101 protein-coding genes and 1 pseudogene (1 of these 102 running past the window's edge) are annotated in these 83357 nt (G+C 57.8%); 47 read left to right on the top strand and 55 right to left on the bottom strand.

Translation table 11 applies throughout. From position 1 onward, the window contains the following. A partial coding sequence (locus QMP16_RS16225; RefSeq protein WP_282153203.1) for a hypothetical protein occupies positions 1-194 on the top strand: 194 nt, incomplete at its 5' end. On the opposite strand, the gene QMP16_RS16220 is transcribed toward QMP16_RS16225, so the two are convergent. Beyond that, entirely contained in the window at positions 191-784 is a 594-nt protein-coding gene (locus QMP16_RS16220; protein ID WP_058273249.1) for a hypothetical protein, read from the bottom strand. The two genes, QMP16_RS16225 and QMP16_RS16220, sit on opposite strands and share 4 nt — an antisense overlap. Before the next feature lie 97 nt (positions 785-881). Continuing rightward, entirely contained in the window at positions 882-3230 is a 2349-nt protein-coding gene (locus QMP16_RS16215) for a DNA topoisomerase IV subunit A (RefSeq protein ID WP_282120875.1), read from the bottom strand. 215 nt (positions 3231-3445) lie between these two features. On the opposite strand from QMP16_RS16215, the gene QMP16_RS16210 reads away from it, so the two are divergent. From QMP16_RS16210 to QMP16_RS16185, 6 genes are all read left to right on the top strand, one after another. Next, positions 3446-4057, top strand: a complete 612-nt coding sequence (locus QMP16_RS16210; RefSeq protein ID WP_261307855.1) for an SH3 domain-containing protein — start codon at positions 3446-3448, stop codon at positions 4055-4057. A 69-nt stretch (positions 4058-4126) separates the two neighbouring features. Then, on the top strand, positions 4127-4954 hold the full coding sequence (locus QMP16_RS16205; RefSeq protein ID WP_058273251.1) for an SDR family NAD(P)-dependent oxidoreductase: 828 nt from the start codon (positions 4127-4129) through the stop codon (positions 4952-4954). Between the two features lie 80 nt (positions 4955-5034). Next, the gene (locus QMP16_RS16200; protein WP_058273252.1) at positions 5035-5238 is read left to right on the top strand and encodes a twin transmembrane helix small protein; all 204 of its coding nucleotides are present in this window, start codon (positions 5035-5037) and stop codon (positions 5236-5238) included. Further along, on the top strand, positions 5239-5811 hold the full coding sequence (locus QMP16_RS16195) for a cob(I)yrinic acid a,c-diamide adenosyltransferase (protein ID WP_058278922.1): 573 nt from the start codon (positions 5239-5241) through the stop codon (positions 5809-5811). A gap of 264 nt (positions 5812-6075) precedes the next feature. Continuing rightward, complete coding sequence (locus tag QMP16_RS16190; protein ID WP_282153202.1) at positions 6076-6834, top strand: electron transfer flavoprotein subunit beta/FixA family protein; 759 nt, start codon at positions 6076-6078, stop codon at positions 6832-6834. Then, entirely contained in the window at positions 6834-7763 is a 930-nt protein-coding gene (locus tag QMP16_RS16185; RefSeq protein WP_058273255.1) for an electron transfer flavoprotein subunit alpha/FixB family protein, read from the top strand. The genes QMP16_RS16190 and QMP16_RS16185 overlap by 1 nt, the downstream gene beginning before the upstream one ends. A gap of 64 nt (positions 7764-7827) precedes the next feature. Here QMP16_RS16185 and QMP16_RS16180 read toward each other — a convergent pair whose 3' ends face one another. Further along, positions 7828-8649 (bottom strand): DUF6473 family protein, encoded by an 822-nt coding sequence (locus tag QMP16_RS16180; RefSeq protein ID WP_282153201.1) that lies wholly within the window; start codon positions 8647-8649, stop codon positions 7828-7830. Between the two features lie 162 nt (positions 8650-8811). Between QMP16_RS16180 and QMP16_RS16175 the strand changes: the two genes are divergently transcribed. Beyond that, the gene (locus QMP16_RS16175) at positions 8812-9687 is read left to right on the top strand and encodes a 3-hydroxybutyryl-CoA dehydrogenase (protein ID WP_282153200.1); all 876 of its coding nucleotides are present in this window, start codon (positions 8812-8814) and stop codon (positions 9685-9687) included. Between the two features lie 50 nt (positions 9688-9737). Here the strand turns inward: QMP16_RS16175 and QMP16_RS16170 are convergent, their stop codons facing one another. From QMP16_RS16170 to QMP16_RS16140, 7 genes are read right to left on the bottom strand one after another with little or no spacing between them, the layout of a single operon-like run. After that, positions 9738-10637: a lysophospholipid acyltransferase family protein gene (locus tag QMP16_RS16170; RefSeq protein ID WP_282153199.1), complete on the bottom strand. Its 900-nt coding sequence runs from the start codon at positions 10635-10637 to the stop codon at positions 9738-9740. Positions 10638-10676: 39 nt separating this feature from the next. Next, positions 10677-10946, bottom strand: a complete 270-nt coding sequence (locus QMP16_RS16165; protein WP_058273259.1) for an HPr family phosphocarrier protein — start codon at positions 10944-10946, stop codon at positions 10677-10679. A 17-nt stretch (positions 10947-10963) separates the two neighbouring features. Then, positions 10964-11356, bottom strand: coding sequence for a PTS sugar transporter subunit IIA (locus tag QMP16_RS16160; RefSeq protein WP_108861263.1), 393 nt, complete (start codon positions 11354-11356; stop codon positions 10964-10966). Then, positions 11353-12246: an RNase adapter RapZ gene (gene rapZ, locus QMP16_RS16155; RefSeq protein WP_282153198.1), complete on the bottom strand. Its 894-nt coding sequence runs from the start codon at positions 12244-12246 to the stop codon at positions 11353-11355. Before rapZ ends, QMP16_RS16160 begins: the two co-directional genes overlap by 4 nt. Continuing rightward, positions 12231-12701: an HPr kinase/phosphorylase gene (locus tag QMP16_RS16150; protein ID WP_282153197.1), complete on the bottom strand. Its 471-nt coding sequence runs from the start codon at positions 12699-12701 to the stop codon at positions 12231-12233. The genes rapZ and QMP16_RS16150 overlap by 16 nt, the downstream gene beginning before the upstream one ends. 3 nt (positions 12702-12704) lie before the next feature. Then, positions 12705-14414: a sensor histidine kinase gene (locus tag QMP16_RS16145; RefSeq protein WP_282153196.1), complete on the bottom strand. Its 1710-nt coding sequence runs from the start codon at positions 14412-14414 to the stop codon at positions 12705-12707. Between the two features lie 32 nt (positions 14415-14446). After that, complete coding sequence (locus tag QMP16_RS16140) at positions 14447-15151, bottom strand: response regulator transcription factor (RefSeq protein WP_170561191.1); 705 nt, start codon at positions 15149-15151, stop codon at positions 14447-14449. Positions 15152-15498: 347 nt separating this feature from the next. Here QMP16_RS16140 and QMP16_RS16135 point away from each other — a divergent pair, with 347 nt between their 5' ends. From QMP16_RS16135 to QMP16_RS16125, 3 genes are all read left to right on the top strand, one after another. Further along, positions 15499-17097, top strand: coding sequence for a phosphoenolpyruvate carboxykinase (locus QMP16_RS16135; protein WP_282153195.1), 1599 nt, complete (start codon positions 15499-15501; stop codon positions 17095-17097). Positions 17098-17464: 367 nt separating this feature from the next. Next, positions 17465-17755, top strand: a complete 291-nt coding sequence (locus QMP16_RS16130; RefSeq protein ID WP_058273655.1) for a hypothetical protein — start codon at positions 17465-17467, stop codon at positions 17753-17755. Positions 17756-17866: 111 nt separating this feature from the next. Continuing rightward, on the top strand, positions 17867-18331 hold the full coding sequence (locus tag QMP16_RS16125; RefSeq protein ID WP_282153194.1) for a hypothetical protein: 465 nt from the start codon (positions 17867-17869) through the stop codon (positions 18329-18331). Here the strand turns inward: QMP16_RS16125 and QMP16_RS16120 are convergent. Continuing rightward, complete coding sequence (locus tag QMP16_RS16120) at positions 18328-19092, bottom strand: sulfite exporter TauE/SafE family protein (RefSeq protein ID WP_282153193.1); 765 nt, start codon at positions 19090-19092, stop codon at positions 18328-18330. The genes QMP16_RS16125 and QMP16_RS16120 overlap by 4 nt on opposite strands. Positions 19093-19237: 145 nt before the next feature. Here QMP16_RS16120 and QMP16_RS16115 point away from each other — a divergent pair, with 145 nt between their 5' ends. The 3 genes from QMP16_RS16115 to QMP16_RS16105 all read left to right on the top strand — a co-directional run bounded on the left by QMP16_RS16115 (position 19238) and on the right by QMP16_RS16105 (position 22142). Continuing rightward, positions 19238-20929, top strand: a complete 1692-nt coding sequence (locus QMP16_RS16115; protein WP_282153192.1) for an acyl-CoA dehydrogenase family protein — start codon at positions 19238-19240, stop codon at positions 20927-20929. Between the two features lie 216 nt (positions 20930-21145). Beyond that, positions 21146-21700 carry a hypothetical protein gene (locus tag QMP16_RS16110; protein WP_282153191.1) on the top strand — a complete coding sequence of 185 codons (555 nt, stop codon included), beginning with the start codon at positions 21146-21148 and terminating at the stop codon, positions 21698-21700. Between the two features lie 49 nt (positions 21701-21749). Next, positions 21750-22142: an META domain-containing protein gene (locus tag QMP16_RS16105; RefSeq protein ID WP_282153190.1), complete on the top strand. Its 393-nt coding sequence runs from the start codon at positions 21750-21752 to the stop codon at positions 22140-22142. Here QMP16_RS16105 and recO read toward each other — a convergent pair. Then, complete coding sequence (recO, locus tag QMP16_RS16100) at positions 22126-22851, bottom strand: DNA repair protein RecO (RefSeq protein ID WP_282153189.1); 726 nt, start codon at positions 22849-22851, stop codon at positions 22126-22128. The genes QMP16_RS16105 and recO overlap by 17 nt on opposite strands. Positions 22852-22947: 96 nt before the next feature. Beyond that, on the bottom strand, positions 22948-23847 hold the full coding sequence (locus QMP16_RS16095) for a hypothetical protein (protein ID WP_282153188.1): 900 nt from the start codon (positions 23845-23847) through the stop codon (positions 22948-22950). A 279-nt stretch (positions 23848-24126) separates the two neighbouring features. Between QMP16_RS16095 and QMP16_RS16090 the strand changes: the two genes are divergently transcribed. Next, positions 24127-24432: a hypothetical protein gene (locus QMP16_RS16090; RefSeq protein ID WP_282153187.1), complete on the top strand. Its 306-nt coding sequence runs from the start codon at positions 24127-24129 to the stop codon at positions 24430-24432. A 28-nt stretch (positions 24433-24460) separates the two neighbouring features. On the opposite strand, the gene QMP16_RS16085 is transcribed toward QMP16_RS16090, so the two are convergent. The 3 genes from QMP16_RS16085 to era form a co-directional block, all read right to left on the bottom strand. Next, positions 24461-24784: a SemiSWEET transporter gene (locus tag QMP16_RS16085; protein WP_282153186.1), complete on the bottom strand. Its 324-nt coding sequence runs from the start codon at positions 24782-24784 to the stop codon at positions 24461-24463. A gap of 104 nt (positions 24785-24888) precedes the next feature. Further along, entirely contained in the window at positions 24889-25218 is a 330-nt protein-coding gene (locus tag QMP16_RS16080; RefSeq protein ID WP_282153185.1) for a DUF1491 family protein, read from the bottom strand. After that, positions 25215-26123 (bottom strand): GTPase Era, encoded by a 909-nt coding sequence (era, locus tag QMP16_RS16075; protein WP_108861276.1) that lies wholly within the window; start codon positions 26121-26123, stop codon positions 25215-25217. Before era ends, QMP16_RS16080 begins: the two co-directional genes overlap by 4 nt. A gap of 157 nt (positions 26124-26280) precedes the next feature. Between era and QMP16_RS16070 the strand changes: the two genes are divergently transcribed. Next, positions 26281-27657 (top strand): multicopper oxidase family protein, encoded by a 1377-nt coding sequence (locus QMP16_RS16070; RefSeq protein WP_282153184.1) that lies wholly within the window; start codon positions 26281-26283, stop codon positions 27655-27657. Positions 27658-27685: 28 nt separating this feature from the next. Here QMP16_RS16070 and QMP16_RS16065 read toward each other — a convergent pair whose 3' ends face one another. The 10 genes from QMP16_RS16065 to folK all read right to left on the bottom strand — a co-directional run bounded on the left by QMP16_RS16065 (position 27686) and on the right by folK (position 35544). Next, complete coding sequence (locus QMP16_RS16065; protein ID WP_282153183.1) at positions 27686-28162, bottom strand: hypothetical protein; 477 nt, start codon at positions 28160-28162, stop codon at positions 27686-27688. A 156-nt stretch (positions 28163-28318) separates the two neighbouring features. Continuing rightward, a complete protein-coding gene (gene rnc, locus QMP16_RS16060; RefSeq protein WP_282153182.1) occupies positions 28319-28996 on the bottom strand; it encodes a ribonuclease III in 678 nt (225 codons plus the stop codon). Continuing rightward, positions 28993-29832, bottom strand: coding sequence for a signal peptidase I (gene lepB, locus QMP16_RS16055; protein ID WP_108861278.1), 840 nt, complete (start codon positions 29830-29832; stop codon positions 28993-28995). Before lepB ends, rnc begins: the two co-directional genes overlap by 4 nt. Before the next feature lie 57 nt (positions 29833-29889). Further along, positions 29890-30309, bottom strand: coding sequence for a holo-ACP synthase (gene acpS, locus QMP16_RS16050; protein ID WP_282153181.1), 420 nt, complete (start codon positions 30307-30309; stop codon positions 29890-29892). Next, on the bottom strand, positions 30306-30929 hold the full coding sequence (locus QMP16_RS16045; RefSeq protein ID WP_282153180.1) for a LysE family translocator: 624 nt from the start codon (positions 30927-30929) through the stop codon (positions 30306-30308). Before QMP16_RS16045 ends, acpS begins: the two co-directional genes overlap by 4 nt. Beyond that, positions 30926-31672 carry a pyridoxine 5'-phosphate synthase gene (locus QMP16_RS16040; protein ID WP_282153179.1) on the bottom strand — a complete coding sequence of 249 codons (747 nt, stop codon included), beginning with the start codon at positions 31670-31672 and terminating at the stop codon, positions 30926-30928. Before QMP16_RS16040 ends, QMP16_RS16045 begins: the two co-directional genes overlap by 4 nt. Then, positions 31665-32363, bottom strand: coding sequence for a DUF2062 domain-containing protein (locus QMP16_RS16035; protein WP_058273282.1), 699 nt, complete (start codon positions 32361-32363; stop codon positions 31665-31667). Before QMP16_RS16035 ends, QMP16_RS16040 begins: the two co-directional genes overlap by 8 nt. Positions 32364-32379: 16 nt before the next feature. Further along, positions 32380-34512, bottom strand: a complete 2133-nt coding sequence (locus QMP16_RS16030) for a RelA/SpoT family protein (protein WP_282153178.1) — start codon at positions 34510-34512, stop codon at positions 32380-32382. Between the two features lie 26 nt (positions 34513-34538). Continuing rightward, positions 34539-34892, bottom strand: coding sequence for a DNA-directed RNA polymerase subunit omega (rpoZ, locus tag QMP16_RS16025; RefSeq protein ID WP_010437681.1), 354 nt, complete (start codon positions 34890-34892; stop codon positions 34539-34541). A 94-nt stretch (positions 34893-34986) separates the two neighbouring features. After that, a complete protein-coding gene (folK, locus tag QMP16_RS16020; RefSeq protein ID WP_282153177.1) occupies positions 34987-35544 on the bottom strand; it encodes a 2-amino-4-hydroxy-6-hydroxymethyldihydropteridine diphosphokinase in 558 nt (185 codons plus the stop codon). 153 nt (positions 35545-35697) lie between these two features. On the opposite strand from folK, the gene QMP16_RS16015 reads away from it, so the two are divergent. From QMP16_RS16015 to QMP16_RS15985, 7 genes and pseudogenes are all read left to right on the top strand, one after another. Then, the gene (locus QMP16_RS16015; protein ID WP_058278950.1) at positions 35698-36270 is read left to right on the top strand and encodes an NYN domain-containing protein; all 573 of its coding nucleotides are present in this window, start codon (positions 35698-35700) and stop codon (positions 36268-36270) included. Positions 36271-36463: 193 nt separating this feature from the next. Next, positions 36464-37414: a 4-hydroxy-3-methylbut-2-enyl diphosphate reductase gene (ispH, locus tag QMP16_RS16010; RefSeq protein ID WP_282120851.1), complete on the top strand. Its 951-nt coding sequence runs from the start codon at positions 36464-36466 to the stop codon at positions 37412-37414. After that, a complete protein-coding gene (locus QMP16_RS16005) occupies positions 37411-37863 on the top strand; it encodes a DUF3429 domain-containing protein (protein ID WP_108861284.1) in 453 nt (150 codons plus the stop codon). Before ispH ends, QMP16_RS16005 begins: the two co-directional genes overlap by 4 nt. Then, positions 37860-38447: a class I SAM-dependent methyltransferase gene (locus QMP16_RS16000; protein WP_282153176.1), complete on the top strand. Its 588-nt coding sequence runs from the start codon at positions 37860-37862 to the stop codon at positions 38445-38447. The genes QMP16_RS16005 and QMP16_RS16000 overlap by 4 nt, the downstream gene beginning before the upstream one ends. After that, on the top strand, positions 38440-38907 hold the full coding sequence (gene rnhA, locus QMP16_RS15995; protein WP_108861286.1) for a ribonuclease HI: 468 nt from the start codon (positions 38440-38442) through the stop codon (positions 38905-38907). Before QMP16_RS16000 ends, rnhA begins: the two co-directional genes overlap by 8 nt. Continuing rightward, positions 38904-39526, top strand: a pseudogene (locus tag QMP16_RS15990) (trimeric intracellular cation channel family protein). The gene rnhA and the pseudogene QMP16_RS15990 overlap by 4 nt, the downstream one beginning before the upstream one ends. A 54-nt stretch (positions 39527-39580) precedes the next feature. Continuing rightward, the gene (locus QMP16_RS15985) at positions 39581-40183 is read left to right on the top strand and encodes an alpha/beta hydrolase (RefSeq protein ID WP_282153175.1); all 603 of its coding nucleotides are present in this window, start codon (positions 39581-39583) and stop codon (positions 40181-40183) included. A gap of 6 nt (positions 40184-40189) precedes the next feature. Here QMP16_RS15985 and QMP16_RS15980 read toward each other — a convergent pair whose 3' ends face one another. Genes QMP16_RS15980 through def (QMP16_RS15960) form a run of 5 tightly spaced genes read right to left on the bottom strand, consistent with a single transcriptional unit; the run spans position 40190 to position 42614 of the window. Continuing rightward, complete coding sequence (locus QMP16_RS15980; protein WP_058273291.1) at positions 40190-40426, bottom strand: GlsB/YeaQ/YmgE family stress response membrane protein; 237 nt, start codon at positions 40424-40426, stop codon at positions 40190-40192. Position 40427: 1 nt separating this feature from the next. Further along, complete coding sequence (locus QMP16_RS15975; protein WP_282120846.1) at positions 40428-40682, bottom strand: hypothetical protein; 255 nt, start codon at positions 40680-40682, stop codon at positions 40428-40430. A gap of 14 nt (positions 40683-40696) precedes the next feature. Beyond that, positions 40697-41602: a methionyl-tRNA formyltransferase gene (gene fmt, locus QMP16_RS15970; RefSeq protein WP_282120845.1), complete on the bottom strand. Its 906-nt coding sequence runs from the start codon at positions 41600-41602 to the stop codon at positions 40697-40699. Between the two features lie 2 nt (positions 41603-41604). After that, complete coding sequence (def, locus tag QMP16_RS15965) at positions 41605-42099, bottom strand: peptide deformylase (RefSeq protein WP_282153174.1); 495 nt, start codon at positions 42097-42099, stop codon at positions 41605-41607. Beyond that, entirely contained in the window at positions 42096-42614 is a 519-nt protein-coding gene (def, locus tag QMP16_RS15960) for a peptide deformylase (protein WP_282153173.1), read from the bottom strand. Before def (QMP16_RS15960) ends, def (QMP16_RS15965) begins: the two co-directional genes overlap by 4 nt. A gap of 94 nt (positions 42615-42708) precedes the next feature. Between def (QMP16_RS15960) and QMP16_RS15955 the strand changes: the two genes are divergently transcribed. Further along, entirely contained in the window at positions 42709-43881 is a 1173-nt protein-coding gene (locus QMP16_RS15955; protein WP_108861293.1) for a MalY/PatB family protein, read from the top strand. A 36-nt stretch (positions 43882-43917) separates the two neighbouring features. On the opposite strand, the gene QMP16_RS15950 is transcribed toward QMP16_RS15955, so the two are convergent. Next, the gene (locus QMP16_RS15950) at positions 43918-44271 is read right to left on the bottom strand and encodes a hypothetical protein (RefSeq protein ID WP_109312266.1); all 354 of its coding nucleotides are present in this window, start codon (positions 44269-44271) and stop codon (positions 43918-43920) included. 215 nt (positions 44272-44486) lie between these two features. Here QMP16_RS15950 and QMP16_RS15945 point away from each other — a divergent pair, with 215 nt between their 5' ends. Then, a complete protein-coding gene (locus QMP16_RS15945; protein WP_282153172.1) occupies positions 44487-45476 on the top strand; it encodes a glutathione S-transferase family protein in 990 nt (329 codons plus the stop codon). On the opposite strand, the gene QMP16_RS15940 is transcribed toward QMP16_RS15945, so the two are convergent. Beyond that, the gene (locus tag QMP16_RS15940) at positions 45458-45820 is read right to left on the bottom strand and encodes a response regulator transcription factor (protein WP_108861296.1); all 363 of its coding nucleotides are present in this window, start codon (positions 45818-45820) and stop codon (positions 45458-45460) included. The genes QMP16_RS15945 and QMP16_RS15940 overlap by 19 nt on opposite strands. Positions 45821-46002: 182 nt before the next feature. On the opposite strand from QMP16_RS15940, the gene QMP16_RS15935 reads away from it, so the two are divergent. From QMP16_RS15935 to QMP16_RS15925, 3 genes are read left to right on the top strand one after another with little or no spacing between them, the layout of a single operon-like run. Beyond that, positions 46003-46968 (top strand): threonine-phosphate decarboxylase, encoded by a 966-nt coding sequence (locus QMP16_RS15935; protein WP_282153171.1) that lies wholly within the window; start codon positions 46003-46005, stop codon positions 46966-46968. After that, on the top strand, positions 46965-47885 hold the full coding sequence (gene cbiB, locus QMP16_RS15930) for an adenosylcobinamide-phosphate synthase CbiB (protein WP_282153170.1): 921 nt from the start codon (positions 46965-46967) through the stop codon (positions 47883-47885). Before QMP16_RS15935 ends, cbiB begins: the two co-directional genes overlap by 4 nt. Before the next feature lie 11 nt (positions 47886-47896). Next, entirely contained in the window at positions 47897-49060 is a 1164-nt protein-coding gene (locus QMP16_RS15925) for a lytic murein transglycosylase (RefSeq protein WP_282153169.1), read from the top strand. A 52-nt stretch (positions 49061-49112) separates the two neighbouring features. Here QMP16_RS15925 and QMP16_RS15920 read toward each other — a convergent pair whose 3' ends face one another. The 5 genes from QMP16_RS15920 to QMP16_RS15900 form a co-directional block, all read right to left on the bottom strand. Further along, positions 49113-49910, bottom strand: a complete 798-nt coding sequence (locus QMP16_RS15920) for a class II glutamine amidotransferase (protein WP_282153168.1) — start codon at positions 49908-49910, stop codon at positions 49113-49115. 179 nt (positions 49911-50089) lie between these two features. After that, a complete protein-coding gene (locus tag QMP16_RS15915) occupies positions 50090-50440 on the bottom strand; it encodes a hypothetical protein (protein ID WP_058273303.1) in 351 nt (116 codons plus the stop codon). Positions 50441-50494: 54 nt separating this feature from the next. After that, positions 50495-53950, bottom strand: coding sequence for a chromosome segregation SMC family protein (locus QMP16_RS15910; RefSeq protein WP_282153167.1), 3456 nt, complete (start codon positions 53948-53950; stop codon positions 50495-50497). 139 nt (positions 53951-54089) lie between these two features. Further along, the gene (locus QMP16_RS15905; RefSeq protein ID WP_282153166.1) at positions 54090-54485 is read right to left on the bottom strand and encodes a hypothetical protein; all 396 of its coding nucleotides are present in this window, start codon (positions 54483-54485) and stop codon (positions 54090-54092) included. Positions 54486-54530: 45 nt separating this feature from the next. Then, positions 54531-55730 carry a PLP-dependent aminotransferase family protein gene (locus QMP16_RS15900; protein WP_282153165.1) on the bottom strand — a complete coding sequence of 400 codons (1200 nt, stop codon included), beginning with the start codon at positions 55728-55730 and terminating at the stop codon, positions 54531-54533. Between the two features lie 155 nt (positions 55731-55885). On the opposite strand from QMP16_RS15900, the gene QMP16_RS15895 reads away from it, so the two are divergent. After that, positions 55886-56653, top strand: a complete 768-nt coding sequence (locus QMP16_RS15895) for an FCD domain-containing protein (protein WP_058278970.1) — start codon at positions 55886-55888, stop codon at positions 56651-56653. Positions 56654-56660: 7 nt separating this feature from the next. On the opposite strand, the gene QMP16_RS15890 is transcribed toward QMP16_RS15895, so the two are convergent. From QMP16_RS15890 to QMP16_RS15860, 7 genes are all read right to left on the bottom strand, one after another. Beyond that, positions 56661-57914 carry a glycosyltransferase gene (locus tag QMP16_RS15890; protein ID WP_282153164.1) on the bottom strand — a complete coding sequence of 418 codons (1254 nt, stop codon included), beginning with the start codon at positions 57912-57914 and terminating at the stop codon, positions 56661-56663. A 93-nt stretch (positions 57915-58007) separates the two neighbouring features. Further along, a complete protein-coding gene (locus tag QMP16_RS15885) occupies positions 58008-58943 on the bottom strand; it encodes a hypothetical protein (RefSeq protein WP_282153163.1) in 936 nt (311 codons plus the stop codon). A gap of 131 nt (positions 58944-59074) precedes the next feature. Then, positions 59075-59635, bottom strand: a complete 561-nt coding sequence (locus QMP16_RS15880) for a F0F1 ATP synthase subunit B (RefSeq protein WP_282153162.1) — start codon at positions 59633-59635, stop codon at positions 59075-59077. A 5-nt stretch (positions 59636-59640) separates the two neighbouring features. After that, positions 59641-60192 (bottom strand): F0F1 ATP synthase subunit B', encoded by a 552-nt coding sequence (locus tag QMP16_RS15875; RefSeq protein ID WP_282153161.1) that lies wholly within the window; start codon positions 60190-60192, stop codon positions 59641-59643. Between the two features lie 86 nt (positions 60193-60278). Continuing rightward, positions 60279-60503, bottom strand: coding sequence for a F0F1 ATP synthase subunit C (locus QMP16_RS15870; RefSeq protein ID WP_005981269.1), 225 nt, complete (start codon positions 60501-60503; stop codon positions 60279-60281). 48 nt (positions 60504-60551) lie between these two features. Continuing rightward, the gene (locus QMP16_RS15865) at positions 60552-61310 is read right to left on the bottom strand and encodes a F0F1 ATP synthase subunit A (RefSeq protein WP_058278975.1); all 759 of its coding nucleotides are present in this window, start codon (positions 61308-61310) and stop codon (positions 60552-60554) included. Between the two features lie 2 nt (positions 61311-61312). Then, a complete protein-coding gene (locus QMP16_RS15860; RefSeq protein WP_058273313.1) occupies positions 61313-61645 on the bottom strand; it encodes an AtpZ/AtpI family protein in 333 nt (110 codons plus the stop codon). A 231-nt stretch (positions 61646-61876) separates the two neighbouring features. Here QMP16_RS15860 and QMP16_RS15855 point away from each other — a divergent pair, with 231 nt between their 5' ends. Beyond that, positions 61877-62212 (top strand): ArsR/SmtB family transcription factor, encoded by a 336-nt coding sequence (locus tag QMP16_RS15855; protein WP_058273314.1) that lies wholly within the window; start codon positions 61877-61879, stop codon positions 62210-62212. Between the two features lie 2 nt (positions 62213-62214). Here the strand turns inward: QMP16_RS15855 and QMP16_RS15850 are convergent, their stop codons facing one another. The 4 genes from QMP16_RS15850 to QMP16_RS15835 form a co-directional block, all read right to left on the bottom strand. Then, positions 62215-62628: a universal stress protein gene (locus QMP16_RS15850; RefSeq protein WP_058273315.1), complete on the bottom strand. Its 414-nt coding sequence runs from the start codon at positions 62626-62628 to the stop codon at positions 62215-62217. Between the two features lie 106 nt (positions 62629-62734). Further along, a complete protein-coding gene (locus QMP16_RS15845; protein ID WP_058278977.1) occupies positions 62735-63013 on the bottom strand; it encodes a hypothetical protein in 279 nt (92 codons plus the stop codon). Positions 63014-63075: 62 nt separating this feature from the next. Beyond that, positions 63076-63990, bottom strand: a complete 915-nt coding sequence (locus QMP16_RS15840) for a DMT family transporter (protein ID WP_282153160.1) — start codon at positions 63988-63990, stop codon at positions 63076-63078. Beyond that, complete coding sequence (locus tag QMP16_RS15835) at positions 63987-64865, bottom strand: LysR family transcriptional regulator (RefSeq protein ID WP_058273318.1); 879 nt, start codon at positions 64863-64865, stop codon at positions 63987-63989. Before QMP16_RS15835 ends, QMP16_RS15840 begins: the two co-directional genes overlap by 4 nt. A gap of 118 nt (positions 64866-64983) precedes the next feature. Between QMP16_RS15835 and QMP16_RS15830 the strand changes: the two genes are divergently transcribed. Together QMP16_RS15830 and QMP16_RS15825 are read left to right on the top strand one after the other, a co-directional pair. Continuing rightward, entirely contained in the window at positions 64984-65565 is a 582-nt protein-coding gene (locus tag QMP16_RS15830) for an FMN-dependent NADH-azoreductase (protein ID WP_282153159.1), read from the top strand. A gap of 71 nt (positions 65566-65636) precedes the next feature. Beyond that, entirely contained in the window at positions 65637-66377 is a 741-nt protein-coding gene (locus QMP16_RS15825; RefSeq protein WP_282153158.1) for an aspartate/glutamate racemase family protein, read from the top strand. Here QMP16_RS15825 and QMP16_RS15820 read toward each other — a convergent pair whose 3' ends face one another. After that, positions 66378-66908, bottom strand: coding sequence for a prolyl-tRNA synthetase associated domain-containing protein (locus QMP16_RS15820; RefSeq protein WP_282153157.1), 531 nt, complete (start codon positions 66906-66908; stop codon positions 66378-66380). A gap of 89 nt (positions 66909-66997) precedes the next feature. Here QMP16_RS15820 and QMP16_RS15815 point away from each other — a divergent pair, with 89 nt between their 5' ends. The 11 genes from QMP16_RS15815 (at position 66998) to trmD (ending at position 74467) form a co-directional block, all read left to right on the top strand. Further along, the gene (locus QMP16_RS15815) at positions 66998-67516 is read left to right on the top strand and encodes a hypothetical protein (RefSeq protein ID WP_282153156.1); all 519 of its coding nucleotides are present in this window, start codon (positions 66998-67000) and stop codon (positions 67514-67516) included. 161 nt (positions 67517-67677) lie between these two features. After that, on the top strand, positions 67678-69183 hold the full coding sequence (ffh, locus tag QMP16_RS15810) for a signal recognition particle protein (protein ID WP_282153155.1): 1506 nt from the start codon (positions 67678-67680) through the stop codon (positions 69181-69183). After that, entirely contained in the window at positions 69180-69737 is a 558-nt protein-coding gene (locus tag QMP16_RS15805) for a GNAT family N-acetyltransferase (RefSeq protein WP_282153154.1), read from the top strand. The genes ffh and QMP16_RS15805 overlap by 4 nt, the downstream gene beginning before the upstream one ends. Further along, the gene (locus QMP16_RS15800) at positions 69734-70279 is read left to right on the top strand and encodes a GNAT family N-acetyltransferase (RefSeq protein WP_282153153.1); all 546 of its coding nucleotides are present in this window, start codon (positions 69734-69736) and stop codon (positions 70277-70279) included. The genes QMP16_RS15805 and QMP16_RS15800 overlap by 4 nt, the downstream gene beginning before the upstream one ends. Then, complete coding sequence (locus tag QMP16_RS15795; RefSeq protein ID WP_282153152.1) at positions 70276-70827, top strand: GNAT family N-acetyltransferase; 552 nt, start codon at positions 70276-70278, stop codon at positions 70825-70827. Before QMP16_RS15800 ends, QMP16_RS15795 begins: the two co-directional genes overlap by 4 nt. After that, entirely contained in the window at positions 70824-71120 is a 297-nt protein-coding gene (locus QMP16_RS15790; protein WP_058273325.1) for a chorismate mutase, read from the top strand. The genes QMP16_RS15795 and QMP16_RS15790 overlap by 4 nt, the downstream gene beginning before the upstream one ends. 42 nt (positions 71121-71162) lie before the next feature. Beyond that, on the top strand, positions 71163-71552 hold the full coding sequence (gene rpsP / locus QMP16_RS15785) for a 30S ribosomal protein S16 (protein ID WP_058273326.1): 390 nt from the start codon (positions 71163-71165) through the stop codon (positions 71550-71552). Positions 71553-71564: 12 nt separating this feature from the next. Continuing rightward, complete coding sequence (bluB, locus tag QMP16_RS15780; protein ID WP_282153151.1) at positions 71565-72200, top strand: 5,6-dimethylbenzimidazole synthase; 636 nt, start codon at positions 71565-71567, stop codon at positions 72198-72200. Between the two features lie 148 nt (positions 72201-72348). Next, positions 72349-72852 (top strand): ribosome maturation factor RimM, encoded by a 504-nt coding sequence (gene rimM / locus QMP16_RS15775; protein ID WP_108861322.1) that lies wholly within the window; start codon positions 72349-72351, stop codon positions 72850-72852. Further along, positions 72852-73667 (top strand): hypothetical protein, encoded by an 816-nt coding sequence (locus QMP16_RS15770; RefSeq protein ID WP_282153150.1) that lies wholly within the window; start codon positions 72852-72854, stop codon positions 73665-73667. The genes rimM and QMP16_RS15770 overlap by 1 nt, the downstream gene beginning before the upstream one ends. After that, positions 73664-74467 (top strand): tRNA (guanosine(37)-N1)-methyltransferase TrmD, encoded by an 804-nt coding sequence (trmD, locus tag QMP16_RS15765; protein ID WP_282153149.1) that lies wholly within the window; start codon positions 73664-73666, stop codon positions 74465-74467. Before QMP16_RS15770 ends, trmD begins: the two co-directional genes overlap by 4 nt. On the opposite strand, the gene QMP16_RS15760 is transcribed toward trmD, so the two are convergent. Then, a complete protein-coding gene (locus tag QMP16_RS15760) occupies positions 74464-75264 on the bottom strand; it encodes a glycoside hydrolase family 25 protein (RefSeq protein ID WP_282153148.1) in 801 nt (266 codons plus the stop codon). The two genes, trmD and QMP16_RS15760, sit on opposite strands and share 4 nt — an antisense overlap. A gap of 378 nt (positions 75265-75642) precedes the next feature. On the opposite strand from QMP16_RS15760, the gene rplS reads away from it, so the two are divergent. Next, positions 75643-76026 carry a 50S ribosomal protein L19 gene (rplS, locus tag QMP16_RS15755; RefSeq protein ID WP_058273331.1) on the top strand — a complete coding sequence of 128 codons (384 nt, stop codon included), beginning with the start codon at positions 75643-75645 and terminating at the stop codon, positions 76024-76026. A gap of 11 nt (positions 76027-76037) precedes the next feature. Next, the gene (gene rpmE, locus QMP16_RS15750; RefSeq protein WP_010437577.1) at positions 76038-76259 is read left to right on the top strand and encodes a 50S ribosomal protein L31; all 222 of its coding nucleotides are present in this window, start codon (positions 76038-76040) and stop codon (positions 76257-76259) included. Between the two features lie 79 nt (positions 76260-76338). Here rpmE and QMP16_RS15745 read toward each other — a convergent pair whose 3' ends face one another. From QMP16_RS15745 to QMP16_RS15735, 3 genes are all read right to left on the bottom strand, one after another. After that, positions 76339-76803, bottom strand: a complete 465-nt coding sequence (locus QMP16_RS15745) for a GNAT family N-acetyltransferase (RefSeq protein WP_282153147.1) — start codon at positions 76801-76803, stop codon at positions 76339-76341. Between the two features lie 59 nt (positions 76804-76862). Then, a complete protein-coding gene (locus tag QMP16_RS15740; protein ID WP_282153146.1) occupies positions 76863-78458 on the bottom strand; it encodes an MFS transporter in 1596 nt (531 codons plus the stop codon). 80 nt (positions 78459-78538) lie between these two features. Continuing rightward, positions 78539-79426 (bottom strand): AEC family transporter, encoded by an 888-nt coding sequence (locus QMP16_RS15735; RefSeq protein ID WP_282153145.1) that lies wholly within the window; start codon positions 79424-79426, stop codon positions 78539-78541. A 217-nt stretch (positions 79427-79643) separates the two neighbouring features. On the opposite strand from QMP16_RS15735, the gene QMP16_RS15730 reads away from it, so the two are divergent. Together QMP16_RS15730 and QMP16_RS15725 are read left to right on the top strand one after the other, a co-directional pair. Continuing rightward, positions 79644-80453, top strand: a complete 810-nt coding sequence (locus QMP16_RS15730; protein WP_282153144.1) for a division plane positioning ATPase MipZ — start codon at positions 79644-79646, stop codon at positions 80451-80453. Positions 80454-80770: 317 nt separating this feature from the next. Then, positions 80771-82237 (top strand): uracil-xanthine permease family protein, encoded by a 1467-nt coding sequence (locus QMP16_RS15725; protein ID WP_282153143.1) that lies wholly within the window; start codon positions 80771-80773, stop codon positions 82235-82237. Between the two features lie 77 nt (positions 82238-82314). Here QMP16_RS15725 and QMP16_RS15720 read toward each other — a convergent pair whose 3' ends face one another. Further along, on the bottom strand, positions 82315-83357 hold the 3' portion of the coding sequence (locus QMP16_RS15720) for an adenylate/guanylate cyclase domain-containing protein (RefSeq protein ID WP_282153142.1). It continues 202 nt past the right edge of the window; only the last 1043 of its 1245 coding nucleotides appear in the window; its start codon lies beyond the right edge, outside the window; its stop codon occupies positions 82315-82317.

The raw sequence follows: 83357 nt of genomic DNA, 5'->3' as shown, positions 1-83357 counted from the left end.
GTCTTGCCGTGGTCAACGTGGCCAATCGTGCCGATGTTGACGTGCGGCTTATTACGCTCAAACTTTTCCTTTGCCATTCCTCAGGCGCCCTTTTGCGATTGGGGGGACCCGTGGTCCCGTGGTTACATCTGCGCGCGCGAGATATTTGGTTCAAAGGGGAAAATCAAGCACATCCTGCGTTAAAAGCTGGTTAAGACGCCGGATTTTGGGTGACCTCGACGGATTCCAACGGCTGGATCAGGTCGGGGCGCTTGTCGAACCAGCCGTTGTCCTTGTGTTCCTCGGCCAGCCATTCCTCGACACGATCGGCAACCTTGAGGGCCAAACCGTCCATTTGCTCTTCTCTGGTGCGGGTATGCCCGGATCCTGTAAGTGCGCTTTCACCGGTCGTGTCTTCAAGAACCTGGAACTGTTTGCCTTTAGCCAGAAACTCTTTTTTGCGCACGTCGTAAACATTCACCAGAACGATTGCCGTGCTTTTGGGGTTGTAGATCACCGGCACACCCGGAGGGGCCAGCATAAACCCCTCAAGACTGATTCCTATGTCGTATTCCTGGGCACCCTCATACCTGCCAAGCCGAATATTGACGGCGTTCTGAATAGCGTCTTCCCACTCTTTGGGCGTCGCTTCCCGCGACACTGGCCCCTTCCGGGCCTTTTCAGCAAAGGCATAATTTACGCGCAATTTGAATTCGCCCAGCGACTCAGGCTCTTCGTAAACCTGTGTCTGCGTACACGCGCCCATCAGGGCCAGTCCGGTAATCAGGGTCAAAGCTCGCAACATGTTCTCGTCTCGATATGCCTGTTTTTCTTTGATCTAGCGCAACGATACGGCTTGTGCCAAGCCGTATCGGCAGAAATCCACTTGCCTGCGCGCTTACTCACGAAAATTTATAGTCGCGCGGGAAACCATAAGGCGCTTTTTTCCCAACGCTGGCCCGTTTGGCCAGCCACTGTGACATGTCCGCCTCGTGCCGGGTCTTGTCACCGCCCATGGACCACCTCAGCCCCTCTTCCCAGTTGAAGGTCGTGATGTCGGACAGGCCACCATCCAGTTCCAGTGTCCCCTGTCGGCCGCGCGCCATATTGTATTTCTGCAGGCGTACGCCCTTACCGCGACCCATTTCGGGCAGCTCTTCCACTGGGAACACCAAGAACTTGCCGTTCTGCGACACAACCGCGACGTGATCGCCCGATACGGGCTTACAGATCATCGCCGTCTCGTCAGCTTTGACGTTCAGCACCTGCTTACCGTTGCGGGTCTGGGCCAACACGTCATCTTCGGGCACCATGAAACCGTTACCCGCGTCTGACGCCACCAACAGCTTGCGCCCTGGCTTGTGGATCAAGATGTCGATGATCTGTGCCTCATTCGGAAGATCGACCATCAGGCGCAGCGGTTCGCCCATACCGCGCCCACCCGGCAGATTGGCGGCGCTGAGCGTGTAGAATCGTCCGTTCGAGGCAAACACCAACAAGCGGTCAGTCGTCTCAGCGTGGAATATGAAACGCGGGCCGTCGCCGTCCTTGAACTTTAACTCGCGCTTAAGGTCGATGTGACCGGTCATAGCGCGAATCCAGCCCATCTGAGAGCAGACAACCGTGATCGGTTCTTTGTCGATCATTGCCTCAAGCGGAACTTCTTCAACCTGCCCGGCTTCGGCGAATTGGGTTCGGCGCGCGCCACCTTCATAGTCTTTGCCAAAGGTCTTCTTAGTCTCTTTCAACTGCTCGGCGATTTTGGCCCATTGCAGGGCCGGGTCGGCCAGCAGGTCTTCGAGATTGGCGCGTTCCAACATCAATGCGTCGCGCTCACGAACCAGTTCCATCTCTTCCAGACGGCGCAAGCTGCGTAGGCGCATGTTGAGGATCGCATCAACCTGAACCTCAGACAATTCGCCCTCGCCTGGCTTGGGCGATACATAGTCGGCCTCGCTGGTGGCGCGGATATGGTCGATGCCCCAATCCTCGCGCATCAACGCGGCTTTGGGGTCGTCGTCGTAGCGGATGATGTCGATCACACGATCCAGGTTCAGGAAAGCGACGATAAAGCCTTCCAACACCTCCAACCTGTGGTCGATCTTGGCCATACGGTGACGCGAACGGCGCAGCAGCACCTCTTGCCGGTGATCAAGGAAAGCGCGCAGCACTTCCTTCATCGAGCAGACCTTGGGCGTCACCCCGTCGATCAGCACGTTCATGTTCAGGCTGAATCGCACCTCAAGGTCCGAGCTGCGGTAGAGCATGCCCATCAAAACCTCAGGGTCCACGTTCTTGGAGCGCGGTTCGAGAATCAGGCGGATGTCATCTGCGGATTCGTCGCGTACGTCGGCAAGGATCGGGATTTTCTTGGTCTGGATCAGTTCCGCGATCTTTTCGATCAGTTTGGATTTCTGAACTTGATAAGGGATCTCGGTGACAATGATCTGCCACTGGCCGCGGCCCAGATCTTCGACCTCGTATTTGCACCGCAGACGGAAAGATCCACGCCCGGTTCGATAAGCCTGCGCAATATTCTCTGGGGGCTCGACGATAATGCCACCGGTCGGGAAGTCCGGACCCGGCACATAGTTCAGCAACGTATCATCGCGGGCATCCGGCACCTTGATCAGATGCAGACAGGCATCACACAGCTCGGCAATATTGTGCGGCGGGATGTTCGTTGCCATGCCCACCGCGATTCCGCTGGACCCATTGGCCAGCAGGTTCGGAAACTGCGCCGGCAGTACGACCGGCTCGGACAGAGTGCCATCATAGTTGTCGCGGAAATCGACGGCGTCTTCGTTCAGCCCCTCAAGCAACGCTTCGGCCACGATGGTCATCCGCGCCTCTGTGTAACGTGAGGCCGCCGGGTTATCACCGTCGATGTTGCCAAAGTTACCCTGCCCGTCGACCAGCGGGTAGCGAACGTTGAAATCCTGCGCCAGACGCGCCATCGCATCGTAGATCGCGGCATCGCCATGCGGGTGATAGTTACCCATCACGTCGCCGGAAATCTTCGCGGATTTACGGAACCCGCCCGTTGCGCTGAGTCGAAGCTCGCGCATCGCATAGAGGATTCGCCTGTGCACAGGCTTCAGCCCATCGCGCGCATCAGGCAATGCCCGGTGCATGATGGTGGACAGCGCATAGGTCAGATAGCGTTCGCCAATCGCGCGGCGCAGCGGTTCAGCTATCTCGCCCCCATTGTCGGGGGCCTCCATATTGGGGTCGTCGATCGTATCGTTCATATATGATGTGATACGCCGCAAGCGCGCGCTGGTAAAGCAATCAGCTTAGATTTTGCTGGGGACAAGTCGCGCTTTTTGCAACAGGGGGAGACAAGTCCCGGAATTCCCCCGGTTTTCGACTCGGACCGCGAAATATGGTAGGCTGTCTTCATTAGACTGCTGCCAAAGACTGCTGCCAATTTCTTGTACCTGACGATTGACTTGGGGGATGCGCCATGACGCGCCTTATTATTTTGACTTTCACCGCACTTGGCTGGTGTTTTTACGTTATGAGCGGCGGACCAGATTTCGAACCGCGCGGCTTGCGGAGCGATCAACCCGTGCGCGTTGCTTCTGTACCCCAACCTGCGGAGGTAGCACCCACCCGGGTAGAAGAACTTGTGACCAGTGTGGCCGTACGGGCTCCGACCGTGCGTGCTCAACCCCAACCTGAACCCGAAGAGATCGTGCAAATCGTGGCCGAACCAGCCAGCCTTCAGTCTCTGTCCGGCATCTCGGTGTTCGATGATCAGAGCGCAAACATCACGCTTGCTTCGCTGGAAGACGGCGTAGCGGGATTGCGTCAGACCGATGATGCGCCCCTGCCGGAAACATCAGAGGCCGCGGCGATTCCCGAACCTGAAAAAGACATCCGCGAAATCTCGGGAACGCGGGTGAACATGCGCGATGGGCCCGGCACCATATACCCAATTGTCGGCAAAGCGGCCATCGGACAAAAGGTCGAAGTACTGAGCGATTCCGGAACCGGCTGGCTGCGCCTGCGCGTGTTGCCCGCGCAACAGGTCGGTTGGATTTCCGCCTCACTGGTTCGAAAAATTCAAAACTGACGCTGCACCGTCATTGTCCTGACCCTCACCTCGCAATAGCTTTGGCCTGAATTGAAGGTCAGGAAGATCATGCAGAAAACCATTCTTATCACCGGCTGCTCGTCCGGCATCGGTCTGGACGCGGCACACGGTATGCGTGCGCGCGGCTGGCGTGTCTTTGCATCCTGTCGCCAGCAGCGTGATTGCGACCGGCTGCGCGCGCAAGGCTTTGAAAGCCCGCGCATCGACTATACCGACGCCGCAAGTATCGCCTCGGGCCTGACCGAAGTGCTTGAGGCCACCGGAGGTACGCTGGATGCGCTGTTCAACAACGGAGCGCACGGCTTGCCAGGCGCAGTTGAAGATCTGCCGACCGAAGGGCTCCGCGCGATATTCGAGGCCAACTTTTTTGGCTGGCATGAACTGACACGGCTGGTGATTCCAGTCATGCGCGCGCAGGGGCACGGACGAATCGTTCAGAATTCGTCGGTTCTGGGCCTGGTGGCCTTCCCATGGCGCGGCGCATATGTCGCCACAAAGTATGCCATTGAAGGTCTTACCGACACGCTGCGTCTTGAACTTGCCGGAACGAATATCAAGGCCATCCTGATCGAACCCGGCCCAATCACGTCGAAAATCCGCGAGAATTCGATCCCCTTCTTTGAACGTTTCATCAACTGGGAGAACTCGGCCCTGCGCGAAAAATACGAGGCTTCGCTGTTGAAAAGACTGTACGAATCCTCAGGCCCGGATCGTTTCGAACTGCCTGCATCAGCGGTGACCGACAAGCTGGCCCATGCGGTTGAATCAAAAAGGCCGCGCGCGCGCTACTATGTCACTACGCCAACCTATATCGCCGGATATCTGCGCCGCCTTTTGCCCACCCGCACCATCGACCGCATTCTGTCCGACGTCTGAGGCGAAATTACCCGTTCGCTTTTCATGTACATGAGGCTAGATGATAGCCAAACGAAACATGAAACGCGGACGGTGTGCTTATGGACCTTTTGATGGTCATTTTGCTGTTGGCCATGGCGGCGGTCGTCGTCGTGCTGGCGATCGGCATCTCCAATTTCGGCAAAAGCGGCAAAGCTGCTGCGATGAAAAGCAACAAGATGATGCGCCTTCGCATCCTGTTCCAGTTCATTGCTGTGGTGCTGATCGTGCTCTACGTCTACCTGCGCGGACAAGGAGCTCAATAAATGGTCGTTCTGAACAAGATTTACACCCGCACCGGCGATGATGGAAAAACTGCGCTGGGCAACGGCGAACGGGTCGCCAAGTATTCTGGTCGCGTGGCCGCGTATGGGACCGTTGACGAACTGAACGCTTTTGTTGGCGTTGCTCGGACCGAGGCGGAAGGCGACGTCGATGCCGCCCTGGCGCGCATTCAAAACGACCTGTTCGATCTGGGCGCAGATTTCTGTCGCCCCGACATGGAAAAAGACGCCGAGGCGGACTACCCGCCCCTGCGCATCGTTGCATCTCAGATCGATCGGTTGGAGGCGGAGATTGACGTGATGAACGAAACGCTAGAGCCGCTGCGCAGCTTCATCTTGCCCGGCGGGTCGCGTCTGGCAGCGAATCTGCATGTCTGCAGAACCGTATCCCGCCGCGCCGAACGCCTCGCGGTCGAATTGACCAACATGGAGCCCGTGAACGCAGTCGCGGTGAAATACCTCAATCGTCTGAGTGACTGGTTTTTTGTTGCCGCCCGCTGCGCCAACGAAAACGGCACTGCGGACGTTTTGTGGGTTCCGGGCGCAAACCGCTGAAGTTGGCGCGGGATCCGGCGAACCCTGCAGCGACCAACAAAGCAAAACCCCAGCCAAACGGGTGGGGTCCAAGACTCTGGAACCGGCCACCAAAGCAATAAAATTTCACGCCGTTGCGTCAAAATACATGAAACGCGACGTCTCAAGTTCATGACGTGACGATTTTGCCCTGTTGCAGCGTGAACTGAGACGCTATTCAGTCCCCCGAGAGCATTGGTGGAGTCGCTTCGCGGCTTACCGTTTTTTGTGAGGAGCAAGCGCAAAATGAAGGTACTCGTGCCTGTCAAACGCGTGATTGACTATAATGTGAAAGTTCGCGTGAAAGCGGACGGTAGCGGTGTTGATCTCGCCAATGTCAAAATGTCGATGAACCCGTTCGACGAAATCGCTGTGGAAGAAGCGATTCGCCTGAAAGAAGCAGGCAAGGCTGACGAAATCGTTGCGGTTTCGATTGGCGTCAAGCAATCGCAGGAAACCCTGCGCACCGCACTGGCCATGGGCGCTGACCGCGCCATTCTGGTTGTTGCTGCCGATGACGTCCATCAAGACATCGAACCGCTGGCCGTTGCCAAGATCCTGGCCAAAGTGGTCGAGGAAGAGCAACCCGGCATCGTTTTGGCTGGTAAGCAAGCGATCGACAACGACATGAACGCTACCGGTCAGATGCTGTCGGGCCTGCTGGGCTGGTCGCAAGGCACCTTCGCGTCCGAGCTGGACATCGAAGGCGACAACGCCAAGATCACCCGTGAGGTTGACGGCGGTCTGCAGACCATCAGCGTCAAGATGCCGACCATCGTCACTGTTGACCTGCGCTTGAACGAGCCGCGCTATGCGTCTCTGCCGAACATCATGAAGGCGAAGAAAAAGCCGCTGGACGAGAAAACCGCCGCCGATTACGGCGTCGACGTCACCCCGCGTCTGGAAGTTGTCAAAACCGAAGAGCCGCCGGCACGTGCTGCTGGTATCGTCGTCGGCTCGGTTGATGAGCTGGTCGAGAAACTCAAAGAAGCGGGGGCTGTGTAATGGCTGTTCTTCTTCTCGCAGAAGTCAACAACGGCGAACTGGCGATGGACGCCACCGCCAAAGCTGTCACGGCCGCAAAGGCACTGGGTGACATCACCGTTTTGGCCGCGGGCGGTTCTGCCGCTGCTGCCGGTGAAGCTGCCGCCAAGATCGACGGTGTGTCCAAGGTACTGGTTGCCGAAGACGCGTCGCTGGGTCACCGCCTGGCTGAATCGACCGCGGCCCTGATCGTCGGTCTGGCTGATGGTTATGAGCACATCGTTGCTCCTGCCACCACCGACGCCAAGAACGTGATGCCGCGCGTTGCAGCCCTGCTGGACGCGATGGTGATCTCGGATGCATCTGGCGTGGTTGACGGCTCGACTTTTGAGCGTCCGATCTATGCGGGCAACGCGATCCAGACCGTGAAGTCACACGATGCCAAAAAAGTCGTCACCTTCCGTACGGCGTCCTTTGACGCGGCTGGCGAAGGCGGCTCGGCTGCGGTTGAGACCATCTCGGTCGGTGACAACCCAGGTCTATCGTCATGGGTCGAGGACAAGGTTGCCGCAAGCGACCGTCCGGAACTGACTTCGGCTGGCGTTGTTGTCTCGGGCGGCCGTGGTGTCGGCTCGGAAGAGGACTTCAAACTGATCGAAGGTCTGGCTGACAAGCTGGGCGCCGCTGTTGGCGCATCGCGCGCCGCCGTGGACTCGGGCTATGCACCGAACGACTGGCAGGTCGGTCAGACCGGTAAAGTTGTTGCACCCGACCTGTATGTCGCGATCGGCATTTCGGGCGCGATTCAGCACCTGGCTGGTATGAAAGACTCGAAAGTCATCGTTGCGATCAACAAGGACGAAGAAGCGCCGATCTTCCAGGTTGCGGATTTTGGGCTGGTTGCAGATCTGTTCCAGGCCGTACCCGAACTGACGGAGAAACTCGGCTAACCGCTGGCTTAGCTTTTTCATCGCGAAATTTTGAAAGGCCCGCCAATTGGCGGGCCTTTTTTTATTAATGCAGATTGCGTATTGGCCCCATCAAAGCTGCCGCAATCGCCCGATGGGCAGCTGGGCCAATCATGTGCTCTGCCATTGGTTGTTGCATTGTGCCGAACAACATGTCCTCAATCTCGTCAGACTGACCGCACACCTGGGTTTTGACGTTGACGATATCCGTACAGGATTTGCCATCGACCTGGATCATCTGATCCGTTACGTCGACATCAGCGAAGTCAATGTGATGCGCGCCCACTTCTCCTCGAAGGACCTGCAGCCGCAAGAGGATCACCGGGGTTTCTAGGCCTTGCAAAAATTTACCGATCTTCCGAACCCAGTTTCGGCGCAGTTCGTCCAGAACAACTTCGATGCGCGCGTCGCGAACCTTTTGCAGGCAGCTCATCAGGTGGCGCACGAAATGAACCTCGGTGAAGTCAATTTCGGGATACAGGCTGATCAAATCCTTCGTTGGCGCCAAAAACCGATCGTTGCGCCTGGAATGAACGCGATAAAATTGGTTGGACTGCCCAAGAAGCCCTGGCGCCTGCATGACGCAGAGATCTGCGCCCCTTAGCAAATTGCACAACCCCATGTCATCGCACAACGCGTCAACGCCGCTGAACAGGCATCCAAAGTTCAGAACGCGTCTTTCAAGCCGGTCTTCGAGAATAGCTGAGAATGGTCGGTCGACGAATCGCCCAAATGTCTCATCCCCGCCAACGCAAGCTGCGTAGGGTTGATCCAGAACACGCCGAGCACCGCGAAACCACAGCCGCGATCCGTCATATTGGCAAACCTCATGCCCGGGTCCCCCCGAGCCTGTTTGATGATAGCTCATATCACTCACCCATATTTCACCCGGTTGCCATCGTGCATCCGCAAGTCTTGAGAAAATCCTAATGTGCGCATTTGAAGCAAAATCGAACTGTCGGATCCCCTTGCCGCCCGCCCCGATCTGTCGATACTGTCGCCGTATCCCGAGACACAAAGGCACCTGAACATGGATGTAAAATCGGTCGGAGTGATTGGCGCAGGTCAGATGGGCAATGGCATTGCTCATGTTCTGGCGCTGGCGGAGTATGACGTTCTGCTGAACGATGTCTCGCAGGACGCGCTGGACAGCGCCGTGGCGACGATTGAAGGCAATCTGGCCCGACAGGCATCAAAAGGCAAAATCTCGGGCGAAATGATGCAAGCCACACTGAGCCGGATCAACACGACGTTGGAGCTGCCCCAGTTGGGTCAGACCGATCTGGTGATCGAAGCCGCAACCGAGCGGGAAGCAATCAAACAGGCGATTTTCGAGGACCTGCAGCCGCATCTTCTGCCCCATACGATTCTGACATCCAACACGTCCTCAATCTCGATTACCCGCCTGGCCAGCCGAACAGATCGGCCGGAACGCTTCATGGGGTTCCACTTTATGAATCCGGTGCCCGTGATGCAGCTGGTCGAGCTGATCCGGGGGATTGCCACGGATGAAGAGACGTTCAAATCGTGTAAGGCGGTTGTGGACCGGCTTGGCAAAACCGCAGCAAGCGCGGAAGACTTCCCGGCCTTCATAGTGAATCGCATTCTGATGCCGATGATCAATGAGGCTGTCTACACCCTCTACGAAGGGGTCGGCAGCGTGCAGTCGATTGACCAATCGATGCGGCTGGGTGCAAACCACCCGATGGGGCCGCTGGAGCTGGCCGATTTCATCGGGCTGGACACGTGTCTGGCGATCATGAACGTGTTGCATGACGGATTGGCAGACACCAAGTACCGGCCCTGTCCACTGTTGACGAAATACGTCGAAGCCGGGTGGTTGGGCCGCAAGACCGAACGCGGGTTTTATGACTACAGAGGTGAAACACCGGTCCCAACGCGCTAGAGGGGGCCAGCCCCCTCGCCCAGGATATTTTATGCCAGAAGAAGAGCGGATCAGGGATTGCGTGATTTACCAAGCGCCATTGTGCGCTTTCTGAGCCACGCCATGAAACCGCGCGGATCACTTTCCAGCAGCTTCATATCCTCGTCCGAAATCGGCTCGCCAATCACCGGAGATTGCGGTTTGTTGCAAGAGCGGACGATCTCATGCAACAGTAGCCCCTGTCGTAGGATCGGCGACAGCTTGTTGGCAATCTGATAGGCGCGCGAATTGCTGCCGGGGAAGAAAATCGGGACCACCTGCGCGCCGGATCGGCGGATCATCTTGGCGGTAAACACATTCCATTCCTGCTCTTGCGCAGGACCGAACCAGTCATCCGAAGACATCACCACACCTGACGGGAACAGAGCAACAACGCCACCTTCCTTCAGGTGTTCCATCGCCTTGCCGCGCATCTCAAGCATTTTGGTTTGCGCTTCGGGGTCGTGTGGAAAGGGAACCGGGATCATGAACGAGGTCGCGGCCTCATCCAGTCCGGTCAGGACCGAGCGGGTCAGAATACGGTAATCATTGCGAACCTGCCCGATCAGTTCGGCCAATATCATACCGTCGACCATGCCATGCGGGTGGTTGGCCACGACGATCACAGGCCCTTCTTTCGGGATATTTGCATATTGGTCCTGCGGAGTGGTCAGGTTGATCCCCATGACCTCAAGCGCACCGCCCCAGAACCGCTGGCCACGATAGTATTCGTTCTTTTTCTCGAACTTGTTGACCATCCGAAGAATGGTTAGCTTACCCGTACACCATTCGATGGCGCGGATAGCTGTAGACGTCCAGGCATCGTCGAAGGAATTCGCATAGGTCAGGGTCCTACGATCATAGATTTCGCCCTGATCTTCCGTCCCGTCCACCACCGGGCCTGTCTTGGTCTCGTGCGTCGTTTGCGCCAATTCCTGGTTTTCCCGTTCTTCGTATCGCGACTGGCAGGATCAGAACCCTTCCCCAAACTTTCCGTTCACAAGGGTTTCCAATGCATCCGCCAACGCCTCAGCATCCGGTCCGGACGTCTCGACGTCAATAGTCGTTCCGCGAGACGCTGCCAACATCAAAAGACCCATGATGCTGTCCCCTGATGCAGAAAGTCCGTCTTTGGACACCTCTGCCTGCGCGTCAAACCCCTCAACTACTTCGACCAGCTTAGCCGAGGCGCGGGCGTGCAGGCCTTTTTCATTGATTATTTTCAAGCTTCGGTTGGTCATTCTTAATCAATCCGGTCTTAATCTAACGTCACGTTTTGGGCATTGATATATTTGCGTCCAGCCTCCATCGCCCGCCGGACCGCATCCCCGATCGGCAGGTGGCGACTTTTGGCCAATTTAATCAGCATAGGCAGATTTGCACCGTAAAGAATACGCCGATCCTGCGGCGCACAGGCCTTCAGACTTAGATTCGACGGGCTGCCGCCGAATAGATCCGTGACTACAACCACACCGTCGCCGACATCGACACCGTCAGCGGCGGTGCAGATTTCTGACTGCTTGGCTTCCCGGTCGTGGTCAGCCTCAATCGAGATTGCGGCCAGGCCCGGTTGATTTCCGACAACATGCTGCATTGCGGCCAGATATTCCTGAGCCAGCCCGCCATGTGCTACGAGTACGATCCCGATCAATCCAGCCTCTCATTCAACGATCGACGTTCCATTTCGCGGTGCCTAATTGCCACTTGCTGCCCTTCCTGTGCAAGGGCCTTTGCGACCGCTTCCGCAGTTGCGACCGATCTGTGTTGCCCTCCAGTACACCCGAAGGCCACCGAGAGATGCGCTTTGCCTTCGGCGCGGTAGGCCGGAAGCAACAATTTCAGCAGATCGACAACACGGTCAAAAAACGGCGCGTAATTCGCGTCAGACTGTACATAGCGCGCCACGTCCTGGTTTCGACCATCTTCGGCTCGCAATTCCGGACGCCAGTAGGGATTCGCCAGAAACCTGCAATCAAAAACCATGTCCAATCCGTGCGGCAAGCCGCGTTTGTACGAAAAAGATTCGATGGATACCGCCAGATGTCGACCGCCTTCCGGAGCGAACCAATGCTCGACCTCATTGCGTAGCTGGTGAACGTTAATCTGGCTGGTGTCGATCAGAATGTCCGCAATTTCTCTGATTGGGGCCAACAGCTCTTTTTCCTGCAATACACCGGCTTCAGGACCTGAATCGGCTGCAACCGGATGGCGTCTTCGGGTTTCCGAAAACCGCCGCAGCAGCACTTCGTTTCGACAATCCAAATAGAGAACCGTCAGCTCGACCTGCTCGGTCCGCCGCAGCCGCATAACAAGATCAATGAACCCGATGGTCGAGAAATCGCGATTTCGGGCATCGATGCCCAACGCCATTGGCCGATCGTTTTCCGGACCGTCCAGCAAGCGCATCAAAAGGCCCATCGGAAAATTGTCGATGGCTTCGAACCCCAAGTCTTCAAGCACCCGGATCGCCGTTGTCCGCCCAGCACCCGAAGGGCCGGTAATCAGAACGATCCGCCGCTGTTGTTTCATTTGCTGGGCCATTCCGGGTTCACGCGCCCCATTTTCATCAGTTGCATCAATGCCGAAGCCAAGTTGGGAACGCCGCGCCCGCGAAGCAAGGGCACAGTTTGCCCAAGGGCTCGGATCGAGATCGGATCTGGCAAACGTGCTTCTTCCCGCTGGTCCAGATCCACCACATAGCGCAAGCCAACTGGTCCTACGGGTGGCGCGCGCAACAATCCGATACCGCGGGCCTCAATAACGCCGCGGATATTTGGGATCGCATCAGCAGTCACTTCACCGCCGTTATTGCGTAAAGCCACGCGGTCATCGCCGACAAGTTCAGCACCCAGCGCCATCATCTGCAAGACCAGCGCGGATTTTCCCGCCCCTGACGCGCCAACAACAAGCAGACCGCGCCCGCCAACGGCCACGCAGCTAGCGTGGAGTATGGCACTGTCCTGTTTTTCCAGATCATAGATTGACGGGGCACTCATGATTTACACGGGCAAACCGACTACAAAGCGCGCGCCTAGTGGGTCCGAGGTGATATCGGCATCGGTTGGCCGGATGTTTTCGGCCCAGATCACACCACCATGCGCTTCGACAATCTGCTTGGAGATTGCCAACCCCAGGCCCGAGTTATTTCCGAAGTGCTCGGCGGGACGCTCGGAATAGAATCTTTTGAAGACCTTGGTCAGGGCCTGCTCCGGAATACCGGGACCGGTGTCCTCGACCACGACCAGCACCCTGTTTTCGCGCCGCCGGACCCAGACACGAATCGCATCGCCTTCCTCGCAAAACGAGGTGGCATTGGCGATCAGGTTGACAAAGACCTGCGCCAGTCGCGCCTCCAGCCCGTTGATTATGATCGGATTGGACGGCAGATCGGTTATATAGTCGATCCCCTTGGCCCGTGCATCTTCACCCAGATGCTGGCTGATATTTCCAACCAGCTTCACCAGATCAAACGGCTGTTCTTCTTCCTTGACCAGCTCGGCATCCAGACGGGACGCGTTCGAGATATCGCTGACCAGACGGTCCAGGCGGCGAACGTCATGTTCGATCACACCCATCAGTTTTTCACGTTGGTCATCGCGTTTGACCATTCGTAACGTTCCCACAGCAGATTGAAGGCTGGCCAGAGGGTTCTTGATTTCGTGCGCGACATCAGCGGCGAACTGTTCGTTCGCGTCAATTCTGTTGTACAGCGCGGTCACCATGCCCCGCAGCGCGCGGCTTAGCAGACCGATTTCATCCGGACGCGCGGTCAGGTCGGGGATGCGGATACGGCCGGGGTTCACTCCGGCGCCCCGGTCCTTACCCAGTTCGGCGGCTGCCGCAAGATCCGCCAACGGGTTTGCGATGGTTGAGGCGAGAACAAGGCTAAGTCCGATCGACACAAGAAGCGCGACAACAAACATCTGAAGGATGCGCTCCTGCTCGCGACGGGCGAGGGCGTCAATTTCCCCGGATGGACCGGCCATGGCAACGGCCCCTACCGCGACGCCATCTTGCAGGATCGGGGCGGCTGCAACGATGACCGTTTCGCCAAAATCATCCTTTACGGCTTGCACCTGCATCTGCCCCTGCAGCGCGCCGGGAACTATGGTCTGGACCCGTTGCGCCAATGTAGGCGCTTCGCTGGGTTCTGTGGTGGTGAACACGCGCGACAAGCCCGTCCACACGGCGTTCAAGGCGTCGCTGATCAAGGTACTGCCGGTCTGAACCTCGGACTCGGACGCCAACAGCGCCTGCTCGGATGCTGCGCCACGCGCCCATCCAATCAGAGTTCCCCGCTCGTCATAGACAAAGACTTCGCCCCCTTGGGGCAGGGTGAGGCCCTCCAGCGTGTCCTTTACGTCCAGTGCGCCGGCATCCTGCGACAGGCCGGACGCTGTTTGGCGCAGTTGTGCTTCGAACACGTTGCTGACCAGTTGCGCATCCCCGATCAGGTTGCGCGCGGTCTGCTGAACCTGCTCATCGCGGGAATCGTCCAGATATAGCAACCCGGTGACCAGCGTCACCAAGGCGATCAAGTTGAGCGTGATGATCTTGCGCGCAAGCGGCGAGCCGCGCATTGCAAACAGGCCGCGCCGGCGGCGCGCGTGCCGAAGTTCGGCTGACTCGGGATCCTGTGGGATGACCCAATCATCCCCCAGAACGACATCACCGTCCCGCAATTCGCTGGCTTGTTCTGTATCGCGCACGAGACCCGGTTACCCCTAGTATATGGCCACGCCTATTCTTCGTTGTACCTGTACCCAATTCCGTACAGTGTTTCGATCGCCGAAAACTCGGGATCTGCGGCGCGCATTTTCTTGCGCAGTCGCTTAATGTGACTGTCGATCGTACGGTCGTCCACATAGACCTGATCGTCATAAGCCACATCCATCAGCTGATCGCGGCTTTTGACAAAACCCGGACGCTGAGCCAACGCTTGCAACAACAGAAACTCGGTGACGGTCAAAGAAACGTCCGAACCCTTCCAGCTGACAGCGTGGCGCAGGGGATCCATCCGCAGATCGCCGCGCTCCATCACCTTGGCGTCACCTGTGTTGGCGGTTGTCACATCGCCAGTTGTCGCCTCTTGCCGGCGCAGCAGTGCGCGGATGCGTTCAACCAATAGACGCTGAGAAAAAGGCTTCTTGACGTAGTCGTCCGCGCCCATGCGAAGGCCGAGAACCTCGTCAATTTCGTCGTCCTTGGATGTAAGGAAAATCACCGGCATCTGGGTTTTCTGCCGCAGCCGCTGCAACAGGTCCATCCCGTCCATCCGTGGCATCTTTATGTCCAGAACAGCCATATCGGGCAGTTTCTTGTTGAAAGCGTCCAGCGCTGCCTGCCCATCATTATAAGTCTCAACCTCGAACCCTTCGGCTTCGAGCGTCATGGATACGGACGTCAGAATATTTCTGTCGTCGTCCACCAATGCAATCTTCGACATCGGGTTAACCCCTATTCCTGCTCACTCACGCAATAATTCGCTTATTAGTAGGGCATCTTTGTCGTTTTTATGGCCGCGAATCAATCCGTATCTGCGAATCGTGCGATTGTTGTCACACAGATGCGGCAAAAAAGCCGTTAAAACGCGCGTAAAAGCGCCTTGTTTTCTGGCGGGAAATTAGTGGTGGCGCTAAACTTTGACTTGGTTGCGCTAACTGCGCCAAACCGTCCTGTTCATGCCCCAAACGACCATGTTAAGACCCGCGCATCCGCCGGTTTTTCCCGGTATACTGCCCCAAGAGCGCCCCCGGCCCAACTGCCGGCGCGCCGCCACAGGAGAAGAAACGCATGACATCTGGACGGGTTAACCCGCAATTCCGCCTCGAAGATCAGGGCATCGAGGGTCTGGGCAATGTCTATTACAACTTCATGGAACCGGCGCTGATCGAAGAGGCGCTGAAGCGCGGCGAAGGCACTCTTGGCAATGGCGGAGCCTTCCTGGTTACCACCGGCAAATTCACCGGCCGCTCGCCCAAGGACAAACACGTCGTCAAAACCGACAGTGTTGCCGATACCATCTGGTGGGAAAACAACGCCGCGATGACCCCCGAGGGTTTTGACGCGCTGTATACCGATATGCTCGAGCATATGAAGGGCCGTGATTATTTCGTGCAGGATCTCGTCGGCGGCGCCGATCCCGCCTATTCGATCAATGTGCGCATGGTCACCGAACTGGCATGGCACAACCTGTTTATCCGCCACTTGCTGCGCCGTCCGGATCGCGAAGACCTTGAAGAGTTCATTGCAGATTTCACCGTCATCAACTGCCCCAGCTTCCAGGCCGACCCGGCCAAGCATGGCTGCCACAGTGAGACCGTGATTGCGCTGAACTTCGACCGCAAGATGATCCTGATCGGCGGTACGGAATACGCGGGCGAGAACAAGAAATCGGTTTTCACCCTGCTGAACTACATGCTGCCTGAAAAAGGCGTGATGCCGATGCATTGTTCGGCCAACCACGCTGTTGGCAACCCGGTCGACACCGCAGTGTTCTTTGGCCTGTCCGGCACCGGCAAGACCACCCTGTCGGCAGACCCTGCCCGCACGTTGATCGGCGATGACGAGCATGGCTGGTCGGATCGCGGCACCTTCAACTTCGAAGGCGGTTGCTATGCCAAGACCATCAATCTGAACGCCGAAGCCGAGCCGGAGATCTACGCGACCACCAGCAAATTCGGCACTGTGATCGAGAACATGGTCTTCGATCCCGAAACCAAGGAACTGGATTTCGAGGATGACTCGCTGACCGCGAACATGCGCTGCGCCTATCCGCTGGAGTATATCTCGAACGCCTCGAGCAGCGCGCTGGGTGGGCACCCCAAGAACATCATCATGCTGACCTGTGATGCATTTGGTGTTCTGCCTCCGATCGCACGGCTGACCCCGGCGCAGGCGATGTACCACTTCCTTTCGGGCTTCACTTCGAAAGTGGCGGGAACAGAGCGTGGCGTCACCGAGCCTCAGCCCACCTTCTCAACCTGCTTTGGCGCGCCCTTCATGCCGCGTCGCCCGGAAGAGTATGGCAACCTGTTGCGCGACAAGATCGCCCAGCATGGTGCGACTTGCTGGCTGGTGAACACCGGCTGGACCGGTGGTGCCTATGGTGTTGGCAGCCGTATGCCGATCCGCGCAACCCGCGCGTTGCTGACAGCTGCCTTGGAAGGATCGCTGCGCGACGCCGAGTTCCGCAAAGACGCCAATTTCGGCTTTGACGTCCCGGTATCCGTTCCCGGCGTGGCCGAAGTTCTGCTGGATCCGCGACGCACCTGGGATGACCAGGCCGCATTCGACAAGCAGGCTGAAAAACTGGTGCAGATGTTTGCAGAGAACTTTGATCAGTACCTGCCCTTTATTGATGATGACATCAAAGCCGTAGCAATCGGTTGAATTCAAAGGGGGGGCTTTTCGCCCCCTTTTCTTTTGCCCAGGCGAGTAACCTCTCTGCAATCTTCCTGTGGTTGTATAATGCGCAATGCATATACAAATTCGTTGCTCGCTGCAGCAGATTGCAGTACTTCACTGTGTCATTATGACGAAAAAGCCCGGCGCTTGCGCACCGGGCGTGAAGAAAAAGACCTTGGGGACACTCATGAGCGCGCACTCACATTCGCGATTTGAGCAACCTAATCAAGTATCTAGTCTAATCCATCGGGGATGGGTGTCAATATGAGACATGCTGGAAAATTTCAGTTTCCACAAGTCTCTAACTTTCGCTTCAGCGCGAAAGGCGGCAAGGAAAACAACAGGTAGGCAAATGACGGAAATCTCGAAACTGACCGAACTTCGCAAATTGATGCAGAGTATGGAACGGACCCTTGGACTGGAACAACTTTCTCCGGTTGAGCGTGACATTTACTACGCGGCCGAGGAACTGTCGAAAGCCGATCAGGAAGTCCGCACATTCGGTTTGATCGAGCACACCCTTGTTCAGAGCGTCTCGCGTCCGACATTTTTCCGCGCGCTGAAATCTCTGGTCCAAAAAGGCTATCTGTCCCAAAGCGGCAATGCCAACCGGGGGCGGTATATCGTACATGCGCCTAGGTGACACCGCCAACCTGCGTGTTGATGGCTAATAATCGTGCGCAGATGGGCCTCTGACACTTTCTTCGCCTCACTGGCTTACATAGTTGCATCATTCCTCACCTTTGAGGTCTTGATGCCGCTGCAAAACGTGTTCTTTCCTGAATACCCAAGCCGGGCCAGCCTGCTGTTCCTACCTCACGGGGTAAGGGTCCTGGCAGCGTGGTTACTGGGGTGGCGCGCGATTTTCGCATTGTTGCCGGGCGTCTTTGCAGTTTTCGCATTCCTGGGGGGTGCGGATGTCTTTTTACCCAGCCGCTTGTTGGCAATTATCATCGCGGTCACAACGGTTCCTACCGTGTTCTACCTGCTCAAATGGGCAGGTTGGGACTTGTTTCCCAGACCCGATCGCAAACCCTGCTGGCTGTGCGTCATGGGTGTCGGCGTGATCACGTCGTTCCTGGCATCCGCCATGACAAACATGAGCTTTGGCAGCGCAGGGGTAGAGTACATCGCCTTTCTGATCGGCGATATCTCGGGGCTGTTTTTCCTGATGCTGGGGCTTTATTTCACGTTTCGGTTTATGGACCGCAGAACTTAACCCATCAGACCGCGGCGCAGCAGGTTCAATCCAGCGACCAACAGCACAACCAAAGTCACTTTGCGAAAAAGCGCCTGATCGATTCTCGATTGCAACTGCATGCCCACCCACATTCCGATCACTGCCGGAGCGATCAGGGCAGCCGAAAACGGCGCGGTGTCGGCCCGCAGGATACCTGATCCCAAATGGGCGACCATCAAGGCAATTGCGCCCAGCCCATAGATAACCCCCTGCACCCGCATTTGCACGGCTTTCGGCGTGTTCAGGGCCGTCAGGTACGCCACTGTTGGCGGCCCCCAAATACCAGACATACCACCGACAAATCCTGCGACGGCCCCAATGAGAACCTCTACACGGGCCGATGGTTCTTTCAGCGCCAACTTCACACCCAGGACCTGGATCAAGGCAAAGAACGTGACCGGAACGCCAATCATCAACAGGAAGGTCGATGTCGGTACCAAAGTGACCAGCTTGGCTCCGGCCAGAAGGAACACCAAACCCACGATTAAAAAGATGCGAAACTCCCTGACCGACGACACGGCCGCGGAAACACCCTGTCCCAAAGCCTGAAAGACATTAGTTACCAGTGTCGGAAGGATCAGACCCGCGATGGCCAGCTCGGGCGGTAGAAAGACACTCAACCCTGAAACCATAACCATCGGCATGGCAAAACCGACGATACCTTTGACCCACCCAGCCAGAAACGCAATGCTCAGAGCCAGCAGAAGATCCTGTGGAGGTAGTAAAGAAAACAATGTCATGGCCCCCTGATATCATTCCTGACGGGCGCTGCACTGCAAAAACGCTCGAGAAATATTAGAACTTTTTCGCAACGTAATACGTATTTTTGTTGCGCTGCACGTGCAGCATGATATGACCAGACGACACGAGAAAAGGACACGATTCATGGCCCATGACGGACAGGATATGACCCAGATGACGACACCTGCGATTTTGCCCGATCTTCTGACGCTGACCCGTGCGGCCGCACCCGCCGTTCAAACAGTGTTTGAGCGTGCGCGTGAGACGGTGCGCGGTATGGTTTCCGCTGATGGCCGTGTATCCGGTGCCTTGATCGAAGCCAATCAAACTGCCGCCCATGGCTTGTCATGGCTGGCCACATATTCTCAGTCCCTAAAACAGATGCAACGCTGGGCCGAGGCGCTGGAGGCCGATGGCAAGTTCGGCGAGATCGAACAATTGCTGCACCAAATCGCCTTTGGCGAATACCTGCACCAGGTTGCGGGCGGCATTCCGATGAACCAGGGCGAAGTCGTGCGCCTGCAGGACATGGGTCTTGGCTGGGACGCGCTTTCCGGATTTCAGATCCCCGAAATTCAAACGCTGATGGCACAGGCCAATTCTCAGGCCGCCCGCACACGGCTGGTTGCTCTGATGGAAGATCAGGCCGGTGCCACTATGTTCGGCGCCTCAGGCCTGGATGAAGAACTCGAGATGATCCGCGACCAGTTCCGCCGCTATGCGGTCGAAAAGGTCGAGCCCCACGCTCATGATTGGCACCTCAAAGACGAACTGATCCCGATGGAAGTCATCGAGGAACTGGCGGAAATGGGTGTCTTTGGCCTGACCATCCCCGAAGAATTTGGCGGCTTCGGCTTGTCCAAAGCCTCGATGTGCGTCGTGTCCGAGGAATTGTCGCGCGGTTATATCGGCGTGGGCTCTCTTGGTACACGCTCCGAGATCGCGGCCGAGCTGATCATCGCGGGCGGCACCGATGAACAAAAAGCCAACTGGTTGCCTAAACTGGCCAGCGCCGAAATTCTGCCGACAGCCGTTTTCACCGAACCAAACACTGGCTCGGATCTGGGCAGCCTGCGTGCACGTGCGGTCAAGAACGCGGACGGTGACTATGAGATCACCGGCAACAAAACCTGGATCACCCACGCGGCACGTACCCATGTGATGACGCTGCTGGCCCGGACCAACCCGGACACCGCCGATCACCGCGGTCTGTCCATGTTCCTTGCGGAAAAGACCCCGGGCACAGACGAGAACCCCTTCCCCACGCCCGGCATGACCGGCGGTGAGATCGAAGTTCTGGGCTATCGCGGGATGAAAGAATACGAGCTGGGCTTTGACGGTTTCAAAGTCAAAGGCGAGAACCTGTTGGGCGGTGAAGAAGGCAAAGGCTTTAAACAGCTGATGGAAACCTTCGAAAGCGCGCGCATTCAAACCGCTGCCCGCGCCATTGGTGTGGCCCAAAGCGCGCTGGATATCGCGATGCAATACGCGCAGGACCGCAAACAGTTCGGCAAGTCGCTGATCAACTTCCCCCGTGTGTCCGGCAAACTGGCCATGATGGCGGTCGAAATCATGATCGCCCGTCAGCTGACCTATTTCTCAGCCTGGGAAAAAGATCACGGTCACCGCTGCGACCTTGAGGCCGGCATGGCCAAGCTGCTTGGCGCTCGTGTGGCCTGGGCTGCGGCGGATAACGGTCTGCAAATCCATGGCGGCAACGGTTTTGCGCTGGAGTACAAGATCAGCCGCGTTCTGTGTGACGCGCGCATTCTAAATATTTTTGAAGGGGCTGCCGAAATTCAGGCACAGGTTATTGCACGGCGTTTGCTGGGCTAACCGGAATTAGGCATCCCGTTTCCCCAACTAGACCCGGTCTTGTGCCGGGTCATTTTCTTTGTTCCGAACCCCAGTTTGAAATTCATGCCATCTGCTCTGTGACAGGATAGAGACCTTTCTGATCCTCAATCGAAAAAACTTCCCCCTTTGCTTTTTGTTGAAACCCCTTTAGGGCACGCTGCGACCAAGACCGGGCCCAAGGATGGTGATGACAGAATGACCCGACTATTTTTTGCGCTTTGGGCGACCGTTGCAGCCCTGATACTGGGCGGATGCGCCACAATCCAGCCTGTGGCGGGCTACACCGAGATAGACGAGCTGGCACTGGCGATCGAAAACCTTGGACCCCAAGTCGATCCGGCCGAGGCACAAAAGGCCGCCAGCATCGCCTACACTTATTCGCAGCAACTGAAACGGGATTGGAACGTCACAGACCCGGCGATTATCCATAACGCCAAGGTCATCAACGGGTTCCGGGAAAAGGGATTGTGCAACGACTGGGCGCAGGCCATGAGCCGCCGCCTGCAGCAAGAGAACTTCCGCACTTTGGACATCCACTGGGCCACCTCGCCGCCAACCGCGTTCCGGATCATCCACCACTCAGCAGCAATCAGCGCCAAGGGCGATACGATGAAGGACGGCATTATCCTTGACCCATGGCGCAACAGCGGTGCGCTGTTCTGGGATCAGGTAAGCGAAGACACCAGATACAACTGGAGGCCGCGCCTGGACGTTCGCGAAGAGCTTATCAGCGGCGAGATCCCCTACTAATCTGGCTTCGCCGGTTCCCTCGGCACCAGTAAGAAAGTAAGACACCCGAATGATGCGTCTGATCCTGACACTGCCTTTGATTGGCCTGTTTCAATGCGACAGGGACGAATCTGTTGCCGCCTACGGCGCCGCGGACCAGACTTGGGTGCTGCAGGAAATCGACGGACAGCCTTTAGAGGCCAGCGCAATGTTACGGTTCCCCGAAGAGGGCAAGATCGCGGGTAACGCCCCTTGCAACAATTATAGCGGCACCCTGAACGCGCCCTACCCCTGGTTCGAGATTATGGACCTGACCGCAACACGTGCGGCCTGTGCCGGGCTTGAGGCCGAAGGCTTCTATTTCGCTGCGCTGATTGCGATGACGCAGTCCGAAGTATCGGGCGACTTGCTGATACTACGCAATGATGACGGGCACGAAATGGTGTTCAAAGCCGCCGAGTGAACTGATCCACAAATCTTGCCCGCGCATCCGGCAAGGGGTTATGCCCCAGGGACGGGGCAAGATGGTGTTCCAGAAAGTAACCGGTGGTTTTAAACCCTGCGGCAATCTCAGCGTCCGGTGCTTGCCCCTCACCGCGCAAACAGGGTGGCAGGGGCAACAGCTTATCCGCCCATTCGCCAGCACCATCGGCACTAACGGCTCGACCGGTCTTGGGTGAGACATAGACCAACCCATCCGCCGCCCCGGTCACGGCACAGGCCGACAGGTCCAGGCCAAAACCCAATTCTTCAAGCAACGCCAATTCCCAGCGCAGGTAAGCCAGCGGCCAGATTTCGTCCTGCCCCAGCAGATCCAACAACTGTTCGGTCTGTTTGTAGATCGCTGGATGCGGTTCACGCTCGGGCAGGCAAAAGGACAACAGCGCAACGGACGCGTTCAACCCTGCCAGCGCCATCCGCCCCGAAAACGCCGCCGCTGCGCGTGAACGCAAAGGTTCAACCTGAAAAGCGCCAAGATGTTCTTCCAACCGCGCCCGCCACAGAACATCCAGTTGTGCCCCGGGTTGCAGGATCGGGGCAATCTTGCGACTGGTCCCTCCGCGTACGACGCCTGCATGACGACCGTGGCCTTCGGTGAAGACCTCGATAATCGCCGCCGTTTCGCCATGCCGACGAGACGTCAGAAGGATGCCGTGATCGCGCCAGTCCAAATCAGGCTCCTTTCGTCTCAGGCTCGCCCCCGGTTTGCAACAGATCGCAAGGCGGAAACATCCGCAAGGGGGCAGGCATCCAACTGGTCTTTGGGATTAGAACCGGGCCCTGAAGGCCACCCCGACCAACGGCGCGGTTTCATAGTTTTGGCGGCTGAGTTCCGTGCCGTTCGCATCATCCAGTGTAAGACGCCCATCCAATTCAGCGCCTGCGAAAACATTCAGCGAAATGCCGGGATTGGGATTGTAGCCAAAGGAAACCACCACTGGAATACTTTTGTCTTCGCCTATCCCGTTTGGGGCCAGCCCTTCCTCGTCAAGCCGGAACCGAATGCGCTCAGAGCGAGCAGAAAGGCCGAGGGTCATCGTGTCATTCAGCGCATAGCTGAGTGTCAACCCCGGCCCCTGCGTTGCGCCAATCCCCGAGCCGGTATTCAGGTTCCAACGGTCATTGATATCCCAATCCACCAGAAGCGCCGGAAAAAAATCGATATCATCGTCTTCGAACTGCGAAAACGCTCCAAACGCAGGGCCGATGGTCAGGCTCTCGCTTAACTTCCAGGCAATACCAGCAAAGACACCATAAGTTCTGCCGTCCGCCGCATCAGCGCCGCTCTGGTAGTCCCAGCGGACCTGCGGTGACACGAAAACGCTTGCAGTATTGCCGGCACGAAATCGAAGTGGAACAGAGATTCTGATGTCGCGGATGTCCTCCCACGGTTGGTTATCCGCCTGACTAAAGTTGTAATCGAACCTGCCGATGCTTGCTGACAGCCCAACCGAGGTTCCACCATTCAGATTATACAAAGCGGTTGTTCGCAAAAACGCGCGGCTGGCCGAGAACTCCCCGCCTTCACTCAGGTCCGCGTTGCTTTGATAAGCGGTCAACCCATCGATTTGATAGACCCATCCCAACCTCTGCTGCGCAAAGGTGGGCGAAGTCACCATGCCCAAGACAAGGATCGTTGAACAGCAGGCCAAAGTGAAGGTTTTCATCTTTTTTTCAACTCGATAGGGGCAAGGACACATCCTCAGATAGCATTCTGTCGGACACGATCAAATAATTGAAGGGAACTGAATTGTAGAGTGTGACAGCGAAGTCGAAGACAGACCCTGCGCACTGGTTTTTGCTCACCACCGAAACGATGGCCGCCAGAAAAGACCTGAGATTGCGCAGCAACTCCCATCTATGGTCAATAAGTTACCAATCTCGTTTCCTTGACAACGCGGGGTTGCCATCCTTTATTTAACAACATAGTTAAACAGGAGGTCACGATGCGAGGCATAACCATTACATATTCCTTCGATGGCAACGAAGCCGAATGGCAGGCCACCATCCGCACATTTATCGAGGCAATCAACGCCGACCCTGAGGCGGCTGGAAAATTCACCTATCAGGTTGCGATCGCTGATGACGGAAAGTCCCGGGTTCACTGGGGCCGCTGGGACAGCGCAGAGACATTGGCGCACGTGCAGTCGCAACCCTATTTTCAGGCCTTCGCACCCAAAGTGAAGCAATTCGCCGGTGAGACATTGGCCACGACCGGGCACGATATCACGCATAAAAGCAGCGGCTGGTGACGTCTTGGCACCGGATCGTGGCGGCCGGTCAAAACGTTAAACCGGCGTGGATCAGGATGCCCAGAACCATCAGGAGGTTCAGCACCATCGAGATACCGTTGCCCACATAAATAGGCAGCTTGCCGACCACCAGCCCGTAGGCGAACCATAAGAATGACAGCACAGCAAAGAGCGACCAAGACAGCAGAGACTGGCCGGTCGCGTGTTGTGAATGCGTGAAGTACAGCTTGATCAGCTGCGGCAGCGTGGCAAAAGGGCCGACAACGCCTATGAAGACCATGAAGCCCTCAAACCGCTGCATCCAATGACCCAGTTCTGATTTTTCAAGCTTTTCAGCGAGTGTTTCGGCCATACATACACCCATTATCCATTCAAACGGTGCGGCGATCCTCGCCGACATAGTGTGGGTAAAATAGACGTTTTGGTCCGAGCGACCAAGACTCGTTGAACCGCGGGCTAGTCCAATCCCTCTTCGCCCAGCAGATGACGCCCTTGTCGGTCTTCAACCTCGATCACCCAAAGGTCAGGGTCAAAACTGCGTTGCCGGGTGATGGCTTCGTCGACTTCTTTTTCTGCGCCAGAGGAAAGCTCGACCCATTTACGTTCACCGCTCATTAGATCAAAGCTGCGTTGTAACGCCACGGCGTGCCCGTCCAGAGTGTTTAGTTTGACAAGCACTGCACCCGCCGTGTCGTCGCCATGGGCCACGACAAAAGCCGGGATTTCCTGAAAACGCAGCCGCGCCAGATATGCGTGGACCCAGAAATCAGCCGTCAGGCGAGTCATGCATTACCGTCTTTGAAATCCAGACCCATTTCCGAGTAACGCTCGGATTCCTCCAGCCAGTTCGGGCGCACTTTGACCTGCAGGAACAGATGTATCTTGCGGTCCAGGAACTCTTCCAGCTCGGCCCGCGCGGCTTGGCTGACCGCCTTGATCGTCTCGCCCTTTTTGCCCAGCACGATGCCTTTGTGACCGTCGCGCATGACATAGATGATCTGGTCGATCTTGGCAGAGCCGTCTTTGCGCTCTTCCCAGTTTTCGGTCTCGACCGTCAGTTGATAGGGCAGTTCCTGATGCAGGCGCAGGGTCAGTTTCTCGCGCGTCATCTCTGCCGCGATCATGCGCAGGGGCAGATCGGCGATCTGATCTTCGGGATACAGCCACGGGCTTTCGGGTAACTCCGCAGCCAGCCATTTGCGCAGATCGTCAACGCCATAGCCCTTTTCGGCGGAAATCATAAAGGTTTCGGAAAACGGGTAGCGTGCGTTCAAGTCACTTGTCAGGGCCAGCAGCACCTCAGACTGGACTTTGTCGATCTTGTTGATCGCCAGCGCAACCTTTCGGCCCTGACCGATCTCTTCCAGACCTTCGAGGATACGCTCGACCCCTTCGGTGATGCCGCGATGCGCCTCGATCATCAGAACGACGACATCGGCATCCGCCGCTCCGCCCCAGGCCGCGGCAACCATGGCGCGATCCAAACGACGACGCGGTTTGAACAGGCCGGGTGTGTCTACAAAGACCAGCTGCGCATCGCCTTCCATTGCCACACCGCGAATGCGGGTACGGGTCGTCTGAACCTTATGCGTCACGATCGAAACCTTGGCCCCGACCATGCGGTTCAGCAGGGTGGATTTGCCTGCGTTGGGCTCTCCGATCAAGGCGATAAATCCGGCGCGTGTGGTCATGTGTCTGGCGTTCCTGGTTGCAAGTGCGCACCCCTATAGCAGAAAGGCCGCGCGGGCCAGAGGGATTTGTCGCATTGCGGTCATGCAAAATTGGTGGCACGCCTATTCCAAGCCGCGCCAAATCCAGCCAGGCTACCATCGGAAAATGAGGCAAGACATGAAACGTCGCGAGTTTCTTTTGGGCAGCGGCGCCGCTGCCGGCGCGCTGGGTCTGGGCAGTTTCGGATTGGCGCAAAGCGCGCCGGAGTTGACCATTCAACCAGCAAGCTTTGCCCTGCGGGATACGGTGACGACCGGAATGGTCAGCCTGTCCCCTAACGCACCGCCGCCGGTATTGCATGGCAAGCAGGGGGAAATGATGCGGTTACCCGTGCGCAATACGCAGTCGGAATATACGGCAATGCACTGGCACGGGATGCGGATCGCGAACAACATGGACGGAGTGCCTTACCTGACCCAAATGCCATTGGGTGAAGGTGAGATGTTCAACTACGAATTCACCCCGCCCGATGCAGGCACCTACTGGTATCATCCGCATTGTATGACGATGGAGCAGATGGCCCATGGCCTGACCGGCGTCATGGTGATTGCAGAACCCGAAGACCCCGGTTTTGACAGCGAACAGGTGATCAACCTGCGTGATTTTCGGCTGGATGAAGATGGCGCGTTCCTGCCCGCCTATACCCAGCGCGGCGCCGCACGGGCCGGGACCTTTGGCAATGTCCACACCGCCAACTGGGTGCAGGGTGCTATCTACGATCATGCCGCAGGCAGCCTAGTGCGACTGCGAGTCGTAAATACGGACACAACGCGTATCTACAAACTGCATCTTGAGGGCGGCGATGCACGGATTATCGCTTGGGATGGCCATCCGCTTGAGATTGACATCCCGATGCCCAGCGCTGATGAGCCACTTCTTGTCGGGCCCGGTCAGCGTGTGGATTTTGCGGTAGCAATGCCCGGCGACGAGGGGCGCAGCGTTGCCCTGATGGCCAAACTGCCGGGTCAGCCGCATAAACCTATGGCACAGCTGCGCGCAATCGGGCCATCGGCATCGCGGGACCTGCAAGAGTTGCGCCCTCTACCCGCCAACCCGGTCGCGAAACCCGATCTGACCAATTCCGAGCTGCACGAGTTTGTTTTTGGCTGGACCCCCGAAGGTGGTGAACCCAAAAACGGGTTCTGCGGCTCGCTGGGGTATAACTTCTGGTCCATCAACCGCAAACCCTGGCCCGGTGACGCGGCGCAGGGTGTTGGGCCTTTGGCAACGCTGGAAATGGGCAAAAGCTATGTCCTGCGGCTACGAAATGAATCCCCTAACTTGCACCCGATCCACTTGCACGGGTTGGCTTTTGTGCCGATACGGTCGAACCTGCGCCAACTGCCGCCTCTGATGACCGACACGATGCTGTTGCTAAAGGACGAGGTTGCCGAGATCGCGCTGGTCGCTGATAACCCGGGCGACTGGGCGTTCCACTGTCATGTCATCGAGCACCAAAAGACCGGGCTGACTGGATTTATCCGGGTGGTCTGAGGGGCGTGCTAGACGCCCCCCAGGCATTTCATGCGTTCTGGCGCTCAATCAAGCGCAAGACGGCAACCATGACGATCCCGTAAAGAACATGCCCGATTAGTGCGACCCAAGTGATCGCCGAGAAGTTCAAGAAGGTCGGCAGACCGGACAAGGTCGTGATACCACCCAAAGCAAAAACCCAGAGACCAAACCCGTAAAAAGCCGAGGCCACAAACATATGAACGGGGCCAAGTACCTTAACCCAGATCGGTTTGAAGATCAGAAACCACCCCAGCGGGTACGCAATCAGGCCCACAAGATAGAAATGCACGAAAAAGCCCAGAAACGCATTGCTGGGCAGGCCGAGACTGGACAACAGGCTCTGGGCCAGCCCTTCCGGTGAAAGATTGGCCCAGCCGATGCCGGGGCTGACAACCTGCCCCCAGAAATCGAAGGCGATCGTGGCGATAAAACCGGCGATAAACAGAGAGCCGATATTCACGGTGGTCAGTTTTGCGCTTTGCATTTGAATGCCTCAAATCATTGTATCTGTTTCGCTTTGACCCAATGCTCACAAGTAAGTGCCAAAGCGGATGACCTTCAGATACGACTGCGACCCGAGGTCTGCCATAGGCCTCAAGTTAGATTGAGAATTGTGACATAAAGGGGTTGCGAAGCTTTGTTATTTCAATTGATCCAGTAGCGCTTTTGCGGCAGCTTGTTCCGCCTGGCGTTTCGACCCCGCCGTCGCCTGAGCCTCGGCCCCGTCCTGCAATCGTGCGGCAATGGTAAACACCGGGGCGTGGTCGGGACCGCTGCGTTTGACTTCGATGTAAGCGGGCGGTTTTTGCCCACGCGCCTGCGCCCATTCCTGCAGCGATGTTTTGGCGTCCCGCGCATCCGCTTCAACGTTGTGGACACGATCCCCCCACAGTCGCAGGATGACGTCGCGCGCAGCCTCGAAACCAGCATCGCGATAGATTGCGGCGATCACAGCCTCCATCGCATCACCCAGCAGGGCCTGTTTGCGGCGCCCGCCTGACAGCATCTCGGACCGACCCAGTTTCAGCACCACGCCAAGATCGATTTGCCGAGCCACATCGGCGCAGGCCTCTTTGCGGACCAACGCGTTGAACCGAGGGGCCAACTGCCCTTCGGATGCTTTTTTGTCGGCCTCCAGTAGGGCGGTTGCCATGACTAGACCCAGAACCCGATCGCCCAGAAACTCCAACCGCTGATTGTCGGGTCGTGTCGAGGACGAGACCGATCCATGAGTCAGTGCGCGCACCAGCAGTTCAGGGTTCGAGAATTCGTACCCCAGACGCTGCTGGAACGCCTTTATCTCGGTCGAAAGCTTCAATTGACCGCCTTAAAGAAGCGATCCCCGCGCCATGTCCAGAAGAACAGCATCGACCGGCCAGCGGATGAGAAAAGGATGCGATCAGCCCGCCCGATCAGGTCTTCGTAAGGCACATAGCCAACGCCACCTGCGGATTGTGGCACGCGGCTGTCGCTGGAGTTGTCGCGGTTGTCCCCCATGAAGAAGTAATGCCCTTCGGGAACCGTGTAGATGCCGGTATTGTCAGCCGCCTGGTTGCCGATGTTCAGCACTTCGTAGGACACACCGTTTGGCAAGGTTTCGATCATCCGCGATTTTTCGCAGTCACCGCCAAAGCCGACAGGACCGTTTTCGCAGCGCGGGCGCAAACCTTGCGAGCCTTGTGGTTCGGCGACTTCGGTGAACACGCCATCAGGTTCTTGTTGTACGGCTGTGCCGTTCAGAATAATTTGACCGTCCCGCACTTGAATGCGATCCCCGGGCAGACCGATCAGGCGTTTGATGTAATCGCGGCCGCTAACCGGGTGGCGGAAAACAATGACGTCACCGCGTTCGGGGTCACCACCCCAGATACGGGTGTTTTCATCGCTTTGCATCCAGCCGCAGAGGTCTTCGGCGTCAACATTCAGGCCGACGCTTGGGATGATCAGGCTGGGACAGGACGCGTAGGAATAACCGTAAGACATTTTGTTGACGAACAGGAAATCCCCGATCAACAAGGTGGGCTTCATCGAGCCCGACGGAATCCAGAACGGCTGAAACAGGATCGTGCGGAAGACGCCCGCGATCAGCAGGGCATAGACGATGGTTTTGATCGTCTCCCACACGGCGTTACCTGTTTTGGCTTCCTCGGCCATACTGCTCTCCGGTCGTTTATTCGTTGGGGTGCTACATGCGGGTCAGTTAAGGGCAAGTCAAGGCTGCGCGGGGCCATCGTGAAGCGGACGCGCCTCGATCACCACGAATGCCTGTGCCCAGGGGTGATCGTCGGTCAGGGTAACGTGGATGATGGCCTCATACCCTTCGGGCGTCATCTCTTTCAGCCGATCTGCCGCCCACCCGGTGACATGCATCACAGGCTGACCGGTGCGCAGATTGGTCACCGACATATCCTTCCAGGCAATGCCCATGGCCAGACCGGTGCCTAACGCCTTAGAGCACGCCTCCTTTGCGGCCCAGCGTTTGGCGTATGTTCCCGCAATATCAGCGCGACGTTCCGCTTTGCTCTGTTCAATTTCGGTGAAGACGCGATTGCGGAACCGATCCCCGAACCGGTCCAATGTGCCCTGAATGCGGTCGATATTTGCAAGATCTGTGCCGATGCCGAGGATCATGAGAGCCGCACCGTCAAAATCTTGTAACTCGCCACTCCAAAGAACCCGGCAAATGCAAAATCGAACCAGCGGCGGGCGCGGCGGTAGGCTCGCACCATGCGTTCCGAAGAGAAGAGAAAGGCGTAGCCGATGAAGACCAGCAAAGATCCTGCATAGAGCATGGCGAAATAGCCCAACAACATCGAAAGGCTGGCATCATTCGGAGCGACGATAGCATAGATCGACCCCCAACTCAGGATCGCCTTAGGGTTGGTCAGGTGAATGGCCGCGCCCTTGGCAAAGATTGTGCGAAAAGAGCCGGTGACAGGGTTGCCCATAGCAACCTCATCAGACGTCATCGCCCGGCGCAGCGCCTTGATCGCCAACCAGCCTAAATAGGCCACCCCCACATAGCGGATGACCTCGAACACCCAGGCATTTGCCAACATGATTGCTGACAGGCCCAGCGCTGCGGCGATGCCCCAAGCGGCAGAACCAGCACAAATGCCCAAAGCAAACACCAGGCCAGCGCGGCGACCTTCGTTCATTGCCGTTCCGGCAATCCCCATTGTTGCAGGCCCCGGAGAGCCACCGGCCATCAGCCAGGCAAACCAAATGGCAACAAAACCGGGCGTGATCATCCGCGCGCCTCATCCATTAGACGCCGCATCTCGGCCATGGCAGGCGTGAGGCCGCGAAAGATCGCCTCGCCAATAAGGAAGTGGCCGATGTTCAACTCGCGCACTTCGGGGAACGCCGCGATCGGTTGTACGGTGTCATAGGTCAGGCCGTGACCCGCGTGGACCTCAAGACCCAGTGAATGGGCAAAAGCGGACATTTCGCGCAGGGCTTCCAACTCACTGTTGGCCTTGTCCGCCTGGCCCTCAGCCATGGCATCGCAATAGGCACCGGTGTGCAGCTCGATCACTTCAGCGCCGATACGATGCGCGGCCTCGATCTGGCGCTGATCAGCAGCGATAAAGATCGACACACGACACCCGGCATCGCGCAGCGGCGCGATAAAATGAGCCAGCTTGTTTTCCTCGCGCGCGACTTCCAGCCCGCCTTCGGTGGTGCGTTCTTCGCGCTTTTCAGGGACGATGCAAACGGCATGCGGCTTATGCCGCAAGGCAATTTTCTGCATCTCGGGCGTCGCGGCCATCTCAAAGTTTAACGGCACCGACAGGACCTCCATCAGGCCATCGATATCAGCGTCCGAGATATGGCGACGGTCTTCGCGCAGATGCGCGGTAATGCCGTCAGCCCCGGCCTCTTCCGCCAGCTTGGCGGCACGCAGCGGATCAGGATAGGCCCCGCCCCGCGCGTTGCGAACCGTGGCCACGTGGTCGATATTTACGCCAAGACGCAGGTGGTTGTCAGACATCGCTCGAATCCTTCTTAAGGCCCTGGTCTGAACCTAGGGCATTCATCAATGGAACGGCAGGCTTTGTTTCGGCCAAGCGTTTGATTTCGTCAAACTTTGCCTTGATCTTGTCGCGACGGCGCTGCTGATAGGTGCGGATCAGCGGCAAGCTGAGATAGGAGCAAATTACACCCGCCAAAATGCCCGGAAGAACGCCGCCAATCATGTAGGGAAAGAACACCTCGTTATAGAAGATGCTGAGCCCATGCCAGTCCGCGACACGGTCGGTGAACATGGCAATAAAGTTGTTCTTCAGATCACCCATTGCATCTGTGAACTTGCCCATCAGACCATGCGTGTCGCCTTTGTGGAACTTGGTTCCCAGCAGAAAATGCCCGGTCTGCAGGCAAACCACACCGATTGGCACATAGGTGAGTGGGTTGCCAAAGAATGTTCCACTCAGTGCCGCCAGAATATTGCCGTTCAGCAACCGCGCCACCACAGCAGCGACCAGAAAATGCAATCCGTAGAACGGAGTGAATGAGGCAAAGACGCCTGCCCCGATGCCACGCGCAATGCGCTCGGGGGAATCCGGAAGCCTGCGAACACGATGCTTGACGTAGTGAAAGGCCCGCGTCCATCCACCACGGGGATAGACGAATTCAGACGCGATCTGGACAGGCGAGCGTCGGTCTCGGCGCTTAAATACCACTCCTGATCACCCCTTCTCAGCCAGCCGCTACTGCGGTTTTTGCCCTGTCCCGATACCGCTCTACAGCCGCCACGTCGCTTTCGGCCTCGAGCATCAGCATGAGCGAATGCAGCTGCTCCAGGTCACGCAATTCGACACTGACCAGAAGGCGGTAAAAATCGGGTTTGCGGTCGACGAATTCCAGGTTCGAAATATTTGCCTTTTTCTCGCCTATCAACGTACAAATGCGCCCTAACACCCCCGCATCATTGCCAATCGTGACGTCCAGCGTCGCACCATGAACGGCCGGGTGCGTGCCAGAATGCCAGTGCAGATCAACCCAGCGATCTGGTTCGCTTTCGAACTCGGACAGGCGGTCGCAATCGATTGCGTGCACCACAACGCCCTTGCCGCGATAGGTAATGCCGACGATGCGTTCGCCAGGCAAAGGCTGACAACAAGGCGCGCGGTCGAATTTCTGGCCGGGTTCAAGGCCGATCACCGCGCGGCGCGGAGAAATGGCATCACCGTCATCCTGGGTAAGTTCAGGGTAAACGGCGCTGACCACATCATGCGCCGTCAGCTCGGCGCTGCCGAGACGCGCCAGCAATTCGTGACGATCCTTCAGGCGCAGGTGTTTCGCAGCGGTATCCAGCGCCTTGTCGGTAGCCTTTCGACCGACATGTTCGAAACCGGAACGCGCAAGTTCCTTGCCCAGCTTGATGAACCGCTCGCGGTCGACCTCGCGCAGCGCACGCCGAATGGCGGTCCGGGCCTTGCCGGTCACCGCAATCTCAAGCCACGTTACCTGAGGCGTCTGGCCGTCAGCGGTAATTACATCCACCGACTGACCATTCTTGATCCGCGTCCACAGTGGCACACGGATGCCGTCCACCTTGGCGCCAACACAGGCATGTCCAATGCGCGTATGGATCGCATAGGCGAAATCAATCGGCGTAGCCCCGCGCGGCAGCTTGACAACATCACCCTTGGGCGTGAAGCAAAACACCTGGTCCGAGTACATTTCCAACTTGACCGCTTCGAGGAAATCTTCGTGATCTTCCTCACTGTCGAACTGTTCAGTCAGGTTCGCAATCCACTTGGCCGGATCAACGGCAAAAGGGTTTTCCGAGCGGACACCGTCGCGGTACGACCAATGCGCTGCAACGCCGGTTTCTGCCACATCATGCATCTGACGGGTGCGGATCTGAACCTCGACCCGTTTCCCGTCGCGGCCGGAAACTGTTGTATGGATCGAGCGATATCCGTTCGATTTCGGCTGGCTGATATAATCCTTGAACCGACCCGGCACCGCGCGCCAGCGCTGGTGAATGGCACCCAGCGTGCGATAGCAATCTTCCTCGGACCGGGTGATTATGCGAAAGCCGTAGATGTCGGACAGGCGCGAAAAGCCCTGATCCTTTTCCTGCATCTTACGCCAGATCGAATATGGCTTTTTGGCGCGACCAAACACTTCGGCTTCGATGCCCGCCTTTTCCAGCTCGTGCCGCATGTCGCCGGTAATCCGATGAATCACGTCGCCGGTTTCACGTTGCAGGGTGATAAAGCGGCGAATGATCGACTGGCGGCCTTCGGAGTTCAGAACGCGGAAAGCAAGATCCTCAAGCTCTTCGCGCATCCATTGCATACCCATCCGACCCGCGAGCGGCGCGTAGATATCCATAGTCTCGCGCGCTTTTTGAACTTGTTTTTCAGGCCGCATCGCCTTGATAGTGCGCATGTTGTGCAGACGGTCAGCGAGCTTGACCAGAATAACCCGCAGATCCTTGGACATGGCCATGAACAGCTTACGGAAGTTCTCGGCCTGTTTGGTTTCGCGGCTGGACAGTTGCAGGTTGGTCAGTTTGGTGACGCCGTCGACCAGCTTGGCAACCTCTTCCCCGAACAGTTCGGACACTTTGCCATAATTGGCTTTGGTGTCTTCGATCGTGTCATGCAGCAACGCCGTAATGATCGTCGCATCATCCAGACGCTGTTCGGTCAGGATGGCGGCCACGGCAACGGGATGGGTGAAATAGGGTTCGCCTGAATGGCGAAACTGACCGTCATGCATCTGCTTTCCGAACTCATATGCTCGGGCGATGCGGTCAGCATTAGTCTTAGGGTTGTAGTTGCGGACCAGCGCAATCAGGTCGTCTGCAGAAATCATCCGGTCCGCACCTTTATCTTTGGGGATTACCCCTGGCCTTGAGCCTCCATCAGAGCGCGCAGCAGCTTCTCTTCCGACATATCGTCATCGGCAGGTTTGTCCGACTCCGCACCCATCAGCAGAGCCATCTGATCTTCTTCCGGCTCGTCGACCTCAATCTGGGTCTGGTTGGCCTCGATCAGGCGCTCGCGCAGTTCATCCGCGCTTTGGGTTTCGTCCGCAATCTCGCGCAGCGACACGACGGGATTCTTGTCATTGTCACGGTCGACGGTGATCGGGCCGCCGGCAGAAATCTCGCGCGCACGATGGGCGGCAAGCATCACCAGTTCAAACCGGTTAGGAACCTTGTCTACGCAATCTTCAACCGTCACGCGGGCCATGGGGCGCTCTCCGTTACTGAATCCATGTCAGGAAGAGGTTTATCTAAGGGCGAATCCCTGCCTTGACAAGCAAGAAATGCTGCAAATGCAACGTTCACACAGCCGTGACCTCTGCAATATCCGCCGCGGGCAGGTCTGCCAGCATTTCAGTTACCGTCCGGCCCAGCACAGGATGCCGCCAATCCGGGGCTACGTCCGCCATCGGAACAAGTACAAAAGCACGATCCTGCAGACGCGGATGTGGAATAATCAGCCGATCCGGCGCCTTTTGCGTCTGTTCCTGTGCTGGCAGGGTCAGCCAGCTGTCATATACGGTGCGATCCGGCAGAACCAAATCATCATAGCACACCAGATCAAGATCCAGCGTTCGCATACCCCATCGCTGCACCCTTTCGCGACCAAACTGATGCTCAATCTGGTGAAGCAGGTGCAACAAATCGGCTGGTGTCCTGTCCGTTTCGATCACTGCAGCTGCGTTAATATAGTCGGGCCCGGCACCTGCCGGGAAGCACGGGGTCTCAAAAAAACGGCTGACGGCACGAATCACCACGCCTTGACGCAACATCGCGTCAAGTGCGCTTTGAAGTGTCACCTTGGGGCCAACACCTCTCAATTTGAGATTTGCGCCCAGCGCGATAACCGCTTTTGACATAGATTTGTACGTTCCATTCACTATATTCGGCGAATTGCATGCTTGCGATACGACCGAAATGGCCTAATTATAGAAGATCAGCGCGCCGCATATTTCCAAATACCCACTCACGTAACACCACGGCGTCCTGTATTGTACCGGAAGGACCTATTTATGTTCTATAAAGACGAACGGCTAGCGCTGTTCATCGACGGCTCGAATCTTTATGCGGCCGCAAAAGCACTGGGGTTTGACATCGACTACAAATTGCTGCGCCAGGAGTTTATGCGCCGCGGCAAGATGCTTCGGGCTTTTTACTATACGGCGCTATTGGAAAACGATGAGTATTCCCCGATCCGCCCCTTGGTTGACTGGCTGCATTACAACGGCTTCACCATGGTGACAAAACCGGCGAAGGAATACACCGACAGCATGGGGCGTCGGAAAGTCAAAGGTAACATGGATATCGAACTGACAGTCGACGCCATGGAACTGGCACCGCGTGTCGATCATATCGTGTTGTTCTCGGGCGATGGGGATTTCCGCCCGCTGATTGCCAGCTTGCAACGTCAGGGCGTGCGCGTTTCGGTGGTTTCGACCATCCGCAGCCAGCCGCCGATGATCTCGGACGAGCTGCGTCGCCAGGCTGACAACTTCATCGAACTTGAAGACCTGCGCGACGTGATCGGGCGACCTCCGCGTGAAATGCCCATGGAGCCTCGCAGCGTTGCTGCGGGTGGACAGTAAGACCCGGCCACTCACCAAGCCCGGGGGAAGAAATTAGCGCGGTCAGGCTGTACCAACCTGGCCGCGCTTCTTTAACTAAAAGCAGGTACTGAAACACCTGCTGGCTAGCAGTGATTCATGTCAGATCAATGACAATGTCCTGTCTAGACCATAGCCGGGAAAAGACTTACCTGTGGCCTATGGAGACCAAGACATGACCAAGCCGCCCCTTACCCTATACCTCGCCGCGCCGCGCGGGTTCTGCGCCGGTGTCGACCGGGCGATCAAGATCGTTGAAATGGCGCTGCAGAAATGGGGGGCTCCGGTCTATGTGCGGCATGAAATCGTGCACAACAAATTTGTCGTCGATGGTCTGCGCGCCAAGGGGGCCGTTTTTGTCGAAGAGCTGGACGAGTGTCCTAACGACCGACCCGTGATCTTTTCAGCCCACGGCGTCCCAAAATCCGTCCCAGCATCAGCAGCCCAGCGGGAAATGATCTACGTCGATGCCACCTGCCCGCTTGTCTCCAAGGTTCATGTCGAGGCGCAGCGCCATGCTGAAGCCGGATTGCAGATGATCATGATCGGGCACAAGGGCCATCCGGAAACCATCGGCACCATGGGCCAATTGCCTGACGGCGAAGTGCTGCTGGTTGAAACCGTTGATGACGTGGCCTCGGTTCAGGTGCGCAATCCGGAAAAGCTGGCATTTGTCACCCAGACGACGCTTTCGGTGGATGACACCAAGGACATTATCGCGGCCCTCGAAGCCCGGTTCCCGGCCATCGTTGGCCCGCATAAAGAGGACATTTGCTACGCCACCACGAACCGGCAAGAGGCCGTTAAGGCCGTGGCTCCGAAATCGGATGCTTTGCTTGTTGTCGGCGCACCGAACTCTTCGAACTCACGCCGACTGGTCGAGGTCGCGGCGCGCGCCGGGTGCAACTATGCGCAATTGGTGCAGCGCGCCCACGATATCGACTGGCGGGCGCTGGAAGGCATCTCATCCATCGCCATTACCGCAGGCGCGTCAGCACCCGAAGTGCTGGTGAATGAGGTGATTGACGCTTTCAACAACCATTATGACGTAACGGTTGAACTGGTCGAAACTGCCGTCGAAAATGTCGAATTCAAAGTGCCCCGCGTCCTGAGGCAAACCGCATGAGAGGCGTCCCCAAGGCGCCGTTGGTTCTAGCGCTGGCGGGGCTGATCCCGTTCATTTGGGGCGCGCTGACCTCCTTGAACGGCGATTTGCAGGATTGGGGCAGGCAAGAGCTTGGGTCGCGGTTCGTCGGGCCGTATATTCAACTGTTCTACGGCTCGGTGATCTTAAGTTTTATGTCCGGTGTTCTGTGGGGGTTCGCCACCAAGACCTCGGGCAGTAAGGCAGCGACATGCTATGTGCTGTCAGTCCTCCCGGCGCTTTGGGCGTTTTTCATGACCGGCGGTGGACCTGTCGAGGCGGGCATCAACCTGATGTACGGCTTCGCCGGTTTGCTGATGTTGGATGCGATATTTGCATATTGGCGGCTGACCCCAACATGGTGGCTGAGGCTGCGCGTTCTGCTGACAGCCATCGTCCTGATATGCCTTGCCGTAGGAGTGTACCTGTGACCGATCGCAAGACAATTGATGCCTACACCACGCGTGTTGCCGAGTATCTGAGCGTCCCATTGCCGCCCGAACAGATCGAAGCGCGTATGGCCTTTGCCGAAGCGGTTGCGCCGGGTGGCTATGTGCTGGACCTCGGCTCAGGCCCTGGGGCGGATAGCATGTTTTTCCTGCGTGAGGGGCTGCGGGTTCGGGCATTGGATGCGACGCCGGCCTTTGTGGAACACGCCCGCGAAAATGGCGTAGATGCGCATGTCGGTACATTTGACGATGTGACCGATACGGCCACGTTTGACGGCATCTATGCCAGCTTTTCGCTGCTGCATGCACCGCGCAAGGATTTCCCGCGCCATTTGGCGGCCATCCACCGGGCATTGAAGCCCGAGGGTATCTTTTTCCTTGGTCTGAAACTGGGAACCGGTGAACACCGTGACGACATTGATCGCTATTACACCTATTTCTCACAGACCGAGATCGAAGAGGCGCTGGCCGAGGCAGGGTTCACAATTGACCGGATTACAACCGGAGTCAGCAAAGGTCTGGCCGGGTCTTATGACGGCTTTATTCTGGTGATCGCCCATGCCTGAATTGTTTGCCTATACTGATGGTGCCTGTTCGGGCAATCCTGGCCCCGGGGGCTGGGGCGTGCTGATGCGCGCGATGGACGGCGAAAAAGTCCTGAAAGAGCGCGAGCTGAACGGCGGCGAGGCTGAAACCACCAACAATCGCATGGAATTGCTGGCAGCGATCAGCGCGCTGGAAACGCTGGAGCGGGCCTCGAAGATCACCGTGGTAACCGACAGCGCCTATGTGAAGAATGGCGTCACCGGCTGGATTTTCGGCTGGAAGCGCAACGGCTGGAAAACCTCGAACAAGAAGCCGGTCAAGAATGTCGACCTGTGGCAGCGACTGGACGAGGCGCAGGCGCGCCATGACGTGACGTGGGAATGGGTCAAGGGCCATGCAGGCCATCCCGAAAACGAAAAAGCCGACGAGCTGGCCCGCGCGGGCATGGCCCCCTTCAAACCCAAAAAGGCGCAAACGTGAGCGGTCTGGCACTGCTCGACTATGCCTCAGTTCTGGTTTTTGCCCTGACGGGTGCATTGGTGGCTAGCCGGGCACAGCTGGATTTGGTGGGTTTTGCCTTTATGGCCTGCCTGACTGCTGTGGGCGGCGGAACCGTCCGCGACCTGCTGCTGGACCGGCACCCGGTGTTTTGGGTTGGTCAACCGGACTATATCCTGATCGCCACAGCGGCTGCCGTGGTTGTGTTTTTTACTGCTCATTTGGTGGAAAGCCGATACAACTTGCTGGTCTGGCTGGACAGTTTCGCCCTGTCGATTGCCGCAGCAGCAGGTGCTGGCGCAGCCTTGTCGCTGAACCAATCCGGTGTCATCGTTGTGCTGATGGGCGTCACAACGGGCTGCCTTGGCGGCTTAATGCGGGACGTGGTCTGCAACGAAGTGCCACTGGTCCTGAAACAAGGCGAGCTCTACGTCTCTTGCGCGTTTGCCGGGGCTTTTGCCGCAGTGATCGCAACCCGACTTGGTTTCGACGAGCTGGCCACATTGGCCGCATGTGCGTTGATCTGCTGGGCATTGCGGCGGGATCATTGGTGTTTGGCTGGCGGCTTCCGGTTTACAAGGCGCGCCCGCCGCGGCAATAAATGGGTGCAAAATGTTCGATCTGCATTTCCTGTGCCACAGAAGTGAGAACTGAAATGAAATTCACTTTCCCCATTTTTGTCGCCTCACTGGCTCTTCTGGGTGCGTGTGCAGAGCGATACGACGCCGTCAGCTTCGTTGTACAGGGCGACGAAATCGTTGCTTCGGGGGCTATTGATCACACGACACTCAGCGCTTTTGAAGAAATCACTGCGGCCAATCCCGAGATCAAGACACTTGTACTGCAGAACATCGAAGGCTCGGTCGATGATGATGCAAATGTCGTTTTCAGCCGCATTGTGCGAGACGAAGGGTTCGATACTGTGGTGCCCTCAAACGGCTTGGTCGCCTCTGGTGGCACCGATCTGTTCCTGGCCGGCAATCGACGCACTCTAGAACCTGGCGCATGTGTCGGGGTTCATAGCTGGGGCGGCGGCGGATTTGTGGCTGCCAACCTGCCCGAAAACCACCCCGAGCACGATCGCTATCTCGACTATTTCAATGATATTGGTGTCGACCCGGCCTTTTATTGGTTCACGCTTGATGCAGCGTCCGAGGACGAAATGCACTGGATGTCAGCAGAGGAAGCCAATCGATTCAATATGGCGACGCGCAATTCGAAATCGTTGGGATCAACAGTGATTTGCGACGAGCGGTAGCCCCGCTCAACGCCGCAGATAGGTCTGCCATATCCAGATTACCAGCAGCGCGCCCAGAACCGCGCCTACAAATCCGGACAACCATCCTGCCACGGTGATCAAAGCCCGCAACAGAAATCCGCCAACCAGTGCACCAACGATGCCAATCAACATGGTTGTGGGAATGTTGGCCTCGATCCGCATTAAACGGGTGGCCAGGAACCCTGCGGCGGCTCCGATGACGATCAGGGCGATGACAGGCATGTCACTTCCTCCAATGAGTCGGCACGATGATCAGCGCGCCGACGGATGACACAATAGCGTTCAATCCCGGGGACCCAAAAGCAAGGCTAAACCCGAACATCCTGCCAAACATGATCTGAGCAAAGAAAAACAGAAAGGCACCGCCGATACAAATGATGATAGATTGCAGATAGCCGTTTCGGGTAAACCCGGTTTTCTCCGCGAGGCTTCCAACGACGGCTGCGATTAACACCGTCCCCATCAAAGTCATGTACAAGTCTGTTATTCCTTCTAAATCCGACTTCCCTTGGCCACAGGCCAGCCCCGCAGAAAGGTTTCCTTATCCTGTGCGCCTTTGCCCGCCCGTTGCAGGCGCAACAGATCAACGGCACCCTCGCCGCAAGCTACTGTCAAGGCATCGTCCAGAGCTTCGCCGGGTACGCCTTGCCCCTCGGCCAGACGCGACGCCAGTAGTTTCACGCGGTCTCCGTCAATCTCGGTCCAGGCACCTGGGAACGGGGACAGACCGCGGATCTGCCGGTCCACCTCGGCTGCGGGCCGGGACCAGTCAATCCGTGCCTCTGATTTGTCGATCTTGGCGGCATAGGTCACACCGACCTCGGGCTGCGGCTCGGGCGTCAGATCCGGCAGGTCATGCAAAGCCTCAACGATCAGTTTGGAGCCCATTATCGACAGCCGGTCATGCAACTGGTCGGTGGTTTCCTCGATCCCGATATCGGTTGCTTCGCGCATAAGAACCGGGCCTGTGTCCAGACCGGCCTCCATCTGCATGATGCAGATACCGGTTTGCGCATCGCCGGACATGATGGCGCGATGGATCGGGGCCGCCCCGCGCCAGCGCGGCAACAGGCTGGCATGGATATTCAGACATCCCTGGGCAGGCGCGTCCAGAATGGGCTGCGGTAGGATCAGGCCATAAGCGACCACCACAGCCACATCTGCGTTCAGTGCAGCAAAGGCATCCTGTTCATCTGACGATTTCAGAGACACCGGATGGCGGACAGTCAGGCCTAACGCTTCGGCCCGTGCGTGAACCGGTGTCGGTCTGTCCTTTTTGCCCCGACCAGCCGGGCGCGGGGGCTGGCAATACACGGCGACGATATCATGCCCAGCTTCGACCAGTGCATCCAGAACCGGAACCGAAAAGTCGGGCGTACCCATGAATACAACGCGCATCTCTACCCCAGCTTTTTGGTTTTGCGCAGCAGCATGTCCCGTTTGACCTTGCTGAGTCGGTCGAAATACATCTTCCCGTTCAGATGGTCGATCTGGTGCTGTACGCTTGTGGCCTCGATCCCGACAAAGTCGCGGCGATCCACCATCCCCTGCTCATTCAGGAACTTGACCGTCACCGCACGTGGGCGCTTCACCTTGGCCGAAACACCAGGCAGGTTCGGGCTGGCCTCATCATGTTCGCGCAATTCGATTGAGCTGTGCAGGATTTCCGGGTTCGCCAGACGCACAGCCTTACCGCGTTCGACCGAGCCGTCCACCACGGCCAGCCGCAACAAGACACCAAATTGCGGTGCGGCAAGGCCAACACCGGGCATCGCCTCCATCGTGTCGATCATGTCGTCCCAGATGGCGCGGATTTCGTCGGTGATCTCGGCGACGTCCTCGGCCTTGGTGCGCAGGCGTTTGTCGGGCCATGGCAGGCAGGTGCGAGCGGTCATGCGCGGGCCTGCTCGCGCTTTAGTTTCTGCATTTTTCGCGTGATCATCTGACGCTTGAGCGGCTTGAGATAGTCGATGAACAGCTTGCCGTTCAGGTGGTCGATCTCATGCTGAACACAAGTCGCCCACAGGCCGTCGAATGTTTCCTGCTTCAAGTTGCCATCCTGGTCGATCCACGTGACATCAACCACTTTGGGGCGCGTGACTTCGGCAAATTGCTCGGGGATCGACAGGCAGCCTTCCTCGTAGACATTGGTTTCATCGGACGAGGCGATGACCTCGGGGTTGAACATGATCAGCGGACGCGGGGCTTCGCCCTCTTCCTTAATGCAGTCCAACACGATCAACCGATCCAGCACGCCGATCTGAGGCGCGGCCAGACCAACGCCAGGCGCGTCATACATCGTCTCCAGCATGTCGTCTGCCAGCTTGCGCAGCTCGTCGCTGATATCTGCCACGGGCGCGCAGACCTTTTTCAGGCGGGGGTCGGGATGGATCAGGATATTGCGTTTCATGGGGTTGATTTAGGCCATCCCGCACTGTACCGCAACGCCCCCCTTGCACCCGCTGGAATTGTAGCTAGCTTTCGTCCGGACAGATGGAGCAGACATGACTTTCAACGACCTGATCGACCGCCGGGGAACCAACAGTTCAAAATGGGATAAGATGGAGCAAATCTACGGTGTGCCCCCGCAGGACGGGCTGGCCATGTGGACGGCAGATTCCGATTACCCAACAGCGCCTTGCGTAATTGATGCGGTTCGCAAAGCGGCTGACCATGGGGTCTTTGGGTATTCGTGGATTCACCCGGAATATCTGGCATCGATTCAGTGGTGGATGAAGAACCGCCATAGCTGGGACATCGACACCGATTGGGTGCTGACTTCACAGGGGTTAGGCAATGCGATCGCCCTGTCTCTGGATGTCTGGAGCGAACCCGGCGACGGCGTCGTCATCTTCAGCCCCGTCTACCATGAGTTTGCCCACAAGGTGAACAAATCGGGACGTCGCGTTGTCGAGTGCCCGCTAGTTCGCCAAGGCGAAACCTATGGCCTGGATCTGGACGACGCTCAGTCGCGTCTGGACGGGTCGGAAAAGCTGTTGCTGTGGTGCTCGCCGCAAAACCCCTCGGGCCGGGTGTGGACACCGGATGAACTGCGTGCCGTGGCCGCATTCGCCGAACGTAATGGGTTGATTTTGGTCTCGGATGAGATCCACCACGATCTGGTTTATCCTGGCAATACGTTCGTGCCGATGGATGTGGCTGCGCCGGATGCGCGGCCGTGGACCGTGACCCTGACTGCGGCGTCCAAGACATTTAACATCGCCGGTCAACGCACCGGTAACATGATCATTCCGGACCCCAAACTGCGCGCGGCCATGCGGCACCGCATTCAGACGCTGGACTATGACCCCAGCGCGTTGGGCGTGGCGATGATAACTGCCGCCTATTCGCCCGAGGGTGCGGCATGGGTTGACGAGCAGGTCGCGCATCTTGCGGGCAACTGCCAGGTCTTTGACGCAGCAATCGCCGAGATCCCTGGTCTGTGGTCCATGCCGTTGCAGGCTACTTATCTGGCTTGGGTAGAATTCTCAGGAACCGGCATGACCCATGAAGAGTTTGTCCGCCGCCTGCGCGAAGATGCCAAAATCGCAACGTCCTCAGGCCCCGGTTTCGGCGCAGGTGGTGAGACCTTCGAACGGTTTAACTTGGCCACTCAGCGTGCACGGGTCGAAGAGGCATGCGCCCGGCTAAAGCATGCATTTGCTGATTTGCAGTGAACGAGGCGGCCAACGGCGATGTCGTTGGACCTGCCCTCAATCCTTGTGCCCAAGCAACGCAATCGGCGCGTCCGGCGCGCGGTAGAAATCCAGCGGAGCCTTGTCGGCTGCGGCCGTGCTGCGTTTAAACTCGTACCGCATTTCGCCTGCTTCATCCTCATCCGCGATGATTAGGCATTGGTACAAGTGACTGACACCATCATAGATATCCACAAGCCCGCGCAGTTGAGGCGTGGTTTCGGCCTCAACTGTAAATCCGTCTTTCCACAATCGAAGAATCTTGTAGGTATTGTCGCCAATATCGACACGAAGGCGGCTGATCTTTTTCAATCCTGCGATTCGCGCCGCATCCAATTCGGCAGTAATTTCCTTTGAAACATAAGTACTCATAAAAATATCTCCCCCGGCAGTGTATTCTATTGTGAGGCGCAAATTGTAAAAATCCAGTGAACCTGATCACAGTCAGCGCCGGGATTTCAATTTGTTGCACAGAAATCCCAATCCTTCCTGTGCGTATGCGCAGGAAGGATGCGCGCGCCCTCGCATAGGAACGCCCCATGTACCCGCCTATGTTTGGCGCAAACGCTTTTCGGAGGGCATGAGCAATGGGCCTGTTGGTCGACGGTAAATGGCACGACACTTGGTATGACACCAAATCCACGGGCGGCGCGTTCAAACGCAGCGCCGCGCAGTTTCGCAATTGGCTGACGGCAGATGGCAGCGCCGGACCATCGGGCAAGGGTGGCTTCAACGCTGAAACCGACCGCTACCACCTCTATGTCAGCCTGGCCTGTCCATGGGCGCACCGCACTCTGATCTTCAGGGAACTGAAAGGTTTGAACAAGCACGTCTCAGTCTCAGTGGTACATCCCGACATGCTGGACAAAGGCTGGACCTTCGAGACTGATGACTACGGCGCAACCGGGGACACACTGTACGGTCTGGGCTTTGCTCACCAGATTTACACCAAGGCCGACCCGACATATTCGGGTCGTGTCACAGTGCCGATCCTGTGGGACAAGAAACAGCAGACGATCGTTTCGAACGAAAGCTCGGAAATCATCCGCATGTTCAATTCAGCCTTTTACAGGATCACCGGCAACACCGACGATTACTGGCCCGAAGCGAAGCACGATGAGATCGAAGAGGTGAATGCGCGCATCTATTCCAACGTCAACAACGGCGTCTACAAATCCGGCTTTGCCACCAGCCAACAAGCTTATGACGCCGCCGTGGACCCGCTGTTTGAAACGCTGGACTGGTTAGAGGATCGTTTGGCTTCAAACCGTTATCTGATGGGGGATCGTCTGACCGAAGCTGACTGGCGGTTGTTCACGACGCTGATCCGGTTCGATCCCGTCTATCATCTGCATTTCAAATGCAACCGGCGGCGACTGATCGATTACCCCAACCTGTGGGGTTATACGCGCGAGCTTTATCAATGGCCGGGCGTCGCTTCGACGGTGAACATGCACCACATCGTGCGCCACTATCACTATAGCCACGAAAGCATCAATCCGCATCGGATCATCCCGACCAACCCGGTTTTGGACTACATGGAACCGCACGGGCGCGGTCAGCGGCCCGCCGCGTAATGCTCTACCATCGCCGCCAGATCTTCTGGCGGCGTGCCGCTTTGCACATAAGCGCATGCGTTTGGGCTGTGGGCAAAGATCGATCCGTCTGAAAAAAAGGTGGTGTTGGTGACAAAGATCACCCGCGCCTCGGGGCGGCGATAGCTGGCGAAATCAGCCACTGCCAACGCGCTGCCATTTTCCAGCACCAGATCCAACACGATGATATCGAAATCCGTGCCATACAACGCAAGGATCGCAGCCTCTTGCCCGGCAACAAGCGTCACTTCGGCGCCTTGCCGTTCCAGATGTCTTTTCCAGACCCGACCAAGGTCGGGGTTACTCTCAACAATCAGTACATTCATTTGCAACAACCTCGGCACTTGGTAGAGTGTGCGGTGCCGACCCCCGTGGTTTGTGATCACGCTTATTCCTTAACAAAGTGTTAACGGTGCCGGTCAACCGGGCCGATCACGCGGATTTGCTTGTGTAGGCGGCAAAAATCCGCTTGAAGCACCGGAAACACGCAATTCCGACGAGAACACCGATGGCAAGCCCAAACGCAGATTTGAACCCCCGTGCCGCGCGCGACCATGGCGGCGGGCTGGACGGTGCTATCGCCCGGTTCGGCGGGGCACGCGACGATTGGCTTGACCTGTCCACCGGCATCAACCCACACCCATATCCGGTGTCGGGACTGAACCCGTCGGATTGGGCCGCGCTGCCGGATCACGGTGCGTTTGAACGGCTGTCTGCCGCAGCACGCCAGTTCTGGTCTGTTCCCGAAGGTGCCGCGATTCTGCCCGCGCCCGGCGCATCAGCAGTAATCGCCCGCATGCCTGCCCTTACTGCGACGGGTCGGGTTCAGATCACAGCCCCCACCTACAACGAACACGCGGCAGCTTTCTCCGCGCAGGGTTGGACAGTTCAATCGAACGGTCCAGCCGAGGCGCGCGTCCTTGTGCACCCGAATAATCCGGATGGACGTATCTGGACCGTAGAGGACGCCGATGTTCCCCTGACCGTGATTGATGAGAGTTTTTGTGACGTTTGCCCTGACGCATCCCTAATTCATTTGGCCGAGCGGCCCGGTGTGATCGTGTTGAAAAGTTTCGGCAAGTTCTGGGGTTTGGCCGGGCTACGACTGGGATTTGCGATTGGCCGCCCTGACCTGATCTCAAAGCTGAACGATCTGACCGGGCCGTGGTCCGTCTCTGGCCCTGCCCTTCGGATCGGGGAACAGGCGCTGCAGGACACAGACTGGGCCAAGGCGACCCGTCAGCAATTGTCGGATGCTGCAGATCGACTGGACGAGCTCGTCACGGGCAAAGATGCAAAACTAGTCGGCGGCACAACATTGTTCCGCCTTTATGACGTCGACGATGCCGCCGCTTGGCAGGCCAAGCTGGCCCGCGCCCATATCTGGAGCCGCATATTCCCCTACTCAAACACCTATCTGCGCCTTGGCTTGCCGCCCGCAGACGGGTGGAGCCGGCTTGAGGCCGCGTTGTGAGCACAGCTTTTCTGCTGGTTTGCGCCATGTGTCTGGACGCGGCGCTTGGAGAGCCAGATTGGCTCTGGTCGCGCATTCGTCATCCGGCAGTGATGATCGGCACTGTCATCGGCTGGTTGGACCTGCGCCTGAACCGCGGAACGAATAGGCGCTTGAAAGGCGTGGCCATCGTGCTGCTGCTGATCTTTGGCGCAGTGATTCTGGGCCGCGCGCTGACCCTGTTTGGGCCGGTGATCGAAATCGTCCTTGCCGCAATTCTGCTGGCACAGAAGTCACTGGTGACCCATGTGCGCGTTGTCGGTGACGGTCTGCGCACCTCCTTAACCGAGGGCCGCGCCAAAGTCGCCATGATCGTTTCGCGCGATACGCGGGACATGACCGAGGCGCAGGTCGCGCGATCTGCGATTGAGAGCGCTGCCGAAAATCTCAGCGACGGCGTAATTGCGCCCGCCTTCTGGTTTCTGGTCGCGGGCCTGCCGGGGTTGCTGATCTACAAGGCGGTCAACACCGCCGATAGCATGATCGGCTACCGGTCAGAAAAGTACCGCGACTTCGGCTGGGCCGCGGCGCGTCTGGACGATTTGTTGAACCTCATTCCCGCCCGTCTGACCTGCGTGATGATCGTGGCGCTATCCGGTCAATGGGCGCGCTGGCCAGAAATGGTCGCGGATGCACGTCGCCATATCTCACCCAACGCCGGTTGGCCCGAGGCCGCGATGGCGCGCGCCTTAAACGTCGCCCTTGCCGGGCCGCGCAGCTATGACGGACAGGTCCGCGATCTGGCCTGGATCAACGGTGATGCGCCACGTAACATCGGCGCGCCGGAGATTTTCCGCGCATGTGACATGCTATGGCGGGTTTGGGGGCTTGCGCTGGGCCTCGTGTCGGTGTGGGTTGGGGTCAGCTTTATTTTCTGACGGACCCTAAAATGCGTTTACTCTCGGGCATCATTGCCGCCACCCTGCTCGCCTCTCCCGCCCTGGCCCAATGTGGCGGCGGGTTCAATTCCTTTGTGAAGGGTCTGAAGGCCGAGGCCGTTCAGCAAGGGTTCGATAAATCCACCGTGAACAGCTTTTTCAAAGGTGTTCAGCAGGACAGCGCGGTTCTAAAGGCGGATCGGGCGCAAGGCGTATTCCAAATACCGTTCATCGATTTTTCCCGCCGCCTGATCTCGCAGAACCGGATAGATCGCGGCAAATCCATGTCTCGCAAATACGATACGGTGTTTGACCGGATTGAGCGGGAATATGGCGTGTCGCGCGGTGTACTGCTGGCATTCTGGGCGTTCGAGACCGACTATGGCGCGGTACAAGGTGACTTCAACACCCGCAACGCTCTGGTCACTCTGGCGCATGACTGCCGCCGCCCCGAACTGTTCCGACCACAGGTTTTTGCGGCCATCGAGCTCTATAGCCAAGGGGATTTTGACCCCAACCGCACGACCGGTGCCTGGGCAGGTGAGATCGGCATGGTGCAAATGCTGCCCCGCGACATTCTGGAAAATGGCGTGGACGGGGATGGCGACGGCAAGGTCTCGTTAAAAACCTCAGCCCAGGATGCGCTGATGTCGGGCGGCAAGATGCTGTCGCATCTGGGCTGGCGTCCGGGTGAGCCCTGGCTGCAGGAGGTAACTGTTCCCGCCCAGATGGACTGGTCCCTGTCCGGCCCCGGCAAGTCGCGGTCCGTATCTGAGTGGCAGGCGATGGGCGTTCAAGCACGCAGCGGATCTCTGGCCAATCTGCCCGCGTCGCTGATCCTGCCACAGGGTCGCAACGGCCCTGCATTTTTGGCCTACCCAAACTTTGACGTCTATTTCGAATGGAACCAGAGCTTTGTTTATGTCCTGACCGCCGCCTATTTCGGTACACGGTTGGAGGGCGGCCAAATCTATGACGCAGGTTCCCCGCCACAAGGTCTGTCGGGCGCGCAGATGAAGCAATTGCAGACCAAGCTTCAAGCGCGTGGGTATAATGTGGGCAAGATCGACGGCATTCTGGGCGCGGGTACACGGGCTGCCGTTCAGGCCGAACAGGCACGGCTGGGGTTGCCCGCGGATGCGTGGCCAACAGCTGATTTGCTCAACCAGTTATGAGCCCCGATGCGTCCCGCACAGACGGGACGCATCCGGACGCAACACCACAGAGTTATGCAACCTCGGCGTGGTGATGCGGCGCTTTTGGTTCAAACGCGTGTGAAGTCAACGCCTCTCCCCGCGTTTCAATCGCCGTATTGGCAGGGATTTCAGTCCATTCGCCGCTATTCGCGTCCAAGGGTTCGGACGAAATAATGAACCCATCCTTACACGCCTTGTAGTGGAGGCTTGGGGCAAAGCGGTCCGAGGCATATCGGGCGGCAAAAAGGCGATCGCCGTCCGACCAACAAGCGGCAAAGCGAAGATATGGCATCGTACCCCGGCGTCGTGACAGATCTTCGACACGTTGGACTGCCCGCTCCATGGCCCCGATCGGATCAATATCCAGACCTTCGCCATGGGCAATCAGGAAAATCGCTTCGCTTTCGGTTGCGCCAAGCCGGTAGCTGTAGAGGTCAGGTGGTATCATCCCGTCCAACTCCTGCCGGATTCGGTCATGCCCTCCGGCCTGCCCATTATGCATAAAACTCCATCTTCCAACGCCAAACGGGTGGCAGTTGTTCCGCGAAGTTGCAGTACCCGTTGATGCCCGCACATGGGCCAGAAAGAGATGCGACCGGGTGTGATGCGTAAGCTGTTTCAGGTTGGCATCCGACCAGGCGGGGTTAGTGTCCTTGTAAAAACAAGGCGTCTCACGTTCGGAATACCAGGCAAGGCCAAATCCGTCTGCATTGATCGGCGTCTTACCGATCAGAGCATTTCGGCTCTGAATGACAAGCGATTGCTCTTGGTTCAGAACCAATTCATCTAGATAACGCTTTGCGCCTGCCCAAGCCAGAAATCGGCACATCTGTTAGCCCCATTGAGTATGAATTTTTCAGAGCATACCACCGGATCAGATAATAAAACTCACCATTCTTCGCGGGAATTCGGTATTATTTCGATCAAATGACAACGCAAAACGCGAATTTTAAATCAGCTAATGCCGTACTTGAATCCAATGCCTGATCGCCGAGGCGGCTACCTAACTCATTCAGGCCGGACCGGGTATCGGTCGCCTTTCTCGTCAATCAAAACTAGGCGCTTACCGCTGCGTACATAGAGATCGCAGCGGCTGAACCCGTTACGATACGCGATGCAGACACTGCCGTCGTCGGCAATGGAATATGTCCCAAACGCGGAATCCCCGCTGGCGTAGGTAAAGGAATAAGCCCCACCAGCCGAAAACTTGGACTGTCCGTCGTCATAGAAGGTCAGGGTTCGCCCCGCGAGGGCGTCCAGCTCGGCAGATGAAAGCGGGACATCTCCGGGTTTTGTTGGCCATTCCGCCGCCACAACCGGGCTGGCAGCCAACAAGGCAAAGATCAGATATCGGGTCATGCTGCCACCATAACCCGCCACGCGGCGATTGAGGCATAACGTTGCAGTGAACGATCAGGCGACCATCTGTTCGGCCTTTTTCAGATCGACCGAAACCAACTGGCTGACGCCCTGTTCCTGCATGGTCACGCCAAACAGCCGGTCCATCCGCGCCATGGTCACCGCATGGTGGGTGATGATCAGGAAACGAGTGTCCGTCTGGCGGCACATTTCGTCCAGCAGGTCGCAGAAACGGGTGACGTTGGCGTCATCCAGTGGCGCGTCGACCTCATCCAGCACACAGATCGGCGCGGGGTTGGCGAGGAAGACGCCAAAGATCAGCGCGGTCGCCGTCAAGGTCTGCTCGCCGCCCGAAAGCAGGCTGAGAGTGGATAGCTTCTTGCCCGGTGGCTGGCACATGATTTCCAGCCCGGCATCCAGCGGATCGTCGCTTTCGACCATGACCAGATTGGCCTCACCACCACCGAACAGGTGCTTGAACAGCATGGCAAAGTTCGAATTCACCTGCTCAAACGCGGTCAAAAGACGCTCGCGGCCTTCCCGGTTAAGGCTGGCAATCCCACTGCGCAGGGCCTTGATCGCTTCTTCCAGATCAGCCTTTTCGGTGTTCAGCGTATCGAACTCTTCCTGAACTTCCTTGGCGTCTTCTTCGGCCCGCAGGTTCACCGCACCCATCGCGTCTCGCTGGCGCTTGTGGCGGTTTACTTCGGCCTCAAGCGCGTCGGCTGCAGGCATCTGGTCAGGATTCACATCCAGTTGGTTCAGCAACTGGTTCGGCGTCAGCTGCTGATCTTCAGCGATCCGCTCAGCAGCTGCCACGACGCTTTCTTTGGCTGCGTCACAGCGCGCCTCAGCCGCTGCACGGGATTCGCGGGCTTCAGACGCCAAACGTTCAGCTTCTCGCTCGGCCAGCACAACTTCGCGCTGCTGCGTCTCAGCCTCGGCAAGCTTGTCGGCGGCCTCGGCACGCCGGGCCTCGGCTGTCTCGATCAACTCGTTCAGTTCTTCGCGGGCTTCGGCGATCTCACCCGGGGCGGCCATCGCCTCAGACAGTTCTTCCTCAGAGCTATCCTTGCGTTCGACCAATTCCGCGATACGTTTTTCTGCTGAATCCAGTCGGTGCCGCCAGCCACTGAGGTCCTTGGTCACTTCCTGGGCCCGCCGGGTTCGTGCCTCGCCTTCGCGGCGCAGCTCATCATGGGATGAGCGATGGGTCAGCATGGTGATCCGCGCGGCCTCAACCGTCTGTTTGATATCCTCGACCTGCGCGCGCGCGCTGTCGACGTCACCCAGGCCGGCCAGAGCACCTTCGGCCTCGCGCAGTTGCGCGCGGGCAGACATGGCATCATCCTTGTGTCTGTCAACGGCAAGGGTAAGCGTTTCCAGCCTGCCCTGCGCCAGATTGCGGTCAGCCTCGGCCCGGCTCAGCCCGCGCGCGGATTCTGCCATCCGCTGATCGGCGGCGCGTCGGGCTTCACGGGCCCGGCGGTCTGCCTCGGTGACATCCGCCAGTTGCTGCGACAGCGCTTCATGCGCGGCGCGGGCACCATCAGCCTGCGCTTCGGCGCGGGTAAGTTCCTGTTTCAGAGCTTCAAGCTTGTTGAGCTGTTCCAACCGCAAAGCTGCAGCGCTTGGCGCATCTTCGGCCCATGCCCGGAACCCATCCCAACGCCATAAGTCACCCGAACGGGACACCAGACGCTGCCCCGGCTTTAATGAGGCTTGCAGCCGCGCGCCCTGATCCGCATCAACCAATCCGATCTGAGCGATCCGGCGGCTCAGACGGTCTGGGCCCGAGACATGCAACGCCAATGGTTCTGCACCATCGGGCAGGGGCTGATCTGCATCGTAGCCTGACACTTGCACCCAGCCGGACGGTCCGTCGGCATCGACCAAAGGTGTACGCAGGTCGTCAGCCAGTGCCGCCCCCAGCGCCTTTTCAAAGCCGGGCTCGACCCGCAGCAGATCCAGAACCTGCCCGCCTTCCGCCGTATCCCGTTCGACCAGCTTGGCCAAGGCGGATGTCTCGGCACGGATTGCGCCCAGTTCACCCTCGGCCTCAGACCGCTGGGCGCGCGCTTCGGCTTCTCTCGCTTGCGTTTCATTGCGCAGTTCGTCCGCTGCGGCCAGCGCTTCGTCGGCGGCCTCAGCGGCCTCGCGCGCTTCTTCCTCACCCTCTTGCGCTTCCTCAAACGCTTCGCTGGCGCGGGTCAAAGCATTGCGGGCTTCGTCTACCGCAGCACGGGCTTTCTCTTCTTCGCCTTCGGACCGGGTCAGCGTCTTGCGGCTGTCTTCGACCAAACGCTGAGCCGACTGGTGACGCGCCACAAGACGCGCCACATCTTCGGTTTCCTGCGACAGGTGATCTTCTCGATCTTGCAGCACGGATGCGGCTTCGCGCGCGATCTCGGCGGCCTCAGCCACTTTGTCGTCATGCCCATCTGCCGCTTTGGCCAGTTCGCGCGCTTCCCATTCCAGACGCTCAATCATCTGGCCCGCGTCCCGGTTCAGGCCGGTTTCGCGTTCGATATCGTTGGCCAATTGCTGAATTCGGTTGGTCAGCGTCTCGATCGTCTGACGCGCGCGGGTTTCCTGATCAGCCAGTTGGTCGCGCTGTACCTGCTGTCGTTGCAAGACGGCGGCGGCGATTGCCTCTTCCTCGCGCAGAGGCGGCAGAATTTCCTCGATTTCAGACCGCTTGGCGCTGGCGGCGCGGGCTTCGGCCTCCGCGCGCGAGGCTTCGGTGATCCGCTCGCGCAAGACGTCTTCGGCCTGTTGGCGGGCCATGTCAGCCTCTTTCCAGCGGCGATAGAGCAGCATGCCTTCAGCCTGCCGTAGTTGCTCCCCAATCTCACGGTACCGTGCGGCCTGACGCGCCTGCCGCGCAAGCTGCCCCAATTGGGTGCCAAGCTGTTCAAGAACGTCATCCACACGGGTCAGGTTGGATTCGGTGCCCTTCAGCTTAAGCTCCGCCTCGTGGCGGCGCTGATAAAGGCCCGAGATACCGGCCGCCTCTTCCAGAATGCGGCGACGCGCGCGGGGCTTGGCGTTGATCAGCTCGGCGATGCGGTTCTGCCCCACCAGTGCAGGTGAATGCGCGCCGGTCGAGGCATCGGCAAAAAGCATCTGGACATCGCGCGCCCGAACATCTTTGCCGTTGGTCTTGTAAGCGCTGCCGACATCGCGGGTGATGCGACGCACAATTTCCAACTGATCGCTGTCATTGAACCCCGAAGGTGCCAAACGTTCCGAGTTATCCATCGTCAGGACAACTTCGGCAAAATTGCGGGCCGGACGCGTTGCGGCCCCGGCAAAGATCACATCCTCCATCGCGCCACCGCGCATGGATTTGGGGCGGTTTTCACCCATTACCCAACGCAACGCTTCCAGAAGATTGGACTTGCCGCAGCCATTTGGGCCCACCACACCGGTCAACCCATCCGCGATAATCAGATCGGTCGGGTCAACAAAGCTTTTGAAGCCGGTGAGTTTAAGTTTGCTGAACCGCAAAGGCCGCTCGTCCCATGATTCCTATATCTGGAAGTCTGCGCAACCCATTGGGGGTGAGTCAACGGAGTAACGCAGGATATGGGATTTCACGCCAAGTTATCCACAATATCTTGCCAAAATACGCAAAAAAGCGCGTATCTCAGTAAGAAGCGCACTCAAAAACCTGATAGCCATAGTCTTCGTAGTAGCCATAGTCGATACATTCATAGGGACCGCGAAGAAGGCTGCCGAGAATCAGCTTTTCCCCCAATTCCCGGTCACAACCTAGAATGCCCACGGTGACCGCAGCGTCGCCCAGAACATCCAACAACGGGCAACCCGACACCTGTGCCATAGCCAGTGCGGCCCGGTCCCGAATGGGGTCAAGACGCGGAGCATATTGAGAGTTGATGCGTACAGCCTCGGCCAGTTGATCGCGGACCCGCACGTCAAACACACTGCCATTCACCGCAACGCGGGTCGCAGGCACATCGCGAAAGTGGGGCGTGCCAGCCGAACAAGCGGCCAGCACTAGGAGGGACAGATACCGGATCATGCCCGCAGCATTGCAGCATCAAGGTTAACAAAACCTTTCCGCCGATCAGGCGCGCAAAACCTCACCCAATCGGCGAATACCTTCGCGGATCGTATCCTCATCCGAGTTCGAGAAACTCAACCGGATCGTGTTGGTCCCGCTGCCGTCCGGGAAAAAGGCCCCACCCGGGACAAAGGCTACTTTGACCGTGTCCAGCGCCCGGGCTAACAGTTCGGCCCCGTTTGTACCGACCGGCAATGTCAACCACACGAACATGCCACCTTCCGGCTTGGTCCACTGCACGCCATCGGGCATATGGTCCTGCAACGCCTGCAACATGGCGTCGCGACGGGCACCGTAGACACGACGCAGCATCGGGATATGCGTGTCGAAACAAACCCGTGCCACCTGGTCAATGGCCATCTGGTTGATGGTTGCCGAATGCAGATCGGCAGCCTGTTTCATCAACACCAATTGAGAAATCACTGGCTTTGCCGCCACGACCCAACCAACCCGCAACCCCGGAGACAAGGTTTTCGAAAAGCTTCCACAATAGATCGTGCGGCAATCCTCAATCGACCCTTTGCACGCCAATTCCAGTGCCAGAACCGGGGGGATGGCATTACCGTCATAACGCAGGGCCTGATAGGCGCCATCCTCGATCACCGCACAGTTCAACTCATCCGCCAGATCCAGCAGCGCTTCCCGCCCCCGCAGATCCACGGTTTCGCCTGTCGGGTTGGCGAAATCGGGCGAGAGATAGGCAAATTTGACCGCGCCTTCGCCCGCTAACGCCGCGTATTCTGCCGCGCCCCGGTTGCCATTGATGCTGAGCCGGTCAAAACGTGGTTCATAAGCATTGAATGCAGCCAATGCGCCCAGGTAGGTCGGCCATCCGACCAGCGCAGTATCGCCCGGCGACAGATAGAGTTTACCCAGATAATCCAATGCCTGCTGCGAGCCTGACGTGATCAGGATGTTCTCAAGCCCGCATTCCACTCCGATTGAACGCATGTGGTCGACGAGCCATTCCCGCAGCGGGACGTAACCTTCGCTGACGGAATATTGTAGCGCCTGAGCCTGCTGGTCAGGCCCCAACGCAGCTTGAAAGGCGGCCGCGAACCCTTCGGCTGGAAACAACGCGGGATCGGGGATGCCGCCTGCAAAAGAGATGATCCCCGGCTGATCCAACAGCTTTAACAATTCGCGTATCTCAGACGCTTTCATCCGGGATGCCCGCGTGGCGAACAATTCGTGCGTAGACATGAGTCTCCTCCGCTCTCAGTCACGGCCAGCGTAGAGAGGAACATCATAAAGTCAACAATGCTGACCTAATATTATAGTCCACGTGACCCCGCATTCTTGAACCTCGCCGCCATCCGTGGTCATATCATTTGACCAATTTCCGGAATGACGCCCGCATGCCTTTTCAAAAAGTTCAGACCGAAAAGCTTTCAATCGCGGTAGTTCGCCAGATTGAACTGCTGATACTGCGCGGCATACTGCGCCCCGGCGAACGTCTGCCCGCCGAACGCGAATTGGCCGAGCGGCTGGGCGTATCCCGGCCGTCCCTGCGCGACGCGATCGCAGACCTGCAAAGCCAAGGGTTGCTGACAGCAAAAGCAGGATCCGGGATCTATGTGGCCGAGGTTCTGGGCTCAGCCTTCTCCCCGGCGCTGATCCGGCTGTTCGGCAGCCATGACGAGGCGGTGTTCGATTACCTCTCATTCCGGCGCGACATGGAAGGGTTGGCCGCCGAGCGCGCGGCCCGGTTGGGGTCGGACAGCGACCTGAAGGTGGTACAGACGATTTTTGCAAAGATGGAAGCCGCCCATACCAGCAATGCGACCGAAGATGAGGCGCAGCTGGACGCGCAATTCCACATGGCTATCATCGAGGCCAGCCATAATGTGGTCATGTTGCATATGATGCGGTCAATGTTCGATCTGTTGCGGCAAGGCGTGTTCTATAACCGCCAGATGATGTTCCAGCAGCAAACTACGCGCGAGGCCATCCTGGACCAGCACCGCGCCATCAACACCGCGCTTCAGGCACGCGACCCGGCCGCTGCCCGTGCCGCTGTCGACATGCACTTAACCTATGTCGAACAATGCCTTTGGGACGGGAAGAAGGCCGAACGCAACGAAGACATCGCCAAACAAAAATTGATGCACGAGGCCGAAGATTAGGCGGGCGTCAACGCTCTGATATTGCGCCAAATCCATACTCAGTGCTATCAGCGATCTCTTCATAGAGCGCCTGATATTGGCCAGCGACCACAGCCTCTGCAAAGCTGTCCACGGCATGTTGCCGGGCAGTACCTGACATGGCCAACCCGGTTTCATTGTGGCGATTCTGGAGGATCGAGATAACACCTCGTGCGAGGTCTTCTGCCTCGAATGGGCGCGCCAAATACCCCAGGCTTTGATTTGGAACCAGATCCGACAGCCCACTGGTTTTGAAACCTGCGACCGGAACGCCACAGCACATGGCCTCGACACCTGTATATCCCAGCACTTCGCGCCGGGATGGCAACACAAAGACATCTGCAGCCGAATAAATACGCTTCAGCACCCGGTTGTCGCTAATCCGCCCCATGAAATGGATCGGATAAGGAAATTCGGCATCGATCTTGTCGCTACCAAATACAACTGCCTGAACATCAGGAACGGCGGAATGCACCCGTCGCATAGCCTCGACGAGGTGGGCAAAGCCTTTGTTGGGATCCTGAGTCGCTTGGACGGCACCAAACAATACCAGCGGAGCGTCCTGAGGCAGCGATAGATCAGCGCGCGCCTGGGCTTTTTCGACAGGTGCCCAGAAATCGGTATCGATTGCGTTGGGGATCACGGTGACAGGCCAATCGCGCATCAACGCACTTTGCCGAACACAGTCAGCCAGCCAATTGCTGGGGCAAACGATCTGAAAAGGTTTTTTCCAATGCGCGGCTTTTCTTTTCCAGACCCAGCGGTTCAGGTCAAACCCACTGAATTCGGATGACACGTAACCGTCACGCCATCTGTCCAGCTCGCTCACATGTTCGGCCCCGGAGAACGGCCACATGTCATGAAACGTCCAGACCACGGGATGTTTCACCGCCCCGATCTCGGCAATCGAAATCATGTCGGAATTCACCCAATGCAGATTCAATATTTGCGACGGTTGGCTGTTCAGATACGCGGCCAGACCCGACCTTGCCAGACCAAGAGACGCCAACCCGTTGACCTGAGTTCTTGCATATTTCTTTCGCAGATGACGTGCGTATTCACGCTGGCAAAGCCGCTTTAGTGTTTTCTGCGGCGCGAATTTTGTGATCCGATCCTCGTCCGGGCCATCGACGACGGTCATGTGCGAATCCATCCCTTTGGACAGCAAGGCAAGATGCAGCCTGCGGGCAGCGATGGCGGCACCTCCGCCAGAATAGCTATGGCTAATATGGTCTATGCGCATTGGAACGAATTCCGTGAGGATGACCGACGTCCAATCGTCAGTGCCTTTGGATTGTCGTCGCCAACTGACATCCCCATTTTCAAATGACACCAATTAACCAAGAAGTTTAGCCCCCAGCCTTCTGATCTTGCGTCTTAAACGGGTCAAACGATCCGGCCTATAGCTGAAATGCGCTCGCAGCGCCTCGAGCGCGACCTTGTCTTCGGTGACAACGTCGGGAAGTGGCAGGTCAAAGTCATGGCAGAGATCTTTTGGCTTAACCTCGTCCACTGGTCCGCAATGGGTACCAGACCCGTCCAGGCCGATATTCTCGGCAAAAGACCTGCAAGGGGACAGACAAAGGCCATCCTGCCTGAAAATCGTTGCGTACCAGAAAATCGCCCAGGTCCGAATGTCACCGCGCAAATTGCCTTGTACCTGACCCCATAAATCCTCGGCCCCGCTCAGGTTGAACCGATGAATGTCATCATCGGAAAACTGCTGAACCAGTTTTTTCGGGTCGCGTTCGAAATGCTGCCAACGGTCGGCCCAGCTGGCCCATCCCCAACAGCTCATGAAGCGCCAGAAAACCGCGCCACGGCGATCCAACAAGGGAGGAAGGTCTTCGTTGAACCCTGCAATATGCCAGACCCGCGGGTCATCTTGGTATCGATCCAGCGCGCGATTCATGTAGGTGAGAAACGCAGGCGAGGTCACAATGTCATCTTCTACAACAATCGCCCTGCCATAAGATTGCATCGTAGCGGTAACGCCTTCCTGAATCGACGGGGCCAACCCGGCGTTAGCATCACGTGCGCGCAATGTAAGAGTGGCAAAGCCAGTCTGCGCTTCAATCACCTTGCGGGTTTCCGCAACCGGGATAACATCATCTGCCGAACGCGGCCCATCTAGATAAGCAATTACATCGGTGCGCGCAGCCAAAGGCGACGCAGCAAGCGCCCGCAAGGTCCGCGCAGCGTGATCGGGTCGGTTGAAAGCGAACAGACAGACCGGTGCTGGATCGGCAATCGCAGGTGCTGTGTCAATCATAGCAACTCTCCGTCAGGTTTCGCGCAGGGTATTTCACGCCAAAAACATCGCCAAGAGCAGTTCCCTAAGAAAAGAAACCCGAAAGCGATCAGCCTTCGGGTCACTCTTTGTCGAAACGGCGTTGGAAGCTATCAATGCAGCTTGTCACCAACATCCGCAATCGCTGCGTCGATCAGTTTGTTCGCCTGTGCGGCCGTCATCTGCTTGGCCAGAACTGCGTTGGCAGCCGATACCGCAACGGTGATGGCCTGATCACGGACTTCCTTGACAGCTGACGCCTCAGCCGAAGCGATCTGGTCCTGAGCTGCAGCCAGACGGCGGGCGATGGAATTCTCCAAATCGACCTTTGCCTGTTCTGCCGCCAAGATAGAATCTTCTTTGGCTGCGGCCACGATGGCATCCGCTTGGGTCTGCACTTCACGCTGCTTGCGCTCGTACGAGGCCAGCAGGCTGCGTGCCTCTTCATGCAGGGCACGGGCTTCGTCCAGTTCGGACTTGATTCCGTCGGCACGATTGTCCAGCGCGCCACCAATCATGCCCGGAACCTTGAAGTAGAACAGGACCGCGATGAAAACGATGAAGCCGAGAGTGACCACAAAGTCGGTGTTGCCAAGCGAGAAGAACGGGCCGCTTGCAGCCAGCGCAGGGCTGGCGGTGCCGACGGTCAGGATAAGGGCAAGAGTATTCCGCATGTCACTTATCCTTTCGTCTGCGCGTCAATTGCACTGTCGATGGCTTTGGCATCTGCCTCGCCGCCCAGTGCTGTGACCAGTTCAGCTGCCGTATCCTTGGCAACCACTTGAATGCTTTCCAGCGCACCGGCACGGATAACGGCAATAGCCTTTTCCGATTCAGCCGCCTTTGCAGCGATTTCCAAGTCTGCCTTGGCAATCGCGTCATCCAGACCAGACTGGATTTCCGCGCGGGCTTCCGCTGCGATACGCTGTGCCTCAGAACGGGCATCGGCCAGCGCCTTGTTATAGGCCTCTTCAGCCTCGACCGCTTTGGCCTTCAGATCTTCGGCCGCAGCCAGGTCATTTGTAATGGTCCCCTGACGTTCCGCCAGGATTGCCGCGATGCGGGGCAAGGCCACGCGAGACAGGACCAGAAAGATGACGACCAGCGTGATGACCAGCCAGAAAATCTGGTTGGGAAACCAATCGAAGCAGAGCTGCGGCATACCGATGGCCGAGCCGTAGGCGTCGACGCAGGTGCCAGCTACTTCTTTGGCAAGGGGTTCAGTCGCCATGATGTCCTCCGTCGGAACGTTGTCTTTACAACAGGTGGGCCGCTATGGCTTGGACCCACCTGCGCGTAAGGATCAGGTTCCGCAGATTAGACGGCGAACATCAGCAGCAGCGAGACCAGGAATGCAAAGATCCCCAGGGCTTCTGCGAATGCGATACCGATGAACAGGGTTGCGGTCTGCGAAGCAGCCGCCGAAGGGTTGCGCAGGGCGCCGGCCAGGAAGTTGCCTGCTACGTTGCCCACCCCGATTGCGGCTGCGCCGGAACCGATAGCTGCCAGGCCTGCGCCGATGTGTGCGAGATCGCCTTCCATGATGTTTCTCCTTACGAATTGGAAGTTTCGATGTTTGGGTATCGGACCTTAGTGCGAAGGATGCAGCGCATCTTTCAGGTAAACACAGGTCAGAATGGTGAATACGTAGGCCTGAATAAAGGACACGAGGACCTCGAGGCCGTACATTGCGGTGATCGCCAGAACGGACACCGGTGAGATCACGGCAATCGCGGCAAAGCCTGCGAAAACCTTGATAACCGCGTGGCCTGCCATGACGTTACCGGCAAGACGAATGGAGTGGCTGACCGGACGCACGAAGTACGAGATCAGCTCGATGATCGCCAGGACAGGGCGCAGTGCCAGCGGTGCGCTGGACACCCAGAACAGACCCAGGAAGCTTGCGCCGTTCTTGACGAAACCCAGAACGGTTACGGTCAGGAACACAGCCAGCGCCAGCGGGATGGTCACGGCGAAATGCGATGTGGTGGTGAAAGACATGGGCAACATGCCCAGGAAGTTCGCGCAGACGATGAACATGAACAGGGTCATGACATAGGGGAAGTACTTCACGCCTTCTTTGCCGCAAATGTCTTCCAGCATCTTGTAGATGAAGCCATAGGCCAACTCAGCAACAGACTGCATCCGGGTCGGAACAATGGCACGTTTCGAGGTGCTGAGAACCAGCAGGGCAAAGATCGCCGCAATAGCCAGAAACAACCACAGTGTCACGTTGGTCGGCGTGTACCACGCAATCGCACCGTCACCGAAAAGCGGTTTAACGATGAACTGATCCATCGGATGGAAAACCAGGCTGCTGCCTTCTGCTGCGGTGGTCTCAGTTGCCACGTTCAGTCCCTCTCGTCCTTATCGGCCGCCTCAGCAGCCGCTTGTTTCTCCTGAACCTCTTTCGCGCTGCGGAGCATAACCTTCACGCCCGCGACAAGGCCCAGCAATGTGAACAGCACCAGGAAGATCGGGATTGTCCCGAGCAGGCTGTCCAGCCCGTATCCGATGCCAAATCCGATCCCAAGACCGGAAACCATTTCGATGACCATCCTCCAGGCAAGCTCGCCCCCGGACACGTCAGCATCCGCACGAGGTTTTGGCGCTTTGGCCTTTTTCGCCGCTGTGATCTTGGCCTCCAGCTGCGCCATACGCTGCTTTTGGTCATCATCGGTCACGGGCAATTCCCTCGCACAGTCTTGGGTAGGGTGCTAAGGGGCGCAAGGCACAGAGTCAACGGTGTTAAATGTCCGACTTACCGCAGGTTAAGCAATTGGTTTTATGCAATTTATTCATGCAATTGAGGCACAATTAAAATGTCCCGATCCATCGGCGCGCGTAAAAATCACTCAATTCGTATATTCAACCAAATGGTTGACCAAAACCGGGCGCTGTGATTGAGCGATAGCATGTCCAATGACCTCGATACCGTTTTCGCGGCCCTCGCCGACCCGACCCGCCGCGCCATCCTTGCGATGCTGCTTGAGGATGACATGGCCGTCACCGACGTCGCCGACCCGTTCGAGATGTCGCTGGCCGCGATCTCGAAACATCTGATCATCCTGACCAAGGCCGGGTTGATCAGCCAGGAAAAGCGCGGGCGGGTGAAGTGGTGTAAGCTGGAACCGGATGCGCTGCGCGCGGCATCCGTCTGGATGCAGGGGTTCGGTCAGTTCGAACCGGTCAATCTGGATGCGTTTGAACGATTTTTGGAAGTCGAACTGCCCGCAACAGACGATCCCTAGATCTATCTAACTACAAACACCGATACTTTGGCGTGCTTGGCCAGATATCCGGCATGGCTGGAAAAGATGTGGTCCGTGATGCGCGGTGCGTGCGTCCCAACGACGATTAGGTCGGCCCCAATCTCTTCAGCGGCGCGGGTCAAATCACCGTCGACCTCTGCAGCTACATCTACCGAGTGGATGTTGCGCGCTGAAACCTCGGAGCCACTCTGCTCAGTAAGTTGATCCACAATGGCTTGCAGCTCGGTGCTGATCTCCGCATCTGAATGCGTGACGTCGCCTGGCTGGGTTCCGGTCACGCTCACGATCGTGATCCGGGCGTTTTGCCATCTCGCCATTTGCGCCGCGACATCCAGAGCTTTGCGAATTTCCGGCGGCAGATGAATATCGACCGGGATCATAATGTGACTAAACATGGCATCTTCCTCCTGCCGCCGATGTTAGCGGGCTCAGGAATAGAGTACTTTGATCTGTCTCATGTAGATGACTCCGACCATTTCATTCGATTTGGCCGGTTCCCAGCTAGCCTTCCTGACTATACTCGACGCCGATGATCACACCCGTTGCATCCGCAAGACACAACCACGGTGCCTGAGCGCCAGTGACCTCAATTGTTGTGATTGTTCCAGTCGGCACGGACTCGGTCGAAACCGCGTTGACGTCAGCGGCCTGAACACCTGTCTCAGCCGACACGAGTGCCTCACAACTGCCTTGAAGGTCGGTCTCCGACGACCCCTGCCCCCCTCCTTGCGTACAGGCGGATAACATCGCACCGACGACAAATAGAATAGCTTGCTTCATCATTCCCTCCGGGATGGTTCATCAGACCCGAGGGTTGTTAGATTACGGCCAAATGGCAAGGGTCATTCCGAGACCGGCGCAGTGTCTTTCGCAGGTTGCTCTTCGCTTTTGAGCAGCAGAACCAGCGCGATCGCGGTTAAAACGACACCGACCAGCACCATGACGGTTGGCGTAGGCCGCCCAAGCGCGATCTCCCACAGGATCACCCAGCTGGGGATCAGATAAGTATAGGCCATAACCTTGGCCGACGGCAGGCGTAGCGCTGCAAACTGGACCAGAACGAAACTGGAGGCCGTTGCGAAGATAGAAAGATACAGCAGACTGACCCAGACGATCAGCGGCAGGTTCGCCCAATCGGTTGCACGGATGTCTGACCAGCCGACCACCGTCAGGATCACGCAACCAGCAACCAGTGTTCCAAATGTAAAGACTACTGCGGGCTCGCCCCGGTTCAGTTTGCGCACCATCGGCGTGTAGATTGCATGCGCCATGCAGCCCCAGAAAAAGATGATCTCTCCGCCACCGATCTCGAAGGCGCGAAAGGACTGCCAATCGGCGCGAAAGATAACCCATAAAGCTCCGGTTGCCCCCACCGTCAAGGCAAAAGCCATGCGCGGAGTGGTGATCTGGCGCAGCAGAACCCATCCGGCGACCGCAGACATGACCGGCGTCAGGGTGAATACCGCGGATGTGCTGACCGGGTCGGCGGTTTTTAGGCCGTAAAACATAAGAACAAAGTAAGTGGCAAACAGCCCGCCCAAAACGGCGTATCGCCACGGCGCTTGCGCAGCGCTGCGCGGCAAACCGGTGGTGGCTAACGCGGCAATGCCGATGATGACGGCCGCAATCAGAAACCGCCCGGCTGTAATCGCCAACGGCGCAATCTGATTGGCCACGATGGACCCCAGCGAGAAGCTGCCTGCCACCAGCAGAGTGAATGTGATCATTGCCAAATGACCACGCTCCTGCGGTGTCACGAGAGCCAACCTTTGGACTCTTTCTTAAGGAACGATAGGAATGCCTGCACTTTGGTCGTGCGATGCAGATCGACATGGGTCACCAGCCAAAGTTTGCCGAACCATTCGGGCAATGGCTCAATAACTTCGACCAGTTCCGGATCGCGCGATGCCTCCCATCGTGCCATGAAACCAATCCCGGCCCCGGCCAGAACTGCCTCGCGCAAACAGAAATTGTTGGTACAGCGGAACGCGATGGCCTCGGCCGGGACAGTGGCACGCAACCATTTGGAAAACGGAGCGCGGCTGTTTTCATCGTCCGTGCCGACAAACAAGTGGTCTGCAAATTCGTCAATGCTCGCTGGTTTGCCTCGGCGCTCGATATATGACTTGCTGGCAAACAAGCCGACCTCCTGTTCGATAAACGGCTGCACAACATTGTCGGGTTGGTCCGGGGCGGCACCCGCACGGATGGCCACATGCGCCTCGCCGTATTCTAGGCGGAACAGGCGGTCCCCGGTGAGGTAACGCACGATCAGGCCCGGATGCATTGATTGGAACTCGGACAGGGCAGGAACGACCAAGGGCGCCAGCGAGGCCAGAGACGTCACAACCAATTCGCCCGACACATCATCGCCACGCCCTTTCATTCGGCCCACCAACTGATTGAACTGATCTTCGGTGGCCTGAGCCACGCGCAGAAGGTCCTCTCCGGCGTCGGTTGGGGTATAGCCTCGGGCGTGGCGCTGAAACAGTTTGACGCCCAGCCGCGCCTCGATCGCGTCGATATGGCGGATCACGGTGGCATGGTGCACGCCCAAGATTTCGGCCGCGCCGCTGACAGTGCCCATCCGAGCGACCTGATAGGCGGTTTTGACTTCGTCCCAATTATCCATGCTCAAGCCCACTGTGCAAATTCCAACAATACCTGTTGGTATATCCGCGTTTCGTTCGCTGACGCAACACTCATATTGGAACCGGAAACAGTTACCCCGCCAAAAAGGAAACCCTGACATGACCAAGACCATCCTGCATATCGACGCCTCGGCGCGCCGCACCGGATCCGCTACCCGCGACCTTTCCGGCCAGATTATCGGGCATCTTGGCGCCGGGCGCATCATCCGCCGCGATCTTGCCAGCCCCCTGCCCCTGCTTACCGAAGACTGGATCAACGCCAACTTCACCCCCGCCGATCAGCGTGACGAGGTTCAAGGTGATCTGCTGGCCCTGTCCGACGAGTTGGTAAGCGAGCTGCAAAACGCCGACACCATTGTTATTGGGCTGCCGATCTACAATTTCTCGGTGCCTGCGGCCTTCAAGGCCTGGATTGACCTTGTCGCCCGCGTGGGTCTGACCTTTGCCTATTCGGAAACTGGCCCCAAAGGCCTGCTGGAAGGTAAGCGCGCCGTGCTGGCAATCGCGTCCGGCGGCACCGAGGTAGGGTCCGAGATCGACTTTGCCACCAACTATGCCAAGCACGTTCTAGGGTTCATCGGCATCCATGACGTCGACGTGATTGCGGCTGACAAGATGGCGCTGGATGCGGACGCCGCGTTGGCGAATGCCCAAAAAGCGGTAACTCAACTCGCCGCCTGATCCACCTCTGGCCTTTGTCTTGTGAAACGTCCAGTCTGCCTTAAGCGAGATTTGCAGACTGGGCGTTCATCATGAAGAAAATCGGCATTCTGGGCGGTGTGGGCTGGGCCTCGACCGTGGATTATTACCGAGCGATCGCAGAAGGGGCCAGCAGGCACTTTGCCAATCGCGGCTACGGCTCGCCCCTTCCAATCCCCCCCATGACAATCGAATCCGTGACACAAGCCAAAACCCGCGCCCTACGGGGAACCGCCGGGGACGAGGCCAGTTGGTCCGAGTTCGACGCGGTGTTTCGCGAGGCGCTGTTAATGCTTGAAAACGCGGGCTGCGACTTTGGCATCATCGCCTCGAACACTCCGCACGCGCGGCTGCATGCGATCCGGCAGGGTATAACCATGCCCATTCTCAGCATTTTCGATGCGACGGCTGAGGCCACGGCATCTGCCAAGGCGTCCACAGCCCTGGTTCTGGGAACGACAGTGACCATGCAGGCCAGCAATTATTCAGACCGATTGGCCGCTGAAGGGATCACTGCAAATGATCGCTTGCCCGAAACGGAAATTGCCGAGATGCAGGCTATGATCGACAGTGACTTCTACGGCGGCGCATCAGCCACGGCGCGCGCTCGTTTACTATCTTTCTGCGACAAGCACGCAAAGCCTGGAACTGCGATCTTGCTGGCGTGCACCGAACTGCCACTGGCCTTTCCCGACCACCTGGATGACCCTGTTTTTGAGGCTGACGGCCGCCTGTTCGTCAACCCGTCCGCTGCCCATGTCGCCGCTGCCCTCAAAGAGGCGCTGAGCGATTGATCACGGCAGCCAGGTGACCGCGCATTCGACCTGATCGAAGAATGCCATCAGGCCATCTCGTGTCATGGCGACGGTCCGGTCATTTACCAGAGGATGCATATAGATGATGTCCGTCGATTGCGCGGTGGCGTCCATGAAGAACCGCACATCGTTTTGCACACCGTTGATCATGGCCAGCGGACTGACCGCGCCGGGACGGATACCGAGGTTCTGAAACAACCGCTCCGCTGATCCAAAGGACAGATTACCGATCCCCAGCTCTGTGCCCAGCGCCTTGAGGTCAATCTCGCGGCTTTGTTCGAGCGTCACCAGATAGTTCCGCTTTTTCTTGTCGCGCAGGTACAGGTTCTTGAGGCGCAGGGAGTTTTCGCCCGTTACCAGGAATTGCTCTTCAACGCCTTTGGCATCCTCAACCGTGCGCAGGGGAATATGCGTGTGCAGACGATAGCTCAGCCCCCAGTCACCCAACCGCTGCAACAGCGCGTCTGAACTGATCGGCAACGTGTCTTGAAAAGTGGATGACGCGTCCATGGGAACCTCCTCGTTTGAGGCGCTCATCGCGCAATGCGCTGACAGATTCAAGCCACGACAGGCCTAAAAATCGATGCTAGCGTGCCGCCATGAAAGTCACGCGCAGCACCCCGGACCAACTGATCCTGACCAACACGCCATGGTTCATCGGCATCACGCTGGTACTCTTTATCCTCTGTTTTGTTGGGGCTGGTTTGTTCATGGTCAGCGAGGGTGGCGAGGGCATATTGTTCGGCATCTTCTGTGCGCTGTTCGGTGGCGGGTTGGGCTTTGGCGCATTCTGCGTCTTTGTGCGCCGCGTACAGGTCATATTGGACCGCAACAGCAATAGTATCTTGATCCGTCGCCAATCGATCTTTGGATATGACGCAGTAGAACATGAGTTGTCGAACCTGTCCCATGCCGAGGTGGAAACCACCACCTCGACCCGCGACAGGACCACGTCCAAGATGCATCGGCCCGTTCTGATCCTTGAAAAAGGCATGAGTGCTGGTCGTCACCCGATCGTCGAAGCCTATGTCAGCGGGCGCGGCGCACAGCGGATGGTTGATGCGGTCAACAACTGGCTTCCCGCGCGAGAGGTTGACTCGGACAGCCAATCGGCCTAAATCGCCGTCAAACATCCGGAAGCGTCTGATCTTCCGGTCCCTTGAGTCGTTCAGGGATCGCCCCCCACCAGCGTGTCACGCCCGTGGGGGCAATTGTGCATTTAACCGGCGCTTCCTACCTTGGAACTGCCATCAGATAACCGGCTAAGGAGGCCGAAGGCATGTTTGAAAATCTATCCGAACGCCTCTCTGGCGTCTTTGACCGGCTGACCAAACAGGGTGCCCTGTCCGAAGAGGACGTCAAAACCGCCCTGCGCGAAGTGCGCGTGGCCTTACTTGAGGCTGACGTCTCGCTGCCGGTTGCACGTGAATTCGTCAAGAAAGTGCAGGATCAGGCCACCGGTCAGGCGGTGACCAAATCAATCACCCCCGGACAGCAGGTCGTCAAGATCGTGCACGACGCGATGGTGGACACCCTGCGCGGCGAGGAAGACCCCGGCGCTCTGAAAATCGATAACCCGCCTGCTCCGATCCTGATGGTCGGCCTGCAGGGCTCAGGTAAAACGACCACGACCGGTAAGCTGGCGAAGCGCCTGAAAGAGAAAGAGGGCAAGAAGGTCCTTATGGCCTCGCTCGACGTCTATCGCCCGGCAGCTATGGATCAGCTGGCGGTTCTGGGCACGCAGGTCGGAGTCGATACCCTGCCGATCGTTCCTGGCCAGAAACCCGTCGACATCGCCAAACGTGCCAAGCAACAGGCGACGCTGGGTGGCTATGACGTCTATATGCTGGATACTGCTGGCCGTTTGCACATCGACGAAGTGCTGATGAACGAGGTCGAGCAGGTTCGTAACGTTGTTGACCCGCGCGAGACCCTGCTGGTGGTCGATGGCCTGACAGGTCAGGTCGCCGTTGAGGTCGCCGAGGAGTTCGACGCCAAGGTAGGAATCTCGGGCGTCGTCCTGACCCGAATGGACGGTGACGGGCGCGGCGGTGCGGCGCTATCGATGCGCGCAGTCACCGGCAAACCCATCCGCTTTGTCGGCCTGGGCGAGAAGATGGACGCGCTCGAAACCTTCGAGCCGGACCGGATCGCCGGTCGCATTCTGGGCATGGGCGACATCGTAGCCCTGGTCGAAAAAGCCCAGGAAACGATGGAGATGGAACAGACCGAGCGCATGATGAAGCGCATGGTCAAAGGTCAGTTCAACATGAACGACCTGAAGATGCAGCTGGAGCAGATGATCCAGATGGGCGGCATGCAGGGCATGATGGGCATGATGCCCGGCATGGGCAAGATGGCCAAGCAAGTCGAAGAGGCGGGCATGGACGACAAGGTGCTCAAGCGCCAGATCGCCCTGATCCAGTCCATGACCAAACGCGAGCGTGCCAACCCGCAACTGCTGCAAGCCAGCCGCAAAAAACGGATCGCAGCCGGTTCTGGGATGGAGGTCAGTGACCTCAACAAGCTGCTCAAGATGCACCGGCAGATGTCGGACATGATGAAGAAGATGGGCAAAATGGGCAAAGGCAAGATGCTGAAACAGGCCATGAAAGGTATGTTCGGTAAAGGTGGCCCCAGCCCCGAAGACATGGCCGCAGGCATGGACCCCAAGGCGCTGGAACAGGCGGCCAAAGCGATGGGCGGCAAGATGCCCGGTATGCCTGGAATGGGTGGCGGCATGGCCCTGCCCCCGGGTCTGAGCGGTTTCGGAAAGAAAAAGTGACACAAGCACGCTGCACCCAGCCCCCGTCCGGAAAGGCGGCGATGGCAGCAGCGCAATATCGCGCGGCCCTGCCGGTCATTCAGACCCGGCGGCTGGTTCTGCGTGCACCCACTCTGGATGACTTGCCTGATTGGACCACAGTTTGCGGCGAGACCTTTGGCAGTTCCGAACAGGAGGCTTGGACCGAGTTTTCCTACTATACCTCCGGGTGGCTTCTGCATGGGCATGGCCTGTTCACGGTGACCCTGAAGAACGATGATCAGATCGCTGGTTTCGTTTTGCTGGGGCTGGAATGGGATGACCGCGAACCCGAGCTTGGCTATATGTTCAGCGCCGAACACCGCAAGCAAGGCTACGCGACTGAGGCCTGCACTGCCGTACGTGACTTCGGTTTCGACCTGCTCGGATCGGGCCAGTTCGTCAGTTATGTCTCGCGGTCGAACACGCGTTCGAATGCGTTGGCGCAACGCCTTGGCGCATCCCGGGACGCAGCGGCCGAGAGCGCCTTTGACGCAGATCAGCGTGTCTGGCGCTATGGCGAGGTGCAGGCATGACACCGTCGATCCCCAGGTTGGAAACCGAACGCCTGATCATGCGGGCCCCTAGCGAAGCGGACTTGGAAGCCGAGGCCGAGTTCTTTGCCAGCCATGCATCGAAATTCGTCGGCGGCCCCCTGCGCCCTGATGAAACATGGCGCGCCATTGCAATGCTGCTGGGTCATTGGGCCATGCGCGGCTACGGGTTCTGGGGCGTCGAGGAAAAGGACACAGGCTCCTATGTCGGCCACGTCGGCCTGTGGTGCCCGCACAGCTGGCCCGAACCTGAAATCGGCTGGACATTGATGAATAACGCAACTGGTAAAGGTTACGCGACCGAGGCCGCGCTGGCCGCGCGCGCGTATGCCTATGATGTACTGGGTTGGGAAACGGCAATTTCGCTGATCGACCCGGAGAATCTGGGCAGCAAGGCCGTGGCCGAACGTCTGGGTGCCCAGTTCGATTACACTTTCGAACATCCGGCTTTTGGTACGATGCAAGTCTGGCGGCACCCTGCCCCGACCGATCTGGTGAATGGCGGGATCGAGGCCTACGCATGACGTCGTACACCATCCCCACCGTTGAAACAAAAAACCTGATCCTGCGGGCACCACAAGAAGGTGACCTGCCCGCGATGACAACCTTCTTCGCGTCGGACCGCAGCCGCATGGTCGGTGGCCCAAAAACGCCACTGGAAGCATGGCGTTCCCTTTTGGGCCGGTTCGGGCATTGGGCCATTATGGGTTACGGTGGTTGGCACATCGTCGAAAAGGCCAGCGGCGCCTTTGCAGGCTGGACCGGCATCATCAACGCGCCGGGCTGGGATGAGCCCGAATTGGGCTGGGTCATTTTTGATGGTTTCGAAGGCAAAGGAATTGCATTCGAGGCCGCGATGGCTGCCCGCGCCTATGCCGCCCAACACCAGGGGGTGAATGGCCCGATTTCGTACATCGCCCATGAAAACAACCGCTCGCGCGCGTTGGCCGAACGTCTTGGCGCCACCTATGAACGCGAGGGCGAGGTTGTGGGTCATCGCTGTCAGGTTTGGCGGCACCCGAAGCTCGAATTCTCTGACACCGCTTTGACCACCGAAAGGACCGGCCAATGAACAACCCTGTGACTCGGGCTGCGACGTTGCTGAAAGAGCATCGCGAAAGCATCGACCGGCTGGACGCGATCCTCGTCTACACTCTGGGCGAGCGGTTCAAGCACACCCAGGCCGTTGGCAAGCTCAAGGCCGAACACGACCTTCCCCCGTCCGATCCCTCGCGCGAGTCCGCGCAGATCGCACGGTTAGAAGACCTGGCGGACAAGGCCCATCTGGACCCAGATTTCGCCAAGGCTTTCCTGAACTTCATCATTCAGGAAGTCATCCGACACCACAAGAAACACCAGAACTAAACCGGTGAATCACCGGATACGCCATTCAAAGGAGATACCACCATGGCAATGAAAATTCGTCTCGCCCGCGGCGGCTCAAAAAAGCGTCCTTTCTATCGCATCGTAGCGGCTGACAGCCGTATGCCCCGCGATGGCCGCTTCATCGAAAAGCTGGGCACATACAACCCGCTGCTGCCGAAAGACAGCGAAGAGCGCGTAAAAATGAACATGGAGCGCATTCAGTACTGGCTGGATCAGGGCGCACAACCCACCGACCGTATTGCACGCATGCTGGAAGCTGCCGGCACCCTTAACAAGGCCGAGCGCAACAACCCCAACAAGGGTACCCCGGGCAAGAAAGCTCAGGAACGCGCAGAAGAGAAAGCTGCAAAGGTTGCTGAAGCCGCCGAGGCAGCTGCTGCTCCGGCTGAAGAAGCAGCGGCAGAAGAGTAAGCAGGTCAGCGCGTGCAGGATCAGGATTTCACCGACGATTTTCGCACGCAGTTTGAACTGTTGATGCGGCTCCGGCGCGATGTGCGCCGGTTTCGCACCGATCCCGTGGACGAGGCGGTGCTGACGCGCTGCCTCGACACATTTCGTCTGGCCCCTTCCGTGGGGCTGAGCGAACCCTGGCGCGTCATTCGCGTCGAAAGCGTAGCGGCGCGTGCCGCAGCGCTGGAGAATTTCCAAAACGCCAATGAAAAGGCCCTTGCAGGGTATTCGGGCGACAAGGCATTGAAATACAGCCGCCTGAAGCTGTCCGGCATGCAGGAAGCGCCTGTTCAGCTGGCTGTATTCTCGGACGAGACGACCAGCAAAGGTCTGGGGCTGGGCGCGGGCACAATGCCCGAGATGCGCCGCTATTCTGTCGTCGCCGCGATCACCTTGTTCTGGCTCGCCTTGCGGGCCGAGGGATTGGGTCTGGGCTGGGTCTCAATCCTTGACCCAGAACAGATGAAACGCGATCTGGCTGTGCCTGACGATTGGTCTCTGGTCGGCTACTATTGTGTGGGCTGGCCGGAAGAAATGTCTGAAAGACCCGAACTTGAGCGTGCCGGCTGGGAACAGCGCAGCGCCCGGTTGCATATCGAAACGCGGTAAAGCCAGATGTTCGGACTGATACGGCTTCCCATCCTGTTGCTGATCGCTTTTATTGTGGGCGTGTTCTTTGAGCGCAATAACCAACGCGAGGCATGAGCCCCGCTTGGAGACTGGCAGGACGGATTATGTGTAACGACGGAAGAGCCAAATGACTGATCTGATCTGCGTGGGCAGCGTTGCGGGGTCTTACGGCGTGCGCGGCGAAGTGCGGCTAAAGAGTTTTTGCGCCATCCCTGAGGATATTGAGACCTATTCGCCCTTAACTGACGAGGACGGCAAGGAACGCTATCCGCTGGTGCTGACCCGCCCAATCAAAAACGGCTTTGCGGCGCGTTTGGGTGGGATCGAGACCAAGGAACAGGCAGACGCTATCAACGGCCTCCGCCTGTTCGCGCGGCGTGATCAGCTGCCATCATTGCCTGATGATGAATTCTATCACACCGACCTGATCGAGCTTGAGGTCTATGACACCGGCGGAACGCTGCTGGGTCGTGTGAAGTCGGTGCAAAACCACGGCGCTGCAGATCTGCTGGAACTTCACGGACCGGGGCTGAAAGGCACTGTTTTGCTGCCATTCACGCTTGAGGTTGTTCCGACCGTGGATCTGGACAAAGGTCGCATCATCGCAGACCCGCCCGAGGGCCTGATCTGATGCGACGCGTTCTGCTGCATCTGGGGCTACACAAGACCGGAACCACCGCAGCACAGTCGTTTTTGTATGAAAACCGCGAGTTGATCTGGCCACATTTCGCGCTGTTGCTGCCTTACAAGACGCGCAAATTTGGGCTGTCAGGTGCCGCGACCCGACATTCCATCTATGGAACCGTAGGAACGCTGTCCGAATTCAGCTCGCAGACCCGAGAGTATCTGGCCACGCGAAACTTCGGCACGAAACGCGGCCTGATCGTCAGTGAAGAGAATTTCAGCGGCCTGCGACCCAGCCGCAATATCGAACAGGGATATGCTGCCGCACCGGATCTGGCCGCTTGTCTGGTGGACGCCGTCCGCGATCGGTTCGAGGATCAGGAGGTCGATATAACGATCTACCTGTCCCTGCGCCAGCGCGGAGCGTGGTTGCGCAGCCTTTGGGCGCACGATCTTCAGAGAACCCGCGAGGTCCAGGAATTCGAAACCTTCCGCGCGAACATGGATCACTTGCCCCCGCTCGAGGAAACGGTCTCGGACATTCGCAAGAAACTGCCGTCGGTCACCGTGACCGAAGAGTGGCTGGAAGAGACGCATTTGCGACGCTTTGGCCCCGGTACGCCATTTGCCGAATTCCTGAACTTGCCTAGGGAAAAAGCGCAGCTTTTAGTGCCGCCCACAAAGTCCAACAGCAGGCTGCCGGAAAGCGTGCTAGCCGAATTGCTGACGCTGAACCGATCCCATCTGGACGAAGCGGAACTGACCCGGCAAAAAGCGTTGGTAGTAGAGCGGGCAAAGAACGCGATGGTCGGCACAATATGACAGACAAGCCAAGCAAATCTCATGGACGCAAGGCAATCCGACCCACGCTGAAGCCGCGTGAATTGATGACTCCGACCCCTGATCTGCACGGTGTCTGGAAGGCGAAAATCATCACCCTGTTCCCTTCCGCCTTTCCCGGCGTTCTCGGCGAAAGCCTGACGGGCAAAGCCCTGCAAGAAGGGCTGTGGCAGTTAGAGACCGTGGATCTGCGCCAGTTCGGCGTTGGCAAACATCGCAATGTCGACGACACGCCGGCTGGCGGCGGCGCGGGTATGGTGTTGCGTGCAGACGTTCTGGGCGAGGCAATCGAACACACAATGGCTGTCGTGCAAGGAAACTGGCCATTGATCTACCTCAGCCCGCGCGGTCGCCGCATGGATCAACCTATGATGCAAAATCTCGCCCGCTGCGACGGCATGACCTTGCTCTGCGGTCGGTTCGAAGGCGTCGATGAACGCGTGTTGGAGCATTACGGCGTTCAGGAAGTCAGCCTTGGTGATTTCGTGATGACCGGAGGCGAAATTGCGGCACAGGCGCTGATTGACTCAACTGTGCGGTTGATTCCCGGCGTATTGGGCAACCAGGCCTCAACCGAAGACGAAAGCTTTTCCTCGGGTCTTTTAGAGCACCCGCAATACACCCGACCCGCAGATTGGAAAGGCCGCCCGATCCCCGACATTCTGATGTCTGGTCATCACGGGCGCATTGCCGAATGGCGTCACCAGATGTCTGAAGAGATCACCCGCAAGCGACGCCCTGATCTGTGGGACAGCTATCAGAAAACACGCAAAGACGATTAACCGCCAGCCTTCCATCTGGCCCATATCTCAGGCGGGCCGTTGAATGTGTTGATGTCCACTTTCCCTTGAACGCCAGGGACCAAACCCGTGCCCGTATACTGCCAAAACCGCCACGCGGCCTTGGGGTAAACGTTGCGCGGGTGCCCGGCGACCGACCGCAGCCAGAATTCCGTCTTGGGCAGGCGGGCGATATCGGTGTCACCGTAGAAATCCACAGTCGTATAGACGATCGGGCGGCGGCCATAGTGGCGTTCCAGGATATCAAGGAACCGCTTCGCCTCGGACCGGACGGTGGCGCCATCGGGTCTGATGGTGCAGGTCTTGGAATGTGGCGTCCATTCCATATCCAGCACATGCGGCAGGTCGGCACCTCGGGGCACGTTCTCGATGAACCATTTTGCCTGCTCATGCGCCGGTCGGCAAAAATAGTAATAGTGATAAGCCCCCCATGGAACACCGGCGGCTTGCGCGCCGCGCCGGTGATCATCAAACAAAGGGTCGGCTACGTCCCCCCCCTCGGTCGCCTTGATGAATACGAAACTGACACCGGAGGACTTGGCCCTGCGCCAGTCAATCGGACCCTGCCATCGCGAAACATCGAGCCCGTGAACCGGATAGTGCCCCGGATGCCGGCCTTCCCACTCGTGCGGCTTGGCATCCCCAAAGCTTGGAAAAATGACCGAGGGCGACGTGGTGCTCAGAAATGCCTTTGGTTCGACCTGTTGGGGCGGCGGGCTGCTGCGACCGCAGGACAGGGTCGCGAAGGCCATAACAGCCAGCATCAATGCTGTACGCATGGTATGTTCCTGTTCCAAATTTCTGCTCTTATAATTCCCTCTAGAATGCCTGATCTGCCTGACAAGGCAACGGTGTTGTTGGCCGGTGGCGAAATCTTACCATCTGGCCCTGACCATTCTTGCGATTCAGACTTGATCCCTGCCCACAAAGCCCGTAAAGCAGCGCAATCCGGTGCCGCGACATGCGACTCCGGTGTTTTGGTTTGCATCATGGCGTGACGCCCGGCTTTCTTCGGCCACGGCGCGGCAGGGCGGACCGGACCAAAGGAATATTCGATCTGACCTCTGGCGGGCTGTACGCAGGACCCGGTGAAGACCAAGAGCTCTCAGGCCGTGCTCAACTTCGTGGACCAACCACGAGCAGATAGGAGAAATGCGATGGACCTGATCGCACAGCTTGAGGCGGAACAGATTGCCGCCCTGGGGAAAGACATCCCCGATTTCAAAGCCGGTGACACCATCCGTGTCGGCTTTAAAGTGACCGAAGGGTCGCGCACCCGTGTACAGAACTACGAAGGCGTCTGCATCGCCCGAAAAGGCGGCAACACCATCGCCGGTGCGTTCACCGTTCGCAAAATTTCGTTTGGCGAAGGTGTGGAGCGTGTGTTCCCGCTGTATTCGACCAACATCGACAGCATCACCGTTGTCCGCCGTGGCCGCGTTCGTCGCGCCAAATTGTACTATCTGCGCTCGCGCCGTGGTAAATCCGCGCGTATCGCAGAAGTCACCAACTACAAGCCCAAGGCTGGCGCCGAAGCGTAAGGAACGGAAAGATGAAAAAAGACATCCATCCCGATTATCACGTCATCGACGTCAAAATGACCGATGGCACCGTAGTTCAGATGAAATCCACCTGGGGCGCCGAAGGCGATCAGCTGGCTCTGGAAATCGACCCCTCTGTGCACCCTGCATGGACCGGTGGTTCGTCGCGCCTGTTGGACGCTGGCGGCCGTGTGTCGAAGTTCAAGAAGAAATACGAAGGTCTGGGCTTCTAATCCTGTCCCGTTTGAGATGCGAAAGGCCGCCCACCGGGGCGGCCTTTTTTGTGCGTAGAACGTTGCCAAAAACAAGTGGCTAAGCCAGCCGCATGATCAATTCGACCTCACCATCGACAAGCCGGCCAGTCGGCGCAAACCCGAACGATTGATAAAGCGGCAGCGCACTGCCGGGTTCGTCGACGACGCTGATCACCAGGTTAGAGCGGCCCTTTTTCAAAGCCACGGATTTCGCAAAATCCAATGCGGCCATTCCATAGCCCCGGCCCTGACGATATTTATCGACCATCAGCCGCCAGATATAGACGCCATCCGGGTCATCCTCGTCATCCAATTCTGCATCGGGATGTGCCATGTCGATAATGGCAAGCAATCCCACCGCATCGCCGCCATCCCAAATGCCATAGATTTCTGACCCCGGTTCGAAAATCGACTGCGCCATCGTCATTAGATTTGTCGCGACAAACCCTGCCTGATTTTCGCGCACAGACAATGCCGCCAAAGGGCGCAGGGTTTTTTGAGAGAGTAGCGCAAACTCAACCATGGAGACCTACTATCACAGCCGGATTTCCAGTAGAAGAATTGTCAACAGTTGAAGCGAACTCAACTCTTCGCACGCGTCAGCTCGGCTGCGCTGTGTACGGGCGGAACCGGGCCCCTAAGCAACATCAGCGCCAAAGCCATCCCGACTAGAGCCGCCACCGCCGCAACAAGCATCGCGCTGTCGAAGGCGTTGTCCTGCAAGTCCCTAAGGGCCTTGGCCAAAGCGCTGCTAGTTTCAGGATCCATTTTAGCGATTAGTTGTTGGATTTGACTCGGCGTCCCATGGGTTAGGGCATGGGCCAGATCATCTCGCTGGGCGGACCCGGCGGGCAAAGCATTCATGACTTCGGAAATACCTCTGCGGGTCGTTATCGCTTCGGCCAAGCCTCCGACTACGGCGCCCAGTGTCGCGCCAAAATACAGGCAGGCGTTAATCACCCCGGACCCCTGCCCCACATGCTCTTCTGGCAACACTCGCAGACCGAGCCGGGGTAAAAGTGAAAAACAGATACCTAATCCAATGCCGACGATCAACAGCTTCCACCAGATCTCGGGATATAGGGTGGAGTTCGAAGTTTTCATCAACAGCAAGAACCCACAAGCCATCGCCCCCAAGCCGATCGCGATAGGCCATTGAAAGCTGTAGGGCGCCAGAAACCGGGGTGCGGTGACCGAGATCACGAACATGCTGAGGCTAAGCGGCATAATCGCCAAACCTGCGCCGATGGGCGAATATCCGAAGGCATCCGGGGATTGAACGAACGTGTTGAAGTACACAAAGAAACAGAACAGCGTGAAGCCGGTGAAGAACATGCCAACGGCGGCCATGAAATAGCGGGGATGCTTGAAGTATCGCAGCTCGATCAATGGATCGTCGCTGCGGCGGGACACGATCACAAGGATGATTGTCGCCACTGCTGCGACTCCCAGCGGCATCAATGTCATCGGCGTTGCCCACCCGCTGCTTTCCCCATTGCTGAGCGCAAAGGACAGCGGGCCAAGGAACAACAGCAACGCAAAAGCGCCCGGATAATCAAACTTGGCGCCGGCTTGACGCGTGTCCGGCACGTACCCGCGTCGGCTGACATGCAGTCCAATAAGGAAGGCGAACACCAGCAACACCAGATCGGTCGCAAACACCGCGCGCCAGCTGATATAGTGGGCAAAGGCCCCCCCGACGATCGGCCCGACGCCAATGGCAAGACCGACAATTGCGCCCCATGCGCCGGTAACACCTGCGCGCTGCTCTTCGGGTGTGGCGGCGGTCAGCAGTGACAGAGACGTGCCAAACAGGGCCGCAGCCCCCGCGCCCTGCGCGCCGCGCCCAAACAGCAGCATGACTCCGTCTTGCGCAACCAGGACCGAGGCGGACCCAATGCCAAAGACAATCATACCAGCGAAGAACACGCCCATCTTGCCGGTGATATCGCCCAACCGGCTGACGATTGTGACCAGCGTGGCGCTGGCCACGGTGTAGGTTGCCATCACCCATTGCAGACCAGACGGCGTCAAATCGAACTCGGCCTTGAGGTTCGGCAGAATGGTCGCGACGGCCGTTGTGTTAAACCCAACAACCATCATGCAAATGGCCGTCATCGCCAGCACAACGCGGGCACCCCCCTCGTGCGTTGGGTCAGAAGGCGTCTTGTCGGTCATAAATCCACCCAAAACTCATTGTTCTTAAATGCAATTAATCAGCAGTTTAGCGATTTTTGTCGCTAGGCATAGGGTCGGCTTTAGATCCAGTAGGACAGAGCCACCGGCAGGACGATGATCGTGGTCAGCGTCGACACAAGAATGAAACCAGCAACATCCGGCCCGTATTCCGGCACGTGCTGGTCAATGAACAGGTAAGTCGCAACCGAGGACGGCATCAGGCAACACAGGATCACCGCGCCACGCTCAGCCCCGGTGAAACCAAAAACCCATACCAAAGCGCTGGCGATTGCAATCGCCATGACCAGATGCAGAACGGTCAACAGCACCGCCCGGCACAGGCTTTTGATCCGCAACGTCGCCAGCGTATGGCCCAATGTCAGCAGCATCAGTGGGATCGACAGCCCCCCAAGAATGTCGAAGGATTTTTCCAGCGGTTGAGGCAAGCTTGATCCGCTCGCCATAAGAACCAGAGACAGGATCACTGCATAAATGATCGGGGACGTGACGAGCTTTCTGGGCGAAAACTCACCCGCCGGAATCCACATGCCGATGGTGAAAATGCTAATCAACACAACCACGACAAATCCCATCGTATAGGCCATTCCCGCATCACCCAACGCAAGCAAGGCGATAGGCAGCCCGATATTTCCCACGTTCCCATGCATCAGCGGCGTCAAAAAGGCCCGAACCGGCAGGCGCATGGCCTTCAGTGCCAGAAACCCCAACACTCCGAACCCAGAAATGGCCAGCGCTGCGGCCGTCATGACGTCCAGAAAGGTGCCAACCGCAATTTGGGTCGTGGACAGATGCGAGATGATCAGCGCCGGGTATCCAACGCGCGAGACGATTCCACCGATGACTTTGTTGTCGAACGGTGCCTTGATCACGGCAAGGGCATAGCCGACCCCGGCGCAGATCAGCACCGGCAGAACCACGTTCAGAACATTCAAAAACAGATGGTCCAACCGGTTCCCCTGTTGCAAAACCCTGATTTGAACTGTGAAACAGCCGGTCCGTTTTGACAAGCACGCGTCCTAACCGACACAGCCGGTTGAGTTTTCCAAATTAGAGCCTGTTATTGCCCTGCTAGGGGGCTTGGGGTTCTTCCCTTCCCGGCTTCCACAACATATAGTGGTCGGCAACAACGTGTGGGTAAGCACGGCGGGACGTGGGAATACAAGCATGGCACATATTATCGTAGTGGGGAACGAGAAGGGCGGCGCAGGCAAATCGACCGTGTCGATGCATGTCGCTACAGCGCTGGCGCGCTTGGGTCACAAAGTCAGCACACTGGACCTTGATCTTCGGCAGCGCAGTCTTGGCCGGTACTTCGAAAACCGCGGCAACTTTCTGAATAACTCGGACCTGACCCTCCCCAGCCCCCGACATCATGACTTGCCCGAGATTGATGCATCCAAGCTGAAGCCCGGCGAGAATATCTATGACCACCGCTTGTCCGCCGCAGTGTCCAAGCTGGAAAGCGATAGTGATTTCATCCTGATCGATTGCCCCGGATCGCACACACGCCTTAGCCAGGTCGCACATTCGCTGGCCGACACCCTGATCACGCCACTGAATGACAGCTTTATCGACTTTGACCTGCTTGCACGGATCGACTCGAAAGGTGAGAAGATCCTGGGCCCTTCTGTCTATTCGGAAATGGTCTGGAATGCGCGCCAATTGCGCGCTCAGGCGGGACTAAAGCCCATCGACTGGGTGGTAGTCCGCAACCGCGTCGGCACTCAGCGCATGGTCAACAAGGAAAAGATGCAGCGCGCGATTGAGATGCTGTCCCAGCGCATCGGCTTCCGCGTCGCCTCGGGCTTTTCCGAACGGGTTATCTTCCGCGAGCTGTTCCCGCGCGGCCTGACCTTGCTGGACCTCAAGGATATCGGGGTCAAACAGTTGAACATTTCGAACATCGCTGCACGGCAAGAGCTGCGCGACATGATGAAAGAGCTGAACCTGCCGGGTGTTGAGATCGACTTTTAACGCCCCCGTCTGGACGTTCCAGCGCTACCATACCTCGCTAAAATCGTAGATCGGGTGTGTGCCCCTGCCCTTTTGGGTAGCTAGTTTTGACAATACCGGCAGCCTGAAGCTTCAGCGACGCATTAAGGCTGACTCTGACCCGCCATTTGTTTCTTTATCAAAAATACAACTACCCAAAGCACCTTTTTGGTATTTTTGATAATCACCACTTTCCACCTGATCTAATAATAGACAACTTTGAATGGATCAGGATGTGAATTCCACACCGGGTTATCAAGGGACAGGACGCCAAATCGCGCGTTGACGGGAGGACAGCCATGACCGATTCATCCATTGGAACGCCGGAGCAACTTCGGGATCCAAACTATTTTCCAGCCATTTACCGGGCCGTACCGCTGGGGATACAGCACGTTCTTGCAATGTTCGTGTCGAACGTTACCCCGGCGATTATCGTTGCCGGCGCGGCAGGTTTTGGCTTTGGCTCAAACAGCCCGGACTTTCCCGAGTTGTTATATCTGATCCAGATGTCGATGCTTTTTGCTGGCGTTGCCACGCTGTTGCAAACGGTAACACTTGGCCCAGTTGGCGCGGCGCTTCCGATAGTACAGGGCACATCCTTTGCCTTTATTCCGATCATGATCCCACTGGTTGCCGGAAAAGGCGTGGACGGTCTTGCTGCCCTGTTTGGGGGCGTGATTATCGGTGGATTGTTTCACGCCCTGTTGGGCACGGTAATCGGCAGGATACGCTTTGCACTACCGCCCTTGGTCACCGGATTGGTTGTGACGATGATCGGTCTTGCGCTGGTGAAGGTCGGTATCGAATACGCTGCGGGAGGTGTTCCAGCCAAGGCTTCAGGTGCTGAAAGCTATGGCTCGTTGTCCAGCTGGACACCCGCGCTGATCGTTGTGTTTGTCACGCTGGGGCTGAAGTTCTTTGCGCGTGGCATGCTTTCCGTATCGGCTGTCCTGGCCGGTATTTTGGTGGGCTATGTTTATTGCCTGCTGGTTGGGAAGCTGCCTGTCGAAGTGATCTCAGGCTCGTGGGAACGCTCTGCGGCTTTCGCACTGCCGCAGCCTTTCAAATACGGCTTCGAGTTCTCGTTCGCCGCAGTAATCGGTTTCTGCCTCATGGCCTTTGTGTCCGCTGTCGAAACGGTCGGCGATGTCTCGGGGATCACCAAAGGTGGCGCAGGTCGTGAGGCCACCGACAAAGAGATACAGGGCGCCACATATGCCGACGGTTTCGGCTCTGCCATTGCTGGTGTCTTTGGCGGCTTCCCGAACACCTCGTTCAGCCAGAATGTCGGTCTGATCGCTATGACCGGTGTCATGAGCCGCCACGTGGTCACCATTGGTGCCATTTTCCTGATTGTGTGCGGTCTGGTGCCCAAGGTCGGCGGATTGATCCGAACGGTTCCGATCGAAGTGCTGGGCGGCGGCGTCATAGTCATGTTCGGCATGGTTGTCGCCGCAGGCGTATCCATGTTGTCGGATGTTGTGTGGAACCGTCGCAACATGGTGATCTTTGCGGTTTCGCTTTCGATTGGCCTGGGGCTTCAACTCGAAGTCATGAACGTGGCGCCCGGTTCGGCAAATGCGCTGCAGCACCTGCCCGACACCCTGCGGGTTCTGGGCGCGTCAGGCATCCTTCCAGCAGCGTTCATCGCTATTGTGCTTAACCTGATCCTGCCAGAGACACTCGCTGATGAGGCGACAGAAGAAGTCTCTGGCGGTATGGCCGGCCACGGGCGCGGCGCGTTGGTTAAGGACGATCACGTCTGAGCCAGAAACCATTGCTTGGGCCTGTTCACAAATGGATAGGCCCAAGCCGCAATTAATTTCGGCCACGAAACGCAAACTCAATCCCGTGCGTCATTTGCCTTGTAAACCGTAAACAGTTCTTTCGGTTCCGGCACTCCACGCAGCATATAGCGACCGACAGAGACCAGCTCTGACGCGGCAGGTCGTGCAGCCTTTGCCACATCGTCCGAGATCAGGATCCGTTGCCCTAGCGACCGGTGCATTCCGGCAATCCGCGCGGTCTGGTTGACGGTCGGGCCGATGACGGTGAAGTCCAGGCGGTTCTCAGAGCCAATATTGCCGTACAGAATCTCACCTGCATGCAGCGCCAGCGTATAGTTCGACACAGGCAGGCCATCGGCGGAACGTTGCGCGTTCAGTTTCGCCATCGATGTCTCCAATTCGCCGACGGCCGCCAGTGCCGCACGCGCGTCCGCATCGATCTCGCCCACATCGAACATGGCCATTAGCCCGTCGCCCATGAACTTGAGGATGCTTCCATCGCATTTGTGGACCACGTCTATCGCAGCGGCCAGATACTCGTTTAGCATCTCAATAAGCGCATCACCCGGCAGCTCTTCGGACAGGCTGGTGAACCCCTCAAGGTCAAAATTCCAGATCACTGCATCGATCTGCTGAAGCGACCCGCGCCTGATCTCGCCGGACAAAACGCGCCGACCGGCATCACGACCCAAATAGACGCGCATTAGGTCCTTTGATATCCGCTGGTTGTTTGCCGACTTCAAAGCCAACCCGAGATGCGGCAGGGCTGTATTGATCAACGCCAGATCGCTGTCCTTGAAGCCCTCGGGCGCGTTTGACGTCCAGGACAACAATACACCGTTCACCGCCTTTTTGGCGTCCTTCGGCTGATTGTGAGTCGGAATGTCAAAGGACACACCGGTCGCGTAATATTCAGTGGCACCATGTTCGCGCAGCTCATTCAGCAAGGGAAATCGGCTGGGTTCGTTCTGATCCACCAACCGTTCGTGCACAACGCTTTCGCCTTCGTTCAGAACAGCAAACAGAGGGCTAGCACGCCATTGATCGCTGGGCTGTTCAGAGTATTCGAACTTTTGATATTCCCCGCCCTGGCCGTGAT

It is taken from the genome of Ruegeria atlantica, from assembly GCF_947495585.1.
In the GTDB taxonomy this organism is placed as follows: Bacteria; Pseudomonadota; Alphaproteobacteria; order Rhodobacterales; family Rhodobacteraceae; genus Ruegeria; species Ruegeria atlantica_G.
Note: the sequence above shows the minus strand (reverse complement) of the source record. Positions and strands in the feature narration are given on the sequence as shown.

Coding starts and splice junctions, on each gene's coding strand:
- QMP16_RS16220 (WP_058273249.1), bottom strand. CDS start 784: ATGTTGCGAGCTTTGACCCTGATTACCGGACTGGCCCTGATGGGCGCG.
- QMP16_RS16215 (WP_282120875.1), bottom strand. CDS start 3,230: ATGAACGATACGATCGACGACCCCAATATGGAGGCCCCCGACAATGGG.
- QMP16_RS16210 (WP_261307855.1), top strand. CDS start 3,446: ATGACGCGCCTTATTATTTTGACTTTCACCGCACTTGGCTGGTGTTTT.
- QMP16_RS16205 (WP_058273251.1), top strand. CDS start 4,127: ATGCAGAAAACCATTCTTATCACCGGCTGCTCGTCCGGCATCGGTCTG.
- QMP16_RS16200 (WP_058273252.1), top strand. CDS start 5,035: ATGGACCTTTTGATGGTCATTTTGCTGTTGGCCATGGCGGCGGTCGTC.
- QMP16_RS16195 (WP_058278922.1), top strand. CDS start 5,239: ATGGTCGTTCTGAACAAGATTTACACCCGCACCGGCGATGATGGAAAA.
- QMP16_RS16190 (WP_282153202.1), top strand. CDS start 6,076: ATGAAGGTACTCGTGCCTGTCAAACGCGTGATTGACTATAATGTGAAA.
- QMP16_RS16185 (WP_058273255.1), top strand. CDS start 6,834: ATGGCTGTTCTTCTTCTCGCAGAAGTCAACAACGGCGAACTGGCGATG.
- QMP16_RS16180 (WP_282153201.1), bottom strand. CDS start 8,649: ATGAGCTATCATCAAACAGGCTCGGGGGGACCCGGGCATGAGGTTTGC.
- QMP16_RS16175 (WP_282153200.1), top strand. CDS start 8,812: ATGGATGTAAAATCGGTCGGAGTGATTGGCGCAGGTCAGATGGGCAAT.
- QMP16_RS16165 (WP_058273259.1), bottom strand. CDS start 10,946: ATGACCAACCGAAGCTTGAAAATAATCAATGAAAAAGGCCTGCACGCC.
- rapZ (WP_282153198.1), bottom strand. CDS start 12,246: ATGGCCCAGCAAATGAAACAACAGCGGCGGATCGTTCTGATTACCGGC.
- QMP16_RS16150 (WP_282153197.1), bottom strand. CDS start 12,701: ATGAGTGCCCCGTCAATCTATGATCTGGAAAAACAGGACAGTGCCATA.
- QMP16_RS16140 (WP_170561191.1), bottom strand. CDS start 15,151: ATGTCGAAGATTGCATTGGTGGACGACGACAGAAATATTCTGACGTCC.
- QMP16_RS16135 (WP_282153195.1), top strand. CDS start 15,499: ATGACATCTGGACGGGTTAACCCGCAATTCCGCCTCGAAGATCAGGGC.
- QMP16_RS16130 (WP_058273655.1), top strand. CDS start 17,465: ATGACGGAAATCTCGAAACTGACCGAACTTCGCAAATTGATGCAGAGT.
- QMP16_RS16125 (WP_282153194.1), top strand. CDS start 17,867: ATGCCGCTGCAAAACGTGTTCTTTCCTGAATACCCAAGCCGGGCCAGC.
- QMP16_RS16120 (WP_282153193.1), bottom strand. CDS start 19,092: ATGACATTGTTTTCTTTACTACCTCCACAGGATCTTCTGCTGGCTCTG.
- QMP16_RS16115 (WP_282153192.1), top strand. CDS start 19,238: ATGGCCCATGACGGACAGGATATGACCCAGATGACGACACCTGCGATT.
- QMP16_RS16110 (WP_282153191.1), top strand. CDS start 21,146: ATGACCCGACTATTTTTTGCGCTTTGGGCGACCGTTGCAGCCCTGATA.
- QMP16_RS16105 (WP_282153190.1), top strand. CDS start 21,750: ATGATGCGTCTGATCCTGACACTGCCTTTGATTGGCCTGTTTCAATGC.
- QMP16_RS16095 (WP_282153188.1), bottom strand. CDS start 23,847: ATGAAAACCTTCACTTTGGCCTGCTGTTCAACGATCCTTGTCTTGGGC.
- QMP16_RS16090 (WP_282153187.1), top strand. CDS start 24,127: ATGCGAGGCATAACCATTACATATTCCTTCGATGGCAACGAAGCCGAA.
- QMP16_RS16085 (WP_282153186.1), bottom strand. CDS start 24,784: ATGGCCGAAACACTCGCTGAAAAGCTTGAAAAATCAGAACTGGGTCAT.
- QMP16_RS16080 (WP_282153185.1), bottom strand. CDS start 25,218: ATGACTCGCCTGACGGCTGATTTCTGGGTCCACGCATATCTGGCGCGG.
- era (WP_108861276.1), bottom strand. CDS start 26,123: ATGACCACACGCGCCGGATTTATCGCCTTGATCGGAGAGCCCAACGCA.
- QMP16_RS16070 (WP_282153184.1), top strand. CDS start 26,281: ATGAAACGTCGCGAGTTTCTTTTGGGCAGCGGCGCCGCTGCCGGCGCG.
- QMP16_RS16065 (WP_282153183.1), bottom strand. CDS start 28,162: ATGCAAAGCGCAAAACTGACCACCGTGAATATCGGCTCTCTGTTTATC.
- lepB (WP_108861278.1), bottom strand. CDS start 29,832: ATGGCCGAGGAAGCCAAAACAGGTAACGCCGTGTGGGAGACGATCAAA.
- acpS (WP_282153181.1), bottom strand. CDS start 30,309: ATGATCCTCGGCATCGGCACAGATCTTGCAAATATCGACCGCATTCAG.
- QMP16_RS16045 (WP_282153180.1), bottom strand. CDS start 30,929: ATGATCACGCCCGGTTTTGTTGCCATTTGGTTTGCCTGGCTGATGGCC.
- QMP16_RS16040 (WP_282153179.1), bottom strand. CDS start 31,672: ATGTCTGACAACCACCTGCGTCTTGGCGTAAATATCGACCACGTGGCC.
- QMP16_RS16030 (WP_282153178.1), bottom strand. CDS start 34,512: ATGATTTCTGCAGACGACCTGATTGCGCTGGTCCGCAACTACAACCCT.
- rpoZ (WP_010437681.1), bottom strand. CDS start 34,892: ATGGCCCGCGTGACGGTTGAAGATTGCGTAGACAAGGTTCCTAACCGG.
- folK (WP_282153177.1), bottom strand. CDS start 35,544: ATGTCAAAAGCGGTTATCGCGCTGGGCGCAAATCTCAAATTGAGAGGT.
- QMP16_RS16015 (WP_058278950.1), top strand. CDS start 35,698: ATGTTCTATAAAGACGAACGGCTAGCGCTGTTCATCGACGGCTCGAAT.
- ispH (WP_282120851.1), top strand. CDS start 36,464: ATGACCAAGCCGCCCCTTACCCTATACCTCGCCGCGCCGCGCGGGTTC.
- QMP16_RS16005 (WP_108861284.1), top strand. CDS start 37,411: ATGAGAGGCGTCCCCAAGGCGCCGTTGGTTCTAGCGCTGGCGGGGCTG.
- rnhA (WP_108861286.1), top strand. CDS start 38,440: ATGCCTGAATTGTTTGCCTATACTGATGGTGCCTGTTCGGGCAATCCT.
- QMP16_RS15985 (WP_282153175.1), top strand. CDS start 39,581: ATGAAATTCACTTTCCCCATTTTTGTCGCCTCACTGGCTCTTCTGGGT.
- QMP16_RS15980 (WP_058273291.1), bottom strand. CDS start 40,426: ATGCCTGTCATCGCCCTGATCGTCATCGGAGCCGCCGCAGGGTTCCTG.
- fmt (WP_282120845.1), bottom strand. CDS start 41,602: ATGCGCGTTGTATTCATGGGTACGCCCGACTTTTCGGTTCCGGTTCTG.
- def (WP_282153174.1), bottom strand. CDS start 42,099: ATGACCGCTCGCACCTGCCTGCCATGGCCCGACAAACGCCTGCGCACC.
- def (WP_282153173.1), bottom strand. CDS start 42,614: ATGAAACGCAATATCCTGATCCATCCCGACCCCCGCCTGAAAAAGGTC.
- QMP16_RS15955 (WP_108861293.1), top strand. CDS start 42,709: ATGACTTTCAACGACCTGATCGACCGCCGGGGAACCAACAGTTCAAAA.
- QMP16_RS15950 (WP_109312266.1), bottom strand. CDS start 44,271: ATGAGTACTTATGTTTCAAAGGAAATTACTGCCGAATTGGATGCGGCG.
- QMP16_RS15945 (WP_282153172.1), top strand. CDS start 44,487: ATGGGCCTGTTGGTCGACGGTAAATGGCACGACACTTGGTATGACACC.
- QMP16_RS15940 (WP_108861296.1), bottom strand. CDS start 45,820: ATGAATGTACTGATTGTTGAGAGTAACCCCGACCTTGGTCGGGTCTGG.
- QMP16_RS15935 (WP_282153171.1), top strand. CDS start 46,003: ATGGCAAGCCCAAACGCAGATTTGAACCCCCGTGCCGCGCGCGACCAT.
- QMP16_RS15925 (WP_282153169.1), top strand. CDS start 47,897: ATGCGTTTACTCTCGGGCATCATTGCCGCCACCCTGCTCGCCTCTCCC.
- QMP16_RS15920 (WP_282153168.1), bottom strand. CDS start 49,910: ATGTGCCGATTTCTGGCTTGGGCAGGCGCAAAGCGTTATCTAGATGAA.
- QMP16_RS15915 (WP_058273303.1), bottom strand. CDS start 50,440: ATGACCCGATATCTGATCTTTGCCTTGTTGGCTGCCAGCCCGGTTGTG.
- QMP16_RS15905 (WP_282153166.1), bottom strand. CDS start 54,485: ATGATCCGGTATCTGTCCCTCCTAGTGCTGGCCGCTTGTTCGGCTGGC.
- QMP16_RS15900 (WP_282153165.1), bottom strand. CDS start 55,730: ATGTCTACGCACGAATTGTTCGCCACGCGGGCATCCCGGATGAAAGCG.
- QMP16_RS15895 (WP_058278970.1), top strand. CDS start 55,886: ATGCCTTTTCAAAAAGTTCAGACCGAAAAGCTTTCAATCGCGGTAGTT.
- QMP16_RS15890 (WP_282153164.1), bottom strand. CDS start 57,914: ATGCGCATAGACCATATTAGCCATAGCTATTCTGGCGGAGGTGCCGCC.
- QMP16_RS15885 (WP_282153163.1), bottom strand. CDS start 58,943: ATGATTGACACAGCACCTGCGATTGCCGATCCAGCACCGGTCTGTCTG.
- QMP16_RS15880 (WP_282153162.1), bottom strand. CDS start 59,635: ATGCGGAATACTCTTGCCCTTATCCTGACCGTCGGCACCGCCAGCCCT.
- QMP16_RS15875 (WP_282153161.1), bottom strand. CDS start 60,192: ATGGCGACTGAACCCCTTGCCAAAGAAGTAGCTGGCACCTGCGTCGAC.
- QMP16_RS15870 (WP_005981269.1), bottom strand. CDS start 60,503: ATGGAAGGCGATCTCGCACACATCGGCGCAGGCCTGGCAGCTATCGGT.
- QMP16_RS15855 (WP_058273314.1), top strand. CDS start 61,877: ATGTCCAATGACCTCGATACCGTTTTCGCGGCCCTCGCCGACCCGACC.
- QMP16_RS15850 (WP_058273315.1), bottom strand. CDS start 62,628: ATGTTTAGTCACATTATGATCCCGGTCGATATTCATCTGCCGCCGGAA.
- QMP16_RS15845 (WP_058278977.1), bottom strand. CDS start 63,013: ATGAAGCAAGCTATTCTATTTGTCGTCGGTGCGATGTTATCCGCCTGT.
- QMP16_RS15835 (WP_058273318.1), bottom strand. CDS start 64,865: ATGGATAATTGGGACGAAGTCAAAACCGCCTATCAGGTCGCTCGGATG.
- QMP16_RS15830 (WP_282153159.1), top strand. CDS start 64,984: ATGACCAAGACCATCCTGCATATCGACGCCTCGGCGCGCCGCACCGGA.
- QMP16_RS15825 (WP_282153158.1), top strand. CDS start 65,637: ATGAAGAAAATCGGCATTCTGGGCGGTGTGGGCTGGGCCTCGACCGTG.
- QMP16_RS15820 (WP_282153157.1), bottom strand. CDS start 66,908: ATGGACGCGTCATCCACTTTTCAAGACACGTTGCCGATCAGTTCAGAC.
- QMP16_RS15815 (WP_282153156.1), top strand. CDS start 66,998: ATGAAAGTCACGCGCAGCACCCCGGACCAACTGATCCTGACCAACACG.
- ffh (WP_282153155.1), top strand. CDS start 67,678: ATGTTTGAAAATCTATCCGAACGCCTCTCTGGCGTCTTTGACCGGCTG.
- QMP16_RS15800 (WP_282153153.1), top strand. CDS start 69,734: ATGACACCGTCGATCCCCAGGTTGGAAACCGAACGCCTGATCATGCGG.
- QMP16_RS15795 (WP_282153152.1), top strand. CDS start 70,276: ATGACGTCGTACACCATCCCCACCGTTGAAACAAAAAACCTGATCCTG.
- QMP16_RS15790 (WP_058273325.1), top strand. CDS start 70,824: ATGAACAACCCTGTGACTCGGGCTGCGACGTTGCTGAAAGAGCATCGC.
- rpsP (WP_058273326.1), top strand. CDS start 71,163: ATGGCAATGAAAATTCGTCTCGCCCGCGGCGGCTCAAAAAAGCGTCCT.
- rimM (WP_108861322.1), top strand. CDS start 72,349: ATGACTGATCTGATCTGCGTGGGCAGCGTTGCGGGGTCTTACGGCGTG.
- QMP16_RS15770 (WP_282153150.1), top strand. CDS start 72,852: ATGCGACGCGTTCTGCTGCATCTGGGGCTACACAAGACCGGAACCACC.
- trmD (WP_282153149.1), top strand. CDS start 73,664: ATGACAGACAAGCCAAGCAAATCTCATGGACGCAAGGCAATCCGACCC.
- QMP16_RS15760 (WP_282153148.1), bottom strand. CDS start 75,264: ATGCGTACAGCATTGATGCTGGCTGTTATGGCCTTCGCGACCCTGTCC.
- rplS (WP_058273331.1), top strand. CDS start 75,643: ATGGACCTGATCGCACAGCTTGAGGCGGAACAGATTGCCGCCCTGGGG.
- rpmE (WP_010437577.1), top strand. CDS start 76,038: ATGAAAAAAGACATCCATCCCGATTATCACGTCATCGACGTCAAAATG.
- QMP16_RS15745 (WP_282153147.1), bottom strand. CDS start 76,803: ATGGTTGAGTTTGCGCTACTCTCTCAAAAAACCCTGCGCCCTTTGGCG.
- QMP16_RS15740 (WP_282153146.1), bottom strand. CDS start 78,458: ATGACCGACAAGACGCCTTCTGACCCAACGCACGAGGGGGGTGCCCGC.
- QMP16_RS15730 (WP_282153144.1), top strand. CDS start 79,644: ATGGCACATATTATCGTAGTGGGGAACGAGAAGGGCGGCGCAGGCAAA.
- QMP16_RS15725 (WP_282153143.1), top strand. CDS start 80,771: ATGACCGATTCATCCATTGGAACGCCGGAGCAACTTCGGGATCCAAAC.